At 74.7% G+C, this 111,146-nt stretch carries 110 protein-coding genes, 2 tRNA genes and 3 pseudogenes (1 of these 115 cut by a window edge); 56 read left to right on the forward strand and 59 right to left on the reverse strand.

Annotation, left to right across the window (positions count from 1 at the left end; genetic code table 11):
• On the reverse strand, window positions 1-155 hold the 5' portion of the coding sequence (clpS, locus tag QRT03_RS30115; RefSeq protein ID WP_286056866.1) for an ATP-dependent Clp protease adapter ClpS. The gene continues 154 nt to the left of window position 1, outside the view; the window shows 155 of its 309 coding nt (coding positions 1-155); it begins with the start codon at window positions 153-155; its stop codon lies beyond the left edge, outside the window.
• A gap of 50 nt (window positions 156-205) precedes the next feature.
• Here clpS and QRT03_RS30120 point away from each other — a divergent pair, with 50 nt between their 5' ends.
• Window positions 206-1,495, forward strand: coding sequence for a nicotinate phosphoribosyltransferase (locus QRT03_RS30120; protein WP_286056867.1), 1,290 nt, complete (start codon window positions 206-208; stop codon window positions 1,493-1,495).
• Window positions 1,496-1,504: 9 nt separating this feature from the next.
• The gene (locus QRT03_RS30125; RefSeq protein WP_286056868.1) at window positions 1,505-2,071 is read left to right on the forward strand and encodes an isochorismatase family protein; all 567 of its coding nucleotides are present in this window, start codon (window positions 1,505-1,507) and stop codon (window positions 2,069-2,071) included.
• A gap of 23 nt (window positions 2,072-2,094) precedes the next feature.
• Here the strand turns inward: QRT03_RS30125 and QRT03_RS30130 are convergent, their stop codons facing one another.
• From QRT03_RS30130 to QRT03_RS30145, 4 genes are all read right to left on the reverse strand, one after another.
• On the reverse strand, window positions 2,095-3,390 hold the full coding sequence (locus QRT03_RS30130; protein WP_286056869.1) for a DUF222 domain-containing protein: 1,296 nt from the start codon (window positions 3,388-3,390) through the stop codon (window positions 2,095-2,097).
• Window positions 3,391-3,459: 69 nt separating this feature from the next.
• On the reverse strand, window positions 3,460-3,963 hold the full coding sequence (purE, locus tag QRT03_RS30135) for a 5-(carboxyamino)imidazole ribonucleotide mutase (protein WP_286057013.1): 504 nt from the start codon (window positions 3,961-3,963) through the stop codon (window positions 3,460-3,462).
• A 75-nt stretch (window positions 3,964-4,038) separates the two neighbouring features.
• Complete coding sequence (locus QRT03_RS30140) at window positions 4,039-5,223, reverse strand: 5-(carboxyamino)imidazole ribonucleotide synthase (RefSeq protein WP_286056870.1); 1,185 nt, start codon at window positions 5,221-5,223, stop codon at window positions 4,039-4,041.
• An 11-nt stretch (window positions 5,224-5,234) separates the two neighbouring features.
• A complete protein-coding gene (locus QRT03_RS30145) occupies window positions 5,235-6,191 on the reverse strand; it encodes a GGDEF domain-containing protein (protein WP_286056871.1) in 957 nt (318 codons plus the stop codon).
• A gap of 163 nt (window positions 6,192-6,354) precedes the next feature.
• Between QRT03_RS30145 and QRT03_RS30150 the strand changes: the two genes are divergently transcribed.
• Window positions 6,355-7,878: a sigma-70 family RNA polymerase sigma factor gene (locus tag QRT03_RS30150; protein WP_286056872.1), complete on the forward strand. Its 1,524-nt coding sequence runs from the start codon at window positions 6,355-6,357 to the stop codon at window positions 7,876-7,878.
• A 252-nt stretch (window positions 7,879-8,130) separates the two neighbouring features.
• On the opposite strand, the gene QRT03_RS30155 is transcribed toward QRT03_RS30150, so the two are convergent.
• Window positions 8,131-9,411 (reverse strand): FAD-binding oxidoreductase, encoded by a 1,281-nt coding sequence (locus QRT03_RS30155; protein ID WP_286056873.1) that lies wholly within the window; start codon window positions 9,409-9,411, stop codon window positions 8,131-8,133.
• A gap of 103 nt (window positions 9,412-9,514) precedes the next feature.
• Between QRT03_RS30155 and QRT03_RS30160 the strand changes: the two genes are divergently transcribed.
• On the forward strand, window positions 9,515-10,183 hold the full coding sequence (locus QRT03_RS30160; protein WP_286056874.1) for a DUF1707 SHOCT-like domain-containing protein: 669 nt from the start codon (window positions 9,515-9,517) through the stop codon (window positions 10,181-10,183).
• Here the strand turns inward: QRT03_RS30160 and QRT03_RS30165 are convergent.
• From QRT03_RS30165 to QRT03_RS30175, 3 genes are read right to left on the reverse strand one after another with little or no spacing between them, the layout of a single operon-like run.
• On the reverse strand, window positions 10,177-11,433 hold the full coding sequence (locus QRT03_RS30165; protein ID WP_286056875.1) for an alpha-hydroxy-acid oxidizing protein: 1,257 nt from the start codon (window positions 11,431-11,433) through the stop codon (window positions 10,177-10,179). The two genes, QRT03_RS30160 and QRT03_RS30165, sit on opposite strands and share 7 nt — an antisense overlap.
• 45 nt (window positions 11,434-11,478) lie before the next feature.
• A complete protein-coding gene (locus QRT03_RS30170) occupies window positions 11,479-11,793 on the reverse strand; it encodes a winged helix-turn-helix domain-containing protein (protein ID WP_286056876.1) in 315 nt (104 codons plus the stop codon).
• The gene (locus tag QRT03_RS30175; protein ID WP_286056877.1) at window positions 11,790-12,254 is read right to left on the reverse strand and encodes a hypothetical protein; all 465 of its coding nucleotides are present in this window, start codon (window positions 12,252-12,254) and stop codon (window positions 11,790-11,792) included. Before QRT03_RS30175 ends, QRT03_RS30170 begins: the two co-directional genes overlap by 4 nt.
• Window positions 12,255-12,575: 321 nt before the next feature.
• On the opposite strand from QRT03_RS30175, the gene QRT03_RS30180 reads away from it, so the two are divergent.
• Window positions 12,576-12,863: a DUF1540 domain-containing protein gene (locus tag QRT03_RS30180; protein WP_286056878.1), complete on the forward strand. Its 288-nt coding sequence runs from the start codon at window positions 12,576-12,578 to the stop codon at window positions 12,861-12,863.
• On the opposite strand, the gene QRT03_RS30185 is transcribed toward QRT03_RS30180, so the two are convergent.
• A complete protein-coding gene (locus QRT03_RS30185) occupies window positions 12,848-13,249 on the reverse strand; it encodes a hypothetical protein (RefSeq protein WP_286056879.1) in 402 nt (133 codons plus the stop codon). The two genes, QRT03_RS30180 and QRT03_RS30185, sit on opposite strands and share 16 nt — an antisense overlap.
• A 95-nt stretch (window positions 13,250-13,344) precedes the next feature.
• On the opposite strand from QRT03_RS30185, the gene QRT03_RS30190 reads away from it, so the two are divergent.
• The gene (locus QRT03_RS30190) at window positions 13,345-13,818 is read left to right on the forward strand and encodes a GtrA family protein (RefSeq protein WP_286056880.1); all 474 of its coding nucleotides are present in this window, start codon (window positions 13,345-13,347) and stop codon (window positions 13,816-13,818) included.
• Window positions 13,819-13,880: 62 nt separating this feature from the next.
• Here QRT03_RS30190 and QRT03_RS30195 read toward each other — a convergent pair whose 3' ends face one another.
• Entirely contained in the window at window positions 13,881-15,161 is a 1,281-nt protein-coding gene (locus QRT03_RS30195) for an ATP-binding protein (protein WP_286056881.1), read from the reverse strand.
• Window positions 15,162-15,173: 12 nt separating this feature from the next.
• Window positions 15,174-15,848 (reverse strand): response regulator transcription factor, encoded by a 675-nt coding sequence (locus QRT03_RS30200; RefSeq protein WP_286056882.1) that lies wholly within the window; start codon window positions 15,846-15,848, stop codon window positions 15,174-15,176.
• 62 nt (window positions 15,849-15,910) lie between these two features.
• On the opposite strand from QRT03_RS30200, the gene QRT03_RS30205 reads away from it, so the two are divergent.
• The gene (locus QRT03_RS30205; RefSeq protein WP_286056883.1) at window positions 15,911-16,702 is read left to right on the forward strand and encodes an inositol monophosphatase family protein; all 792 of its coding nucleotides are present in this window, start codon (window positions 15,911-15,913) and stop codon (window positions 16,700-16,702) included.
• On the opposite strand, the gene QRT03_RS30210 is transcribed toward QRT03_RS30205, so the two are convergent.
• The 3 genes from QRT03_RS30210 to QRT03_RS30220 form a co-directional block, all read right to left on the reverse strand.
• Window positions 16,689-16,934: a hypothetical protein gene (locus QRT03_RS30210; RefSeq protein WP_286056884.1), complete on the reverse strand. Its 246-nt coding sequence runs from the start codon at window positions 16,932-16,934 to the stop codon at window positions 16,689-16,691. The genes QRT03_RS30205 and QRT03_RS30210 overlap by 14 nt on opposite strands.
• A gap of 52 nt (window positions 16,935-16,986) precedes the next feature.
• Window positions 16,987-17,688 carry a PH domain-containing protein gene (locus tag QRT03_RS30215; protein WP_286056885.1) on the reverse strand — a complete coding sequence of 234 codons (702 nt, stop codon included), beginning with the start codon at window positions 17,686-17,688 and terminating at the stop codon, window positions 16,987-16,989.
• A gap of 87 nt (window positions 17,689-17,775) precedes the next feature.
• Window positions 17,776-18,618, reverse strand: a complete 843-nt coding sequence (locus QRT03_RS30220) for a biotin--[acetyl-CoA-carboxylase] ligase (protein ID WP_286056886.1) — start codon at window positions 18,616-18,618, stop codon at window positions 17,776-17,778.
• A gap of 81 nt (window positions 18,619-18,699) precedes the next feature.
• On the opposite strand from QRT03_RS30220, the gene QRT03_RS30225 reads away from it, so the two are divergent.
• The 3 genes from QRT03_RS30225 (at window position 18,700) to QRT03_RS30235 (ending at window position 21,321) form a co-directional block, all read left to right on the forward strand.
• Window positions 18,700-20,343 carry an acyl-CoA carboxylase subunit beta gene (locus QRT03_RS30225; protein WP_286056887.1) on the forward strand — a complete coding sequence of 548 codons (1,644 nt, stop codon included), beginning with the start codon at window positions 18,700-18,702 and terminating at the stop codon, window positions 20,341-20,343.
• A complete protein-coding gene (locus tag QRT03_RS30230; protein WP_286056888.1) occupies window positions 20,340-20,573 on the forward strand; it encodes an acyl-CoA carboxylase subunit epsilon in 234 nt (77 codons plus the stop codon). The genes QRT03_RS30225 and QRT03_RS30230 overlap by 4 nt, the downstream gene beginning before the upstream one ends.
• 115 nt (window positions 20,574-20,688) lie before the next feature.
• Window positions 20,689-21,321, forward strand: a complete 633-nt coding sequence (locus tag QRT03_RS30235) for a Maf family protein (RefSeq protein ID WP_286056889.1) — start codon at window positions 20,689-20,691, stop codon at window positions 21,319-21,321.
• On the opposite strand, the gene QRT03_RS30240 is transcribed toward QRT03_RS30235, so the two are convergent.
• Window positions 21,287-22,093, reverse strand: a complete 807-nt coding sequence (locus QRT03_RS30240) for a hypothetical protein (RefSeq protein ID WP_286056890.1) — start codon at window positions 22,091-22,093, stop codon at window positions 21,287-21,289. The genes QRT03_RS30235 and QRT03_RS30240 overlap by 35 nt on opposite strands.
• Window positions 22,094-22,324: 231 nt before the next feature.
• Here QRT03_RS30240 and QRT03_RS30245 point away from each other — a divergent pair, with 231 nt between their 5' ends.
• The 3 genes and pseudogenes from QRT03_RS30245 to QRT03_RS30255 form a co-directional block, all read left to right on the forward strand.
• Complete coding sequence (locus QRT03_RS30245; RefSeq protein WP_286056891.1) at window positions 22,325-24,130, forward strand: acetyl/propionyl/methylcrotonyl-CoA carboxylase subunit alpha; 1,806 nt, start codon at window positions 22,325-22,327, stop codon at window positions 24,128-24,130.
• Between the two features lie 83 nt (window positions 24,131-24,213).
• Entirely contained in the window at window positions 24,214-24,669 is a 456-nt protein-coding gene (locus QRT03_RS30250) for a DUF1707 SHOCT-like domain-containing protein (protein ID WP_286056892.1), read from the forward strand.
• Between the two features lie 136 nt (window positions 24,670-24,805).
• A pseudogene (locus tag QRT03_RS30255) lies at window positions 24,806-26,248 on the forward strand (DHA2 family efflux MFS transporter permease subunit); the annotation flags it as partial.
• A 515-nt stretch (window positions 26,249-26,763) separates the two neighbouring features.
• Here QRT03_RS30255 and QRT03_RS30260 read toward each other — a convergent pair.
• Window positions 26,764-28,431: a glycerol-3-phosphate dehydrogenase/oxidase gene (locus QRT03_RS30260; RefSeq protein ID WP_286057014.1), complete on the reverse strand. Its 1,668-nt coding sequence runs from the start codon at window positions 28,429-28,431 to the stop codon at window positions 26,764-26,766.
• Window positions 28,432-28,850: 419 nt separating this feature from the next.
• On the opposite strand from QRT03_RS30260, the gene QRT03_RS30265 reads away from it, so the two are divergent.
• Window positions 28,851-29,582 (forward strand): MIP/aquaporin family protein, encoded by a 732-nt coding sequence (locus tag QRT03_RS30265; protein ID WP_286056893.1) that lies wholly within the window; start codon window positions 28,851-28,853, stop codon window positions 29,580-29,582.
• Window positions 29,583-29,622: 40 nt separating this feature from the next.
• Entirely contained in the window at window positions 29,623-31,125 is a 1,503-nt protein-coding gene (glpK, locus tag QRT03_RS30270; protein WP_286056894.1) for a glycerol kinase GlpK, read from the forward strand.
• Window positions 31,126-31,173: 48 nt separating this feature from the next.
• Here glpK and QRT03_RS30275 read toward each other — a convergent pair whose 3' ends face one another.
• Window positions 31,174-32,580 (reverse strand): NAD(P)H-quinone dehydrogenase, encoded by a 1,407-nt coding sequence (locus QRT03_RS30275; RefSeq protein WP_286056895.1) that lies wholly within the window; start codon window positions 32,578-32,580, stop codon window positions 31,174-31,176.
• A 178-nt stretch (window positions 32,581-32,758) separates the two neighbouring features.
• Between QRT03_RS30275 and QRT03_RS30280 the strand changes: the two genes are divergently transcribed.
• Complete coding sequence (locus QRT03_RS30280; RefSeq protein WP_286056896.1) at window positions 32,759-33,226, forward strand: gamma-glutamylcyclotransferase family protein; 468 nt, start codon at window positions 32,759-32,761, stop codon at window positions 33,224-33,226.
• Between the two features lie 73 nt (window positions 33,227-33,299).
• Here QRT03_RS30280 and QRT03_RS30285 read toward each other — a convergent pair whose 3' ends face one another.
• Complete coding sequence (locus QRT03_RS30285) at window positions 33,300-35,708, reverse strand: Tex family protein (RefSeq protein WP_286056897.1); 2,409 nt, start codon at window positions 35,706-35,708, stop codon at window positions 33,300-33,302.
• A gap of 71 nt (window positions 35,709-35,779) precedes the next feature.
• Window positions 35,780-36,820, reverse strand: a complete 1,041-nt coding sequence (locus QRT03_RS30290) for a LacI family DNA-binding transcriptional regulator (protein WP_286056898.1) — start codon at window positions 36,818-36,820, stop codon at window positions 35,780-35,782.
• A gap of 232 nt (window positions 36,821-37,052) precedes the next feature.
• Between QRT03_RS30290 and QRT03_RS30295 the strand changes: the two genes are divergently transcribed.
• Window positions 37,053-37,205, forward strand: coding sequence for a hypothetical protein (locus QRT03_RS30295; RefSeq protein ID WP_286056899.1), 153 nt, complete (start codon window positions 37,053-37,055; stop codon window positions 37,203-37,205).
• 83 nt (window positions 37,206-37,288) lie between these two features.
• Here the strand turns inward: QRT03_RS30295 and QRT03_RS30300 are convergent, their stop codons facing one another.
• A complete protein-coding gene (locus QRT03_RS30300) occupies window positions 37,289-38,512 on the reverse strand; it encodes an amidohydrolase (RefSeq protein WP_286056900.1) in 1,224 nt (407 codons plus the stop codon).
• A gap of 351 nt (window positions 38,513-38,863) precedes the next feature.
• On the opposite strand from QRT03_RS30300, the gene QRT03_RS30305 reads away from it, so the two are divergent.
• From QRT03_RS30305 to QRT03_RS30320, 4 genes are read left to right on the forward strand one after another with little or no spacing between them, the layout of a single operon-like run.
• Window positions 38,864-41,797: a serine/threonine-protein kinase gene (locus QRT03_RS30305; protein ID WP_286056901.1), complete on the forward strand. Its 2,934-nt coding sequence runs from the start codon at window positions 38,864-38,866 to the stop codon at window positions 41,795-41,797.
• A 13-nt stretch (window positions 41,798-41,810) separates the two neighbouring features.
• Complete coding sequence (locus tag QRT03_RS30310; RefSeq protein ID WP_286056902.1) at window positions 41,811-42,599, forward strand: purine-nucleoside phosphorylase; 789 nt, start codon at window positions 41,811-41,813, stop codon at window positions 42,597-42,599.
• Complete coding sequence (locus QRT03_RS30315; protein WP_286056903.1) at window positions 42,596-43,057, forward strand: flavodoxin family protein; 462 nt, start codon at window positions 42,596-42,598, stop codon at window positions 43,055-43,057. The genes QRT03_RS30310 and QRT03_RS30315 overlap by 4 nt, the downstream gene beginning before the upstream one ends.
• 29 nt (window positions 43,058-43,086) lie before the next feature.
• Complete coding sequence (locus tag QRT03_RS30320) at window positions 43,087-44,007, forward strand: NADP-dependent oxidoreductase (protein WP_286056904.1); 921 nt, start codon at window positions 43,087-43,089, stop codon at window positions 44,005-44,007.
• On the opposite strand, the gene rsmI is transcribed toward QRT03_RS30320, so the two are convergent.
• Together rsmI and QRT03_RS30330 are read right to left on the reverse strand one after the other, a co-directional pair.
• The gene (gene rsmI / locus QRT03_RS30325) at window positions 43,997-44,836 is read right to left on the reverse strand and encodes a 16S rRNA (cytidine(1402)-2'-O)-methyltransferase (RefSeq protein ID WP_286056905.1); all 840 of its coding nucleotides are present in this window, start codon (window positions 44,834-44,836) and stop codon (window positions 43,997-43,999) included. The genes QRT03_RS30320 and rsmI overlap by 11 nt on opposite strands.
• Before the next feature lie 65 nt (window positions 44,837-44,901).
• Window positions 44,902-45,474, reverse strand: a complete 573-nt coding sequence (locus tag QRT03_RS30330) for a Uma2 family endonuclease (protein WP_286056906.1) — start codon at window positions 45,472-45,474, stop codon at window positions 44,902-44,904.
• 86 nt (window positions 45,475-45,560) lie between these two features.
• Between QRT03_RS30330 and QRT03_RS30335 the strand changes: the two genes are divergently transcribed.
• Window positions 45,561-47,156, forward strand: coding sequence for a dolichyl-phosphate-mannose--protein mannosyltransferase (locus tag QRT03_RS30335; RefSeq protein ID WP_425604931.1), 1,596 nt, complete (start codon window positions 45,561-45,563; stop codon window positions 47,154-47,156).
• Here the strand turns inward: QRT03_RS30335 and QRT03_RS30340 are convergent.
• Entirely contained in the window at window positions 47,107-47,808 is a 702-nt protein-coding gene (locus tag QRT03_RS30340; protein ID WP_286056907.1) for a VOC family protein, read from the reverse strand. The two genes, QRT03_RS30335 and QRT03_RS30340, sit on opposite strands and share 50 nt — an antisense overlap.
• 86 nt (window positions 47,809-47,894) lie before the next feature.
• Here QRT03_RS30340 and QRT03_RS30345 point away from each other — a divergent pair, with 86 nt between their 5' ends.
• Window positions 47,895-48,800, forward strand: coding sequence for an alpha/beta hydrolase family protein (locus tag QRT03_RS30345; protein ID WP_286057017.1), 906 nt, complete (start codon window positions 47,895-47,897; stop codon window positions 48,798-48,800).
• Window positions 48,801-48,818: 18 nt separating this feature from the next.
• The gene (locus QRT03_RS30350; protein WP_286056908.1) at window positions 48,819-49,376 is read left to right on the forward strand and encodes a TetR/AcrR family transcriptional regulator; all 558 of its coding nucleotides are present in this window, start codon (window positions 48,819-48,821) and stop codon (window positions 49,374-49,376) included.
• Between the two features lie 60 nt (window positions 49,377-49,436).
• On the opposite strand, the gene QRT03_RS30355 is transcribed toward QRT03_RS30350, so the two are convergent.
• The 11 genes from QRT03_RS30355 to glp form a co-directional block, all read right to left on the reverse strand.
• Window positions 49,437-49,670, reverse strand: a complete 234-nt coding sequence (locus QRT03_RS30355; RefSeq protein ID WP_286056909.1) for a hypothetical protein — start codon at window positions 49,668-49,670, stop codon at window positions 49,437-49,439.
• A gap of 77 nt (window positions 49,671-49,747) precedes the next feature.
• Window positions 49,748-50,746 carry an ABC transporter substrate-binding protein gene (locus tag QRT03_RS30360; RefSeq protein ID WP_286056910.1) on the reverse strand — a complete coding sequence of 333 codons (999 nt, stop codon included), beginning with the start codon at window positions 50,744-50,746 and terminating at the stop codon, window positions 49,748-49,750.
• Window positions 50,743-52,350: a thiamine pyrophosphate-binding protein gene (locus tag QRT03_RS30365; RefSeq protein WP_286056911.1), complete on the reverse strand. Its 1,608-nt coding sequence runs from the start codon at window positions 52,348-52,350 to the stop codon at window positions 50,743-50,745. The genes QRT03_RS30360 and QRT03_RS30365 overlap by 4 nt, the downstream gene beginning before the upstream one ends.
• Window positions 52,347-53,012, reverse strand: coding sequence for a GTP-binding protein (locus QRT03_RS30370; RefSeq protein ID WP_286056912.1), 666 nt, complete (start codon window positions 53,010-53,012; stop codon window positions 52,347-52,349). The genes QRT03_RS30365 and QRT03_RS30370 overlap by 4 nt, the downstream gene beginning before the upstream one ends.
• Window positions 52,990-54,684 carry an FAD-binding protein gene (locus tag QRT03_RS30375; protein ID WP_286056913.1) on the reverse strand — a complete coding sequence of 565 codons (1,695 nt, stop codon included), beginning with the start codon at window positions 54,682-54,684 and terminating at the stop codon, window positions 52,990-52,992. The genes QRT03_RS30370 and QRT03_RS30375 overlap by 23 nt, the downstream gene beginning before the upstream one ends.
• 4 nt (window positions 54,685-54,688) lie before the next feature.
• Window positions 54,689-55,075, reverse strand: coding sequence for a roadblock/LC7 domain-containing protein (locus QRT03_RS30380; protein WP_286056914.1), 387 nt, complete (start codon window positions 55,073-55,075; stop codon window positions 54,689-54,691).
• Entirely contained in the window at window positions 55,072-59,097 is a 4,026-nt protein-coding gene (locus QRT03_RS30385) for an MFS transporter (protein ID WP_286056915.1), read from the reverse strand. The genes QRT03_RS30380 and QRT03_RS30385 overlap by 4 nt, the downstream gene beginning before the upstream one ends.
• 120 nt (window positions 59,098-59,217) lie before the next feature.
• Window positions 59,218-59,290, reverse strand: a tRNA-Ala gene (locus tag QRT03_RS30390).
• A 137-nt stretch (window positions 59,291-59,427) separates the two neighbouring features.
• The gene (gene sepX, locus QRT03_RS30395; protein WP_286056916.1) at window positions 59,428-60,372 is read right to left on the reverse strand and encodes a divisome protein SepX/GlpR; all 945 of its coding nucleotides are present in this window, start codon (window positions 60,370-60,372) and stop codon (window positions 59,428-59,430) included.
• Window positions 60,373-60,634: 262 nt separating this feature from the next.
• Window positions 60,635-61,306 (reverse strand): GNAT family N-acetyltransferase, encoded by a 672-nt coding sequence (locus tag QRT03_RS30400; protein ID WP_286056917.1) that lies wholly within the window; start codon window positions 61,304-61,306, stop codon window positions 60,635-60,637.
• Window positions 61,307-61,321: 15 nt separating this feature from the next.
• On the reverse strand, window positions 61,322-62,554 hold the full coding sequence (glp, locus tag QRT03_RS30405; protein ID WP_286056918.1) for a molybdotransferase-like divisome protein Glp: 1,233 nt from the start codon (window positions 62,552-62,554) through the stop codon (window positions 61,322-61,324).
• 138 nt (window positions 62,555-62,692) lie between these two features.
• On the opposite strand from glp, the gene QRT03_RS30410 reads away from it, so the two are divergent.
• The 3 genes and pseudogenes from QRT03_RS30410 to QRT03_RS32120 form a co-directional block, all read left to right on the forward strand.
• Entirely contained in the window at window positions 62,693-64,048 is a 1,356-nt protein-coding gene (locus QRT03_RS30410) for a UTP--glucose-1-phosphate uridylyltransferase (protein WP_286056919.1), read from the forward strand.
• Between the two features lie 7 nt (window positions 64,049-64,055).
• Complete coding sequence (locus QRT03_RS30415) at window positions 64,056-64,655, forward strand: 5-formyltetrahydrofolate cyclo-ligase (RefSeq protein WP_286056920.1); 600 nt, start codon at window positions 64,056-64,058, stop codon at window positions 64,653-64,655.
• A gap of 78 nt (window positions 64,656-64,733) precedes the next feature.
• Window positions 64,734-64,877, forward strand: a pseudogene (locus tag QRT03_RS32120) (FmdB family zinc ribbon protein); the annotation flags it as partial.
• A 14-nt stretch (window positions 64,878-64,891) separates the two neighbouring features.
• On the opposite strand, the gene QRT03_RS32125 reads toward QRT03_RS32120, so the two are convergent.
• Window positions 64,892-65,053, reverse strand: coding sequence for a hypothetical protein (locus QRT03_RS32125; RefSeq protein ID WP_345783318.1), 162 nt, complete (start codon window positions 65,051-65,053; stop codon window positions 64,892-64,894).
• 244 nt (window positions 65,054-65,297) lie between these two features.
• Window positions 65,298-66,200 (reverse strand): DMT family transporter, encoded by a 903-nt coding sequence (locus QRT03_RS30425; RefSeq protein ID WP_286056922.1) that lies wholly within the window; start codon window positions 66,198-66,200, stop codon window positions 65,298-65,300.
• Window positions 66,201-66,336: 136 nt separating this feature from the next.
• On the opposite strand from QRT03_RS30425, the gene QRT03_RS30430 reads away from it, so the two are divergent.
• On the forward strand, window positions 66,337-66,996 hold the full coding sequence (locus QRT03_RS30430) for an SAF domain-containing protein (RefSeq protein WP_286056923.1): 660 nt from the start codon (window positions 66,337-66,339) through the stop codon (window positions 66,994-66,996).
• Between the two features lie 247 nt (window positions 66,997-67,243).
• On the opposite strand, the gene QRT03_RS30435 is transcribed toward QRT03_RS30430, so the two are convergent.
• On the reverse strand, window positions 67,244-67,744 hold the full coding sequence (locus QRT03_RS30435; protein WP_286057018.1) for a MogA/MoaB family molybdenum cofactor biosynthesis protein: 501 nt from the start codon (window positions 67,742-67,744) through the stop codon (window positions 67,244-67,246).
• Between the two features lie 88 nt (window positions 67,745-67,832).
• Between QRT03_RS30435 and QRT03_RS30440 the strand changes: the two genes are divergently transcribed.
• Complete coding sequence (locus QRT03_RS30440) at window positions 67,833-68,903, forward strand: NAD-dependent epimerase/dehydratase family protein (protein WP_286056924.1); 1,071 nt, start codon at window positions 67,833-67,835, stop codon at window positions 68,901-68,903.
• Window positions 68,904-69,012: 109 nt separating this feature from the next.
• On the opposite strand, the gene QRT03_RS30445 is transcribed toward QRT03_RS30440, so the two are convergent.
• Window positions 69,013-70,443, reverse strand: coding sequence for a hypothetical protein (locus QRT03_RS30445; protein ID WP_286056925.1), 1,431 nt, complete (start codon window positions 70,441-70,443; stop codon window positions 69,013-69,015).
• A gap of 161 nt (window positions 70,444-70,604) precedes the next feature.
• Between QRT03_RS30445 and QRT03_RS30450 the strand changes: the two genes are divergently transcribed.
• The 3 genes from QRT03_RS30450 (at window position 70,605) to QRT03_RS30460 (ending at window position 72,867) form a co-directional block, all read left to right on the forward strand.
• Window positions 70,605-71,297 carry a glycosyltransferase family 2 protein gene (locus QRT03_RS30450; protein WP_286056926.1) on the forward strand — a complete coding sequence of 231 codons (693 nt, stop codon included), beginning with the start codon at window positions 70,605-70,607 and terminating at the stop codon, window positions 71,295-71,297.
• 74 nt (window positions 71,298-71,371) lie between these two features.
• A complete protein-coding gene (locus QRT03_RS30455) occupies window positions 71,372-72,106 on the forward strand; it encodes a TIGR04282 family arsenosugar biosynthesis glycosyltransferase (RefSeq protein ID WP_286056927.1) in 735 nt (244 codons plus the stop codon).
• A 17-nt stretch (window positions 72,107-72,123) separates the two neighbouring features.
• On the forward strand, window positions 72,124-72,867 hold the full coding sequence (locus QRT03_RS30460; RefSeq protein ID WP_286056928.1) for a class I SAM-dependent methyltransferase: 744 nt from the start codon (window positions 72,124-72,126) through the stop codon (window positions 72,865-72,867).
• A 10-nt stretch (window positions 72,868-72,877) separates the two neighbouring features.
• On the opposite strand, the gene QRT03_RS30465 is transcribed toward QRT03_RS30460, so the two are convergent.
• On the reverse strand, window positions 72,878-74,323 hold the full coding sequence (locus QRT03_RS30465; RefSeq protein ID WP_286056929.1) for a S1C family serine protease: 1,446 nt from the start codon (window positions 74,321-74,323) through the stop codon (window positions 72,878-72,880).
• Window positions 74,324-74,410: 87 nt separating this feature from the next.
• Here QRT03_RS30465 and QRT03_RS30470 point away from each other — a divergent pair, with 87 nt between their 5' ends.
• A complete protein-coding gene (locus QRT03_RS30470) occupies window positions 74,411-75,889 on the forward strand; it encodes a sensor histidine kinase (protein WP_286056930.1) in 1,479 nt (492 codons plus the stop codon).
• A gap of 7 nt (window positions 75,890-75,896) precedes the next feature.
• On the opposite strand, the gene QRT03_RS30475 is transcribed toward QRT03_RS30470, so the two are convergent.
• On the reverse strand, window positions 75,897-76,064 hold the full coding sequence (locus QRT03_RS30475; RefSeq protein WP_286056931.1) for a hypothetical protein: 168 nt from the start codon (window positions 76,062-76,064) through the stop codon (window positions 75,897-75,899).
• A gap of 170 nt (window positions 76,065-76,234) precedes the next feature.
• On the opposite strand from QRT03_RS30475, the gene QRT03_RS30480 reads away from it, so the two are divergent.
• Window positions 76,235-77,131 carry a heparin lyase I family protein gene (locus tag QRT03_RS30480; protein WP_286056932.1) on the forward strand — a complete coding sequence of 299 codons (897 nt, stop codon included), beginning with the start codon at window positions 76,235-76,237 and terminating at the stop codon, window positions 77,129-77,131.
• Between the two features lies 1 nt (window position 77,132).
• Here QRT03_RS30480 and QRT03_RS30485 read toward each other — a convergent pair whose 3' ends face one another.
• The 3 genes from QRT03_RS30485 to QRT03_RS30495 are packed head-to-tail and all read right to left on the reverse strand — an operon-like array spanning window position 77,133 to window position 79,435.
• Complete coding sequence (locus QRT03_RS30485) at window positions 77,133-77,819, reverse strand: response regulator transcription factor (RefSeq protein ID WP_286056933.1); 687 nt, start codon at window positions 77,817-77,819, stop codon at window positions 77,133-77,135.
• A 48-nt stretch (window positions 77,820-77,867) separates the two neighbouring features.
• Window positions 77,868-78,437 (reverse strand): hypothetical protein, encoded by a 570-nt coding sequence (locus tag QRT03_RS30490; protein WP_286056934.1) that lies wholly within the window; start codon window positions 78,435-78,437, stop codon window positions 77,868-77,870.
• Window positions 78,438-78,487: 50 nt separating this feature from the next.
• Window positions 78,488-79,435 (reverse strand): helix-turn-helix transcriptional regulator, encoded by a 948-nt coding sequence (locus QRT03_RS30495; protein WP_286056935.1) that lies wholly within the window; start codon window positions 79,433-79,435, stop codon window positions 78,488-78,490.
• 65 nt (window positions 79,436-79,500) lie between these two features.
• Between QRT03_RS30495 and QRT03_RS30500 the strand changes: the two genes are divergently transcribed.
• On the forward strand, window positions 79,501-80,427 hold the full coding sequence (locus QRT03_RS30500) for a DNA-3-methyladenine glycosylase family protein (RefSeq protein WP_286056936.1): 927 nt from the start codon (window positions 79,501-79,503) through the stop codon (window positions 80,425-80,427).
• Between the two features lie 5 nt (window positions 80,428-80,432).
• Here the strand turns inward: QRT03_RS30500 and QRT03_RS30505 are convergent, their stop codons facing one another.
• The gene (locus QRT03_RS30505) at window positions 80,433-81,320 is read right to left on the reverse strand and encodes an SAM-dependent methyltransferase (RefSeq protein ID WP_286056937.1); all 888 of its coding nucleotides are present in this window, start codon (window positions 81,318-81,320) and stop codon (window positions 80,433-80,435) included.
• Between the two features lie 109 nt (window positions 81,321-81,429).
• On the opposite strand from QRT03_RS30505, the gene QRT03_RS30510 reads away from it, so the two are divergent.
• The 5 genes from QRT03_RS30510 to QRT03_RS30530 all read left to right on the forward strand — a co-directional run bounded on the left by QRT03_RS30510 (window position 81,430) and on the right by QRT03_RS30530 (window position 84,924).
• A complete protein-coding gene (locus tag QRT03_RS30510) occupies window positions 81,430-81,828 on the forward strand; it encodes a nuclear transport factor 2 family protein (protein ID WP_286056938.1) in 399 nt (132 codons plus the stop codon).
• Window positions 81,829-81,871: 43 nt separating this feature from the next.
• Window positions 81,872-82,324 carry a class I SAM-dependent methyltransferase gene (locus QRT03_RS30515; protein ID WP_286056939.1) on the forward strand — a complete coding sequence of 151 codons (453 nt, stop codon included), beginning with the start codon at window positions 81,872-81,874 and terminating at the stop codon, window positions 82,322-82,324.
• Window positions 82,325-82,405: 81 nt separating this feature from the next.
• Entirely contained in the window at window positions 82,406-84,187 is a 1,782-nt protein-coding gene (locus tag QRT03_RS30520; protein ID WP_286056940.1) for a GAF domain-containing SpoIIE family protein phosphatase, read from the forward strand.
• Window positions 84,188-84,380: 193 nt separating this feature from the next.
• Window positions 84,381-84,743, forward strand: coding sequence for an ATP-binding protein (locus QRT03_RS30525; protein ID WP_286056941.1), 363 nt, complete (start codon window positions 84,381-84,383; stop codon window positions 84,741-84,743).
• Window positions 84,744-84,851: 108 nt separating this feature from the next.
• Window positions 84,852-84,924 (forward strand) — tRNA-Arg (locus tag QRT03_RS30530).
• 19 nt (window positions 84,925-84,943) lie between these two features.
• Here QRT03_RS30530 and QRT03_RS30535 read toward each other — a convergent pair.
• Window positions 84,944-85,117 (reverse strand): SDR family oxidoreductase, encoded by a 174-nt coding sequence (locus tag QRT03_RS30535; RefSeq protein ID WP_286056942.1) that lies wholly within the window; start codon window positions 85,115-85,117, stop codon window positions 84,944-84,946.
• 73 nt (window positions 85,118-85,190) lie between these two features.
• A pseudogene (locus QRT03_RS32280) lies at window positions 85,191-85,970 on the reverse strand (SDR family NAD(P)-dependent oxidoreductase); the annotation flags it as partial.
• On the opposite strand from QRT03_RS32280, the gene QRT03_RS30545 reads away from it, so the two are divergent.
• The 5 genes from QRT03_RS30545 to QRT03_RS30565 are packed head-to-tail and all read left to right on the forward strand — an operon-like array spanning window position 85,875 to window position 89,078.
• Window positions 85,875-86,768, forward strand: a complete 894-nt coding sequence (locus QRT03_RS30545; RefSeq protein WP_286056944.1) for a VOC family protein — start codon at window positions 85,875-85,877, stop codon at window positions 86,766-86,768. The pseudogene QRT03_RS32280 and the gene QRT03_RS30545 sit on opposite strands and share 96 nt — an antisense overlap.
• On the forward strand, window positions 86,765-87,229 hold the full coding sequence (locus QRT03_RS30550) for an SRPBCC family protein (protein ID WP_286056945.1): 465 nt from the start codon (window positions 86,765-86,767) through the stop codon (window positions 87,227-87,229). The genes QRT03_RS30545 and QRT03_RS30550 overlap by 4 nt, the downstream gene beginning before the upstream one ends.
• Before the next feature lie 9 nt (window positions 87,230-87,238).
• Window positions 87,239-87,631, forward strand: coding sequence for a nuclear transport factor 2 family protein (locus QRT03_RS30555; RefSeq protein WP_286056946.1), 393 nt, complete (start codon window positions 87,239-87,241; stop codon window positions 87,629-87,631).
• Complete coding sequence (locus QRT03_RS30560; protein ID WP_286056947.1) at window positions 87,628-88,275, forward strand: class II aldolase/adducin family protein; 648 nt, start codon at window positions 87,628-87,630, stop codon at window positions 88,273-88,275. Before QRT03_RS30555 ends, QRT03_RS30560 begins: the two co-directional genes overlap by 4 nt.
• Before the next feature lie 23 nt (window positions 88,276-88,298).
• A complete protein-coding gene (locus QRT03_RS30565) occupies window positions 88,299-89,078 on the forward strand; it encodes a GntR family transcriptional regulator (RefSeq protein WP_286056948.1) in 780 nt (259 codons plus the stop codon).
• Here the strand turns inward: QRT03_RS30565 and QRT03_RS30570 are convergent.
• The 4 genes from QRT03_RS30570 to QRT03_RS30585 all read right to left on the reverse strand — a co-directional run bounded on the left by QRT03_RS30570 (window position 89,035) and on the right by QRT03_RS30585 (window position 92,671).
• Window positions 89,035-89,925, reverse strand: coding sequence for a VOC family protein (locus tag QRT03_RS30570; protein ID WP_286056949.1), 891 nt, complete (start codon window positions 89,923-89,925; stop codon window positions 89,035-89,037). The two genes, QRT03_RS30565 and QRT03_RS30570, sit on opposite strands and share 44 nt — an antisense overlap.
• Window position 89,926: 1 nt before the next feature.
• Window positions 89,927-90,838, reverse strand: a complete 912-nt coding sequence (locus QRT03_RS30575) for a fumarylacetoacetate hydrolase family protein (protein ID WP_286056950.1) — start codon at window positions 90,836-90,838, stop codon at window positions 89,927-89,929.
• An 8-nt stretch (window positions 90,839-90,846) separates the two neighbouring features.
• Window positions 90,847-91,977 carry an alcohol dehydrogenase catalytic domain-containing protein gene (locus tag QRT03_RS30580; RefSeq protein ID WP_286056951.1) on the reverse strand — a complete coding sequence of 377 codons (1,131 nt, stop codon included), beginning with the start codon at window positions 91,975-91,977 and terminating at the stop codon, window positions 90,847-90,849.
• A 67-nt stretch (window positions 91,978-92,044) separates the two neighbouring features.
• The gene (locus QRT03_RS30585) at window positions 92,045-92,671 is read right to left on the reverse strand and encodes a polysaccharide deacetylase family protein (protein WP_286056952.1); all 627 of its coding nucleotides are present in this window, start codon (window positions 92,669-92,671) and stop codon (window positions 92,045-92,047) included.
• Window positions 92,672-92,824: 153 nt separating this feature from the next.
• Between QRT03_RS30585 and QRT03_RS30590 the strand changes: the two genes are divergently transcribed.
• Both QRT03_RS30590 and QRT03_RS30595 read left to right on the forward strand, forming a co-directional pair.
• Window positions 92,825-93,811 carry an extracellular catalytic domain type 1 short-chain-length polyhydroxyalkanoate depolymerase gene (locus tag QRT03_RS30590; RefSeq protein WP_286056953.1) on the forward strand — a complete coding sequence of 329 codons (987 nt, stop codon included), beginning with the start codon at window positions 92,825-92,827 and terminating at the stop codon, window positions 93,809-93,811.
• A 22-nt stretch (window positions 93,812-93,833) separates the two neighbouring features.
• On the forward strand, window positions 93,834-94,442 hold the full coding sequence (locus tag QRT03_RS30595) for a TetR/AcrR family transcriptional regulator (protein WP_286056954.1): 609 nt from the start codon (window positions 93,834-93,836) through the stop codon (window positions 94,440-94,442).
• 4 nt (window positions 94,443-94,446) lie between these two features.
• Here QRT03_RS30595 and QRT03_RS30600 read toward each other — a convergent pair whose 3' ends face one another.
• A complete protein-coding gene (locus tag QRT03_RS30600) occupies window positions 94,447-95,394 on the reverse strand; it encodes an alpha/beta fold hydrolase (RefSeq protein ID WP_286056955.1) in 948 nt (315 codons plus the stop codon).
• Window positions 95,395-95,502: 108 nt separating this feature from the next.
• Between QRT03_RS30600 and QRT03_RS30605 the strand changes: the two genes are divergently transcribed.
• Window positions 95,503-96,258, forward strand: a complete 756-nt coding sequence (locus tag QRT03_RS30605; RefSeq protein WP_286056956.1) for a TetR/AcrR family transcriptional regulator — start codon at window positions 95,503-95,505, stop codon at window positions 96,256-96,258.
• 12 nt (window positions 96,259-96,270) lie between these two features.
• Here the strand turns inward: QRT03_RS30605 and QRT03_RS30610 are convergent, their stop codons facing one another.
• Complete coding sequence (locus QRT03_RS30610) at window positions 96,271-96,783, reverse strand: hypothetical protein (protein ID WP_286056957.1); 513 nt, start codon at window positions 96,781-96,783, stop codon at window positions 96,271-96,273.
• A 167-nt stretch (window positions 96,784-96,950) separates the two neighbouring features.
• Window positions 96,951-97,214 carry a hypothetical protein gene (locus QRT03_RS30615; protein ID WP_286056958.1) on the reverse strand — a complete coding sequence of 88 codons (264 nt, stop codon included), beginning with the start codon at window positions 97,212-97,214 and terminating at the stop codon, window positions 96,951-96,953.
• Window positions 97,215-97,331: 117 nt separating this feature from the next.
• Between QRT03_RS30615 and QRT03_RS30620 the strand changes: the two genes are divergently transcribed.
• A complete protein-coding gene (locus tag QRT03_RS30620) occupies window positions 97,332-98,276 on the forward strand; it encodes a DUF808 domain-containing protein (protein WP_286056959.1) in 945 nt (314 codons plus the stop codon).
• 27 nt (window positions 98,277-98,303) lie between these two features.
• Here the strand turns inward: QRT03_RS30620 and QRT03_RS30625 are convergent, their stop codons facing one another.
• Window positions 98,304-98,615, reverse strand: a complete 312-nt coding sequence (locus tag QRT03_RS30625; protein ID WP_286056960.1) for a hypothetical protein — start codon at window positions 98,613-98,615, stop codon at window positions 98,304-98,306.
• Window positions 98,616-98,730: 115 nt separating this feature from the next.
• Window positions 98,731-100,065, reverse strand: coding sequence for an Nramp family divalent metal transporter (locus tag QRT03_RS30630; RefSeq protein WP_286056961.1), 1,335 nt, complete (start codon window positions 100,063-100,065; stop codon window positions 98,731-98,733).
• 127 nt (window positions 100,066-100,192) lie between these two features.
• On the opposite strand from QRT03_RS30630, the gene QRT03_RS30635 reads away from it, so the two are divergent.
• Both QRT03_RS30635 and QRT03_RS30640 read left to right on the forward strand, forming a co-directional pair.
• Window positions 100,193-101,728, forward strand: a complete 1,536-nt coding sequence (locus QRT03_RS30635) for an AMP-binding protein (protein ID WP_286056962.1) — start codon at window positions 100,193-100,195, stop codon at window positions 101,726-101,728.
• A 63-nt stretch (window positions 101,729-101,791) separates the two neighbouring features.
• A complete protein-coding gene (locus tag QRT03_RS30640; RefSeq protein WP_286056963.1) occupies window positions 101,792-102,970 on the forward strand; it encodes a cytochrome P450 in 1,179 nt (392 codons plus the stop codon).
• Here QRT03_RS30640 and QRT03_RS30645 read toward each other — a convergent pair.
• Window positions 102,967-103,728, reverse strand: a complete 762-nt coding sequence (locus QRT03_RS30645; protein WP_286056964.1) for an aldo/keto reductase — start codon at window positions 103,726-103,728, stop codon at window positions 102,967-102,969. The genes QRT03_RS30640 and QRT03_RS30645 overlap by 4 nt on opposite strands.
• Window positions 103,729-103,758: 30 nt before the next feature.
• Between QRT03_RS30645 and QRT03_RS30650 the strand changes: the two genes are divergently transcribed.
• Genes QRT03_RS30650 through QRT03_RS30660 form a run of 3 tightly spaced genes read left to right on the forward strand, consistent with a single transcriptional unit; the run spans window position 103,759 to window position 106,047 of the window.
• The gene (locus tag QRT03_RS30650; RefSeq protein ID WP_286056965.1) at window positions 103,759-104,841 is read left to right on the forward strand and encodes a flavin-containing monooxygenase; all 1,083 of its coding nucleotides are present in this window, start codon (window positions 103,759-103,761) and stop codon (window positions 104,839-104,841) included.
• A complete protein-coding gene (gene tsaA / locus QRT03_RS30655) occupies window positions 104,838-105,248 on the forward strand; it encodes a tRNA (N6-threonylcarbamoyladenosine(37)-N6)-methyltransferase TrmO (RefSeq protein WP_286056966.1) in 411 nt (136 codons plus the stop codon). The genes QRT03_RS30650 and tsaA overlap by 4 nt, the downstream gene beginning before the upstream one ends.
• Window positions 105,249-105,255: 7 nt before the next feature.
• Window positions 105,256-106,047: an MOSC domain-containing protein gene (locus tag QRT03_RS30660; RefSeq protein WP_286056967.1), complete on the forward strand. Its 792-nt coding sequence runs from the start codon at window positions 105,256-105,258 to the stop codon at window positions 106,045-106,047.
• Between the two features lie 111 nt (window positions 106,048-106,158).
• On the opposite strand, the gene katG is transcribed toward QRT03_RS30660, so the two are convergent.
• Window positions 106,159-108,336, reverse strand: a complete 2,178-nt coding sequence (gene katG / locus QRT03_RS30665) for a catalase/peroxidase HPI (protein ID WP_286057019.1) — start codon at window positions 108,334-108,336, stop codon at window positions 106,159-106,161.
• 22 nt (window positions 108,337-108,358) lie between these two features.
• Window positions 108,359-108,826, reverse strand: coding sequence for a Fur family transcriptional regulator (locus tag QRT03_RS30670; protein ID WP_286056968.1), 468 nt, complete (start codon window positions 108,824-108,826; stop codon window positions 108,359-108,361).
• Window positions 108,827-109,040: 214 nt separating this feature from the next.
• On the opposite strand from QRT03_RS30670, the gene QRT03_RS30675 reads away from it, so the two are divergent.
• Together QRT03_RS30675 and QRT03_RS30680 are read left to right on the forward strand one after the other, a co-directional pair.
• On the forward strand, window positions 109,041-110,159 hold the full coding sequence (locus QRT03_RS30675) for an NDMA-dependent alcohol dehydrogenase (RefSeq protein ID WP_286056969.1): 1,119 nt from the start codon (window positions 109,041-109,043) through the stop codon (window positions 110,157-110,159).
• Window positions 110,160-110,197: 38 nt separating this feature from the next.
• The gene (locus QRT03_RS30680; RefSeq protein ID WP_286056970.1) at window positions 110,198-111,118 is read left to right on the forward strand and encodes an AAA family ATPase; all 921 of its coding nucleotides are present in this window, start codon (window positions 110,198-110,200) and stop codon (window positions 111,116-111,118) included.
• The last annotated feature ends 28 nt before the right edge of the window (window positions 111,119-111,146 follow it).

Raw genomic sequence — 111,146 nt, forward strand, 5'->3', positions numbered from 1 at the left:
AAGAGCTTCTGGAACACGTAGGTCACGTAGGACATCAGGTTGACCGGGTCGTTCCAGACGATCGTCTGCCACGGGGTGTCGGCGCCGACGAGCTCGTCGGGCAGCTCCTCGACGGTCGGGGCCGGCTCCACGGGCGCGGAGAGGACGACTCGCATGTCCCCATCGTCTCAGCTCCTCGCGGGTGCCTGCACCCTAGGCTGGCCGGATGACGAGCGGTACGGCGCTGATGACCGACCAGTACGAGCTCACGATGCTCGACGCCGCCCTGGCGGACGGCACGGCCGACCGCCGGTGCACCTTCGAGGTGTTCGCGCGCTCGCTGCCGCACGGCCGGCGCTACGGGGTCGTCGCCGGCGTGCCGCGGGTGCTCGAGGCGCTCGGCCGCTTCCGGTTCGGCGACGAGGAGATCGCGGCCCTGCGGGCGACCGGGGCGCTCTCCGGGCGGGTGCTGGACCACCTCGCGGGCCTGCACTTCGCCGGGGACGTCGTCGGTTACCCCGAGGGCGAGCTGTACTTCCCGGGCTCGCCGATCCTGTCGGTCACGGGCACGTTCGCCGAGTGCGTGCTGCTGGAGACGCTCGTGCTCTCGATCCTCAACCACGACTGCGCGATCGCCTCCGCCGCGGCCCGCATGACGACGGCGGCGGCCGGCCGGCGCCTCATCGAGATGGGGTCGCGCCGCACGCACGAGGAGGCTGCCGTGGCTGCCGCGCGCGCGGCCTACCTGGCCGGCTTCGCCGCCACGTCGAACCTCGAGGCCGCGGCCCGGCACGGGGTCCCGACGACGGGGACGTCGGCCCACGCGTTCACGCTCCTGCACGACTCCGAGGAGGAGGCGTTCCGCGCCCAGGTCGCCGCGCTCGGCGTCGGGACCACCCTGCTCGTCGACACCTACGACATCACCGAGGGCATCGAGACCGCGGTGCGTGTCGCGGGCCCGGAGCTCGGGGCCGTGCGGATCGACTCCGGCGACCTCGGGGTCATGGCCCAGCGCGCCCGGGCCCAGCTGGACTCGCTGGGCGCCACCGGGACCCGGGTGGTGCTCTCCGGCGACCTCGACGAGCACGCGATCGCGGGGCTGCGCGCGGAGCCGGTCGACGCGTACGGCGTCGGGACGTCGGTGGTCACCGGGTCCGGGGCGCCGACCGCCGGGATGGTCTACAAGCTCGTCGAGGTCGAGGGCCGGCCGGTGGCGAAGCGGTCGTCGTCGAAGGAGTCCCGCGGCGGGGCGAAGTCCGCGGTGCGCCGGCACAAGCCGACCGGGACCGCCGTCGAGGAGGTCGTGCACCGGCGCGACGCCGCGATCGAGGTCGGCGAGCACGACCGCGTCGTCCCGGTCGACCTGGTCAAGGCGGGCGAGCCGGTCGCCGGGCTCCCGTCGCTCGAGGAGGCCCGCGAGCACCTGCGGCGCAATCTCGTCGCGATCCCGTGGGAGGGCCTCAAGCTCTCCCGGGGCGAGCCCGCGATCCCGACGACGTTCGTGCTCGATCGATAGGCTGCCGCCATGGCCCGCGCGCTGATCGTGGTGGACGTCCAGCTCGACTTCTGCGAGGGCGGCTCCATGGGGGTCGCCGGCGGGGCCGCCACGGCCGCCGCGATCACCCGGTTCCTCACCGCCGAGCACGGCCGCTACGCGCACGTCGTCGCCAGCCGCGACTACCACGAGGACCCGGGCGCGCACTTCTCGCCGGACCCCGACTTCGTCGACAGCTGGCCCGAGCACTGCCGCGTCGGTGAGGCCGGCGCCGCGTTCCACCCCGAGCTGGACGTGTCGCGGATCGAGGAGGTCTTCTCCAAGGGCCGGCACACCGCCGCCTACTCGGCCTTCGAGGGCACCTCGGAGTCCGGCGAGCGCCTCGTCGACTGGCTGCGCAACCGCGACGTGGACCTCGTCGAGGTCGTCGGCATCGCCACCGACCACTGCGTCCGCGCGACCGCCCTCGACGCCGCCGCCGAGGGCTTCTCGACAACGGTGCTGCTCGACCTGACGGCCGGCGTCGCCCCGGAGACCACGGAACGCGCCTGCACCGCGATGCGCGAGGGCGGCGTCACCCTCGCCCGCGCGGCCTGACGCCCGGACGGTCCTCGACGCGGTCATGGTCCGTCGCGGCTGGTGTAGGTGTGGCCGGTCGGGGTCGTCGTCTGCACGGTGTGCGGCTGGTCGCCGAGGCCGTCGTCGATGAGGTCGGTGGACCAGCCGGGCATCTCCTTGACCTGGTTGCCGCGTACGCAGGTACGCCGCCCGTTGCCGAGGCTGGTCGGGCCCCCGGCGGTCCGGCCGCGGATGTGGTCGGTGTGTCGGGCGGGCGCTCCGCAGTAAGGGTCGCGGCAGCGGCCGTGGTCGCGGTAGTGGATCAGGGTGGCGAGGAACCCGTCGAACAGCCGCCGCTGGGGGTCACCGCCGACGAGGCGTCCGGAGCGGGGATGGGTGAACAGCCGCCGCCACCACTTCCGGCCCTGGGTGGAGTTGAGCAGGTCGGCGACGATCCCGCCGGGGAGTGGCCCGTAGCCCACGACCTCGCCGGTCTGCTCGCTGTCGGGGTCGGTGAGCGCGTCGAGGGGGAGCACGATGCCGACCTCGACGGTGACGTCCTCGGCGAAGGTCTGCCCGGTGATCCGTTCGACCAGGGTGTCGGCCACGATCTGGTCCCTGGTGCGCCCGTCGGCGTCGCCGCCGGCGATCAGCGTGTCGGCGTACGTGCGGAGGGCGGTGATGCAGGCGACGCCCTGCTCGACCGGTAACAGCCCCGAGAGCACGCTCATGGTGTCCGGGGCGGGGCGCAGCGTGACCCGCCGCTGCTTTCGGGCGGTGCGTCCGCGTTGGGTGAACCCCGCGGGGTCGGCCTCGTAGGCCAGCCGCTTGATGGTGGCCTCGGCCTGGAACCGGCTCTGGGTCTCGATCCCGGAGGCGGCGATCTGCTTGTCGACGAGTCGGCGGGTGTCGGGGGCGAGGTGGCTGGTCCAGGACACCACCAGCTCGGCGACCCGCTCCGCGATCCGTCCGGCCGCGAGCAGGGCCCGGGTGGCGGGGAGATCGTCGGCCAGCGCCTGGGCGACCCCCAGCCGGCGGGACCCGACCGTGGGTGAGACGTGGCAGGCCAGGGCGATCTGGTCGGCGATGCCCTTCCCGAGGTCGCGCGGGTCGAGTTCGTGGGCGGCGACCAGGTCGGCCTGGGCTTCGATGTGCGCTCGGGCGAAGGCGACCATCTCGGTGTGTTGGGCGGCGGCCAGCGCGGCGCGGGTCTGTTCGAGCAGCGCGATCCGGTCGATCCGGGCGGCGTCGGTGACCCCGCACGACGGGTCGGTGGGGAGGTCGGCGAGTTCGGACAGGCGGGTGAGCAGCGCGGTCAGCTCTCCGCTGACCGCGTCCCCACCACCGTCCGAACTCATGTTCGAAGGATAGCGCGACCCCCCGACAGTCACGCCGGGTTTCGGACACCGACCCCGCACCACCCGGCGTCAGGAATCGCCCGGACCGAGCTTGCGGACCGCCTCGTCCTTACCGGCCACCGAGGTACGCAGGTCGGCCTGGAAGTCGGCCATGCGCGCCGCAAGGCCCGCGTCCGCCGCGGCCAGGATGCGCACCGCCAGCAGGCCGCCGTTGCGGGCACCGCCGATCGACACCGTCGCGACCGGGACGCCGGCCGGCATCTGCACGATCGAGAGCAGCGAGTCCATGCCGTCGAGGTGCTTGAGCGGCACCGGCACGCCGATCACCGGCAGCACCGTCGCGGCCGCGACCATCCCCGGCAGGTGCGCTGCCCCGCCGGCGCCGGCGACCACCACGCGCAGGCCCCGCGAGGCCGCCGTCTCGGACCACTCCAGCATCGCGCGCGGCGTGCGGTGCGCCGAGAGCACGCGGGCCTCCCACGGCACCCCGAACTCGTCGAGGGCCGTCGCGGCCGCCTGCATCGTCGGCCAGTCGGAGTCCGAGCCCATGACGATGCCCACGAGCGGGGGCAGGCGCGCGCCCGCCACCTGCGAGGACTCGCCCGCCGTCGCGACCGCCTGACCGGGAACCAGCTCCGAGGACGACATCTAGTGCGCACTCCAACCGTCGGTCCACACACCGGTCGCGAAGTGGTCGGCGGCCAGCCGCGCGCGGCGGCGGACCTCGGCCAGGTCGTCCCCGGTGATCGTCACGTGCCCGAGCTTGCGACCCGGGCGCTCCCCCTTGCCGTACAGGTGCACCCGCGCCTCGGGGAAGCGGGCGAGGGTGTGGTGCAGGCGCTCGTCCGGCCCGGTCGTGGGCGTCGGGTCACCACCCAGCACGTTCGCCATCACGCACGCCGGCCGCAGCACCGCCGTCGAGCCGAGCGGGTAGTCCAGCACCGCCCGCAGGTGCTGCTCGAACTGGCCGGTCACGGCTCCGTCCATCGACCAGTGCGCGGAGTTGTGCGGCCGCATCGCGAGCTCGTTGACCAGCACCTCGCCGGAGGGCGTCTCGAACAGCTCCACCGCGAGCAGGCCGACGACGCCGGTCGCGGCCGCGATCCGGATCGCGAGCTCCCCGATCTCCTCGGCGGCATCCTCGGACAGGCCGGGCGCGGGCGCGAGGACCTCGGTGTTGATGCCGTCCTGCTGCACCGTCTCGACCGCCGGGTAGACCGCGACCTGCCCGAACGGCGACCGGGCCAGCACGACGGCGAGCTCCCGCGCCAGCTCGACCTTCACCTCGGCCATCAGCGGCGTGCCGGCCGCGAGCAGCTCCTCGACCAGCGGCCCCGCCCCGTCGGCGTCGACCACCCACACCCCGCGCCCGTCGTACCCCCCGCGCACGGCCTTCAGGACGACGGGCCACCCGTGCTCGTCGGCGAAGGCCTCCAGGTCGGCGGCGGAGGACACCGGCGCGAACGGCGGCACCGGCTCCCCCAGCTCGGCGAGCCGGCGGCGCATCACCAGCTTGTCCTGGGCGTGCAGCAACGCCTCCGGCCCGGGGTGCACGGTGACGCCCTCGGCGACGAGCGTCGCGAGCAGCTCGCCCGGCACGTGCTCGTGGTCGAACGTCAGCGCCTCGGCCCCGGCGGCGACCCGGCGCAGCGCACCGAGGTCGCGGTGGTCGCCGATCTGCACCTCGGGCGTCACCATCGCGGCCGCCTCGTCGGGCGAGGTCGCCAGCACCCGCAGGGACTGCCCGAGGGAGATCGCGGCCTGGTGGGTCATCCGGGCCAGCTGGCCACCACCCACCATCGCGACGACGGGCAGGCCGGTGCGCTCCTCCACGTCGGGGCAACCTACTGGTCGGCCTCGTCCGGGCCGTCCTCCGGGGCGATCACCGGCACGTCGAACCCGAGGATGCGGTCGCGGCGCGGGGCCGCGGGCTCGGCCTCGCGCAGCCGGGCCAGGGTCTCGTCCGCCGCCTCCAGCGAGGACGGGAGCGCGACGATGCGGGCACTGGGCGCACCGGTCACCCCGGACGCCCCCGACAGTCGGCGCGCGAGCAGCCCGCGCAGCACCCGGACCCGCGCGGCGAGTCCCTCGCGGGGCGCGAGCACGACGACGGTGGACCGCCCGACGACCGCGATCGTCTCGCCCGCGTCGAACACCACCGCGGCGGCATCCCCGGCGACGGTCAGCGGCGCGACCCGGGACCACCCGGCCACCCGGAGGGTCACGACGACGAGCGCGTGCGCGTCCCCGACGCTCCCCCCGTGGGCGCGGGCGGCGCGGTAGACCTCGGCGAGCCGGGTGCGCAGGTAGCGCGAGCTCGCGAGCCCGGACAGCGGGTCGAGCGCGGCGGCCTCGGAGAGGTCCCCGCAGGCGACGTCGGTCCAGCCGAGCGAGACCACCCGCACCAGCCGGGAGCCCTCGGCGCCGGGCAGGCCCAGGCGGCGACGTTCCCCGAGGTGCCCGAGGGCGCCGCTGACCGCGGTGTGCAGCGCCGCGAGGTCGGACAACGTCTCGTCCAGCCCGATCCCGGCCGCGGCGCGTGCTCCCGCCCATCGGGTCAGCGCGCGCTCCAACGGCGGACCGGCCCGGCCGGAGAGGATGACGTCGCACACCTCGTCGACCGTCGGGTCGGGCCACTCGGAGGCGACGGACCACCCCAGGGCGTTGCTGCAGGCGAACCAGCGTTCCCGCAGCGCTCCGTGGGCCAGTCCGGCGCGGCCCACGCCGGCTCCCCGGGCGAGGGGGGCACGGTCGGAGCCCGGCGCGCCGATCGCGTCCTCGCGCTCCTCCGCCACCGTCATGCCACGCACCCCTCCTCGGTGTCCCACCACGCCCCGACGACGGGGTCCCCTGAGCGTCCGCTCCCCCTGGCGACGCGCGAGACGGTCATCCGTGACGGTGACAGTGCAGGGATCCTCCCCGAAGCGGCACCAGACTCCTCGCCGAGGGGGGTGGTGTGCCCAGATGGCGGAGATCGGCGATGGCGCGGCGGGCTCGGGGCTGCCGCCCGGGCCCAGCGATGCCGACCTGCTCGGCGTCATCCGGGGCCGTCCCGCGGACACCGAGTCCACCCTCGCCTTCGGCACCCTCTACGGCCGCCACCGCGACGCCGCCCGGGCCCTCGCCCGCCAGCTCGCCCGTTCACCCTCCGACGCCGACGACCTCGTCTCCGCCGCCTTCGCCCGGCTCCTGGAGATCCTGCGCGCCGGCGGCGGCCCGACGGAGGCGTTCCGCGCCTACCTGCTGACCTCGCTGCGCCACCTGGCCTACGACCGCACCCGCGCCGAGCGCCGCCTGGACCTCACCGATGACATGGGCGACGTCATCGGCGTCGACCCGGACCGGACGATCATCCCGTTCGCCGACCCCGCCGTCGCCGGCCTCGAGCGCTCGCTCGCGGCCCGGGCCTTCGCGACGCTGCCCGAGCGCTGGCAGGCCGTGCTGTGGCACCTGGAGGTCGAGGGCGACTCCCCCGCCGACATCGCCCCCCTGTTCGGCCTCACCCCCAACGCCGTCTCCGCACTGGGCTACCGCGCCCGCGAGGGACTGCGCCAGGCCTACCTGCAGGAGCACCTCGCCGGGTCCGGGCCGAGCGCGCCACCGAAGGACCGGCGCCACCGCGAGACCGAGGAGAAGCTCGGCGCCTACACCCGCGGCGGGCTCTCGAAGCGTGACGCCGCCCGGGTCGAGGAGCACCTGCGCGAGTGCGCCGAGTGCCGGTCGCTCGCCGCGGAGCTGCGCGAGGTCAACTCGGGGATCGTCCGCTCCGCGATCGGCCCGCTCGTCCTCGGCGCCGCGCTGGTCGGCTACCTCGCCGCGCGGCAGGGCACCTGGGTGCCCTCGACCGCGGAGTTCGTCATCGCCGGGGCCGGGGTCGTCGGGGTGATCGGGGCGATCGGTGGCCTCACCCGCACCCCGGAGGTGCCGCGGGCCCGCCGGCTGGGCGCGGCCGTCGTCGGCCTCGCGGGGCTCGGGGTGGCGACGGCGACCGTGCTCGGCGGTGCCCCCGACGCGCCGCCCGTCGCGGCGCCCGCCGTCGTCGTCCCCCTTCCCGACGTCGGGTCGGTGCCGGTCCCGTCGGCGCCGGCGGTGCCCGCGCCCACGGCCCCGCAGGACGCCGGGTCGGGCGCCCTCGGGTCGTCGGGCCCCGGCCGGTCGAGCCCCGACGGGCAGCGCGCCGCCGTCGGAGCGACGCCCGCCGACCCCGAGCGCACCGACGACGCCGCTCCCGGCCGGTCGAATGCCTCCGCCGGGTCCGCCCGCGAATCCCGCGCCGACGAGGTGCAGCAGATCCCGTCGTCGGGGCAGGTCACCTCGGGCCGGTGGTCAGAGGGCCCCGCCCCCGAGCGGACCGCCCCCACACGCATCGTCGCCGCACCGCCGCTGGTCGAGCTCCGGGTGCTCGGCGTCGGCGTCGAGGTCGCCCGCGAGCGCGAGGCCGATCGCCGCGGCCTCCTCGAGCCGGTGCTCGACGTCCTGCTGCACTGATCACCGGGCACTCAGGGCTGCCGCGCCGGCCTTCCGACAGCGCTCGGTGCCCGCTCACCCGACCGAGCCGGCTCCCTGTCGGGCGCGATCCACCTTGTCGCGGCCATCTGCCCACCACCCGACACCTTGTCGTTGTGAATCAGAACGACAAGGCGGGCTGCCGACGTAAGTAGCCCGCGACAAGGTGTTCGCGACCGCCTTGTCGCTGCGTTCCCCGCGACAAGGCGCCACCGGGCGGGACGAGACTGCCACTCAGGCGAACCGCCCCGCCGGGTCGTACTCGGCGCGGACCCGCGCGAGCAGGTCCGCCACCGCCGGCTCGTGCAGCTCCGCCGGGTCGACCGGGGAGGCGCCGTAGACGAAGCCGACCATGCGTCCGAGCGCCGCGTCGGCCACCGGCGCCAGGACGGACCCGTGCGCCGCGCGCACGTCGGACGCCGGGCAGCCGTCGGTCGACGACAGCACCCGCACGATCCACCCGGCGTCGCGGAACGAGACGGCGTCCGGACCCGCCGGCCGCGCCAGCGCCCCGCCGAGCCGCCGGACGTCCACCACGCACCCCACCGAGGCCGCGCGGGCCGCCGCGACCACACCGGCCAGCGCGGCCACCGACAGGTCCCCCACCAGCACGTTCGTGCCCTCGTAGGCGTGCGGCACCTCCGGCTCGGCGAAGATCGACCCGCTCTCGGTCCACGGCAGCTCGCGCAGTCCGCCGAGCAGGACCGGCGCCGCGGCCCGCAGCGCCTCGTCCGCGGCCCACGCCACCGCGCCGTCGGTGTCGACCAGACGCACGTGCAGCACGGTCCGCCCGCGGATCGGCGCGGGGACGACGTCGAGCGGCGGCACCGGGACGACCCCGAGCGACACCCCGAGGGATTCGGGCGCCCCGCTCGCGATCCGGTGCAGCACCGGCAGGACGGCGTCCGCGTCCCCGGCGTCGAGGAACAGACCCCCGCCGACGACGGTGCGCACCGGCACCAGCCCGATCTCGACCGCCGTCACGATCCCCACCGACGGCCGCCCGCCGCGCAGCGCCGCGAACAGCTCGCCGTCCGCCACCCGCACCACCGAGCCGTCGGCGAGCACGATCTCCACCGCCCGCAGCCGGTCGCTCGCCCACCCGAACTCGCGCCCGAGCAGGCCCAGCCCGCCACCGAGCGTGTAGCCGACCACGCCGACGCCCGGGAACGACCCCGAGAGCGGCGCCAGCCCGTGCTCCGCGGCCGCCGCGACGACGTCTTCCGAGCGTGCCCCGGCCTCCACCCGGGCCGTGCGCGTGACCGGGTCCACCGTCACGCCGCGCATCGCCCCCGTGGCGACGACGACGCCGCCCACCCGGCCGACGGTGTGACCGTGACCGGTGGCGTGCACGGCGACGGGGAGGTCGTGGGCGTGCGCGTGGCGCACCGCGGCGACGACGTCGTCGGTGCTCCGGGCGGTCACGACGACGTCGGGGCGGTGCGGGTCGGCGGTCTGGAACCCGACCACGTCCGCGGACGAGCCGGTCGGCAACACGTTCTCGGTGCTGGTCATGGCTCCCACGGTGGCCACCCCCGATGCAGAAGTCCAAGACATGCTGATGACCGATGCCAGAAGCAGTACTTCTTCGCGACCGAGGGTCCTACGCTGACCCGCCATGAGCGAGTCACCCGCCGTCCGGGCCTCGGACGCGGACCGGGAGCAGGTCGCCGAGCTCGTCCGCCGCGCGGTCGGCGACGGCCGGCTGACGATGGTCGAGGGGGACGAGCGGCAGCGCGCCGCCTACTCCGCGACCTTCCGCCACGAGCTGGCTCCCATCACGGCCGACCTGGCCGCCGAGACCCCCGAACCGGCCCCGCCGCCGGTCGGCACCGGGACGACCGGGACCACCAGACCCCAGGCCACCGGCTCGGTCGCCGTGATGAGCGGCGCGGACCGGACCGGGGCCTGGACCCCCGGCCTGACCCACCGCGCCGTGAGCGTGATGGGCGGGACGAACCTCGACCTCCGGCACGCCCGCCTCGATCGGCAGGGGCTGACGCTCCAGGTCGTGTCGATCATGGGTGGCGCCGGGATCGACCTGCGCGGGGCCGCCGGTCCGGCCGGGATCACCGTGCAGGCGTTCGCGCTGATGGGCGGCTGCGAGATCGTCGTGGACCCGGAGACGTCCGTGGAGGTCACCGGCATCGGCTTCATGGGCGGCTTCTCCGACCAGTCCGGCGCGCCGAGCCGCCCGGACGGACCGCGGGTCCGCGTCACCGGCTTCGCGATGATGGGCGGGGTGTCGGTGACGCGGCGGCCGCTCGCGATCGAGGGCGGTCAGTAGCGGCGCCGCACCTCGAGCTCGGCCGCGGAGCGCACACCGGCCAGTCCCACCGTGAGGTCCAGCTCCGCGAGCACGTCCGACACCACCTGCGCCACCCCGGCCGCCCCGGCGAGGGCGAGCCCCCAGGTGAACGGCCGCCCCAGGCAGACCGCCCGGGCCCCGAGTGCCAGGGCGAGCGCGACGTCGCCGCCCGTCCGCACCCCCGAGTCCAGCAGCACCGGCATCCGGTCCGCGACCGCCTCCACCACGCCGGGCAGCGCGTCCAGGGCCGCGACGGCGTGGTCGACCTGTCGTCCGCCGTGGTTGGACACGAGCACCGCGTCGACCCCCGCGTCGACCGCGCGCCGGGCGTCGTCGGGGTGCAGGACACCCTTCAGCACCACCGGCAGCGCGGTCCGCGACCGCAGCGTCGCGATGTCGTCCCAGCTCAGCTGCGGGCGGGAGTAGACGTCGAGGAACGTCTCGACGGCGGCCCGCGGGACCGGCGAGCGCAGGTTGTCCAGGGCCCGTCCCGGATGGTGGCGGCTGATCTCCAGCAGGGTCCGGACGGCGGCCGGGGTCACCCGGGGCGCGGGCCCGGACCGCGGGGCCGCGGCCCGCTCGCGGGCGAGCCGCGCGAACACCGGGTCCGAGGTGTACTGCGCGATCCCGAGGCCGCGGCTGAAGGGCAGGTGGCCGAGGTCGAGGTCGCGGGGCCGCCACCCGAGCATCGTCGTGTCCAGGGTGACGACGACGGCCTCGCAGCCGCTCGCCTCCGCGCGCGCCAGGAAGCTGTCGACGAGCTCGTCGGAGGTCGACCAGTAGAGCTGGAACCACCGCCGACCGACACCGGCCAGCGACTCCATCGCCGCGCCCGCCTGGTTGCTGACGATCATCGGCACGCCCGCGGCCGCCGCGCCCCGCGCCACCTCGAGGTCCGCGTCCCGGCGCACGAGGTCGAGGGCACCGATCGGCGCGAGCAGGAGCGGGTGCTCGTGGCGCCGGCCGAAGAGGTCGACCGAGTGGTCCCGGGTCCCGACGTCGCGCAGCACCCGCGGGACGGTCTCCCACCGGTCGAACGCGGCCCGGTTCGCGCGCATCGTGGCCTCGGCGCCGGCCCCGCCGCCGACGTAGGCGTCGGCGCGCCGGGACATCGCCCGCCGACCCCGCCGTTCGAGCTCGGCGGCCGACGTCGGCACGCGCGGGCGACGACCGGAGACGCCGTCGCGGTACACCTGCTCCTGGCGGGCCCGTCCCGCCGCGATCGCCATGCGCGGTCGTCTAGCACGATCTCCCGCCCGACGCCGCACGAACGCTCACGACGGGAGGTCGGCGTCCGTCCCCTCCAGCACGCCGGACAGCGAGGTCAGCCACGCCAGGTGGCTCTCCAGGGCCGACCGCCCCGGCCCGGTCAGCCGGAACCAGGTCCGGGGCCGGCGCCCGACGGCGCCCTTGCGCACCTCGAGGTAGCCCGCGTCCTCCAGCGACCGGGCGTGCTTGGAGATCACCGAGTCGCCGGCGCCGACCGCGTCGCGGACCGTGGCGAAGTCGGCCCACGCCGCCCCCTGCAGGAGCGCCCCGATCGCCAGGCGCGGCCCGACCTCGAACACCGGGTCCCGAGCGGGTGTCACGGCGTCCGGACCCGCCCGGTGCGGATGTCGGCCAGCATCGCGTGCTGGACCCACACCATGGCCCCGACGGCGAGCGGAGCGGCCACCACCAGCGCCACGACCGCGATGTCCGGCCGGACGTGCGCCGTCACCATGACGACGAACATCCCCACGAGGGCGGCGACGAGGAACAGCACGCTCGGGAGCCGGGCCGAGGGATAGTCACGGAACGTCCGCCGGGACAGGCTGATCCCCCGCGTGCGGCGCACCAGCCACTCGGCCACGAGGTAGACCAGGATCGACGGCCAGACCACGAGCCACGTCCCCACGCCGGCCGGGAGCCGGTCCTGGATCAGCGTGCACCCCACCAGCCCGACGGTGGCCACGGAGAACAGCACCCAGAACCACCACGGCAGGCGCGCGCGCTCCGCGAGCCGCTCCCGCTGCTCGGCCACCCGGGCCAGCGCGTCGTTCGTCGTCATCGTCGCCCCCTCGGCATCGACTTTCCGATCGGAAAGTACATGCCGAGCTTGCGGCGCGACAACCCCTGCCGTCCGGGGAACGGAGGGTGTCCGACGGGGCAAGGGCCGATCGGGCGAAGGTCAGGCACACCTTCGAGACCGGGGCGGCAGCAGGCGCCCATTCCGGTGACATGGGTCCCGATCGTGATCACCTTCGGCGGTCACGACGACGCGCCGAGCGGCATTCCTGCAGGTGAAATAGGCCCTTTCCGGACGGCGGGGGCGAGTGAGCCGAGCCTTCGCTTGCTGTTGGGACCGGTCGGAACCGGCCACCCTCGTCGCATGACTTCGATGCGCGAGTTGCCGACCGTCCAGTCCTGCGCCGCCACGAGCTGTTCGTACAACGAGAGCTCGACCTGCCACGCCGGCGCCATCACCGTGGGCGGGTCCGCCTGCGGCACGTTCGTCGAGATCTCGTTCCGCGGCGGGGTGGACCAGGGCGGCCTCGTCGGGGCGTGCCACCGCTCGGACTGCAAGTTCAACGACAAGCTGGAGTGCACCGCGTCGTCGGTCGAGATCGGCGGCTCGGGCGCCGACGTCGCCGACTGCCTGACCTACGACGCGAAGTAGATCTCGCTCAGACGTTCCAGGACGAGGCCGCCGGTCCGGTCGGCCCGCAGGACCTCGTCCGCCACCGCGACCGTCGCGACCGGGTCGACGTCGTCCACCAGGACGGCCGCGCCCGTGGTCGCGACGTCGCGGAGGCCGGCGAGCACCGCTCGTCGGTCCGCGGCGTCCAGCCCGTCGGTGAGCCGGTCGGCCAGCACGATCGCCGCCCCGGCCCCGCACGCCGCCTCCACGGCCGCCTGCCGCGTGGCCACCGTCTCGTGCTTGCCGGCGGTCAGCCGCAGCACCCCGGGCGCCGAGCCGTCGTCGAGGGCCGCCATGACGCGTCGCCGGACGAGCCCCGGCCCCAGCAGCGCGGTGACCTCACCGACCGGCAGCCGCACCGTCATCAGCTGGCCCTCCCTCGTTCGTGAATGAGGTGAGCCTAAGCTTGGCTCCGGCTGCTGTCGATCCCCCGGATCCACGCGTCCTAGACTCCTCGGCGATGGAGTCGACCGCCGTGACGCGCCTCGCGTCCACCTGGCACCGCCACGGCGAACTGGTGCGTTTCGCGGTCGTCGGCGCGAGCACCTTCGTCGTCGACACCGCGGTGTTCCTGCTGCTCAAGAGCACGATCCTGGAACCGAAGCCGGTCACCGCGAAGATCCTGGCCGTGCTCGTGGCGACCTTCGTCGGCTACGTCGCGAACCGCGAGTGGTCCTTCCGCGCCCGGGGAGGGCTGGCCCGCCGTCGTGAGGCCGTCCTGTACTTCGTCGTCTCCGGGGCGGCCCTCGCGGTCAACGCGGCGCCCCTGGGGGTCTCGCGGTACGTCCTCGACCTCGCGACGCCCGTGGTGTCGCCGGTCACCGAGCAGGTCGCGGACCTGGTGAGCGCGCAGGTCGTCGGCACCCTGCTCGCGATGGCGTTCCGCTGGTGGGCCTTCCGCCGCTGGGTGTTCCCGACGGCGCTGGCGGGCTGACGTCCCTCCGGGGTGTCAGCACTGCCCCCATGCTGACACTGGACGGCAGAGAAGCCGCAACGTCAGCGCGGTCCCGTGGCCGGCAGCGGCCGGGGCGACGCGACCGCCTGGTCGGTGCGCGGCACGGGCAGGAACAGCGCGAAGACGGCGGGCTTCGTCCGGGCCAGCTCGAGGCGCCCGCCGTCGGCCTCCACGAGGGCCCGCGCGAGGGCCAGCCCGACGCCGGTCGAGGCCGCCCCGGAGACGCCGCGGTCGAACACGTGGGGCGCGAGCTCGGAGGGCACCCCGTCGCCGTTGTCGGAGACCTCCACGACGATCGAGTCGTGGTCGGAGTGCCGCGCGGCGATGGTGATCGTCCCGGCGCCGTGGCGCAGCGCGTTGTCCACCAGCACCCCCAGGGCCTCGCGCAGCCGCGCCGAGGTCGCCCGCGCGACGAGCCCGTCGGCGACCCGCACGCGCACCGACCGCCCCTGCCCGTGCGCCGCGTCGTGCCACTCGTCGGCGACCGCGGTCAGCTCGCTCTCGAGCTCGAGCGGTGACGCGCTCGCCGCCCGGGCCGCCCGGGCCGAGCTCAGCAGTTCGTCGAGGACCTCGGCGAGCCGCTCGGCCTGCTCCAGCGCGGCGCCACCCTCCGCGGACACCTCCGGGTCGGGGTGGCTGGAGAGCTCGTCGAGGCGCAGCTGCAGCGCGGTCAGCCGGCTGCGCAGCTGGTGGGAGACGTCCCCGACCAGGTCCCGCTCACGCTGGACCAGCTCGGCGAGGGCCACGGCCGAGGAGTCCAGGACCTCGGCCACCCGGTCGAGCTCGGGGATGCCGTGGCGCAGCGGGGCCTGCCGGAAGTCGCCGGCACCGAGCCGGGCCGCGCGGCCCGCGACCTGCTGCAGCGGGTCGGCGAGACGGCGGGCGGTGAGGGTCGCGACCACCGCCCCGACCGCCACCGACAGCACGATCGCGGCCAGCACCAGGGCCGTGGCCTGCAGCTGCCGGGCCCGCATCTCCGCGGACGGTTCCGCGAGCACGGCCGACCCGTTGATGCCGAACAACGCGGTCTCCGAGACCTGGTCCACGTCCGAGGGGTCGCCGATCGCGCTGGTGCCCCGCGGGGTGCGCACCACCAGCGAGCCTCCGGGCGGCACCGCGATCGCCACCGCGGACAGGTCAACCGGCCGGTCGGACTGCAGCTGCGTGTCCAGCGTGTTGACCACCTGACGCAGCCGGCCGGCCAGCTCGGCGTGCGTGAAGTCCTCGACGAGGCGCCACGTCGTCAGGGCGAGCGGCCCCCCGAGGACGGTGACGGTGATCGCGACGACGAGCAGGGTCGAGACGAGGATCCGGCGGCGCACGGAGAAGCAGGCCTACGTGTTGAAGCGAAACCCGACCCCGCGCACGGTCGAGATCCGCTTCCCGCCGGACGGGCCGCCGTCGGTGTCGCCGAGCTTGCGGCGCAGCCAGGACATGTGCATGTCCAGCGTCTTCGACGTCTTCATCTCGGGGTCGTTCCAGACCTCCCGGAGGATCTCCTCGCGGGACACGACCTGCCCGGCGTGTGCGAGCAGCACCCGGAGCAGCTCGAACTCCTTGTTCGCCAGGCCCACCTCGACGCCGTCGACCAGCACGCGGCGCGCGGACGGCTCCATCCGCACCCCGCCCGCGTCCAGGATCTCCGGCGCCCGCCGCCGCAGCAGCGCCCGCACCCGCGCCAGCAGCTCCGCGAGCCGGAACGGCTTGCCGACGTAGTCGTCGGCGCCGGCGTCGAGGCCGACCACGAAGTCCACCTCGTCGGTGCGCGCGGTCAGCATCAGCACGGGCAGGTCGGGCTTGCCGGCGCGCACCCGCCGGCAGACCTCGAGCCCGTCCATCCCGGGGAGCCCGAGGTCGAGCACCATGAGGTCGACCTCGCGGTCGCCAGCCCGGGTCACCGCGGACGGACCGTCGTCGACCACGTCCACCTCGTAGCCCTCGCGGGAGAGGGCGCGGGACAGCGGTCCGGCGATCGCCGCATCGTCCTCGACGAGCAGCACGGTGGTCATGAACGACCAGCGTAGACCGCTGCGGACGGCCCCGGCGTGCGGACGCCCGGCAGGATGAGGGCGTGACCGACGACCTCCAGCCGGACCTCGCCCTCGCCCTCCGCATCGCCGACGCGGCCGACCGCGTGACGTCGTCCCGGTTCCGCGCGAGCGACCTGCGCGTCGACCGCAAGCCGGACCGCACCCCGGTCACCGACGCCGACGTCGCGACCGAGGACGAGGTGCGCCGGATCCTCGCCGCGGAGCGTCCGGACGACGCCGTGCTCGGCGAGGAGCGCGGGGGCGACACCACGGCCACCCGGCACTGGATCGTCGACCCGATCGACGGCACCAAGAACTACTCCCGCGGCGTCCCGGTCTTCGCGACGCTGCTCGCGCTCGTCGTCGACGGCGACCCGGTGGTGGGCGTGGTCAGCGCTCCCGCGCTGGGCCGGCGCTGGTGGGCGGCGCGCGGGCGGGGTGCGTTCACCTCCGACGTGGCCCGCGGGATCGAGGCGGCGCCCCTGGCCGTCTCCGGGGTCGCCGACCTCGCCGACGCCTACGTCTCCACCACCGATCTCGACTACTGGCGCGAGATCGGCGCCCGCGACCGCTGGATCGCCCTCACCGAGGCCACCTGGGAGAGCCGCGCGTTCGGCGACTTCCACCACCACGTGCTGGTCGCGGAGGGGCTGCTGGACGCCGCCGTCGAGCCCGGCGCCAGCGCCTGGGACCTGGCCGCACCCGCCGTCGTCGTCCGCGAGGCCGGGGGCCGGCTGACCGACTTCACCGGCGCCGACCGCATCGACGCCGGGGAGGCCCTGTCCACCAACGGCGCGCTGCACGACACCGTCCTCGGCGTCATCCGGCCCTGAGCGCACCCCGCATCATCTGGGTCCAGGCCAGCCGGCCGAAGAGGGCGAAGCACGCGGCCGACTCCTCGTCGAACCGCGTCCACGAGTACCGCTCGCCGCCCTCCCACCAGTAGAGCTCCCACGTCGCCTCCGGCCCGGGGTGCACGCACCACGTCCGGTCGGCGTCCGCGGGCGGCTCCCCGACGACGAGGGTGGCCGGGGACAGCCCCAGCGCCTCGATCCATCCCGGCAACGCGTCGACTCCCACACCGGTGCTGACGCCGGCCGGCGTCGATCGGTTCCGATCACCGCCCGGCGGGCAGCTCCCGGCGTCGGGCCGAGAGGCGACGCAGGCGCGGGAAGCGGCTCGGCTCGGCGTCCTCCCACTCGGCGTCGACGACGTCCTCGTCGGGAGCGCCGGGACCGTCGGGCTCGTCGTCGTCCCAGGCCTCGTCCTCGGGTCCGTCGTCCTCGTCGTCCTCGTCGTCGTCGAAGGTCCCCCAGCGGTCCGGGTCGAGCCCGCCGCGGCGCTCGGCCATCCGCTCGACCTCGGCGGCGACCCGGACGATGCGGGCGAGACCGTCGAAGCGCCACGGCTCGCGGGCGTCGTCGACCCCCACCACGAGGGTCCCGGCGCCGAGCAGGCGGTCCGCGCCCGAGCGCACCGTGCGGACCGAGGTGATCGAGCGGCCCACGACGACGATGCCCGTCCGGGAGAACACGCCCTCGCGGACCAGGATGCGGCGGTCGGTGACGACGAAGTGGGTGGCCCGCCAGCGGGTGGCGGGCGCGAGCGAGAACCAGCCTACGACGCCGACCGCGACGACGCCGACCGCGACCAGCACCGCGAGGAACCACGGCGTCGGGCGGGCCACGGCCACCAGCCACGCCCCGACGAAGGCGACCACCGGCGGCAGGACGGCGGGCAGCACCAGCATCCGCCAGTGCGGCCGGACGTGGACGGACACGCGCTCGCCGGCCACGAGGAGTCGCTCCGGGTACGCCACTGCCCGACCCCCTCCCGACCGCGGTGCGCCGATCGAGGGTATCCGCGGACCGGGCCGGATCCGAGTGCCGCGCCGCGCCGGCGGGGCTCAGACCGCCCGGACGTGCACCACGTCGCCCGCGGAGACCGTCGTGTGCCCGCCGTCGGCGTCGCGGACCACGAGCCGGCCGTCGTCGTCGAGGTCCTCGGCGGTACCGAGCAGTTCGCGGTCGCCCGGCAGCGACACCCGCACCTCGCGCCCGAGCGTGGCGCAGCGGCGCCGGTACCCCTCGAGCAGGCCGGCGCGGGCGGCGTCGCCCCGGGCGGCGCGCCAGTCGTCGTCGAGCGAGGCGAGCACCGCGAGGACGTCCCCGAGCACGTCCGGCCGGGTCCGGCGCACGCTCTGCGCGAGCAGCGACGTCCCGCCCTCGGGCAGCTCGGCCTCCGGGGTCGACACGTTGATCCCGATCCCGACGACGAGGGCGTTCCCCTCCGGCCCGCCCGGCACGACCTCGGCCAGGATGCCCGCGCCCTTGCGCTGGTCCGGGCCCAGCAGCAGGTCGTTCGGCCACTTCAGGGCGGCCTCGAGGGTCGCGACGGAGGCCGGGGCCCGGTAGTCCTCCATCGCCACGACGAGGGCGAGCCCGGCGAGCAGCGGCGCCCAGCCCCACTGCGCGGCCGGCACCTGCGTGGGCCGCAGCAGCACCGAGAAGGTCAGGCCCTCGCCGGCCCCGGACTCCCACGTGCGCTCGCGACGCCCGCGCCCGGCCTGCTGGTGGTGGGCGACGAGCACGGTGCGGTCGGGGGCGCCGTCCGCGGCCGCGGCGGCCAGGTCGGCGTTCGTCGAGCCCGTGGCGTCCACCACGTCCAGCCGCGCCCAGGGCCCGGTCGGCGCGACGGCGGTGGTCTGCAGGGCCGCCCAGGCGGCGGCGTCGCGAAGTCCCGGCTGCACCCGGGGACCGTATCGTCCGTCCCCCGACGTGCCCGGCGTCACGCGGCTGCACCGCCCGAGGGATGGATATGGTCCGCGACCATGACCGCCGCGACGAAGCCGCCGCCCGAGCCCGACGAGGCCGCGGACGAACCCGACGTCCACACCTCCGCCGGCAAGCTGGCGGACTGGCACCGGCGCCAGGACGACGTCGTGCACGCCGGCTCCGAGCGGGCCGTCGAGCGCCAGCACGCCAAGGGCCGCAAGACCGCCCGGGAGCGCATCGACCTCCTGCTCGACGAGGGCAGCTTCCTCGAGTTCGACGCGATGGCCCGGCACCGCTCCACCAACTTCGGTCTGGAGGCGAACCGGCCCTACGGCGACGGCGTCGTCACCGGCCAGGGCACCGTCGACGGCCGGCCGGTCTGCGTCTTCTCCCAGGACGCCACCGTCTTCGGCGGCGCGCTCGGCGAGGTCTACGGCGAGAAGATCGTCAAGGTCATGGACGTGGCCATGAAGATCGGCTGCCCCGTCATCGGCATCAACGACGGCGGCGGCGCGCGCATCCAGGAGGGCGTGGTCGCGCTCGGGCTCTACGGCGAGATCTTCCGCCGGAACTCGCACGCCTCCGGCGTCGTCCCGCAGATCTCGCTGGTGATGGGCCCGGCCGCCGGCGGCGCCGTCTACTCCCCCGCGCTGACCGACTTCACGATCATGGTCGACGAGACGTCGTTCATGTTCATCACCGGACCCGACGTCATCAAGACCGTCACCGGTGAGGACGTCGAGTTCGAGACGCTCGGCGGGGCCCGCACGCACAACACCACGTCGGGCAACGCGCACTACCTCGCCTCCGACGAGGACGACGCGATCGCCTACGTGCAGGAGCTGCTGGGCTACCTGCCGTCGAACAACCTCTCCGAGCCGCCGCGACTGGCGGCGGACGAGGAGACCGGCGCGGTGGAGGAGAACCTCTCCGAGGTCGACCTCGAGCTCGACGGGCTCGTGCCGGACTCCCCGAACCAGCCCTACGACATCCGCGAGGTGATCCGGCGGGTCGTGGACGACGAGGAGTTCCTGGAGGTCCAGGAGCTGTACGCGTCGAACATGGTCGTGGGGTACGGGCGCGTCGAGGGCCGCGCGGTCGGCGTCGTCGCGAACCAGCCGACCCAGCTCGCCGGCTGCCTCGACATCGGCGCCAGCGAGAAGGCCGCACGCTTCGTGCGCACCTGCGACGCGTTCAACATCCCGGTGCTGACCTTCGTCGACGTCCCGGGATTCCTGCCCGGCACCGACCAGGAGTACAACGGCATCATCCGCCGCGGCGCGAAGCTGATCTACGCCTACGCCGAGGCGACGGTCCCGCTGATCACGATCATCTGCCGCAAGGCCTACGGCGGCGCCTACGACGTCATGGGCTCCAAGCACCTCGGCGCGGACCTCAACCTCGCGTGGCCGACCGCGCAGATCGCCGTCACCGGCGCGTCCGGCGCGGTGAGCATCCTGTACCGCAAGGAGCTCAAGAAGGTCGAGGACGAGGGCGGTGACGTCGAGGCGCGCCGCGCGGAGCTGCAGCAGGAGTACGAGGACACCCTCGCCAACCCCTACGTCGCGGCCGAGCGCGGTTACGTCGACGCGGTCGTCCCGCCGTCGTGGACGCGCGGCTACGTCGCCCGTGCCCTGCGCTCGTTCTCGACCAAGCGCGAGACGCTGCCGGCCAAGAAGCACGGGAACATCCCGCTGTGACCGGCCCGGAGGAGGAGACACCGGCCCGTCCGGTGCTGCGCATCGTCCGCGGTGACCCGTCGCCCGAGGAGGTGGCCGCGCTGACCGTCGTGCTCGCGGCGGCCTCGGGTGGGGGCGGCGAGCCGGAGGACACCGGTCCGCGGTCGGTCTGGAACGAGCGCGAGTCGCTGGTGCGGCGGCCGCTCTCGCCGGGCCCGGGAGCGTGGCGGGCGTCGGCGCTGCCGCGCTGAGGCCATTCGATCCGAGCGAACGGCACTCTCGCGCGCATAGACGCTGCGAGGGTGCCGCTCGCTCGACTCCGGCCGACGCTGCCGCGGCAGGGTCCGCCGCCTAGGGTCGCGGGCCGTGCGACTGGTTCTCGGCTCCGCGTCCCCCGCCCGCCTCGGTGTGCTCCGATCGGCGGGGGTGGACCCCGACGTCATCGTCTCGGAGGTCGACGAGGACGCCCTGCTCACGGAGCTCGGCGACGCGACGCCCGCCGAGAAGGTCACCGCGCTGGCCATCGCGAAGGCCCGCGCGGTCGCCTCGCAGGTGCCGACCGAGGAGGGCGACGTCGTCGTCGTCGGGTGCGACTCGATGCTCGACATCGACGGCGAGCTGGTCGGCAAGCCGCACACCGTGGAGAACGCCCGGGCGCGCTGGGAGCGCATGGCGGGCCGGCACGGTGAGCTCGTCACCGGCCACGCCCTCGTCCGGCTGCGCGGCGGGGTGGCCGACGCCGAGATCTCCGGACACGCGACCACGTTCGTCACCTTCGCCGAGCCCTCCCCCGCCGCGCTGGACGCCTACCTGGCGTCGGGCGAGCCGTTGCAGGTCGCAGGCGCGTTCACGCTCGACGGCCTGGGCGGCTGGCTGGTGGAGGGCATCCAGGGCGACCCGTCCAACGTCATCGGGATCAGCCTGCCGCTCGTGCGCCGGCTGCTCGCCGAGCTCGGGATCGAGGTCAGCGACCTGTGGCGGGCCCCGGCGACGGGCTGACCCGCGCCCCGGGCGGACCCGCGGCCGGCGGGGCGGCCGCCCGGCCCGGCGTCGGCGGTGGAGCGGCCCCGGCATCCGAGGACAGCGAGCGCACGACGCGGTCGGCGGCGCCGGCATCGGCGGGCTGGGTGCGCCCCGGGGCCGCGACCGCCAGCAGCACGAGGCCGGGCTCGCCGCGGTCGCCCGCGACCGTCGTGACCCGCACGATCGTCCCGTCCGGCGCACGGCGCACAGAGGTGAACGCGTCCCGTCCGTCGAGCGGGCCGGCCTCGTCGGACACGGTGACGACGCGCCCGTCGTCGTCACCCCGGACGCCGTCGGTGAACGCGCCGACGAGCCGCCGGGCCTCGTCGCCGAGGGCGTCCTCCCCGAAGCCGCGGGCCGGGTCGAGGCGCCCGAGCAGGACGACGGCGCGGTCCTCCAGGGTGAGCACGGTGGGGAAGCGGCCGGGAGTGACCGGCACCAGGCCCTGGGTACGGGCGGGCTCCCACCCGGGCTGGAGCGCGACCGTCGCGCCGAGCGTCGGGTCGCCCAGCCGGCCGGGTCGGGTCGTCACCGGCGGCGCCGAGGCGGGGGCGGCGGCCGGCGAGGCCTGCGAGGCCTGCGGCGCGGGGCGCGCGTCCGCGAGGGTCCGCGCCTCGGAGCGGCGGGCGGACTCGCCGTCGGCACCGACCGCCGTCGCCACCGCGGCCACCGTGCCCGCGAGAGCCGCCACGGACGCGCACACGGCCACCGCGGGGCCCCACCATCGGCGGGAGCTGGGAGCGCTCATCGGTCGTCGACGGTAGCGACCGGCCGACGCCGCCCCGGAGCCGGGCGGGCGCTGTGGTCATGACCACCCAAGACGTGGTGTCGCGGGGGGCTCCGGGTGCGGGAGAGTCGCGAGAACGGTCACGGCCGACCGTTCGAGCAGCGCTCACCCGGACGGCCGTGCACGGCGGCCCTACACTGCGCCCGGCTCACCACGCCCGCACCGACGCGTTCGCCCAGGAGGCTCCAGACCATGGCTCCGCAGGCCCAGCAGGAAGCCCTGCACACCGTGCTCATCGCCAACCGCGGCGAGATCGCCGTCCGCGTGGCGCGGGCGTGCAGGGATGCGGGCCTCACCAGCGTCGCGGTGTACGCGGACCCGGACCGGGACGCACCGCACGTGCGCGTCGCCGACCAGGCCTACGGCCTCGGCGGGGAGACGGCGGCGGACTCCTACCTGAACATCGAGAAGATCATCGCCGCGGCCAAGGAGTCCGGCGCCAACGGCGTCCACCCGGGCTACGGCTTCCTCTCGGAGAACTCCGACTTCGCCCAGGCCGTCATCGACGCCGGGCTGATCTGGATCGGGCCGTCGCCGCAGGCCATCCGCGACCTCGGCGACAAGGTGACCGCCCGCAAGATCGCCGAGCGGGCCGGGGCGCCGCTGGTGCCGGGCACCAAGGACCCGGTCGCGGACGCCGACGAGGTCATCGCGTTCGCCGACGAGCACGGCCTGCCCGTGGCCATCAAGGCCGCGTTCGGCGGTGGCGGGCGCGGCATGCGCGTCGCCCGCGAGCGCGACGAGATCGCGGAGATGTTCGACGCCGCGGTGCGCGAGGCGGTCTCGGCGTTCGGCCGCGGCGAGTCGTTCGTGGAGCGCTACCTCGACCGGCCGCGCCACGTCGAGGCGCAGGTCCTCGCCGACCAGCACGGCAACTGCATCGTCGTCGGGACCCGCGACTGCTCGCTGCAGCGCCGCCACCAGAAGCTCGTCGAGGAGGCCCCCGCGCCGTTCCTGTCCGACGAGCAGCGCAAGCGCATCCACACCTCCGCCCGCGACATCTGCCTCGAGGCCGGCTACTCCGGCGCCGGCACCGTGGAGTTCCTGGTCGGCGAGGACGGCACGATCTCGTTCCTCGAGGTCAACACCCGCCTGCAGGTGGAGCACCCGGTCTCCGAGGAGACCAGCGGCCTGGACCTGGTCCGCGAGCAGTTCCGGATCGCGAACGGCGAGCAGCTGCGGATCACGGAGGACCCCGAGCCGCGCGGGCACTCCATCGAGTTCCGGCTCAACGGCGAGGACGCCGGGCGCGGCTTCCTGCCCGCGCCGGGCACCGTCACACGGTTCGTCGCGCCCTCCGGGCCGGGCGTGCGCGTGGACGCGGGCGTCGAGTCCGGCTCGGTCATCGGCGGGCAGTTCGACTCGATGGTCGGCAAGCTGATCGTCACCGGCGAGGACCGTCAGCAGGCGCTGGAGCGCTCGCGGCGCGCGCTGGACGAGATCGTCGTCGAGGGCCTCCCGACCGTCATCCCGTTCCACCGGCTCGTCGTCACCGACCCGGCGTTCACCGCGCCCGAGGGCGGCTCCTCGTTCACCGTGCACACCCGGTGGATCGAGACCGAGTGGGACAACACCGTCGAGCCGTACGTGGCCTCCGGCGAGGGGGACGACGAGGACGAGGTCGCGCCCCGGCAGACCGTGGTCGTCGAGGTCGGCGGCAAGCGGCTCGAGGTGTCGCTGCCGGGCGACCTCGCGATCGGTGGCGGCGGGGGCGGCGCGGCCGCTCCGGCGGCGAAGAAGAAGTCGCGCAAGCGCTCCGGCGGCGGCGCGAAGGTCTCCGGGGACGCCGTGACCTCGCCGATGCAGGGCACCGTCGTGAAGGTGGCGGTGTCCGAGGGCGACACGGTCGCGACCGGCGACCAGATCGTCGTCGTCGAGGCCATGAAGATGGAGAACCCGGTCACCGCGCACAAGGACGGGACGGTCACGGGCCTGAACGTCGAGGCCGGCGGGTCGGTGAACCAGGGCGCCGTGATCTGCGAGATCGCGGACGCGTAGTCGCCGGGGTGTCAGCAGTGCGGCCATGCTGACACCGGACGTCAGAAGAGCCACAACGTCGGCGGCCGCCTACCCTGGACCGGGTGGGCGAGCTGCGTATCGGCAACCGGGAGCGCGAGCTCGCGATGGCCGCGCTCGACGAGCACCTGCGCGAGGGCCGGCTCGAGCCCGGGGAGTACGCGGAACGCTCCGCGGTGGCGTCGACGGCGCGGGTGCGCTCCGAGCTCGACGCGCTGTTCGCGGACCTGCCGGCGCCGCACCCCGCCTACCCCGGGACCCGGCCCGTTCCCGACGACGGGTCGCCCGGCCCGGGCGGGCCGGTGACGGTCGACCCCGCACCGCCGCGGGAGGACCTGCCGGAGCTGGTGGCCCCGATCGGGGCACGCCTCGGCCGGCACGCGGGGGTCCTGTCGGCCCTGGCGCCGGTGCTCGCGGTGGTGCTGTTCGTCGTCACCGGGCTGCGCTTCCCGCAGGTGTTCCTGCTGGTCCCGGTGATGATCGGGGTGCTCGCCTACCTCGGCCACAAGCACGGCGGATGAGTTCCGCCGAGAGCGGAACCCGTCACTCCCGCCCGTAATGCGGTCGGAGGTTGTCAGGGGTCCGTGGTTGTCTGGGGACACGGCACCGACGCCGCCCCCGCTCTCCCCCTTCCTCCCCGGAAAGGTGCGTCACCCCATGGCCTCGGCTCCGACCACTCCGGACGCCCCGACGGCGGTCGACGACGCGTCCGTACCCGATCCGGGCAGCACCCGGGCCGGGGTGGTGATCGCGGTCCTCGTCGTGTCCGCGTTCGTCATGATCCTCAACGAGACGATCCTGTCCGTCGCGCTCAACGAGCTGACGCGGGACCTCGGGGTCTCCACCACGACGGTGCAGTGGCTCACCAGCGGCTTCCTGCTGACGATGGCGGTGGTCATCCCGACCACGGGGTACCTGCTCGAGCGGTTCACCCCGCGTCAGGTCTTCCTCGCCTCGCTGACCCTGTTCAGCCTCGGCACGCTGATCAGTGCCGTCGCCCCCGGGTTCGAGGTGCTGCTCGTCGGTCGCGTGGTGCAGGCCTGCGGCACCGCGGTGATGATCCCGCTGCTGATGACGTCGATCATGCGGCTGGTCCCGGACGACAGGCGCGGCTCGATGATGGGCACGATCTCGATCGTCATCGCCGTGGCGCCGGCCATCGGCCCGACGATCGGTGGCGCGGTGCTCGCCTCGCTCGGCTGGCGCTGGATGTTCTGGATCGTCCTGCCGCTCGCCGTCATCGCGCTGGTGCTGGGCGCCGTGCTCATGCGGCTGCCGTCGCAGACCCGCTCGGTCCCGCTGAGCCTGACCTCGGTCGTCCTGTCCGCGCTCGGCTTCGGCGGCATCCTGTACGGCTTCTCGACGATCGGGGAGTCCGGTGGCGGCCACCTGCCGCCGTGGGTGCCGCTGGTGATCGGCGCGGTCGCCCTGGTGCTGTTCGTGTGGCGCCAGCTGGTGCTCCAGCGCCGGGACGCCGCCCTGCTCGACCTGCGGCCGTTCACCTACCGCGCCTACGTCGTGTCCCTGGTGCTGGCGGCACTGCTGTTCATGGCCCTGCTGGGGGCGGCGGCGATCCTGCTGCCGCTCTACCTGCAGGCGGTGCTGCGCCAGGGCACGTTCGTCACCGGCCTCGCAGTGCTCCCGGGTGGTCTCGTGCTCGGCCTGCTGGGCCGGCCGGTGGGTTCGCTGTTCGACCGCTTCGGCGCCCGCCCGCTGGTGATCCCCGGGGCGGCGATGATGGCGATCTCGCTGTGGCTGTTCGCCACGCTCGGGGCGACGTCGCCGCTGTGGGCCGTGATCGTGATCCACGTCGTGCTGATGGCCGGCCTCGGTCTGATGATGACCCCGCTGATGACCTCGGCGCTGTCCACGCTGCCCGGCCCGCTGTACTCCCACGGCAGCGCGATCCTGGCGACGCTGCAGCAGGTCGCGGGGGCGTTCGGGACGGCGGCGTTCGTGACGATCGCGGCGCTGGGCTCGGCCGTCGCCGGGGGAACGCCGGACGCGCAGGGCCTGCGGATCGGGTTCATGGCGGCCGGTGTCGTCGGGGTGTTGGCCCTGGTCGTGTCGTTCTTCCTGCCGCGCAAGGTGGCCGCCTCGGACGACCTCGAGACGGCCGCGGACGCCCCGGAGGACGCGCCGGCCGACCCGCGGCGGGAGTCGGCGACGGCGGCGGTCCCGGCCGAGACGGACGACACGGCCGACTCCGGCGCGATCCCGGCTGCGGTCCTCGGCTCCGACGACTCGGCGGTGCTCGCGCCGCGGGTCGTCGGCCGGGTCGGGCTGGCTCGGGTGGGCGAGGCGTTCGTGACGCTCGTCGACGAGCACGGCGTCCAGCACGGCCGGGCCGAGACGGTCGACGGGTCGTACGACCTGGCGTTGCCGGGGTCCGGGGCCTGGCTGGTCGTGGTCAGCGCGCCGGGTCACGCCCCGCGCGCCGATCGCGTCGTCGCGGGCGGGCACACGTCCGAGCTGCGCCACGACGTCACGCTCGTCGGCTCCGAGCCCCTCGCCGACGACGCCCGCGCGCCGCAGCCCCTCGAGCCGCAGCGCGGCTGACACGCCGACCGCGGACGGCGCCACCCGGTGTGGTGGCGCCGCCCGGTCGTCCGGGCTCAGGCGGTGCCGAGGGCCTCGAGGTTCTCGCGGCGGGGGTCGGGCGCGGAGAGACGCAGCTTGTCGGCCTCCTCGTCGCTGTCGACCGACTGCGACCGGCGCTCGGCCTCGACCCGCTCCACGTACGAGCGGACCTCCTCGTCCCGGGTCTCCCGGCTCCACCCGAGCAGCGGCGCCATCTGGTCGGCCACCGACTCCGCCGAGTCGATGCCGCGGTGGGCGTACTCGATCGAGATCCGGGTCCGGCGGGTGAGGACGTCGTCGAGGTGCAGCGCGCCCTCGTAGGCGACCGCGTACGCGATCTCCACGCGCAGGTAGTCCGGCGAGCCGGGCACCGGTTCGCGCAGGGTCGGGTCGTCCTCGGTCATCGCGAGCAGGCCGTGCAGCAGCGAGCCGTAGCGGTCGAGCAGGTGCCGCACCCGGTGCGGGTGCAGGTCGTACTTCCGTCCGATGTGCTCGGCCTGGTTGACCAGCGCGAAGTAGCCGTCGGCCCCCATCAGCGGGACGCGGTCGGTGATCGACGGGGCCACGCGGGCGGGGATGTCCTGCACCGCCATGTCCAGGGCGTCCTTGGCCATCACGCGGTAGGTCGTGTACTTGCCGCCCGCGATCGACACCATGCCCGGCATCACCCGCGAGACCGCGTGCTCGCGCGAGAGCTTGGAGGTCTCCTCGCTCTCCCCGGCGAGCAGGGGCCGCAGGCCGGCGTAGACGCCCTCGATGTCGTCGTGGGTCAGCGGGGTGACCAGCACCGCGTTGATGTGCTCGAGCAGGTAGTCGATGTCGTGCCGGGTCGCCGCCGGGTGGGCCAGGTCGAGCCGCCAGCTGGTGTCGGTGGTCCCGACGATCCAGTGGTTGCGCCACGGGATGACGAACAGCACCGACTTCTCGGTCCGCAGGATCATCCCGACGTCCGAGGGGATCTTGTCGCGCGCGACGAGGAAGTGCACGCCCTTCGACGCGTTCACCTTGAACCGCCCACGGGTGCCCGCGGCGTGCTGCATCTGGTCGGTCCACACGCCGGTGCAGTTGACGACGACGTGCGCGCGCACGTCGGTCTCCCGGCCGGTCTCGACGTCGCGCACCCGCACCCCCGCGACCCGGTCGACCTCGTGCAGGAAGTCCACGACCTGGGTCGACGTGCGCACGACCGCCCCGTACTGCGCCGCGGTGCGCCCGACCATCATGGTGTGGCGGGCGTCGTCGGCCTGCGCGTCGTAGTAGCGCACCGCGCCGACCAGGGCGTCGCGCTTGAGCGCGGGCGCCATCCGCAGCGCGCCGGACCGGGTGAGCTGCTTCTGCTTGGGCAGCGAGCTCCTGCCGCCCATCGTGTCGTAGAGCGTGATGCCGGCGGTCACGTACGGCCGCTCCCACACGCTGTGGGTCAGCGGGTACAGGAACGGCACCGGCTTGATCAGGTGCGGGGCGAGGCGTGTCATGTTCAGCTCGCGCTCGGAGAGCGCCTCCCGGACCAGCCCGAAGTCGAGCTGCTCCAGGTAGCGCAGGCCACCGTGGAAGAGCTTCGACGACCGGCTCGAGGTACCCGCGGCGAGGTCACGGGCCTCGACGAGCGCGACCGAGAGCCCGCGGGTCGCGGCGTCGAGCGCGGCGCCGACGCCGACCACTCCTCCGCCCACGACGACGACGTCGAACTGCTCGTTCTGCAGGCGCTCCCACGACCGGGCGCGCTCGGCCGGTCCGAGCCGAGCGGGCTCGGTGACGGCGTCGAGCGACTCGGCCTCCGGGGCGCCGGCCCCCTGCGCCGCGGACTCGCTCGCGGCGGGGTCGGCGGACTTCGCAGCCACTGGAGGGCCTCCTCGTACGTTCGGTGTCTTCGCGGTGCTCCGTGCGGCGTAGCAGGACCCGGGACGCCCACGACCTGCGGCGACGTCCGGGGATGCCCGCGACGGCGTCGTTCACGCTACCCGCGGGAGGACCCTGCGCGCCGTCTCCGACCCACGGTCGACGGAAGCGCTTTCGCCCGAGCGTGCAGGGCATAGACACATGTGAGCCACGCGACTAGCGTCCGCCGCGCTCGTCGGTGCGGACCGGGCCCGCTCCCGAGAGCGCGACCAGGGGAGATGACGTGACACCGGTCCTCAGCGGCGGCGAGATCATCCTGTGGGAGTTCCTCGGGACGGCCGCACTGCTCCTGTTCGGCGTGGGCGTCGTGGCGAACGTGATCCTGCCGCGGTCCAACGCCGACGGGGACACGTCGCACTGGGTCCTGATCGTGATCGGCTGGGGCGTCGGTGTCCTCACCGGCGCGAGCATCGCCGACGCGACCGGCGGCCACATCAACCCCGCCGTCACGATCGGGCTGGCGATGGCCGGCAAGACCCCGTGGTCCGACGTGCCCTTCTACCTGATCGGCCAGTTCCTGGGCGCCTTCGTCGGCGCCACCCTCGCGTGGCTGGTCTACAAGCTCCAGTTCGACGAGAACCGCGAGCAGAACGAGGGGACGCTCGGGATCTTCTCCACCAACCCGCCGATCAAGAAGCCGGTGTGGAACCTGGTCAGCGAGACGATCGCGACGTTCTTCCTGGTCCTGTTCATCCTGGTCGCCCCGTACCAGTCGCCCGCGAACTACGCGGCCGTGACCGCGCTCGTCATCGGCATCGGCGCCGCGCTCGGCGGGCCGACCGGCTACGCCATCAACCCCGCCCGCGACCTCGGGCCGCGCGTCGCCTACGCCGTCCTGCCCATTCCCGGGAAGGGCAGCGCGGACTGGGGCTACTCGTGGGTGCCGATCATCGGGCCGATCATCGGCGCGGTCCTCGCGGGCCTGCTCTCCCTGGCCCTCCCCACCTACAGCTGACCCTCACCGTCCCCGACTCCCGAACAGGAGAGCAGGCCCGATGACCCAGTACGTCGCGGCGATCGACCAGGGCACCACGTCGACGCGGTGCATGATCTTCGACCACTCCGGGCGGGTCGTCGCCGTCGACCAGCTCGAGCACCAGCAGATCTTCCCGAGGGCCGGCTGGGTGGAGCACGACGCCGCCGAGATCTGGGGCAACACCCGGCAGGTGTGCGGCGGCGCGCTGGCGCGCGCCGACCTCGACGCGTCGAGCATCGCCGCCGTCGGGATCACCAACCAGCGCGAGACCACGGTCGTGTGGGACCGGGCCACCGGCGAGCCGATCCACAACGCGATCGTCTGGCAGGACACCCGCACCCAGGCGATCTGCGACGAGCTCGGGGCGCTCGGCGGTGGCGCGGAGCGCTACCGGGCGAAGACCGGCCTGCCGCTCGCCACGTACTTCGCGGGCCCGAAGGCGCGCTGGATCCTCGACAACGTCGAGGGCGCGCGGGAGCGGGCGGAGCGCGGCGAGCTCGCGTTCGGGACGATGGACACCTGGGTGCTGTGGAACGCCACCGGCGGCATCGAGGGCGGGCTGCACGTCACCGACCCGACGAACGCCTCCCGCACCCTGCTGATGAACATCGACACCCTGCAGTGGGACCCCGAGCTCTGCGAGGAGATCGGCGTCCCGATGTCGATGCTCCCGGAGATCCGCTCGTCGTCGGAGACCTACGGCCCGATCCGCGCCCGCGGCACGTTCCGGGACGTCCCGGTCGCCGGCATCCTCGGCGACCAGCAGGCCGCGACGTTCGGCCAGGCCTGCCTCGAGGTCGGCGAGGCCAAGAACACCTACGGCACCGGCAACTTCGTCCTGCTCAACACCGGCACCGAGAAGGTCGAGTCGAAGAACGGCCTGCTCACCACGGTCTGCTACAAGATCGGCGACCAGCCGCAGGTGTACGCGCTCGAGGGGTCGATCGCCGTCACCGGCTCGCTCGTGCAGTGGCTGCGCGACAACCTCGGCCTGATCTCCTCCGCGCCCGAGGTGGAGGACCTCGCCAAGTCGGTGGACGACAACGGCGGCGCGTACATCGTCCCCGCGTTCTCCGGCCTGTTCGCCCCGTACTGGCGCGCGGACGCCCGCGGCGTGGTCGTCGGGCTCACCCGGTACGTCAACAAGGGCCACATCGCCCGGGCCGTGCTCGAGGCGACGGCGTTCCAGACCCGCGAGGTCATCGACGCCATGAACGCCGACTCCGGCGTGCCGCTGACGACGCTCAAGGTCGACGGCGGGATGGTCGGCAACGAGGTCCTGATGCAGTTCCAGGCCGACCTGCTCGGCGTCGAGGTCGTCCGCCCGGTCGTCAGCGAGACGACCGCCCTCGGCGCGGCCTACGCGGCCGGGCTCGCGGTCGGCTTCTGGTCCTCGGAGCAGGACATCCGCGACAACTGGGCCCAGGACAAGGTCTGGGAGCCCTCGATGGACCCGGCCGAGCGCGACCGGCTCTACGAGGAGTGGAAGAAGGCGGTCACGCGGACCTTCGACTGGGCGTAGATCCTCTTCCCGACGGCGGGTGCCGCGGCACCCGCCGTCGGGAGCGGCTCAATCGAGGTCGTCGTGCTGCATGAGGCGGCGGCCGGCCTCGGTCACCGAGCCCGAGAGGGACGGGTAGATCGAGAACGTGTGCGCCAGGTCGTCCACGGTGAGGTTGTTCTGCACCGCCATGGCCAGCGGGAGGACCAGCTCGCTCGCCACCGGCGCGACGATCACGCCGCCGATGACGACCCCGGTGGCCGGACGGCAGAAGATCTTCACGAACCCGCGGTCGAGGCCCTGCATCTTCGCCCGCGGGTTCGTGCCCAGCGGGAGCAGCACCTCGCGGGCCGCGAACTCCCCCGACTCGACCTGCTTGTGCCCGATCCCCACGGTCGCGACCTCGGGCCGGGTGAACACGGCCGACGCGACCGTCTTGAGCCGCAGCGGCCCGACGCCCTCGCCGAGCGAGTGCCACATCGCGATCCGGCCCTGCATCGCCGCGACCGAGGCCAGCGGCAGCAGACCGGTGCAGTCGCCCGCGGCGTAGACGCCGGGGACCGACGTGCGTGACACCCGGTCGACGGTGATGTGCCCGGAGTCGCGGAGCTCCAGCCCGACCTCGTCGCAGCCCAGGTCCCCGGTGTTGGGCACCGATCCGACGGTCATCAGCGCGTGCGAGCCGGTGACCTCCCGCCCGTCGGACAGGGTCACCCGCACCCCGTCGGAGGTGGCCACGACCTTGTCCGCCCGGGAGCGCGGCTCGATCGTCACGCCGCGCTCGGTGAAGACCTCCTCCAGCGTGGTGGCCGCGTCCGGGTCCTCGTGGGGCAGCACGCGGTCGCGGCTGGAGATCAGGGTGACGGGGACGCCCAGCTCGGAGTACGCGGAGACGAACTCCGCGCCGGTGACCCCGGACCCGACGACGACGAGGTGCTCGGGCAGCTCCTCGAGGTCGTAGAGCTGACGCCAGGTCAGGATGCGCTTCCCGTCCGGCACCGCGTCCGGCAGCACGCGGGGCGAGGCGCCGGTGGCGAGGAGGACCACGTCGGCAGTCACGGTCTCGACCGGTGAACCGTCGGAGGGGGTGATCTCGATGTCGTGGGTGGCGCTGTTGTCCGACGCGGCGCGGAACCGACCGCGGCCGTCGACCACGCGCACCCCGGCGCGCTCGAGCGTGGCCCGGATGTCGGAGGACTGCGCGAGCGCGAGGCCCTTCACCCGGCCGTTGACGCGCGGCAGGTCGACGACCGCGTCGTCGTCGTCCACCTCGATTCCCATGTCGGCGTTCCGGCGGAAGCCCGCCCGCACCCCGGCGGAGGCGATGAAGGTCTTGGACGGCACGCAGTCGTAGGCGACGCAGTTGCCGCCGACGCTGTCCTCCTCGACGAGGACGACGGAGGCCTCGTGCTGCGCGGCGACCAGGGCCGCCTCGTATCCGGCGGGACCACCGCCGAGGATCACGATGCGGGTCATGGGTGGAGGTCCCTCCAGGAAGTGCGGTGGTGGTGTCCGGGATGCCCGGTCGGCGTCCATCCTGCCCGTCCGCTCGGGGTCGTGCGGCGCCCCCGTGGCGGGCGACGCACCGGACACGGCCGGACGACCTGGGCGACCACCGGTATCGAACGGCCCTGTCCTGGCTACCCTGTGCGCCGTGCCGCTCTACGCCGCGTACGGGTCGAACATGGACCCCGCGCAGATGATGCAACGCGCGCCCCACTCGCCGGTCTCGGGTTCCGGCTGGCTCGAGGGCTGGCGCCTGACGTTCGGGGGCGAGGACCTCGGCTGGGAGGGCGCGCTCTCCACGGTCGTCGAGGACCCGTCCTCCCGCGTGTTCGTGGTGCTCTACGACGTCAGCCCGCTCGACGTCGACCAGCTCGACCGCTGGGAGGGCGGCGAGCTCGGGATGCACAAGAAGCTCCGGCTGCGGGTGCAGACGATGGACGGTCCGCAGCTCGCCTGGGTCTACGTCCTCGACGCCTACGAGGGCGGCCTCCCGTCCGCGCGCTACATCGGCGTGCTCTCCGACGCGGCCGAGGCCGCCGGCGCGCCGGACGACTACGTCCAGGCGCTCCGCGAACGCCCCTGCCGCTCCGTGGGACCGGGTTCCGCCTCGATGTAGGTGCCGCGAGGGCGACACCACGCAGGCATCCGGCAGCCGGAACCTGCGTCACGTCGCCCTCGGCGCCGGCCGCCTACTTGTCGAAGCCCGCCCGGCGCAGCGCGTCGGCCATGGCGCCGCCCGCCGGCTTGCGATCACGGTCGCCGCCGCGCCGCTCCTTGCCGGAACCACCCTTCGGCTGCCCGCCCTTGGCCTGCCCGCCCTGCTGCGCTCGGCCGCCCTGGCCCTGCCCGCCGCCGCGCGGAGCCCCGCCCTCACGACCGCCCGTGCCTCCGGACTCCGCGCCGGGCTCGTCGTCCAGGCGCAGCGTCAAGGAGATGCGCTTGCGGGGGACGTCGACGTCCATCACCTTGACCCGCACGACGTCGCCCGGGCCGACGACGGCGCGGGGGTCGGACACGAAGTCCTTCGACATCGCGGAGATGTGGACCAGACCGTCCTGGTGCACGCCCACGTCGACGAACGCCCCGAACGCGGCCACGTTGGTCACGACGCCCTCGAGCACCATCCCGGTCTTCAGGTCGGTGATCTGCTCGACGCCCTCGGCGAAGGTGGCGGTCTCGAAGGCCGGGCGCGGGTCGCGGCCCGGCTTGTCGAGCTCGGCGATGATGTCGGTGACCGTCGGGACGCCGAAGGTGTCGTCGGTGAACTCGCGCGGGTCGAGGCGACCCAGCAGCGTGGAGTTGCCGACGAGCGACGCCACGTCGGTCCCGGTCTTCTCCACGATCCGCCGCACCACCGGGTAGGCCTCGGGGTGGACGCCGGAGCGGTCGAGCGGGTCCGTGGCGTCGGGGATCCGCAGGAAGCCCGCACACTGCTCGAACGCCTTCGCGCCCAGCCGCGGCACCTTCGTCAGCGCCGTCCGGGAGGCGAACGGGCCGTGCTCGTCGCGGAACCCGACGATCGTCGTCGCGAGACCCGTCGAGATGCCGGAGACCCGGCGGAGCAGCGGAGCGGAGGCCGTGTTCACGTCGACGCCGACCGCGTTCACGCAGTCCTCGACCACGCCGTCGAGCGACCGCGAGAGCAGCGTCCCGGACACGTCGTGCTGGTACTGCCCCACCCCGATCGACTTCGGGTCGATCTTCACCAGCTCGGCCAGCGGGTCCTGCAGGCGGCGCGCGATGGAGACGGCCCCGCGGATCGAGACGTCGAGGTCGGGCAGTTCCCTCGACGCCTCCTCCGACGCCGAGTACACCGACGCCCCCGCCTCGGACACCATCGCCGGGATCAGCCCGGGCTGCGCCTTCGCGAGCTCCACGGCGAGCTTGTGGGTCTCCCGGCTCGCGGTGCCGTTGCCGATCGCGACCAGCTCGACCCCGTGCTCCCGCGCCAGCCGCCCCAGGGTGGCCAGCGAGGCGTCCCACTGGTTGCGCGGCACGTGCGGGTAGATCGTCTCGAACGCGACGACCTTGCCCGTGCCGTCGACGACGGCGACCTTCACGCCCGTGCGCAGCCCCGGGTCGAGCCCCATGGTCGGGCGGGCGCCGGCGGGTGCGGCGAGCAGCAGGTCGCGCAGGTTGCCGGCGAAGACCCCGACGGCACCCTCCTCCGCCACCTCGCGGAGACGTACCCGCAGGTCGACCGCCAGGCGCGACGAGATGCGGGTCCGCCACGCCCAGCGCGCCACCCCGAGCAGCCAGGCGTCCGCCGGCCGTCCGCGGTCGGCGATGCCCGCCACGGACGCGATGCGGCCCTCGTAGGCGGAGGTGTCGCCGTCGTCGTCGGCCGAGCACGGGTCGAAGGTGAGCTGCAGGACCTCCTCGGTCTCGCCGCGCAGCAGGGCGAGGATCCGGTGCGAGGGGAGCCGGGTGTACGGCTCGTCGAAGGCGAAGTAGTCGGAGAACTTCGCCGCGGCCTGGTCGTCCGCCTTCCCCTCGCGTACGACCGCGGTGAGCCGGCCGCGGGTCCACATGCGCTCGCGCAGCTCGCCCACGAGGTCGGCGTCCTCCGCGAGCCGCTCGACCAGGATCGCGCGGGCGCCCTCGAGCGCCGCGTCGGCGTCGGCCACGCCCTTCTCCGGGTCGACGAACGCGGCCGCGGCGGCCTGCGGCGGCACGGTCGGGTCGCCCAGCAGCCCGTCGGCCAGCGGCTCCAGCCCGGCCTCGCGGGCGATCATCGCCTTCGTGCGGCGCTTGGGCTTGTAGGGCAGGTAGACGTCCTCGAGCCGGCTCTTCGTCTCGGCGGCCAGGAGCTGGGCGTGCAGCTCGTCGGTGAGCTTCCCCTGCTCGCGCACCGACTCGACGACGGCCGTCCGCCGCTCCTCGAGCTCGCGCAGGTAGCCGAGCCGCTCGTCGAGCGTGCGCAGCTGCACGTCGTCGAGACCGCCCGTGACCTCCTTGCGGTAGCGCGCGACGAACGGGACCGTCGCCCCGCCGTCGAGCAGCTCGACGGCGGCGCGGACCTGTCCCTCGCCGACCCCCAGCTCGGAGGCGATGCGGGTGGGGACCGGCGGCAGCTGCGCGGGCGCGGACGTCGTCACGGGAGCCATCGTGCAACACCGCACCGACAGCCTCGGCCGGACCCGGCACGCGCAGTCGGGACCCCGATGTGTCAGGCGTCGCGGGACCGCGGACCGGTCGACCCCCGGACGACGAGGTCGGCCGGCAGCACGAGCGGCTCGACCGGCAGGTTCGGGCGCAGCACCATCTCCGCGGCCCGACGCCCCTTCTCCCGGTGCGGTTGCCGCACTGTGGTCAGGGGCGGGCGCCCCGTGGCCGCCGCCGGGACGTCGTCGAACCCGACGAGCGACAGGTCGCCGGGCACGGCGAGCCCGAGGGCCTCGGCCGCATCGAGCGCGCCGAAGGCCAGCTCGTCGCTCATGGCGAGCAGGGCGGTCGGGCGGGGTCGGCGGGCGAGCAGGGCCGCGGCGGCGCGTCGGCCCGCCTCCCGCCCGTAGGGCGCCCGTTCCTCGACCGCCATGCCCTCCCAACGCAGGCCCGCCTCCTCGACCGCCCGTCGGTAGCCCGCGAGCCGACGCCGGGTGGCGTGGTAGTGGATGTCCACCTGCCGCTCCCCCGACGGTGCGCCCTCCCACCCGTCGCCGTGCAGTGGCATCGGGACGATGCCGAGCCGCGTGTGCCCGAGGTCGAGGAGGTGCCGGGCCGCGGCGTACGCGCCGGCCTCGTCGTCGATGCCGACGTGACCGGCGCCGTCGAAGGGCGGACCGTCGACGATGACGAACGGCAGTCCCCGCTCCCGGATGACCCCGAAGGTGCGGTCGTCGGGGAAGTCGCAGTAGCAGATGACGCCGTCGACGAGCGCGACGCGCGCGGCCGCGCTGCGGCGGCCGGGCACGAGGACCAGGGCCAGCCCCTCGCGCTCGCAGAGCTCGGAGATGCCCTCCATGAACTGCGCGGCGGCCGGGTCGCTGAACGCGAACGTGACCGGCTCGCCGATCACCACGCCGAGCGCCGCCACGCGCCCACGGGCCAGGGTGGCGGCCAGTGGGTCCGGGCCGGCGTACCCGAGCTCTCCGGCCGTGCTGAGGATGCGCGAGCGCAGCCGGGCGCTGAGCCGCTCGGGGTGGTTGTAGGCGTTCGAGACGGTGGCCCGCGAGACGCCCAGCTCGGCCGCCACGGTCGCGAGGGTCACGCGCCGTCGGCCTCCGTCCGTTCCCACGGCACCAGTGTCCCGCGATCACCGGAGCCGCCGGCGGGACGCTGAACCGGTTCACCACTCATCGAGAAGCAGTAGTCGAGGTCTTGCGGTGGCACGAGGTAAACCGGTTCACTAGGCGCGTCGAGGGGAGAGAACGATGCTCGACCGACTTCGGGACCTGGTGGGACGACCGGATCGGCGCCGCGCCCGCGGCTCCGACCGTGCTGTGTGGATCCGATCGCGCCTGGACGCGCTCGACCGGGAGCGGTGGGAGCTGCTCGCGGACGAGGCGATCCCCGGCCGCAAGCACCGGCTCGACGCCGTCGCCGGCGCGCAGGACGACCTGCGGGTCGAGCTCGCGACGCTCGAGGCGCGCTGAACCGACGCCGGGCCGCGCGACGAAGCGGCGTGACTGCCACTGGATGACAGCAACGACGCTCTGCTGTCACCCCGCGACGGTGCTCAGCCCTCCAGCGAGAGCAGCGCCGCCTGCACCATCGTGCGCACGCCGACCGGCAGCGCCCGCTCGTCCAGCCGGAACGTGGGCTGGTGGATGTCGGACTGCGGGCCCTCACCGGACCAGACACCCAGGCGACCCATGGCGCCCGGCACGTGCTCGAGGTACCAGCCGAAGTCCTCGCCGCCCGAGGACTGCTCGGTGTCCGTGGCCGCGCCCGGACCGACGGCCCGCTCGGCCGCACGGGCCAGCAGGTCGGCCGACACCGGGTCGTTGACCACCGGCGGCACGCCGCGGCGGTGCTCCAGCACGTAACCGACACCGGTCGGCGCCAGCAGCGCCGTCACCAGCTGGCGCACCAGCGGCTCCAGCTCGTTCCACGTCTGGTGCTGGGCGGTGCGCAGCGTGCCGGAGAGCGTCCCGACCTCCGGGACCGCGTTCGCCGCGTGCCCCGCGTCGACCTGGCCCCAGACCAGGACCGTGCCCGAGCGCGGGTCGATCCGGCGGGACAGCAGGTCGGGCAGGCCGGTGATGACGGTGCCGAGCGCGTGCACGAGGTCGGCCGTCAGGTGCGGGCGCGAGGTGTGCCCGCCGGGCGAGGTGAGGCGCAGCTCGAGCATGTCGCAGGCCGAGGTGATCGGGCCGACGCGGGTGCCGACGCGCCCGACCTCCAGCCGCGGGTCGCAGTGCAGCGCGAAGATGCGGTCGACGTCGGCGAGCCCGTCGGCGGCGATCACGTCGAGCGCGCCGCCGGGCTGGACCTCCTCCGCGGGCTGGAAGACCAGCCGCACCCGCCCGGGCAGCCGGTCGGCCACCCCGGCCAGCGCGACGCCGGCGCCGAGCAGGACCGCGGTGTGCGCGTCGTGCCCGCACATGTGGGCGATGCCCGGCGTGCGCGAGGCCCAGGGGACGTCGGTCTGCTCGTGCAGCGGCAGGGCGTCCATGTCGGCGCGCAGCGCGACGGTGCGGGAGCCGGACCCGACGTCGCAGATCAGGCCGGTCCCGGGCAGCAACCGGGGCCGCAGGCCCACGGAGCGCAGGACCTCGGCGCACAGGTCGGTCGTCATCCGCTCGGCGCGGGCGAGCTCGGGGTGCGCGTGGATCGTGCGGCGCCAGCCGACGACGTCCGCGGTGTGCTCGGCGAGCCACGTGTCCAGCCACTGCGGGCCGGTGCCCGCCCCGAGGTCCACCGCAGTCGGGTCCTCCGGCCGGGTCTGCAGCAGCGTCACCGTCTCCACCTCCTCGGGCCGCGGGCGGGTACGGCCCGCGACTGGTGAGACCCAGGATGCATCCCCCGGACGGCCCCACGGGGTCGCTCGGACGCGGTCGCGCCGAGGGGTCCCACCGATGCTGTCAGTGGCGAAACTCTCCGTCGGGCAACGAGACGAGCGGACGGTTGATGCAGGTCACCGGGTCAGCGGTCCGCGTCCACCGCTGGTCTCCCGACGAGCGGTCGCACGCCCGGTGACGAGAGGCGTCGATGCGGTCGCGCGCCACCGTTCGGCCCGGTCACGGCGGTGGTGGGCGGCCGGGCGGGTGGGGCGGGGGTCACCGTCGGGCGGGGCGCCATCATGGAGGGCGTGAGTCCGCGCCCCGCCGACACCCGCCGCCTGGTCGGGCGGTACCGCCTCGACTCCGAACTGGGGCGCGGGGCGATGGGCACGGTGTGGTCGGCCTACGACGAGGTGCTGCACCGCCCGGTCGCGGTCAAGGAGGTCCGGCTCTCGCTCGTGCCGGTCTCCGAGCGGGCGATCGTGCGCGAGCGGACCCTGCGCGAGGCCCGGGCCACGGCCATGCTCAGCCACCCCAACGTCGTCACCCTCTACGACGTCGTCGAGGTCAACGCCGAGCCGTACGTCGTCATGGAGCTGCTGCCCTCGCGCAGCCTGGCCTCCTACATCGGCGAGCGCGGCACCCTGACGCCGCCCGAGACCGCCGAGATCGGCTCCGCCGTCGCGTCCGCGCTGATGACCGCCCACCGCGCCGGCATCACCCACCGCGACGTCAAGCCCGGCAACGTCCTCATCGGCACCGACGGGCAGATCAAGCTCACCGACTTCGGCATCGCCCGCAACGCCGCCGAGTCCTCGATGACCCAGACCGGCACGGTGCTCGGCTCGCCGCCCTACATCGCCCCCGAGGTCGCGATGGGCCGCGCGGTCGGTCCGCCCGCGGACCTGTGGGGCCTCGGCGCGACGCTCTACGCCTGCCTCGAGGGCCGCCCGCCCTACGACGCGGGTGACCCGGTCTCGACGGTGTCGGCCGTCGTGCACGGCGAGGTCCCGCGCCCGTCGGGGCAGGGGCCGGTCCAGGACGTGGTCCGCGGGCTCATGGTGAAGGACCCGACGCTGCGGATGCCGCTCCCGGCGGTCCGACGCCGGCTGCGCCCGCTCATGTCCGACCCCGAGGGCCCGATGCTCTCCGCGCCCCCGTCCCCCGCGACGACGGAGTTCCGGCTCCCCACCACCCCGCCCCGGCCCGACGACGGCGACGACCGCTCCGGCCTCATCCCCGTCGGGCGCAGCGGCACGCTCGTCGACCAGGCCCCGCCCGACCATCCCGGGCCCGCCCCGCGGACGGCGCCCATCGCCGCTCCCGAGAAGCCCGTTCCCGACGACGGGTCGGGGCCGGCCGCCGAGGCGGCGGCGGCCCCTGCGGAGGCGGCGGCTCCCGCAGAGGCGGCAGCTCCTGCGGAGGCCGCTCCCGACGCGGCAGCGGCTCCCGACGACGCGGCACCGGCCGACGCCGCGGGCCCGGACACCACGCCCCCGGCCGGCGAGGCGGGCGAGGCACCGGCCTCCGACGACGAGCCCGCCGTGGCTCCGTCCAGCGGGGTGCGCGCGGACGCGCCGGACGCACCGGAGGTCGGGCCGGACGAGGCGGCCGCCCTCGACGGGGCGGACGCTCCCGCCGACCCCGAGGGCGCGGCCGCGCAGGCCCCGGCGTTCGGCACCGGCGCCACCGGGTCGGCGACGCCGGAGGCGGGCGCACCGGAGGCCGGGACGCCGGACTCGTCGGGTGAGACGTCGCGGTCGGAGGCCGGGGACGACGAGGCCTCGCCCGCCGCAGGTACCGCGGCCGCGGCGGGGGCTGCGGCCGTCGCGGGCGCTGCTGCCACGGCGGCGACCTCCGCCGGCTCCGGCGCCGGGGCGTCCGAGTCCGACGTCCCCTCCGAGGCGGAGGCGTCCGACGCCGCCGAGGCCGGCGCGGCCGAGGAGGGATCCACGGCACCTGCCGCCGACGAGCCCGCGGCGAGCGGCGCGGCGGAGGAGCGGACCGGGGACGCCTCGGCCCCCGCCGGCGAACAGGCTGCCGACGAGAAGAGCTCCGGCGAGAAGGCCCGCGCCGGCAAGGCCACGGCCGAGAAGGACCCTGCCGAGGACGCCCCCGAGAAGGTCGACGACGAGGCCCCGGCCGCGGCGGGGGGCGAGGAGGCCGGCGACGGACAGGCCGCTGGACCGGGGTCCGACACCGACCTCGACGACCCGGCGTCGGGGACGGGCGAGCCCGACGCGCCGGGGAGCACCCCGCCGACCGGGACCACCCCGCCCGGCGGCGCGCCCCGCACCACCCCGCCCGGCGGGACCCCGCGCTCGACACCGCCCGGCGGCAGCCCCCGGTCGACCCCCTCCGGCGGCACCGCCGTCCCGGCGCCCGCCGCGTCCGAGACGACGATGGTCACCCCGCGGGTCCCGGTCCGCCGCGGGCCGGCCACCCCGGGCCCGTGGCCCTCCCCGACCGCGCCCCCGTTCCGCCGTCCGCCCCCGCCCGTCACCGGGCCCGGGCCCCGTCGTCCCGGCAACCCGCAGGCCCTCGCGGCCGATCCGGGGCCCCTGCCCTTCGCGCCCTCCCGCCCGACGGGGCCGTCCGCCGAGCAGCAACGGCGGCGCCGGATCGCGGTCGTGGCGCTGGTCGTCGTGCTGGCGCTGGCCGGCCTGCTCGCCGGCTACGCGGTGACCCGCCTGGTCGGCGGACAGGCCCCGTTCTCGGTCTCCCTGGCTCCCGAGGGACCGGTCGTCGACGGCGTGCGCCTCGTGTCCCACTCCGACGACAACGCGCGCTACAGCGGCACCGGCATGGGGTTCACCGCCCTCGTACCCAGCACGTGGCAGCAGTTCCGGCTCCAGGAGCCGGGCGGGGACATCGTCGTGCGCTACGTGTCCGACGACGCCGACCGCGAGCTGCGGATCGACCGCCTGATCCGCTTCTACCCCGCGCAGAACGCCGCGGACTACGCCCGGCTCCTCGCCGACCCCACCCGGGTCGGCGCGGAGGCGGTGCGGGTCGAGCCCCTGACGACGGTCGCCCCGGCCCGCTCGGGCGCCTCGGAGCCGGTCCAGCAGACCGTCTACCGCGCGCTCACCGGCCCGACCGACGACCGCACCACCTGGACGCGCCTCATCCCCTCCGGCACCGACCTGTGGGTGGTCCGGATGACCGCTCCGAGCCTGACGGCGGGTGGTGCGCCCGAGCAGTTCGCCGCGGTCGCCGACAGCTTCGTCCCGCCCGTCTGATCTCCTGCACCCGATGGACGCTCCCGAGCACGCCGCCGCCGAACTCGCCCGCCGCACCGGCGTGGACCGCCACGACGTCGCCGTCGTCCTCGGCTCCGGCTGGGGCCCCGCCGCGGACGGCATCGGGCCCACCGCCGCCGAGGTCCCCGTGGCCGAGCTGCCCGGCTTCACCCCGCCCGGCGCGCCCGACCACCGGGGCACGGCGCGTTCCGTGCCGGTCGGAGACGGCCACGCGCTCGTCCTGCTCGGCCGCACCCACCTGTACGAGGGCCACGGCGAGGCGCAGGCGGTGCACGCGGTACGGACCGCCTGCGCGGCCGGCGCGTCCACGGTGATCCTGACGAACGCCGCGGGCGGCATCGACCCGTCGTACGCCGTCGGGCAGCCCGTGCTGATCTCCGACCACCTCAACCTGACGGGGCGTTCACCTCTGGTCGGGCCCGCGTTCGTCGACCTGACCGACGCCTACGATCCCGCCCTGCGCGCCGTCGCCCGCGACCTGGACCCGACGCTCGTCGAGGGCGTCTACGCCGGGCTCCCGGGCCCGCACTTCGAGACGCCCGCGGAGATCCGGATGCTCCGCACGCTCGGCGCCGACCTGGTGGGCATGTCGACCGTGCTGGAGACGGTCGCCGCCCGCGCCGCAGGTGCCCGGGTCGCCGGGATCGCGCTGGTCAGCAACCCCGCCGCCGGCACCACGAGCGAGAAGATCGACCACCTGGCCGTCCTCGACGCCGTGCACGCCGCCGCCGCCCGCACCGGCGAGCTGCTCCGCGGCCTGGTGACGGCCGCCCTCGTATGAGCCGGCTCCTCGTCGTCCACCACACGCCGTCGCCGACGTGCCAGGAGCTGCTGGAGGCCGTGCTGGAGGGCGCACGGACCGATGAGCTGCCCGGGACGGTCGACGTGGTGACCCGGCCGGCGCTCACGGCGGGCCCCGCGGACGTCCTCGCCGCCGACGGCGTCGTCCTGGGCACACCGGCCAACATCGGGACGATGTCCGGGGCGCTCAAGCACTTCTTCGACCAGATCTACTACCCGGTGATGCAGGACGCCGCCGGGCTCGGGTTCGGGCTCTACGTCCACGGCGGCGACGACACCGCCGGCGCGGTCCGCGACGTCCTGCGCATCACCGGTGGCCTGGGCTGGGAGCAGGCCGCGGAGGTCGTCACGACGACGGGTGCGCTCGCCGCGGTCGACCGCGAGGCGGCCTGGGAGCTCGGGGCGACGCTCGCACTCCGGGCGCTCGGCGGGGAATGAGCCGCAGGGCTCCGTCCGTTCCCGCCCACATGACGTCGCGTGCCGTGCAGTTCTCCCGCTTCGGCGGGCCGGAGGTCCTCGAGCTCGTCGAGCGGGAGAACCCGCAGCCGGGTCCCGGGCAGGTCCGCGTGGCGGTCCGCGCCGCGTCGGTGAACCCGGCGGACTGGAAGGTGCGCTCCGGCGCCTTCGCGCGGACGGACGCGCCGGACCACCCGGTCGTCCCCGGTTTCGACGTCGCCGGGGTGGTCGAGGCCGTCGGCTCGGGCGTGACGACGCCGGGGGTGGGCGACGAGGTCCTCGGCGGCGCGTCCGGCGGCGCCTACGCGGAGAAGGCCGTCGCCGACGCGTCGGCCGTCGTGGCCAAGCCGGCCTCGATGAGCTGGGAGGTCGCGGGATCGCTCGGCGTGATCGTGTCGACCACCTACCGCGTGCTCGCGCTCCTCGACCTCCGGCCGGGCGCGACCCTGGTGGTCCACGGGGCGTCCGGAGGCGTCGGGATGATCGCCGCGCAGGTGGCGGCCTCCCGCGGCGTCACGGTGATCGGCACCGCGAGCGGGTCCCACCAGGACGACGTCCGCTCGCTCGGCGTGACGCCCGTCGTCTACGGCGAGGGGCTCGTGGAGCGGGTACACGCGATCACCGACCACGTCGACGCCGTCTTCGACACCTCGGGCAAGGGCTCGCTGGCCGACCTGGTCGAGATCGCCGGCTCCGCCGACCGCGTCATCACGATCGCGCACCCGGACGCCGGGGAGCACGGCGTCCGCTTCTCCGGCGGCGGCACGGGCGACCCCGAGATCGAGGGCGCGCTGGCCGAGGCCGCGGGGAAGATCGCCGCCGGGTTCTGGCGCGCACCCGCCGTCACGACCTACCCGCTGGAGCAGGCCGCCCAGGCCCAGGAGGACAACCGCACCGGGGCCGTGAGCGGCAAGCTCGTCCTCACCCCCTGAGCTTGAGGGCGCTCTCGTAGAGGGCGTTGGTCGGCACCCCGTGGGCGGTGCCGACCTCCTTGGCAGCGTCCTTGAGACCCCGCCCGCCCTCGACGAGGGCGAGCACCTCCTCGGCGAGCTCGTCGGGGTCCGGTGCCTTCCGGACGGCGGGTCCGAGGACCACGGTGATCTCGCCCAGCACCGTGCCCTCGGGCTCCGCCCACGCCGCCAGCTCGCCGAGCGTCCCCCGCAGGACCTCCTCGTGCGTCTTCGTCAGCTCCCGGCACACCGCGACCCGGCGGTCGGCCCCGAGCACCTCGGCGGCGATCCGAAGCGTCTTCCCGAGCCGTCGCGGCGACTCGAAGAACACCACCGTGCGGGGCTCGTGCGCGAGCTCGGAGAACCACTCGTCCCGCTTGTGGTCGGTGCGCGGCGGGAACCCCTCGAAGCAGAACCGGTCGGTCGGGAGCCCCGACACGGCCAGCGCCGCGAGGACCGCCGACGGGCCGGGGAGGCAGCGCACGGTGATCCCCGCGTCGATCGCGGCGTCCACCAGGCGGTACCCGGGGTCCGAGACGGACGGCATCCCGGCGTCGGTCACGACGAGCACGGTCGCGCCGCCCTCGAGTTCCTCGACGAGCCGCGGGGTCCGGGTCCGCTCGACGTCCTCGTAGAAGCTGACCTTCCGGCCGGTCACGGTGACGCCGAGCGCACTCGTGAGCCGCCCCAACCGGCGGGTGTCCTCGACCGCGACCACGTCCGCCGTCGCGAGGGCCTCGCGGAGCCGCTGCGAGGCGTCGTCGGGGTTGCCGAGCGGGGTCGCGGCGAGCAGGAGGACACCGTCGGTCACGGGACCCGAGGGTAGGCGCACCGGGCGGCGCCGGTCGGCCGGGCACGTCCGTGGTCGCCGGCCCGTCAGCGGTCGAGCGCGTCCAGGTCGATCGTGGCCCCGAGGGCGAGCTCGGCGCGGCCGCGGTGCTCGGCCCGGACGCGGTAGGCCCCGTCGTCGAGCAGGAGCTCGGTGAGGACGACGGGCGGCCCCGGCTCGACGAGCAGGTAGTGCGCGATGCCGACCTCCGCGTACTCGGCGAGCTTCGCGACCCGGTCCGTCCGGCGGCTCCCGGGCGACTGCACCTCGACCGCGAGCAGGACGTCCGCAGGGTCCTGGCGCGTGCGGTGGTCGGCGGTCGCGGTCCGGATCACGACGACGTCCGGGGCCCGGACGGTCGGGGTGGGCCCGCCCTCGATGAGGACGTCGAGCTTCGGGACCGCACACCACTCGGGCGGGAGGACGGCCGCCAGGGCGTTCATGACGAGGACCGCGACACGCTGGTGGCGCGCCGACGGTCGGCTCCGGACCATCAGCACCCCCTCCAGCAGCTCGACCTTCGCGGGCAGCCCCTCGGGCAGGGCGTCCCACTCCTCGAGTCCGAACGGGTGCGGCGGCAGCGCGCGGGCGAATGCCCCGATGTCCGTGGCGGCGCTCATCGGCTCTCACCTCCTTCGATGACGCTCAGCGTCCCACGGTTCCCACGAGTTCGGATCGGCTTCGGACCGACGTACGATCTGCTCCCGTGACGGCCGGCAGCACCCTCGAGAAGCCGACCACGCCTGCCGTCGGGAACGCCGATCCGCGTGGGGTGCTCGCGCCCGGGCCGCGCGGCGTGGAGAGCCTGATCGGGCGGCCGATGCCGACCGACCGGCTCCGCGGCTGGCTGGTCACGCTCGTGATCACGCTGGTCGGCGGGCTGGTGCGGTTCTGGAACCTGGGCTGGCCGACGGACAACGGCACCCCGGTGTTCGACGAGAAGCACTACGTGCCGCAGACGTGGCAGGTGCTGCGCAACGGCGGGTACGAGGACAACCCCGGCTACGAGCTCGTCGTGCACCCGCCGCTGTCCAAGCAGCTCATGGCCGTCGGGCAGTGGGTGTTCGGCTACGACCCGGTGGGCTGGCGGGTGGTCAGCGCGCTCGCGGGGACGCTGTGCATCCTGCTCGTCGTCCGGATCGCGCGGCGCCTGACGCGCTCGACGCTGCTCGGCGCGGTCGCGGGCGTCCTGCTGATCTGCGACGGGCTCTCGCAGGTGTCCAGCCGCGTCGGGATGATCGACGTCTACCCGACGCTGTTCGTGCTGGCCGCGTTCGCCGCGATCCTCGCCGACCGGGACGACGTGCGGGCCCGCCTCGCGACCGTCGTGGCCGAGGGTCGGATCCTCGACACCCCGTTCGGTCCGCGCCTCGGCGTGCGGTGGTGGCGGTTCGCGGCCGGGATCAGCATCGGCCTGGCGCTGGCGAGCAAGTGGTCCGGGCTCTACTACATCGTCTTCCTGGGCGCGCTGGTGATCGGTCTCGACGTGGCCGCACGCCGCGCCGCCGGGGTCGAGCGGCCGTGGGTGGGCACCCTGGTGCGCGACGTCCTGCCGCTGGCCTGGACGTTCTTCGTCATCCCGATCCTGGTCTACCTCGCCAGCTGGCTGCCCTGGATCGCCTCGGAGACCGGCACCGACCGCCACGTCGCCGAGGCCAAGGGCGACGCGGTCGGGCTCTATGCGCTGCTGCCGAGCTGGCTGCCGGACTGGTTCCGGGGCATGGCGTACTTCTCCTCCAAGGTGCTGGAGTTCCACGCCACGCTCTCGACCCCGCGCGGCAACCCGCACCCCTGGGAGTCGAAGCCCTGGACGTGGCCGATGGGGCTGCGCCCGATGCTCTACTACTACGAGTCCGGTGCGAACGCCCCGGGGTGCAGCTCCGACGACTGCGTCGGGGCGGTCATGGCGATCGGCACGCCGGCCATCTGGTGGCTCGCGTTCCCGGTGCTGGGCTGGAGTCTCTGGCGCTGGGTCACGCGGCGCGACTGGCGCTACGCGGTCGTCCTGGTCGGCTACGGCGCGGGCATCCTGCCGTGGTTCACCGACATCGACCGGCAGATGTACTTCTTCTACATGACGCCGGTGATCCCGTTCCTGGTCCTGGCGCTCGTCCTGGTCCTCGGCGAGATCCTGGGCCGACGGACGGCAGGCCCCGAACGGCGCTCGACCGGGCGGATGGTCGTCGCGCTCTACGTCGGGATCGTCGTCGCGAACTTCGCCTGGCTCTGGCCGATCCTCGTGGGCGCCTCGATCACGGCGGCCCGCTGGAACGCGGAGCTCTGGCTGCCGTCCTGGCGGTGACGGCGAACCGCGCGCCGGTCGGGTCCTCCAGCACGGCCTTCCCGTCCTCCTTCCCGACGACGGATCCTCCCGCGGCCTCGGTGGCCGCCGCGGCCGCGTCGACGTCGGCGACCGGGAAGTGCGCCAGCCAGTGCGGCAGCGCGTCGCCGGCGAACACCACGGCGCCGAACGCGTCGCCGTCGTGGTGCAGCGTGGTGGTGCCGGGCTCGTCGGTGGGCTCGTGGGTCCAGCCGAGGACGGTGCCGTAGAAGGCCTTCGTCTGGCCGGGCTCCGCGGAGGCGGCCGCGACCCAGGGCACGGGCGCCGCGTGCTCGTCGGACTCCCACACGCCGAACGCTGCGCCGCCCGCGTCGATCGCGACGACGACCAGGCCGCCCCGCCCGTCGTCGTCCGGACCGTGCAGGACCTGCCCGCCGGCCTCCTCGATCGCCTCGGCCGTCCCGGCGGCGTCGTCGACGGCCACGTAGACCGTCCACCCCGGCGGAGCGCCCTCCGGCCCGCCGAGCCCGGCGACCCGCCGACCGTCGGCCAGCGCGACGGCCTCGTGGTGCACGGCGCCGTCGTCGGTGAACGTCCACCCGCAGACCGCGGCGTAGAAGTCCCGCCCGGCGCCCGCCGTGAGGTCCGCCCAGCACGGCCGCCCGTCGGTCATGTCCTCGAGTGTGACCCGCGGCACCGGGAACTGCAGGCCCAGTTCTTAGAACGCTCGTTATAGTAGCGGGTGTTCTACGAAAGGAGATCGACGTGAACGCCGTCCCCGTCGTCTCGGTGGCCCCGGTGTCCCTGCCGTCGCCCGACCGCGGCCACGACCTCGACGTCCGCGTGTCCGCGCCCGTGACCGGGACCGGCCTGCCGGTGGTCGTGTTCTCGCACGGCTTCGGGTCGTCGCTGCGGGGCTACGGCCCCCTGACCGACCACTGGGCCGCCCACGGGTTCGTCGTCGTGCAGCCGACCCACCTCGACTCGCGCACGGTCGCCGTCGCGTCGCCGGCCTCGCCGTGGCGCTCGCGGGCCGACGACCTGCGACGGATCCTCGACGACCTCGCCGTCCTCGTGCGGGCGGTGCCCGGCCTCGAGGGCCGGGTCGACGCAGGCCGGGTCGGCGTCGCCGGGCACTCCTTCGGCGGGCAGACCGCCGGGCTCCTGCTCGGGCTGCGCGTCCTCGACCCCGACGGCGTCCCGGGCCCGGACCTCTCCGACGCGCGGGTGCAGGTCGGGGTCCTCCTCGCGACCGCCGGGCGCGGCGGCGACTCCCTCGCGCCCGGGATGATCGAGCGCATGCCGTGGCTGAACCCGACGTTCGACGGCCTGACGACGCCGACGCTGGTCGTCGTCGGGGACGCGGACCGCAGCCCGTTGACCGTCCGCGGGCCGGAGTGGATGACGGACCCCTACCGGCTGGCCCCGGGCGCGACGGACCTGCTCACGGTGCTCGGTGGCGAGCACTCGCTCGGCGGCATCCCCGGCTACGAGGCGGCCGAGACGACCGACGAGGACCCGGCGCGGGTCGCCGTCGTGCAGCGGACGACGACGGCGTACCTGCGCAGCGCGCTCGAGCCCGGCGACGACGCGTGGGCGAGGGCCCGGGAGTCCGTCGACCCGGCGCTCGCCCGTCTCGAGTCCCGCGACACGGCGCCGGCATAGCCGATGGTCGGACGCCCCGTGGACCACCGCCGGCGGGCGGAGCTGCTCGACGCCGCCGTCGACCACGCGTCGCGAGAGGTGTTCGCCGAGCTCTCGTTCCGTTCGGTGGCGGCCGCGCTCGGGGTCTCGACGACGACCCTGGTGCACCACTTCGGGACGAAGGACCGGCTGCTGGGGAGCATCCTCGAGCGTCTCCGCGAGCGGCTCGTCGCGTCCTCGGAGGAGATCGCGGGCGAGCACCCGGACCTGGCGACGGCGGCGCGCGCGTTCTGGGACTGGAGCTCCGACGAGGCGCAGTGGCCGTCGTTGCGGCTCTTCTTCGCGGTCTACGGGCACGCCGTCCAGTCGCCCGGGACCTACGGCGGGTTCCTCGACACGGTGGGCGCCGACTGGATCGCCGTCCTCGTCGCGGCCCAGGGGCCCTCCGTCGAGCCGGCCGACGCGACCGCCCGTGCGACCGTCGTGGTGGCGACGATCCGTGGGCTCCTGCTCGACGTGCTCGCCACCGGCGACCGGGCGCGGGTGGAGGAGGCGGCGGCGGCGTTCCTGAGCGACCTGGCTCCGAGAAGTACATGAGGCACGTGCCGCCGCCGATCCGCGTGCCTCATGTACTTCTCGGCGGCACCGGCGCCGCGATCACCGCTGCGGGGTGAACCACCAGCCGTCGGGGGCCGGGTCGTCGCCGGCGATCCGGTCGAGCTGGGACGCCAGCGCCTGGGCGAGCACCGGGACCATCGCCCGGCCGTCGCGACGGCGCTCCGCCTGCGACGGCGGGCGGTCGGGGGCCCGCTCCGGCTCCGACGACGGCTCCCGCGACGGCTCCGGCGTCACGGCCGCCGGCGGCGGGGGCACCTCGATCGGCGTGGACAAGGGAGCGGACGCCCGTGACAGCGGGACCTCCCCCGGCCACGGACCCCAGTGGCGTTCGTCGGAACCGGACACCTTCATCACCCCGCGATCAGCGACGCCGCGTCGAGGCGCCGGTCGATCATGCCCGCCGCGCTCATCAGGTCGGCCACGCGCTGGATGCGGGCCGCCTGCACGGTCGTCGGATAGTTCGGCAGCGTGATCAGGGTCGCCGTCGGGCCGTCGACCGGCGCGTAGGTCGGCAGGACCGCCGTGGTCGCCCGCGAGTCCGCCGCGGCCGCCGCCCCCCGCGCGAGCGCGGCCCGGAACGCCGCGACGGTGCGCGGGAACTGCTCGGCGAACCGCGAGGTGGTGAAGTAGCCGTCGAGCGGGAGCGCCGCGGTCGGGCCGCTGCACGGGTCGACGACGGGCAGCGCGCCCACCGCCTGCTCGGCCTGCGTCACGAACGGCTCGACCAGCCACGCCGCGTCCAGCGTGCCGGCCCCGAGGGCGCCGACGGCCTGCGCGAACGGCATCGTCACGTACCGCACCGGCCCCACGCCCCGCGCCGCGAGCACGCGGTCCAGGGCGAGGGTCTGGATGTTCGGCGCGGGCGTGTTCACCGCGACGGTGCGTCCCGCCAGCTGCGTGACGTCCCGGATGCCGGACCGGGGCCCGACGACGACCTGGTCCAGGTCGGGCGAGGCCAGCGCGGCCTCGGAGACCACCCGCAGGTCGGCGTCGCCGCGGGCCTGCGCCTCGAGGTAGGTCACGTAGTTCGCGCCCGCGACGATGTCGACGCTGCCGTCGGCGAGCCCGGCGAACCCCTGCGGCGAGGACGTCAGCGGCCTGATCGTCACGTCCAGCCCGGCGTCGCGGAAGAACCCCTGCTGCTGGGCGAGATAGAGCGGGGCGACGTCGACGATCGGCAGGCTCGTGACGGTGATCCGGGTCCGTTCCGGCGCCCCGTCGGTCGGGGCCGCGGAACACCCGGCGAGGAGGACGACGACGAACGCCACCGCCGCGAGTGCGACAACACGCAGGAATCGAGGGCGCCGGACCTGCGCCACGTCGACCTCGCGGAAGCAGCGGGCGGTCACGACGCTCCCCCGCGGATCCGGACGACGACCAGCGACGGCTCGCCCGAGCGCTGCGCCGCCGCGAGGGTTGGGCCGATCTCCGACCCGTGCTCCACCGCGGTCCCGTGCAGGCCCAGCGAGCGGGCGAGCCCCGCCCAGTCGACCCCGCCGAGCCGGGTGCCCTCGAACCCGGGCGGCAGCGCGTCGGACACCGCCCGGTAGCCGCCGTTGTCGACCACGACGTACGTGACCGGCGCGCCCAGGCGCGCCGCGGTCCACAACCCCTGCACCCCGAACATCGCCGAGCCGTCCCCGAGGAACCCGACGACGGGCCGGTCCGGGTGGGCCAGCGCGAGCCCGACGGCCGCCCCGGCGCCCCAGCCGAGACCTCCGTTGCCGCTGGAGTTGTGGTAGTCGCCGGCGTCCCGCTGTACGAGGGCGCGCCGCAGCGCGGGGCCTGTCGTCGGGGCCTCCTCGACCACGACCGTCCCGGGCGCCACCGCGTCCGCCACCGCCTGGGCGGCCGACGCCGGGTCGAGCGGCCCGCCGGCGTCGACCCCGGCGCGTGCCCGGTCCCGCCACGTCGTCCGCTCCCGGAGGAGGGTCTCCGCGATCCGGGCGCCTCGTTCACGATCGGCCTCGCGGCCCGGGAGCAGCGCGGTGAGCGCCGCGAGCGTCGCGCCGACCGACCCGGCCAGCCCGACCTCGACGTCGTAGGAGCGCCCGATCTCGGCCGGGTCGTCGTCGAGCTGCACGACCCGCACGCCGTCGGGGATCGGCCGCTCGGGGGTCCACACGTGCGGGCGGATCGCGGCTCCGGCAACGAGCAGCACGTCGTGCCCGGCCAGGGCCTTCGCGATCTCCGTGCCGGTGAAGTGCGGCGACGGCGCCGTGAGCGGGTGTTCGGAATCCGCGTTCACGTACTCGTACTGCGGCTGCGGGTAGACGGTGGCGCCGAGGGCCTCGGCGAGCGCGGTCAGCTCGGCGACCGACCGCGTCGCGCCGACCCGGTCGCCCGCGAGGATCGCCGGACGCTCCGCGGACCGGAGCACGGCCGCGGCCTCCTCGACGGCCGGGGACGGCCCGGCGTCGGGAGCCGGGATGCGCGACGGCACCGGCACGTCCTCGTCGGCGGCGAGGAGGTTCATCGGGATCGACAGGAACGCCGGGCCGGAGGGCTGGCGGCGCACCCGCGCGAAGGCGCGGCGCAGCAGCGGCAGCAGGTCGGCGCCGGTGTGCACCTCCTCGGCGGTCAGGCACGCGGGCGCCGCCAGCCCGACGAGGTCGCCGCCGAGCATCGGGGCGTCGCGCAGGAAGCGCTGGTCCTGCTGGCCGGCGGTGATCACGAGCGGGGTGCGCGAGCGGCGCGCGTTGTTCATGCCGATCAGCGCGTTCGACACCCCGGGCACGGCGTGCACCGAGACGAACGCCGGGCGACCGGTCCCCCGCGCGTAGCCGTCCGCGGCCGAGACCGCGGAGAACTCCTGCAGGGCCAGCACGTACGACGGGTCGGTGGTCGTGGCGAGCTCGCGCAGCAGCGGCAGCTCGGTGGTGCCGGGGTTGCCGAAGACGCGGTCGACGCCCTCGTCGCGCAGCAGCTCCAGGGTCCGTGCGGCCAGGCTCATCGGGTGACTCCCTCCCGTTCGGCGGTCGAGGCGCGGTAGCTCTCCACCCGCTGCGGCTCCCGGCCGGTCGCCCCGCCGCGCACCGTCAGGGCGTGCCCGACGAGGTGCGCGAGGGTCTCGGTGGCCGAGTGCCGGTCGCGGGCGTCGCAGGTGACGACGGGGGTGGCGGCGTCCAGCGTCAGTGCCTCCCGCACCGCCTCCGGACCGTGCGGGAACTCGCCGTCGAACCCGTTGACCGCGACGATCACGGGCAGGTCGGTGCGGTCGAAGTAATCGAGCACCGGGAACGAGTCGACGAGACGCCGGGTGTCGACGAGGACCACCGCGCCGACGGCCCCGCGGCACAGCTCGTCCCACATGAACCAGAACCGGTACTGCCCCGGCGTGCCGAACAGGTACAGCGGCAGCGCGCCCGCGGCCTCGGTGTCACCGGGGTCGAGGTCGAGGCGGCCGAAGTCCATCGCGACCGTCGTCGACTGCTTGTCCGGCGTCGCGGACAGGTCGTCGACGCCCACGCTCGCCGCCGTCATCACCTCCTCGGTGCGCAGCGGGGTGATGTCGGACGCGGCGCCCACGAAGGTCGTCTTGCCGACGCCGAACGCGCCCGCGACCACCACCTTCAGGGCGGTGACGGTCTGCTCAGAGCCGCCTGCGGAGTCCACGCAGCACCCTCTCCAGCTGGTCGGTGTCCGCCCCGGTGCCGGGACGGTGGACGCGGACGAGGCCCGCGTCGGCGAGGTCGGTGACGAGCACGCGCACCACCCCGAGCGGCAGCCGCGTCCCCGCCGCGAGTTCGGCGATCGAGCGCCACGGGCGCGCGGCCGCGACGATCGCGGCGGCCTCCGGTGGACGGCCGTCGTCCTCCGGGACCGGGATCGCGTAGCCGAACCTGAACACCTCGTCCGGATCGACCCGCCCCTTGAGCGCGGCGAGCCGCCGGTAGTCCCCGGGGCTCCAGGCGGTCGCGACGACGTCGGACTCGGTGACGGTGCCGAGGAAGTTCACCGCGGCCCCCGTGGAGTACGGCTGCAGCGCCTCGACCAGCCGGCGGACCCGGTCGGCGCGGGCGTGCGTGTCGACCACGAACACGCCGTAGGTCGCCTCCCGCCCGCCGACGGCGTTGTCGGGTTCCGGACGACGGGTCATCGCGCCCCCGAGGTGGCGGATCTCGACGCTCGCCACGGGTTCGCCGACGTCCGGACCGACCGCCCTCGCGATTGCCTCGACGGCACCGGGCGCGAGGTCCGCGAGCAGCAGCCCGCGCTTGAACACGTCGGCCGGCTCGGTGGGGTCGTCGTGGATGGTGCCGATCGCGGAGAACGGCAGCTCGGTGACGGTGTCGAGGACCGGGCCCAGGGCGCGCAGCCCGGCGAGCGCCTCGTCCGCGCCGGGCCCCAGGTGCGCGACGCGCAGGTGCACGGCCGGGAGCGTCCCGCCGCGGGTGCGGTGGCCGAGCCGGGAGAACGACAACGACGTCGTCGTGGCCTCGGTGAGCCCGGCCGTGACGCGCGGGTAGGCGCGCAGCACCTCCTCGGCCCGCGAGCCGTCGAAGAACAGCCCGCCACCGGTGATCGTCGCGATCGGGAAGAGGCGCAGGACCAGGGTGGTGACGACGCCGAGGTTGCCCTTGCCGCCGCGCAGGCCCCAGAAGAGCTCGGGCTCGTGGTCGGCGTCGACGAGCCGGACCGTCCCGTCGGCGGTGACCACCTCCGCCGCGAGGACGTGGTCGGCGGTGAAGCCGAACGTGCGCGCGAGCGGGCTGATCCCACCGCCCAGGGTGTAGCCGACGACCCCCACGCCGGGCGCGGAGCCGCACAGCGGCGCGAGGCCGTACGGGCCGGCCGCGGCGATCACCTCGCTCCACACCACCCCGGCGCCGACGGTGACGGTGCGCGCGTCCGGGTCGACCCGCACGCCGCGCATCCGCCGGGTGGAGACCAGCACCCCGTCGTCCACGGGCCGCACGGCGCCGTGCCCGGTGGCCTGGACCGCGACCGGCAGCCCGCGTTCCACCGCGAACGCGACCGCCGCGGCCACGTCCCCGCTGTCCCGCGCCCCGACCACGACGCGCGGCCGGTGCTCCACGGCCGAGTACGTCGACGCGAGCTCCTCGGCGAACCCCACGTCCCCGGGCAGCCACACCGGGCCGCGGACGAGCCCGGCGAGGCGCCGGAGCTCGTCGTCGGGAAGGGTCCCCGCCGCCGACCGCGGGCGCCGGGGCTCGGGGATCGCGTCGACCGCGGACACGACCGTCTCCGGCGGCCAGGACGCGGTCGTCCGCCCGCCGGTCAGCGTGTAGGGGCGGACGAGGGTCCGCGGGTCGGGGTCGGTCATCGGGTCAGGGCCGCGCCGCCGGGCTCAGACCGTGGCCGACCCGGTCGACCAGGAGCGCCATCTCGTAGGAGACCAGCCCCATGTCGCAGCCGGGCGCGGCGAGGACCGCGAGCGAGCTGCCGTCGGACACGGCGGTCACCAGGAACGTGCCGTGGCGCATCTCGACGATCGTCTGGTCCACCGGTCCGCCCTGGAAGACCTTCGCCGCGCCGCCGGTCAGGCTCGCGAGACCGGAGGTGATGGCGGCGAGCTGGTCGGCGCGCTCGGAGGGGACGTGGGCGGAGCGCGCGATCGGCAGGCCGTCGGAGGACACCACGACCGCGTGGGCCACGCCCGGGACGCGGTCGACGAAGTCGGTGACGAGCCAGTCGAGGTCGGTCGGCGCGGTCATGTGGCCTCCTGGTGTCGCTCGGTGCGGGCGCGGGCCCGCCCGGCCTGGAATCCCGCGAAACGGGCGCGGACGGCGTCGGCGGAGCGGTCCCAGGACGCAGAGCGGAGCGGAGCCGGACCGTCGATCTCGGACGTGGCGTTTCCGGCGTTCGCGGCGGGCTCGGCGTCCTCGGCGGGCACCTGCAGGGTGGGCGCGTCGAGGGACTCCGGGGCGCTGCCCGGGACGTAGTTGGCGCCGGGGCTGCGTCGGGGCAGCCCGTCGGCGGTGAGCCCGTCGGCCTGCGGGTCCGCGACGACGGCCGCGGCGGACCGGTTCGGCGTCTCCCGCAGCTCCACGCGGGGTCGCGGGCTCGGGGTGGGGCTCGGCGTCCCGCGCGGCGGGGTCTCGGTGCCGGCGCGGGCCCGGCCCTGCTGCATCCCGGCGTAGCGGTGGCGGACGGCGGTCGGGGTGCGGTCCCAGGCCGCGGCGGGCGCGAGCGGGGCGGACTCGTCGCGCTCGGCCGCCACCCGGTTCGCGCCGGGCCGGCGGCGGGGCAGGCCCTCGGCGGTGGTGCCGTCGGCGGTCGGGGCGAACGGGCGCGTCCCGGTGTCCTGCGGCTGGACGTCCGGCTCACTCGCGGCCGGCCCGCCGAACCAGCCCGCTCCACCGTCGGGAACGGGATCCTGAGGGGAGGATCCGGTGGCCCCGGCGTGCCGAGGGGCCCCCTCACGCGCCGGGGCCGGCTCCGGCGCGGTGGCCGTGACCAGGCGGGACGGGACCGACACGACCGCCGTCACCCCGGCGTCGTCGCCCCGGCGCAGCCGCACCCGCACGCCGAGGCGGGCCGCGAGGCGGGCGACCACGACGATGCCCATGCGCCGCGAGGCGTCCGGGCCGAGGTCGTCGGGCTCGCCCGCGACGGTGAGGCGCTCGTTCAGCGCCTCGAGCTCGCCCTCGGCCAGCCCGATGCCGCGGTCGGCGATCTCGATCAGCGCCGTGCCGTCGCTCAGCACCGTGGCGCCGAGCCGCACCGGCGAGGTGCGCGACGAGAAGGCCGTCGCGTTCTCGATCAGCTCGGCGTGCAGGTGCACCAGGTCGCTCACCGCGTCCTCGGCGACGTAGACGTCGGGGATGCCGCGGACCTCGACGCGCTCGTACTGCTCGACCTCGGACGCCGCCGCGCGCAGCACGTCGAGCAGCGGCATCACCCGGGTCCAGCGCCGTTGCGGTTCCTCCCCGCCCAGCACGAGGAGGTTCTCGCCGTTGCGCCGCATGCGGGTGGCGAGGTGGTCGAGGCGGAACAGGTCGCCGAGGCGCCCCGGGTCGTCCTCGCCGGACTCGAGGTCGTCGATCAGGGTGATCTGCCGCTCGACGAGCGACTGCGTGCGCCGCGAGAGGTTCACGACGAGGGCCCCGGTCGCCCGCCGTCGCCGGGCCTCGGCGGCGGCGAGGCGGACGGCCTCGCGGTGGACCTCGTCGAACGCGGCGGCGACCTCGCCGATCTCGTCGTCGGAGCGCACGTCGATCGGCTCGACGGTGGTGTCCACCCGCGACGGGTCCTCCGAGCCGAGCCGGGTGACCAGGCCGGGCAGCCGGTCGTCGGCCACCTGCAGGGCGCCACGGCGCAGCGCGCGCAGCGGCCGCGTGAGCGACCGGACCACGAGGATCGTCGCCACCAGCACGATGATCACGACGGCGAGGGCGACGAGCCCGGCCACGACGGCGGTGGTGATCTGCCCCGACCGCAGGTCCCGCGCGCGGTCGCCGACCCCGGTGACCACCGACGACTCGACGGTGTGCAGCGCGTCCAGCGTCCCGGACGACGCCGCGTCCCAGCTGCGCGCGGCGGCGGGCCCGCCCGGGGTGGCGCCGGTGGGCAGCACGCCGTCGAGGACGGCCTCGGTCTGGTCGACCTGCGGCCCGGCGACGACGTCGTCGTACGTCTGGGCCTGCGCCTCGGTGGCGGCGGCCCGGAACTGGGCGGTGTACCCGGTCCGGGCCGCGTCGGCGTCGACGAGCGCCTGCGACCCGCCGGGCTCGAAGCCGCCGGCGAGGTAGGCGGCGCCGAGGAGGGCGCGCTCGGTCGCGAGCTCGGCGCGCGCCCGCGAGAGGGCCCCGAGGGCGCGGACCCCGGCGCCGATCTCGGGGTCCGCCGCGGCCTGGCCGACCTCGTCCTCGACGGCGGCGAGGTCGGCGCCGACCGCCGCGTAGCGGGTCACGACGACGCCGGCCGGGACCGCGCTGGACAGGGCCGAGGCCCGCAGCGCGGGGAGGGCGTCGATCCGGAAGAGGGCCTGGTCGAGGCGGGTGCGGGTGGAGGCCGCGGTGCCCGCGTCGGAGGACACCGCATCGGCCCGGCGGCGCAGGTCCGCCGAGGCCACGTCCACGCGGCGCTGGGCGTCGGCCGCCGGCCCGCGCAGGGCCGGAGCGCGGCCGGACGCGACGTAGGCGGCCGCGGTGGCCTGCTCGTCGTCGAGCGCGACCGCGGTGGTGGTGACGGCGGCCGCCAGGTCGGCCTGGGCCGCGACCCGGCCGTACGCGGCGGCCGACCGGACGGCCCCGGTGACTCCGACGACGCCCAGCGCGACCGCGACGACCGTGGGGACCGCGATCAGCGCCACCAGCCGGGTCCGCACGCTGCGCCGCCGCCCGTTCCCGGGTGGCAGCGGAGCGTCGTTGCTGTCATCCAGTGGCAGTGACGCCGCATCGTCACCCGGCGCCCGGGCGGCCCCCGGCGCGTCCGGCCGCACGAAGCGCTCGGTGGCCGGGGCCCCGTCGTCGGGAAGAGGTTCTCCCGACCGTCCGCGCACGAGCACCGCCGCGACGACGGTGATCACCGAGACGACGACGAGGTACGCCGCGATCGCGAGCGACGAGCCCGTGGCGGCGAAGAGCGCCGTCGCGATGATCGGCGCCAGCCCACCGCCGAGGACGGTGCCGAGCTGGTAGCCCAACGACGCCCCCGAGTAGCGGACCCGCGCGGCGAACAGCTCGGTGTAGAGCGCGGCGAGCGGGCCGTACATCGCGCCGAGGACGAGGTGCGCGACGGCGAGGGCGACGACCAGGCCGGGAGTCCCCGCGTGGTCGATGAGCAGGAACGCGGGGACGGCCCAGACCAGCGACGCGATCGCGGCCGTGAGGTAGACCCGCCGTCGTCCGAACCGGTCGGACAGCGTCGCCCCGCCGACGATCCCGGGGATCTGGAACGCCTGGGTGACGGTGAGGACCAGCAGGGCGGTGGTGCGCGGGGTGCCGAGCTCGGCGGGGAGGTAGCTCAGCAGGTAGGTGACGTACACCCACAGGCTCGCGCTGGCGGCGACGAACAGACCGGCGGCCAGCAGGACGGTGCCGAAGGAGTGCCGCAGGACCTCGACCACCGGGGCCCGGGGCGGCGCCTCGCGGGTGGTGAACGCGGGCGACTCCTCGATCCGGCGCTGCAGCACCAGGCCGAGCCCGACGACCAGGATGCTGACCAGGAACGGGATGCGCCAGCCCCAGTCGGCGAAGGCCGCGGCCGGCATCACGGCGGCGACCAGGAAGAACAGCCCGCTGGAGACGATCCCGCCGATCGGGGAGCCGAGCTGGGCGATGCTGCCCCAGAAGCCCCGTCGTCCGGCCGGGGCGCTCTCGGTGAGCAGCAGCACCGACCCCGCCCACTGCCCGCCGAGCGCGAGCCCCTGCACGAGGCGCAGCACGACCAGGATCACCGGGGCGGCCACACCGATCGTCGCGTAGCCCGGGAGCAGGCCGACCAGGACGCTCGCGACGCCCATCGCGATCGTCGACCCGGCCAGGGCCGCACGGCGTCCCGCGCGGTCGCCGATGCGGCCGAAGAGGATGCCCCCGAGCGGGCGGGCGACGAAGGCGAGGGCGAACGTCGCGAAGCTGGCGAGCGTCTGGCCGGTGGCGCCGAGCGGGGAGAAGAACGCCGGGCCCAGCACGACGGCGGAGGCGGTCGCGTAGAGGAAGAAGTCGTACCACTCGACCGACGAGGCAGCCGTGCACAGCGAGGCGAGGCGACCCATCGGTCGGGAGGCGGACATCGTGTCGGAGGCTAACCAGATTCGCCCGATCGGCAACCCGGGCTGGTCCGTCCGGGGCGCGAACACGGCAGACATGGAACGACCCCCGCCGGAGTCCCGGCGGGGGTCGTCGTCCCTGGGTGGAGCTGAGGGGAATCGAACCCCTGACCTACTCGATGCGAACGAGTCGCGCTACCAACTGCGCCACAGCCCCGACGTGGTCGAACTCTACGCCACCGCCCCGGCCGCGGGATCACCCGGGGGCGCGGCGGTGATCCTGCCGTCGGGAGGACTCCTCGACGCCGCCGTCGGGGGAGAGCGGCAGCGGCGGGGTCCTCCCGACGGCGGGTCTCAGGCGCCCCGGCGGTAGGCGTGGACGCGGCGGGCGTCCTCGAGGTCGGCCAGGTCGCAGAAGGCGGGGTCGTCCTCGGTGTCGCCGACGAGCTCGGTGCCCTCGGGCACGTCCGGTGCGGGCGTGCGCGGCGCGATCCAGCGGGGCTCGGGGACGTCCAGCTCGTCGAGGTCGCGGTCGTCGTCGCCGTGCCGGGCCTCGGGGAGGTCGGGGACCTCGTACTCGCCGGACTCGTAGCGGCCCCAGTGCTCGACCGACGCGAGCCGCTCCTCGTGCTCGACCTGCCGCTCCCGGCGCGCCTCGATCGCGCGGCGTTCGCCGGAGAGCCGCGCGGACCGGCGACGACGGAGCTCGTCCTCGATCCGCGTCTGGCGGCGCAGGAAGACGAGGTAGCCGGCAAGCCCCACCACGGTCGCCGCGACCAGCCACCACAGCGTCGTCGAGACCACCAGCGCGGCGAGCGCGGCGAGCACCGCCACGGCGATGAGACCGAGCGCGACCCGCTGGCGGAACGCGTAGCGGGCGTGGGCCGCCGCCTCCGCCGCCTCCGCGTCGAAGCCGCCGCGGCCGGGCCGGTAGGCCCGCGGGCGGTACTCCGTCTCCTCGTCGGCCAGGTCGTCCTCGTACGCGTCGTCGTACGCCTCCGGCTCGAGGTCGTCGTCGACCTCCGGGGCCCGGCGCGCGCGGTCGAGGACGCGGCCCTCCGGGGCCGGCTCCACCTCGTCGCGCTCCACCTCGTGGACGGCCTCGTCCGTGCTGGTCATCGTGACCTCCTCATCCCCCGTCACAGCGCCGCCCGACGACCGCTCCGGGCGGGTGAGCACCCGCGCGCTCAGGTCGGCGTCGGCCGGCCGCGGCACCATCTGGCGCCGGCGGGCGACGACCGGGACGAGCACCGCGAGCCACGCGACCACCAGCGCGGCGAAGACCAATGAACTCGGCACCCGTCCACCTCCCCGACCCGTGAACCCGTCCTCCAGCCGCTCGCCACGCTAGTCACACGAGTCCCATCCGCCCCGCAGATCCGACGGCGTGTCGTGTGCGAACCGTGACCATCACCCTCCAGTGAGGGACGCGTTCGCCGGGGTCCGCGAGCCCGTGACCACTCGACGGGATGGTCAAACCCGGAAGCAGCTCGGCCATGTGGGTGGTCAAGCGCCGGTCGAGCGTCGTGACGGCCCGTCAGCGCTGCGGAGGAGCCGCAGGTCAGGCGCGCTCGGCCCGGCCGGCGCGCAGCAGCCGGCCCACGAGGCCGTCGGGCAGCACGTCCTCCGCGGTCACCGCGAGCACCACGTGGTCGCGCCAGTCGCCGTCCACCTCGAGGTAGCGCTTGAGGAGCCCCTCCTCGCGGAACCCGAGCTTCGCGAGCACCCGCAGGCTCGCCACGTTCTCCGGGCGCACGGTCGCCTCGACGCGGTGCAGCCCGACGCGGGAGAAGCAGTGGTCGACCGCGAGGGCGACCGCGGCCGTCGTCGCACCCTTGCCCGCGTGCTCCTCGGCGACCCAGTAGCCGACGTAGGCCGAGAGCAGGGGTTCACGGACGATGTTCCCGACGACGACCTGGCCGGCGAAGCGGCCGTCCACGGTCAGCGCGTAGGGCAGCGCCGTCCCCGCCCGACCCATCGCGCGCAGCGTGCCCCAGCGCCCAGGCCACTCGGCGAGGGCGTTGTGGTCCGCCCAGCGGCCGGGGGGCATGGGCTCCCACGGCGTCAGGTAGGCCTCGTCGCGCAGCCGCAGCCGCGACCACTCGCGGCCGTCCCGGAACCGCACCGGGCGCAGCGTCACGACCCCGGCGGGCACCCGCAGCGCGCGCAACCGGTCCGGCCATCCGGGGTGCCGGCCGGTGGGCCTGGCGCCTCCCCAGATCGGCGATCCCACGCCGGTCAGTGTGCGCTAGCGGGGGGACAGGAACGCCACCCGGACCGGGGTGTCCAGCCCGGCGTCCGTGGTGTCCTCGTCGAGCACGATGAGCGCGTTCGCCTCGGCCAGCGAGGACAGCAGGTGCGAACCCGCCGTCCCGAGGGGCTGGGCGAGGTAGTCGCCGGTGGAGCGGTCGCGCAGCAGCCGGCCGCGGACGTAACTGCGACGGCCGGGACGCGAGGCCACCGGCGAGAGCAGGCGGGCGGTGACCTCCCGGCGGTGCAGCTCCGGGCGGCCGAGCGCGAGCCGGATCAGCGGGCGGACGAGGATCTCGAAGACCACCAGTCCCGACGTCGGGTTCGCGGGCAGCAGGAAGGTGGGGACCTCGTCGGGTCCGAGACGCCCGAAGCCCTGCACGCTGCCGGGGTGCATCGCCACCCGGCTGGTGTCCACCGGGCCGAGCTCGGCGAGCTCGGCGGCGACCGCCTCGCCGTGCGCGCCGCCGACCGCGCCGGCCACCAGCACCACCTCGGACATCCCGAGGCGGGCCTCGACGGCCTCGCGGACGATCCCCGCGTCGGCGCCGACGATCCCGACCCGCGTCACCTCCGCGCCCGCGTCGCGCGCGGCCGCGGCGAGCGCGTAGGAGTTCACGTCCACGATCTGGCCCGGGCCGGGCGTGCGGTCGACGTCGACGAGTTCGTCGCCGACCGCGATCACCGACACCCGCGGCCGCGGGTGGACCAGCACCTTCGTCCGGCCGACCGCGGCCAGCAGCCCGACCTGCGCGGGGCCGACCACGACGCCCCGGCGCACGGCCACGTCGCCCGGCGCGACGTCCTCCCCGGTGCGGCGGACGTACTCGGCGCTCGCGACCGGGCGCTTGACGGTGACCCGGGCACGGCTCGACGGGCCCGCGTCGTCGGTGTGGTCGTGCGGGGCGACGGCGTCGGCGAGCGTGGGCAGCGGGGCGCCGGTGGCCACCCGGACGGCCTGCTTCGGGCTGAGCCGGTGCGCCTGGCGCGAACCGGCCGCGACCTCGCCGACCACGGGCAGCTCGACCGGTTCCACGTCGGCGGCGCGCACGTCGACCGCGCGCACGGCGAACCCGTCGACGGCGGCCTGGTCGAACCCGGGCAGCGCCCGGTCGGCCACGACCTCCTCGGCGCACAGCAGCCCCTGGGCCTCCGAGATGGCGACCCGGATCGGGGACGGGCGCACGGCGGCGTCGAGCACCCGTCGCAGCTGGGCATCCACGGTCCTCACGGACCCATAGTCCCCCGGAGGAGGGCCGGAGCAGGGTAACGACGCACCCTCTCCGGCGTGTCGGACCCCTTCGCTAGCCTCGGCGTCACCCCCTCGGACCGCCACCGTGGACCATCCACCCCGAGTACCGGAGAGCGCATGACCAGCGAGCACCCCGCCGTCGAGAAGCTCGAGAAGGCCGGGGCGCACCCCATGGAGGTCGCGGCGTTCCGCCGTCGCCTCCAGCAGCTGGCCGACCCGGACGCGGGCAAGGTGCCCGGGGACGAGCTCTCGCCGGTCGAGCCGCTGCCGCGCCTGGAGGACCTCCCCGAGCCCGACGCGGGCACCACGCGCGCGGTGCTGGACCGGCTCGCCGTCGTGAAGCTGAACGGGGGGCTGGGCACGTCGATGGGCCTGGAGGGGCCGAAGTCGACGCTGGAGATCAAGCCGGGTCAGAGCTTCCTCGACGTCATCGCCCGCCAGACGCTCGCGCTGCGGGCCTCGACCGGCGCGCGGCTGCCGCTGCTGCTCATGGACTCCCCCACCACGCGCCCGCCGTCGCTGGAGCGGCTCGCGGCCCACGACGGCCTGGCCGACCAGGGCCTGCCGCTGGACTTCCTGCAGGGGATCGAGCCGAAGCTCGACGCGGAGTCGTGGGAGCCGGTGGAGTGGCCGGCGAACCCCGAGCTGGAGTGGTGCCCGCCCGGGCACGGCGACATCTACACCGCGCTGGCCGCGAGCGGGATCGCCGCGGCGCTGCTCGAGGCCGGTGTGCGCTGGTGCTTCGTCTCCAACGCCGACAACCTCGGCGCCCGCCCCGACCCGCGGATCGCCGCATGGCTCGCCGAGCACGAGGTGCCGTTCCTGCTCGAGGTGGTGCGCGGGACGGAGTCGGACCGCAAGGGCGGGCACCTCGCGATGCGCGGCGACAAGCTCGTGCTGCGCGAGTCCGCGCAGGTCCCCGACGGCGACCCCTCGTTCGGCGACCTCACGCGCTGGCACTACTTCAACACCAACAACATCTGGTTCGACCTGCAGGCGATCACCGCGCTGCAGGAGGCCGACCCGGCCGCCCCGGAGCTGCCGCTGATCGTCAACCGCAAGACCGTCGACCCCACCGACAAGGGGTCGGTGAAGGTGATCCAGCTGGAGACGGCGATGGGCGCGGCGGTGTCGTCGATCGACGGGGCCGGGGCGCTTGAGGTACCGCGCACCCGATTCGCGCCGGTGAAGACGACCGACGACCTGCTCGTCGCCCGCTCGGACCTCTGGGAGCTGCGCGACGACGGGACGATGGTGCCGCACTTCGACGCCCAGCCCCCCGTGGTCTCGCTCGACAAGGCCCACTTCGGGATGCTGGCCGACTTCGAGGCCCGCTTCCCGGCCGGCGCGCCGTCGCTGATCGACGCCGAGCGGCTCGAGGTGCGCGGGGACGTCACGTTCACGGGCCCGACCACGGTGCGCGGCGCGGTCGTGCTCGAGGGGCCGGCGGAGGTGTCCGGGACGGTGGAGTGATGTCGCCGTGAGCCCCACCAAGGCCGAGCTGCGCACGCAGCTCCTCACCCGTCGTCGGGAACGCCCCGACGCCGCCCGCTGGCAGGACGCCGCGAACCTGGCCGCGGCGCTGCCGGGGGTGCTCGACTCGCTGGGCACCGATCCGCGGCGGCCGGTGTGCCTGTACGTGCCGGTGCGCGCGGAACCCGGTGCGGCCCCGAACGGCGCGCTGCCGATGCTGGACGCGGCCGTCGCGATCGGGCGGCGGGTGCTGTTGCCGGTGGTGGTCGGGGACGCGCCCCTGGACTGGGCGGGGTTCACCGACCGCGGCGACCTGCAGGCCGGCCCGCACGGCCTGCTGGAGCCGTCCGGACGCCGGGTCGGGCCGGGCGCGATCGCGGACGCCTCCGTGGTCGTCGTCCCCGCACTCGCCGCCGCACCCGACGGGGTGCGGCTCGGGCGGGGCGGCGGGCACTACGACCGCTCGCTGCCGCTGGCCTCGCCGTCGGCGGTGATCGTGGCGGTGGTCGGGGACACCGAGCTGCTGCCCGACCTGCCCGTCGAGCCGCACGACGTCCGGGTCCACGCGGTGTGGCGCCCGTCGACCGGTCTGATCGGAACAGCCTGAGGTGTGGCGTTGTTGGCACTCGCAGTGGGTGAGTGCCAGTTACACTCGCCGCGACCCCCCGGGTGAAGACAGGAGCGCGTGTTGCCCACCTACCCCTACGCCTGCACCGAGTGCGACCACCGGTTCGAGCAGGTCCAGGCGTTCACCGACCCGTCGCTGACCGAGTGCCCGGTGTGCGGCGGACGGCTCCGCAAGGTCTTCTCCTCGGTCGGCATCGTGTTCAAGGGCAGCGGCTTCTACCGCAACGACAGCCGGTCCGGGTCGTCCTCGTCGAGCTCGTCCTCGGAGTCGTCCTCGTCCGAGTCGAAGTCCTCGGAGTCCGCGGGCTCGTCGTCCTCGTCGTCCGAGTCGAAGTCGTCGGACTCGGGGTCGTCCTCGAAGTCCGAGTCGTCGTCCACGTCGGCCTCGACGTCGGGCAGCTCGTCCGGCTCGGGATCGTCGTCGGCGCCGGCGAAGAGCAGCGCCTGAGGAGAGTGGTCCGGGTCGACGACCCCGAGTCACCGACCCGGACCTCCACGAAGCGCGACCCGCTCCCCAGCGGTCGATGGCCTCGTGCCTCGTACAACGAGAGACGCGCCCGTTCGTCGCGCGTTGCCTCGAATCAGGTTTGGATCGGATGTCTCACTCGTTCGAGTGAACGACCTACACGACGCGTCGCCCCGACGGGTCCTTGCTCGTCCGGGAGGCGGTCGGGGTGCCTTCCTGCGCCGCGAGAACCGGGGACCGCGCCAGGAGGAAGACACCCACGGTGAGCAGGCCGGTCCCGATCACGCCGCCGAGCAGCCACCAGCCGCCCGCGATCTCCTCGCCGAGCAGCCCGGTGCCCCACAGGAACGCGAGGATCGGGTTGCCGAGGGTCAGTCCGGGCTGGCTCGCGAGCAACCGGCCGGCGCGCAGCCCGCTCTGCAACGTCCAGAACGCGACGGGTCCGACCGGTATCAACAGGTAGCTCTGCCAGGTGGCCAGGACCTCCGGGATCCCGCCCACGGCGAGCGCGTCGGCCATCGCCTTGATGATGACGGCGACGAACCCGGACCCGATCCCGGCGGCGATGCCGAAGAAGGCCGCCTTCCCGACGGCGCGCGAGGTCCGCGCGATCCACACGGACACCGTGAGCGCGACGAGGGTGACCAGCGTGCCGAGGATCCAGCGCAGGTTCCCGGCCGCGAGGGCGTCCCCGCCGTGCGGGCGCAGCGTCGCGAGCAGGACCACCAGCCCGATGCTCATCAGGGCCACCGCGGACCACTCGTAGGCGCGCAGCGCCCCGCCGAGGATCCACCACCCGACCAGCAGCGTGAACGGCAGTTCCATCACCAGCACCGGCTGCACGAGCGAGATGGAGCCGAGCTGCAGCGCGAGCACCTGGCAGACGACCGCCCCGCCGAAGATCACGATGCCGAAGAGCCACGGCGGGCGACGCACCATGTCGCGGAACGACCCGGCGGAGCGACCCCGCTGTCGGGCGCTGTCCTGCGCGGCCTTGCGCTGCAGCGTGAGGGCCAGGGCGTTGCCCAGACAGGCCATGAGGACGAGCACCACGGCCATTCGGGTGCAGCCCCTTCGCGCGTCCGGCGGTTGACGTTGACCCCGGTCATCCACGACCGGTGCCGTCACCGCCCATTGTCCACAGGCCGTGATCGTCCCGCCCGGTGGGTGCGTTCTCGGCCCTAACGTCGGGTTCGTGAGGTCAGGGCGACGGGTGGGCGGCTCCGTGGTGCGGCGGGTGCGGCGGGTGCGGCTGCCCGTGGGCTGGCGGCGTGCGGTGCTGCTGCGCCGGGTGGCGGCCGGGGTGCTGGCCGTGCTCGCGGTGGTGGTCGGTGTCCTCGGGGCGGCGTCGCCGGAGGTGGCCGGGTCGCCCGTCGTCGTGGCGAACCGCGATCTCGTACCCGGGCCGGAGCTGGTCGCGGAGGATGTCGCGGTGGTCAGCCGGCCGCCCGGGACTGTGCCGGTCGGGGCGCTGGCCGGGCCGGACGCGGCCGTCGGCGGCCGGCTCGTCGGTGGGGTCCGCGCCGGTGAGGTGCTCACCGACGTGCGGATGCTCGGCCCGGAGTCCGCCCGCGCGTCGGCCGGTGCGCCGGACGCCGCCGGGGTGCCGCTGCGCCTCGCCGACCCGGCCCTCGCCGGACTCGTCCGGCCCGGTGCCGTCGTGGACGTGGTCGGCGGGGCCCGCTCCGGGCGCGACGGCGGGGCGGTGCTCGCGTCCGGCGCCCGCGTCCTCGCCGTGCTGCCCGGGGAGGACCGCTCGACCAGCCCCGTCGTCGTGGTGGCCCTGCCCGGCCCGGTCGCCGCCCGCGTGGCCGCGGCGACGATCGGTCAGGAGGTCACGCTGACGCTGCGGTGAGGGTCGATCCCCGCGAGTGCGACACCGCGCAGGTCCCGGGGCCTCCGGACCTGCCCACGTCGCACTCGGCGGGCCCGTGGAGGTCAGGCGCGGTCGTGGTGCGGCGGGCGCTCGTCGGCGTAGGCGTCCCGCGGGGCCTCGCGGGCCCGGTCGGCGTCGTCGCGCTCGTCGGAGCTGGCCGCCGTCGTCGGACCGAAGAGGGCCTCGCGGGCCCTACGTCGGGCCGTCTCCGCGCGGTCCGGGCCGGTCAGTTCTCCTCCAGGCCGGAGAGCTCGGCGATGACGTGCGCGATGAGCGGGGTCAGGGTCGCCATGCCGTCGCGCACGGCCGCGCGCGAGGAGGCGAGGTTGACCACCAGCGTCGACCCCGAGACGCCGACGAGCCCGCGCGAGAGTCCCGCGTCGACGGCTCCGGCGGCCAGCCCGGAGGAACGGATCGCCTCGGCGATGCCCGGGATCGGCCGGTCGAGCACACCGGCGGTGGCGTCCGCGGTGACGGCGCGCGGCGACACGCCCGTGCCGCCGACCGTGATCACGACGTCCACCCCGCCGATGACGGCCGTGTTCAGCGCGTTGCGGATCGCGACCGACTCGCCGGGCACCACGATCGTGCCGTCCACGACCAGCCCGGCCTCGCCGAGCAGCTCGGTGACCAGCGGACCGGTCGTGTCGGTGACCTCACCCGTCGAGATGCGGTCGTCGACGATGACGACGAGCGCCCGACCGAGCAGGTCGTCGCCGCCGCCCATGGGACCGTTCTCGATCGACACGGTCGCCTGCGGGTGCTCCATACCCCAGACCTTAGCCGCGCCCCGGCGAACGCCTACCGTGACCGCCGTGCGCGTCCTCCTCACCGGCGGTGCCGGGTTCATCGGCTCCGCGATCGCCGACCTGCTCGCCGAGCGCGGCCACACCCCGGTGCTGCTCGACGCCCTCCTCCCGCAGGCCCACGCCGAGGGCAAGGCGCCGGAGTGGGCGGACCGCTACGAGCTCGTGCGCGGCGACGTCCGCGACGCCGACCTGCTCGACCGCCTCCTGCCCGACGTCGACGCCGTCTGCCACCAGGCCGCGATGGTCGGGCACGGCGTGGACCCGAACGACGCACCCGCGTTCGCCGAGAACAACGACGTCGCCACCGCCGTCCTCCTCGCCGCGATGTACCGCTCCGGGCACCGGAGGCTGGTGATGGCGAGCTCGATGGTCGTCTACGGCGAGGGCCGCTACTCCTGCCCGGAGCACGGCGTGCAACCGCCGCCCGCACGCACGCAGGCCGACGTCGACGCGGGGCGCTACGACCTCCCGTGCCCGGTCTGCGGTCGCGACCTGCAGGGCGAGCTCATCCCCGAGGACGCCGCCCTCGAACCGCGGTCGACCTACGCCGCGACGAAGCTCGCCCAGGAGCACCTCGCCGTCGCCTGGTCCCGCGCGACCGGCGGTCGCGTGTACGCGATGCGCTACCACAACGTGTACGGCCCGCGGATGCCGCAGAACACGCCGTACGCCGGGGTCGCGTCGATCTTCCGCTCGTCGCTCGAGCGAGGCGAGGCCCCGCAGGTCATGGAGGACGGTCGGCAGCGCCGCGACTTCGTGCACGTCAGCGACGTCGCCGCCGTGAACGTCGCCGCCCTCGAGGCCGCCGAGGACACCACCCCCGCCGGCACGTGCACGCCGCTCAACGTCTGCTCGGGCGAGGTCCGCACCATCGCCGACCTCGCCGGCCAGCTCGCCGAGGCGATGGACGGCCCGGCCCCGGAGATCGTCGGCGGCGCCCGCCCCGGCGACGTCCGCCACGTCACCGCCGACCCTGCGCGGGCCGCCGATCTCCTCGGCTTCCGCGCACAGGTGACCTTCGCCGACGGCATCACGCGCTTCGCCACGGATCCCCTGCGCGCGGCGATCCGTTCCTGACGGCGGATCCGGGCCCCGCGATCCCGAGCGAACGGCACTCTCGCTCGCGTAGAAGCTGCGAGAGTGCCGTTCGTTCCGGAGGCGGGGGCCTGAATCCTGGCGCGGCGACCTACCAGGTCGTGAGCAGCAGGCTGTTCACCAGCAGCGCGAGGACCGCCTGCGCCGCGAGCCACCACCGCGCGGAGCGGACCGGCAGCAGCGCGCACGCCAGGACCAGCCACGTCCCGAACGGCAGCCAGATGCGTTCCACCTCGGACTTCGACAGCCCCGAGAGGTCGGCGACCGCGATCGCGACGAGGGCCGCCGCGACCAGGGCGAGCAGGGCCACCGGTGCGCGCCGCGGCCACCACACCGTGCGCCGCAGCCCCGCCACGACGGCGGGCCCGAGCGCCAGGAGCAGGGCCGCGAGGTTCGCCCACACCCAGTAGCGGTACGGCCGGAGCAGGCCGTACTCGCCGACCTGGTAGTAGCGCAGCTTGACCTGCGTGTACCCGTCGAACCAGAAGAACCCGCCGAGGTGGAACAGGCCGACCACGACCAGCACCCCCACCGCGGCGACGGCGAGCGGCCACCACCGGCGCACGAGCACCGCGACCGCCACCGGCAGCAGGCCCGCCGCGGCCAGCCCGTAGGACAGGAAGAGCGACGCGCCGAAGACCAGCCCGGCGAGCAGGCACAGCAGCGATCCGCCCACCCCGCGCCGCACCGCGCCGAGGGCGAAGAACGCGACCGCCCAGGCGAACACGGCGGCGAACAGGCCGTCGGCCGAGACCCCGACCCACACCGCGCCGGGGAACAGCACGCCGAAGGGGATGTACCGCCGCGCGATCGCCCGGCCGGCCTCGGAGGCCGACCGCAGGTCCGACTGCGACCCCCACCGCAGCCCGCCCAGCGCCCCGATCGTCACCGCGACGGCCACCGACGCCGACGCACCGACGAACAGCGTGACCAGCCCGGCCGGCTCCCCGCCGACCCCGAACAGGTCGGCGATCCAGACGTAGACCAGCGTCGCGAGCGGCGGGTGCCCGGAGGAGTGCGTGACCAGGGTGTCCGGGGTCATCCCGACGATCCGGTCCGCGAAGGTCGTCAGGAACGGCACCAGGCCCGGGTAGCGGTCGACCTCGACCAGGTACTCCGTCGGCGTGGTCAGCCGGTCGACGATCCCGACCTGGTAGCCGTCGATCAGCGCCAGCGAGAACGTCCACGCGGCCGCGGCGAGGTAGGTGACCGCCAGCAGGGCGCCCCAGCGCAGGCGGGCGGCGAGCGTGGGCCCGAACGTCACGACCAGGACCGCGACGACGACGGCCGCCACCCCGCCGCGGGCGAAGTGCGGCATCCACTCGGCCAGGACCGGCGGCCACCCCACGAGGATCGGGACACCCGCGTCGATGCGGTTCCACCCGTACAGCGCCGACGCCGCCACGAGCGCGCAGCCCAGGGCGACGGCGACGAGGTCGCCCCGCAGCCGGGGACCGCGACGCTCCGGCGTCCCGGGGACCTCGTCGTCCTGCGGGCGCGTCGGCCCGAGCACCGTGCTCATCGCCACGCAGAGTACGAAGCCGACGTCTGTCCGCGGTGAGCAGGGCCCGCACGGCGGGACGAGGTGACCCGAACGGCGGGAACTCACGTCGGCTTCACGGTGGACCTGGGGAAGTCAACCCCGTTGTGCGCGTTCGGAAGCGACCTCATAGCGTGACCACGGTGAGCGGTCGTGTCGATGTCGTTCTCCCGTGCCTCGACGAGGTCGAGGCCCTCCCCGCGGTGCTCGACGCGCTGCCGGAGGGGTTCGACGCGGTCGTGGCGGACAACGGCTCCACGGACGGCACCCCGGAGCTGGCGGAACGCCGGGGCGCGCTCGTCGTCCACGAGGCCCGCAAGGGCTACGGCGCCGCCGTCCACGCCGGGCTCGAGGCGAGTCGCACGGAGGTCGTCGCCACCATCGACGCCGACGGGTCCCTCGATCCGGCCGAGCTGCCGGCGATGGTCCGGATGCTCCTGGACACCGACGCGGACCTGGTCGTCGGTCGGCGCGTCCCGGCCTCCCGCGGGGTCTGGCCGTGGCACGCACGGATGAGCAACCTCGTGCTGTCCGGGCTGATGCGGGTCCAGGGCGTGGGGGTGCGCGACATCGCGCCGGTGCGCGTGGCCCGCCGGCAGGCCCTGCTCGACCTCGGGATCACCGACCGCGCCTTCGGCTACCCGCTCGAACTGCTCATCCGCGCCGGCGCGGCCGGCTGGACCATCCGCGAGGTCGACGTCGCCTACCGGCCCCGGGGCGGCGGCCGGTCGAAGGTCTCCGGCTCGGTGCGCGGCACCGCACGAGCGGTCCGGGACATGACGAAGGCCCTCGCCCGCACCCGCGCGCACGGCGCGTCGATCCGGGTGAACCGATGACGCGCCCGGCTGCGAACGCGTCGATCATGCAGGACGACGTGGCAGGGGCGAGCGGAGCGACGGGAAATCGCTCTGTGGCGAGCGGAGCGACGGGGAACGCCGCGGTCGCCCGGGTGGTGCTGGTGCTGGCGAAGGCACCGGTGCCCGGGCGCGCGAAGACCCGGCTCACCCCGCCTGCGACGCCGGAGGGCGCGGCGGGGATCGCTGCGGCGGCCCTCCTCGACACCCTCGACGCCGCGGCGGCCGTCCCGAACGCCCGCGTCGTGGTCGCCCTCGAGGGCGACCTCGCCGACGCCGTCCGTGGGGACGAGATCGCCGCGGCCGTGGCCGGGCACACCGTCGTCCGGCAGCGCGGCGACTCGCTCGGCGAGCGCATCGAGGCCGCGCACGCCGACACCGCGGCGCTCTACCCGGGTGCCGCGACCGTGCAGGTCGGCATGGACACCCCGCAGCTGGACGCGGCCCGGCTCGACGCGGCCCTGCGGCACGTCCAGACCTCCGCGCTGGCCGCGTTCGGGGTCGCCCACGACGGTGGTTGGTGGGCCATGGCCCTGCGCGACCCCCGCCGGGCCGCCATCATCGCCGGCATCCCGACCTCCCGCGACGACACCGGCGCCCGCACCCTCGCCGCGCTGCACGACGCCCTGGGCGCCGACGCGGTGGCCGAACTCGACGCCCTGTCGGACGTGGACACCGCCGCCGACGCCGCCGCGGTGGCCGCCCTCGCGCCGCACGGCCGCTTCGCCCGTGCGGTCGAGGAGTTCCTCGGACCCGTGACCACCGGTGCAGTCGGAGGGACCCGCCCGTGACGTCATCGATCAGCCCCATGACCGAGCCGTTCGCCGTCGTGGACGCCGCCCGCGAACGTCTCGCCGACGGGCCCGCCGTCACCGCGACCGTGTTCGACGCCGCCCTCGCCGGCTTCTCCCACCGCCTCGTGCGCACCGACGGCGTGGTGCTGCCGCTGGCCGTGCAGCGCTGGCAGGACGACGCGGACGACCTGGACGCCTGGCTCCTGGAGCGATGTTCGGGCGCGACCCTGGACCTCGGCTGCGGCCCGGGCCGCCTCGTCGTCGCGCTCACCGACCGCGGGATCCCGGCCCTCGGCGTCGACGTCTCGGTGCAGGCCATCCAGCGGTGCCTGCAGCGCGGGGCGGCCGTGCTGCACCGGGACGCCTTCGAACGGCTGCCCGGCGAGGGCCGGTGGCAGCACGTGGTGCTCGCGGACGGCAACATCGGCATCGGCGGCGACCCGGTGGCCCTGCTGCGCCGGTGCCGCGACCTGCTCACCGACGGCGGGACCGTGCTGCTCGAGCTGGAGCCCGGGGCGGGGCTCTGGCGGGGGGCTGCGCACCTCGAGCGCGACGACGTCGACGAGAGCGGGGAGCACACCGACGCGCCGCACACCCGCTTCCCCTGGGCCGTGCTCGGGCCCGAGGCGATCGACGAGGTGGCCGAGGCCGCCGGGCTGCGGGTGAGCGAGCGTTCGTGGGACGACTCGGGCCGGCTCGGACCCGTCGTCGAGCGGATCCTCCCCGACGGGCGTGCGTTCGTCGTGCTGTCCCGCTGATTCCCCGGGATCAGCGCCCGCCGATCACCCGGCTGCCCAGCGTCACCTGCACCTGACGAGGTGCTCCCCCGCCGGAGCTCACGGTCAGCGTGACGACCTGCCCCGGCGCGCTCGACTGCACCGCCGCGACCAGCGCGTTGGCGTCCTCGACGGCGCGGTCGTCGACCCGGGTCACCAGGTCCCCGGCCTGCAGCCCGGCCGACCCGGCCGGTGACCCCGGCGTCACGCTCGCGACGGTGGCGCCGCGCGCCCCGCCGTCGGTGACCTGCACCCCGATGATCGCCTGCGTGGCCCGGCCGGTCTCGACGAGTTCCGTCGCGATGCGCCGCGCGTGGTTCATCGGGATCGCGAACCCCAGCCCGATCGACCCGCCCTCCTGGCCCGCTCCCCCGCCGGTCACGCTGGCGATCGCGGTGTTGATGCCCACGACGCGGCCCTGGGCGTCGGCCAGCGGCCCGCCCGAGTTGCCGGGGTTGATCGCGGCGTCGGTCTGGATCGCGTCGAGCGTGCTCTCCTGGCCCGCACCGGATCCGCCCGCGGCGACCGGGCGGCGCAGCGCCGAGACGATGCCGGTCGTCACGGTCCCGGACAGCCCCAGCGGCGAGCCGACCGCGACGACGGCCTGTCCCTGGCGGAGCTGGGTCGAGTCGCCCAGCGTGGCCGGGCGCAGGTTCGACACCCCGGTCGCGCGCACCACCGCGATGTCGGCGGCCGGCGCGGTGCCGACCAGCGACACCGGCGCCGCCGACCCGTCGGCGAACACCGCCTGCAGCCCCCCGCTGCGGCCGGCGGCGAGCACGTGGTTGTTCGTCATGATCAGGCCGTCGGCGGAGATGACCACGCCGGAGCCGGCGCCCGACGACCCGATGATCTGCACGGTGCTCGGGAGCACCGTCGCCGCGATCGCCTCGACGGACCCGGCGGGTGCGGGCGGGAGCGGGTCCGAGGAGCCGACCGCTCCCAGCGACGTGCCGGAGGACGACGACGTGAACAGCGCGCCCGCGATCGCCCCGCCGACCAGCCCGGCGACCAGCGCCACCAGCGCGACGAGCACGAGACCGGTGCGTCCGACGGCTCCGGCGCCGGCGAGGAGGCCGCGGCGGCGTCCCTCCGGAGGCGGCGGCTGCCCCGGCCCGGGCGTGCCCCAGCCGGCCCCGCTGTCGGCGGGGAACCCGCCGGGCGGCGTCGGGGTCATTCCCGACGCCGGGTCGGGGCGGCCCCAGCCGTACGGCGACGACTCGCCCCCGGACGCCCCGAACGGCGCCCCCGACCAGGAGCGGGGGGCCTCGGGCGCCGGAGCCGCGGTGCCCGCCCGGTCCGCCTCGTCGGTCCACCGCACACCCGCGCCCCGGTACCCGGTGCCCAGACCGGGCCGCTCGATCGTCGCCGGGTCGTCGCCGACCCCCGGGGCCCCGACGCGGTCCGGCTCGTCGTCCCGACGGGGCGTCTCGCTCATGCCCGCCAGCCTTCCTCATCGGGAGGCGCCGGGCCCGCCGGGGAGGTCACGGTCTCCCCACGGCGTCGTCGGGGAGGATCGGGGGCGATGAGCACGTCAGCCGGGACGGCCCCGAGCCCCGGAGCGGGCGACGCCGAGGAGCCCGACCGCCCCGCCCCGCCGTCGGGATGGCACGTCCTGCTCGAGATCCCCCTGCGGCGCCGGGTGGCGATCCTGGTGTCGGTCGGCGCCGGCCTGCTCGTCGCGCTGATCGCGGTCGCGGTGTTCTTCACCGCCTACCGGGCGCTCTACGACCAGCTCGACGAGAGCCTCGTCGAACGGGCGACCGCCGCCTCCTCCAGCGACCTCGCCGACCCCGCACTCCTGTTCCGGGTGGTGTCGTCGGACGCGCTCGCGGCCGGCGACTTCCGGGTGGCCATCGTGTCCGCGACGACCAACCGCGCCACCTTCATCCAGGGCAACCAGCCCCCGATCGGCGCGCCGGAGTTCTCCGTGGCGACCGGCACCCCCCAACCGCCGCGCACCGGCTTCGTGGACGGCGCGCCGTACCGGGTGGTGGCGGTGCAGTCGGGCAACGGGCGTGCGCTGGTGCTCGCCCAGGAACTGGAGCCGACCCGGCGGACCCTCTCCCGGCTGGCGATCGTGCTCGTCGTCGTCGGGATGATCGGGGTGGTGCTGGCCGCCCTGGTGGGGGTCGCGATCGCCCGCGCCGGGCTGCGTCCGGTGGAGCGGCTCATCTCGGCCACGGAGCGCGTGGCGCGCACCGGCGACCTGCAGCCGATCACGGTGACCGGCGGCGACGAGATCGCCCGCCTGACCCGCAGCTTCAACGCGATGCTCGCCGCGCTCGCCTCGTCGATCGACCGCCAACGACGGCTGGTCGCCGACGCCGGGCACGAGCTGCGGACCCCGCTGACGTCGCTGCGCACCAACCTGGAGCTGCTGGTGGCCGCGGAGGAGGGCGCGGCGTCCGGCCGTCCCGACGCGCCCCGGCTGTCGTCGGAGGACCGGGCGGAGCTCACCGCCGACCTGCGCGCCCAGATCGACGAGCTGGCCACCCTGGTCGGCGACGTCGTCGAGCTCGCGCGCGACGACCCGCCCGAGGTCGCCGCCGAGCACCTCGACCTGTCCGAGGTCGTCGAGCGGGCGCTGGACCGCGCCCGCCCGCGGGCCCCGGGCGTGACGTTCGCCGCCGAGCTGGTTCCGCTGGAGGTCGTCGGGGACGCCAGCGCCCTCGAGCGCGCCGTGCTGAACCTGCTCGACAACGCCGCGAAGTGGAGCCCGCCGGGCGGGACGGTCACCGTGCTGCTGCGCGAGGGCGTGGCGCCGGAGCGGCCGGGCACCGCGGTGCTCGAGGTCGCCGACGCCGGGCCGGGCATCGCCCCCGAGGAGCGGGCGCTGGTGTTCGACCGGTTCTTCCGGTCCGCCGACGCGCGCACCATGCCGGGGTCGGGCCTCGGGCTCTCGATCGTCGCGCAGACCGCGGCCCGCCACCACGGGGGCGTCTCGGCCCACGAGGCCCCGTCGGGCGGCGCGCTGCTGCGGCTCTGGGTGCCGCGGGCCTGACCCGGGCCTAACCCGCCGGGCGCGCGACCGGGAGCCGACGGGAGATCGTGCGCGCCAACGCCACCGCGCCCTGACCGAGCAGGTCGAGCGAGTCCACCGTCACCGCCGCCAGCCACGCCACCGCGCGCCGGGTGCCCCGGAAGGGCCTCGGGTCCTGCCACACCACCATGTCCACCCCTCGATGGTGCGCCCGCCGGGAGGTCGACTCCATGAGACGGAGGTGTGAGTTCGCTGGGTCCTCCGAGGCCGGACGACACCTGGTCGGCGGCTCCTCGACCCGACACACCGCCTCCCGGGGGTGAAGCCGCGCGCATCCGGGTGACCCGGGAGGTCGTTGGATCCGGCGTGGGGCAGACGGGCGGGGTCACGACGGCGGGTCGGCAGGCCGCGCCGTCGCCGACCCGGCTGCGCCTGGTCCTCGCCGCCGTCCTCGCGGGCGCCGTCCTCGCCGTCCCGCCGTTCCTGGCGCAGGGCCACGGGCCCGCGCCGGACCCGGTGCGCGCCCGGGCGCAGGTGGTCACCGCCGGGGCGCCACCGACCACCGCCGCCCGCGTCGACCCCCTGGCCGCCGGGCGGGCCCTCGCCGCCCTGCCCGCCACCGGGAAGGGCGTGTTCGACTCCGCGACCGGCGACTTCGCGTCGCACTTCGACGACGTCGGGGACTCCGACCAGACCCAGGGCGGCGCCCGCCCGCGCGTGGTGGCGGGCCCCGCGATGCGCTTCGCCCTGCCCGGCGGCGGCCGGCGCTCCGAGGTGCTCCCCCGCACGCCCGAGTACCGCGAGGGCGACGACGTGTGGGTGCACGACGTCAGCGCCCTGCACGGGCTGCCGACCGGGACCTCGACCTGGCAGCTGATCCTGCAGTGGCACCAGCGGGCGAACTCCGGCTCGCCACCGGTCGCCCTGGAGGCCGGGGGCGGCCGGCTGCGCCTGGCGAACGTCGGCGGGGACCAGCAGGACCTCGGCCCGCTGCGCCCGGACGACCGGCTCGACGTCGTCCTGCACGTGCACTTCTCGCGCTCCGCCGCGAAGGCCGTGATCGACGTGTGGCGCGACGGGAAGGCGGTCCTGCGCGACTACCACCCGCCGCGGGGCACGCTCCTCGACGGGGCGGACTACCTGAAGCTCGGCCTCTACCGCGACCCGTCCATCGCGCAGGACTCGGCGATGACGACGACGCGCCTGGTTGCGGGCCCCACCGCGGAGTCGATCAACGTGCAGGGCATCACGCCGGGCCGGTGACTCAGGCGTCCGCGCGCAGGACGTAGCCGACGCCGCGCACGGTGTGGATCAGGCGCGGCTCGCCGTCGGCCTCGGTCTTGCGGCGCAGGTACCCGATGTACACCTCGAGCGCGTTCCCCGTCGTCGGGAAGTCGTAGCCCCACACCTCCTCGAGGATCCGGCTGCGGGTGAGCACCCGGCGCGGGTTGGAGATCAGCAGCTCGAGCAGGCTGAACTCGGTGCGGGTCAGGGTGATCGGCCGGTCACCGCGCCGGACCTCGCGGGTCGCGGGGTCGAGCGAGAGGTCGGCGAAGGTCAGCGGGTCGGGCGTGTCGTCACGCTCCTCCGGGGAGGTGCGCCGCAGCAGGGCGCGCAGCCGCGCGAGGAGCTCCTCGAGCGCGAACGGCTTGGCCAGGTAGTCGTCGGCGCCGGCGTCGAGGCCCGCGACCCGGTCCGAGACGGCCTCGCGGGCGGTCAGCACGAGGACGGGCAGGTCGTCGCCCGCGCTGCGCAGCCGCCGGCACACCTCGAGCCCGTCGAGGCGGGGCATCATGACGTCGAGCACCAGCGCGTCCGGGCGCTGGGTCGAGATCGCGTCCAGGGCCTGCTGGCCATCGGTCGCGAGCTCGACCTGGTAGCCGTTGAACGCCAGGGACCGGCGCAGCGAGTCGCGCACGGCCCGGTCGTCGTCCACGACGAGGATCCGCATGGGCCCACTATGGGCCGACGGCCTGAGAGGTACCTGAGGTGGCTGCGCCTAGAACTCGACGCGGGCCAGCCCCACGACCTCGGCGCGCCAGTCCGCGTACGCCTTGCCGATCGCGGCGTCGTCCGAGCCCTGCTCGCCGGGCCCGCTCGGGCCGGTGCCCGTGACCTTGGCGGCGATCTGCTCGGCGGTCCAGGTCGAGTTCGCGACGCGGACGGTGAGACGGTCCGGGGCGCGCTCGGCGCGCAGGGCGTGGGCCAGCACCCGCAGCATGGCGGCGCGGGCGTCGGCGTCGTCCGGGGCGTCCACGTCGACGTTCGTCTGGCCGCCGACGAGCATGACGTTCGCCTCCGGCGCGAGCGTCGGCAGCACGGTGGCCGCCGCGCGGAACCGCGAGAGCATCCCCTGCGTGAGGAACTGCTCGACCTTCGCGACGACGCTGCCCTCGGTCGGGGTCATCGCCACCGGCAGCTGCACGTAGCCGTCGAACGTCTTCCCGGTCACGGCCTCGCCGAGCTGCCCCGGGTCGTCCACCACGACGGTCTCGGCCCCCGCCGCCTTCACCGCCGCCGCCACCTGCTCGAGCCGCTCGCCGCCACCGGTCACCAGCACCGTCGTCATGGGCGAACCCTAACCAGCGGACGCCCGGTCCGGGCAGGGATGAGATCGGTTCAGCACGACGGCCCGTAGAGCGCCACCACCTCGGCCGCCCGGGCGGCCATCTCCGCGCGCACGTCGACCGGACCGAGCACCTCCACCGCGGCCCCGAACCCGAGCAGCGCTCCGACCGCGGCGCCCGCGGACCGGAACGGCAGGTCGAGCGCGTCCACGGCCTCGCGCGGGTCGTCGACGAGCTGCGGCGCGACCACCCGCAGCAGCCGGTCGCGCCAGTCGGGCACCACCCGCACGCGCACGTCGACGGCCTCGGGGGCCGCCTCCAGCCGGTCCCGCAGGTCGGCCCACACCTCCTCCAGGCCCCGCTCGTCCGGACGGCGGGCCGGCACACCGGTCGCCTCGGCCTCCTGCACCCGGTCCACGCGGAACATCCGCGGCGAGCCCCGCCGCGCGGCGATCAGATACCAGGTGCCGGCCTTGCTGACGAGGCCGTAGGGGTCGACGGTCGACGTGCTGACCGTGCCCGTGGACGCCGAGCGGTACCGCATCCGGACGCGCTCGTCGACCGCGACCGCCCGCTCCAGGACGCCCAACGCCGGCGGTGCCGCGGTCGGTCGGCGCCACGCGTGCTGCTCGACGATCACGGTGCGGCGCGCCTGCGTGATCCCGGGCCGCCGGGCCTCGGGGATGGCCGCGAGCAGCTTGCGCACCGCGGACGCGAGCTCCCGGCCGAGCGCCCCCGCGCGGTCGTCCGTCAGCGCCAGCAGCGCCCGCATCTCGGTGTCCGTCAACCCGGAGACGTCGGTGCGGAACCCGGGCATCAGCACGACCCCGCCGAGCCGTCCGCGCTCCGCGTACACCGGCACCCCGGCCGACGAGAGCGCCTCCACGTCGCGCGCCACCGTGCGCGTGGACACCTCGAGACGCCGCGCGATCTCCGGGGCGGACAGACGGCCGTGGGCCTGCAGGAGCAGCAGGGTCGCGAGCAGCCGATCGGAGCGCATGGTGGGAGAGATTGTCGCAGAATCACGACAGCACGTGTCGGGTATCGAGGCGCATCGTTCCGCCCATGACCAGCACCCACCCCGACGTCAGCAGTGCGGCCATGCTGACACCGGACGTCACGATCTCCACCAGCTCGATCCGCCCCGACGGCCCGTTCTCGCTCACGGCCGCGCGGTCGTCCGTGATGCGGTGGGCGCCGGTCGCGCGCCACGCCGGTCCCGACGACGGGGGCCCGCTCGTCCTCGGCGCGATCGCCGACGACGACCTCGCACCCCTCGCCGTCACCGTCGACCAGGACCGGCCCGACGGCCCGGTGACGATCGGGACGGTCGGCACCGGCTCGCCGGATCGGGCCCTCGCCCAGGCCGCGCGCATCCTGTCGCTCGACCGTTCCGGCGCCGGGCTCGACGACGTCGCGCGCCGCGATCCCGCCGTCGGGACGGTCCTGGCCGCGCACCCCGGACGGCGGCCGGTGCTGTTCCCCTCGGTCTACGAGGCGGCCGCGTGGGCGGTGATCTCGCCGCGCGTCGGGAAGGCGCAGGCCGCCACGCTCACCCGAGGGATCGCGGCCGATCACGGCACCCGGCTCGCCGGGGTGGACTGCTTCCCGTCGCCGGCCACGCTGCTCCGGGTCGAGGAGATTCCCGGGCTGCCGGCCGAGAAGGTCCGCCGGCTGCACGGGGTGGCCCGGGCGGCGCTCGACGGCGACCTCGACGTCGAGCGCCTCCGCGCCCTCGGACCCGTCGGCGCCCGGGCGGCGCTGCGCCGGGTGCGTGGGATCGGGGAGTTCTGGTCGTCCGGGATCTGGCTGCGCGCGTGCGGGGTCGTCGACGAGTGGCCCGACGAACCGCGGGCCACCGCCGCGCTCGCCCGGCTCCACGGCCGGGACCCCGCCGACTACGCGGACCCCGCGGTCCTCGCGGCGGCCCTCGCACCCCTCGCGCCCTACCGCACCTGGATCGCGTTCCTGCTCCGCATCACGAACAGCTGAGCCGGTCAGTCGGCCAGTCTGACCGCCTCCAGCAGCGAGACCCCACCCATCAGGTCGGCGACCTCGTCGTCGAGCGGGCGGCGGTAGGCGACGGCGAGGTCACGGGCGCTCGCCCCGAGGGTCTTCCACCCGAGTTCGGCGAGGTGTGCCTCCGGGGTGCGCTCACGGGGCTCGAGGTAGATCAGGTCGGCGACGTCGACGCCGAACACCTTGCCCATCTCGGCGAAGCGGGGATGGTCGGCGAAGTGGTCGGCCGCGAGGGCGAAGTGCTCGACGGCGACCCGGCTGCCCGGGGCGGACAGGGTCTGCAGCCGGTCGAAGAGCAGGGTCTCGGCCTCGGCCGGCAGGTACGGCAGGAGTCCCTCCGCCAGCCAGGCGGTGGGCTGCGCCGGGTCGAACCCGGCGGCAGTGAGGGCCGCGGGCCAGTCGTCGCGGAGGTCGACGGCCACCGGGACACGGCGCGTCGTGGTCGTCGCCCGCTCCGCGTCGAGGACCTCGTCCTTGAACTGCAGGACGGCCTCCTGGTCGACCTCGTACACCGTGACGTCGCCCGGCCAGGCGAGGCGGAAAGCCCGGGCGTCGAGGCCGGCGGCGAGCAGGACGACCTGCCGCACCCCGTCACCCGCCGCGGCGCGGAAGAACTCGTCGAAGAACCGGGAACGCACGCCCATGTAGGTCGACATCGTGTTCCAGAGGGCCTCGGAGTCGGCGTCCGCGGACGGCGTCCCGGGGAGCTTGACGTCGAGTCCGGCACGGTCGACGAAGGCCTGCGCGTACGGATCCTCGACGAGTGGCTCGTCGTGCCTGCTCTCCACCGCGCGCGCTGCGGCGACGCCCAGCGCCGTCGCGCCGACGCTCGTCGTGATGTCCCACCGGTCCCCGTCGGTTCGCATGCCTAACGATTACCCGTTGTCCGCAACCGGAAGCGGACAGTGAGGATCAGGTCACACTCCGGCACGACGACGTCGTCCCGCGACGACGGCCGTGCGGCAGGCTGCCCCCATGACACTCGCGGAGACCCTCGACCGGTGGCACGACATGGTGGCCCGCCGCGACATGACCGACCTCCCGGAGATCGTCCACCCGGACGCCGTCTTCCGGTCCCCGGTCGCGCACACGCCCTACCCGACGCGCGACGCGGTGGTCCTCGCGCTGCGCACGGTCCTCACCGTCTTCGAGGACTTCCGCTACCACCGCACGTTCCGCGAGGGCCACGACGCGGTGCTGGAGTTCTCTGCGCGGGTGAACGGCAAGGACCTCAGGGGCGTGGACCTGATCCGCGTGGACGACGACGGGTTGATCACCGAGTTCGAGGTCATGGTGCGCCCGCTGTCCGGGCTCCAGGCGCTCGGCGAGGAGATGGGTCGCCGGATCGGGGCACAGCTCAAGGACCTCGCCTGATCCTCGGGCGATGAGTTCCCGGCCGACACGCGGTCCAGGGAGCATGACCCTCTCGCCGCGCCTGGCCGCGATCGTCGACGCCCTGCCGCTGGACTCGACATCCCGTGTCCTGGAGATCGGCTGCGGGCCCGGCGCCGCCGCTCGCGAGGTCGCACGCCGGGTGCGGCACGTCCTCGCGATCGACCGCTCCCCGGCCGCGGTCCGCCGGGCGACGGCGGCGGGTGCCGCCGAGATCGCGGCCGGGCGGCTCTCGGTCCGGTGCGTGGCGATCGAGGACCTCGCGCTCGATCCGCACGACGAGCCGTTCGACCTCGCGTTCGCGGTCCGGGTGGGCGTGCTCGACGGGCGGCACCCGGCGGACCGCGCGCTCACGGCGATCGCCGCGGCGTTGCGGCCCGGAGGACGACTGGTCGTCGACGGCGTCGAGCGGGTCTCGGGCGTCGTCGCCGCACCACGAGAAGGGCATGACGTGGAAGCCAGGTCGTCGGGCCCGTGAGCGGCGACGCCCGCGACGGGTGAGGCGGGGACGACGATCCGCGCCGGGCGGCGGATGCCTAGGATCGCGCGCGGGAGGAGCATGCGCGCCGAGCACCACCGTGGGGAGAGCACCGGGGACGTCGACGTCCTCGGCGACCCCGCGCGCCTGCGATCGCTGCACGAGTCCGGGCTGTCCGCGGAGGCGGACGCACTGCTGGACGAGATCGCCGAGCGGGTCCGTCGGCTGCTCGGGGTGCCCGTGGGCCTGGTCTCCCTGGTCGACCCGGACGGACAGTCCTTCCCCGGCCAGGCCGGCCTGCCCGAGCCCTGGTCCGACGAGCGCCGCACACCGTTGAGCCACTCGTTCTGCCGGCACGTCGTCGTCACGGCCGAGCCCCTCGTCGTCGTCGACGCCCGCGAGGACGCCCGCGTGCACGAGAACCTCGCCGTCCCGGACCTGTCCGTGATCGCGTACGCCGGCATGCCGCTCACCGACGGCGACGGGAACGTTCTCGGATCGCTGTGCGCCATCGACGACCGCCCGCGGGAGTGGACGGCGCACGAGCTCGACCTGCTCGCCGGACTCGCCGCGGGCTGCTCGGCCGAGCTCCGGGTGCGGCTCGCCGTGGTCCAGGCCCGCCGGGAGCGCGAGCGGCGGGACCTCGTCGAGCGGGACCTCAACGCGTCGTTCGACCGCAGCCAGTCCCTGCTGCGGGCCTCGCAGGCGTTCACGGACGCCGCCGGCCTCGCCGACGTCCGTGGTCGCCTGGGCGAGCTGCTGGCGCGGACGCTCGAGCCCTCGTGCGTGCGGGTCGCCATCCTCGACGGGAACGGCACCTACCGGCTGTCCGACGGCGAGGAGCTGCCGTGGGACTGGTCCGGGACGGCGGACGGCGAGGAGCTCCTCGTCGTCGGGAGGCAGGACGGTTCCGACGACGGGTTCTCCGCCTGGCTCGCCCGCGAGGACGCGCGGGTGGCCCTCGTCGTGCGCCTGCGGGAGGGCGGCGAGCTCGGCCTGATGGTGGTCGGCTGGCCGTCCGATCCGGTGCTCGACGCCGCCGACCGGCTCTACGCCCGCACGATCGCGGGCTACGTGGCCCGGGCCGTGGCGCGGGTGCGCTTCGTCGAGCGACGCGTGACCGTCGCCCACGAGATGCAGGTCGCCATGCTCGCGCCGTTGCCCGAGGTGCCGGGCCTCGAGCTGGTCGCCCGCTACCTGCCCGCCGACGACGACGAGGACGTCGGCGGCGACTGGTACGACGTCTCGCTGCTCCCCGACCCGGACCCCGCGGCGGGCCCGGTGGTGGCGGCGTCGGTCGGCGACGTCGTCGGGCACACCCTGGACTCCGCCATCCGCATGGGCCAGGTCCGCTCGATGCTGCGACAGGCGGCGTGGGACGTCGACGGGTCGCCCTCGGAGGTGCTCTCCGCCGTCGAACGGGCCGTCGACGGTGACGACCTGGGCCACGCCGGCACCGCCGTGCTCGCGCGGCTCCGGCACGGCGCCTCCGGGCGGTGGGAGATGACGTGGACGAACGCCGGGCATCCACCGCCGGTCGTCGTCGAGCCGAGCGGTGTCGTCCGCGTCCTGGACGGGGTCGACCCGCTGTTCGGCTTCCCCTCCGTGGTCCGGCGGCCCCGCACCGACCACACGGTCGACCTGCCGGACGGTTGCACGGTGGTGCTGCACACCGACGGGCTGATCGAGCGGCCCGGGGAGGACCTCGACGAGGGGGCGCGACGGCTCCGCGAGGCCCTCACCCTGCACGCCGGGCTGCCGCTGGACCGCCTCGTGGACGCCGCCATCGCGGACGTCGCCCCGGCGGCCGTCGACGACGTCGTCGTCCTCGCCATCCGGTTGGGTGCCACGGAACACGCGTGACGGGGCGTGTGGGTGGTATCCCTCTCAGCCGGTGCCCATGAGCTTCGTGGGTGGAGGCGCACCCGAGGAGTACCCCATCGCACCCGAGTCACGGACCACGACGATCCCGACCGGCGGCCCGGTCTGTGACTGCGCACCCGCCGTCGACGTCCCAGGCGCACCCTCCGGCGGCTTCTGCTCGCGCGAGCCCGCGATGCCACCCGCCGTACGGACGCTCCGGCGGGGGTTGCGGGAGTGGATGACCGACCGCGACCTCGACGACGACCTCGCCGACGCCGTGCTCCTGCTCGCCGACGAGGCCGTGACGAACGCGGTCGAGCACGCCGGCGGCGAGCGCCGCTGCACCGTCGAGGTCGTGGCGAACACCCGCGGGTGCGGGGGCGGGATCGCGGTCATGATCCGCGACGACGGGACGTGGCGGCGGCCGCCCGAGGACCCCGGTTTCCGCGGTCGCGGGGTGACGCTGATGGGTCGCCTCGCCGACCGGTCGAGCATCAGCACGTCCCCTGCCGGCACCACGGTCCGCCTGTGCTGGGCCGTCCCCTCGATGAATTGACGAAGCAACGGATTCGGACGCCCGGGCCTCGGGATCGCCACGTCCGCGCCCGGCGGTGCCGCCCGGTCACCCCTGCCGGCGCCGACCGACCGCTACGCTGCACCACGGGCCCCCGTAGCTCAGGGGATAGAGCACCGCTCTCCTAAAGCGGGTGTCGCAGGTTCGAATCCTGCCGGGGGCGCCCTCGTCACCGGGCCCGGTCAGCGGAAGCCCGCGGTGACCCCGCCGTCGATCGAGAAGTTCTGCCCGGTGACCCACACCGACTCGTCGGAGGCCAGGTAGACGGCGAGGTGGGCGATGTCGACGCCCGTGCCGGGCCGGCGCACGAGGTGCATGCCCAGCTGGAAGTTCCGCAGTTCCTCGCCGACGAACATGTCGGTGGCCGGGGAACCCCGGCGAGATCGCGTTCGCGCGCACGCCCCGTTCCGCCCCCTCTGCCGCGAGGGAGCGCGTCATCGCGATGACCCCGCCCTTCGCCGCCGAGTGCGCCACCTGCCCGAGCGGCGCGATGCCCCGCTGCCCGGACATCGAGGCGGTGTTGATGATCGAGGCGTTGCCGGTGGCGACCAGGTGGCGCCAGGCCGGCCGCGTGGTGTGGAAGACGATGTCCAGCTCCACGTGCAGGACGTGGCTCCACAGCTCGAGCGACATGTCGTCGAACGGGGCGAAGCCGGCACCGGCCGCGTTGTTGTAGAGCACGTCGATGCCGCCGAGGCGCTCGGCGCTCTCGTCGACCCAGCGGGCCGCTGCCTGCGGGTCGGCGAGATCGACGGTGGCGCCGGAGACGTCCAACCCCTCGTCGGCGAGCGCGCCGGCTGTGCGTTCCGCGGCGCCGTCCTGTACGTCGCACCCGACGACCCGCGCGCCCTCGCGCGCGAACAGCGCCTGGGCGGCCTCGCCCTGACCGCCGGCCGTGCCGGTGAGGAGCACCCGCTTGCCCGCGAGGCGCCCGCCGGGCGCCGGGGCCGGAGCGGACACGGGTGCGGAGGCGGTGCGCGGCGTCGTCACGAGTAGAGACTGTGCACACTTGCGACGAGACGCGTCAAGGATCGGCGAACAGCTTGACAGGGAGCACGAAGTGTATTCAGTGTGACCTGCACAACGTCGTCGTCGAGCGAGGAGGGCCCGGGCGTGATCGAGCTGACGGACATCGCGTACGTCCGGTCCGGCGTGGCCGATCTGGACCGGGCGGTGCGCTTCGCGACCGAGGTCGTCGGGCTCGAGCACGTCGGGTCCGACGAGGTCGGGGTCGCGCACCTGCGGGCCGACGCGCGTCACCACTGCCTGGCCTTCGTCGAGGGCGCCTCGGGGGTCATCGCCTCGGCGTTCACGGTCGCCGACGAGGACGCGCTCGCGCTCGCCGAGACGGAGCTGGAGACCCGCGGGTTCCACGTGTGGCGGGGCACGGCGGAGGACGCGCGCACGCGGCGGGTCGGCGCGGTCGTGGGCTTCGACGACCCGTTCGGCAACCGCCTCGAGCTGGTCTGCGCCCAGCAGAGCCTGGGGCGGCCGGTGGTGCCGGGCCGCGCCTCGGGGATCACGGAGTTCGGGCACCTCTGTCTGGACGCCCCCGACGTCGCCGAGGCCCACCGGTTCTTCTCGACGACGTTCAACGCGCGCGCGTCCGACTGGATCGGCGACGCCGCGTGCCTCATGCGCATCGACGAGGTCCACCACAAGCTCGCGGTGTTCCGCGGGGACCACCCCGGGCTGTGCCACGTGAACTTCCAGGTCGCCGAGCTCGACGACGTGTTCCGCAACTGGCACCACCTGCAGGACCTCGGCGTCGAGATCGAGATGGGGCCGGGGCGCCATCCGCAGTCCGGCGCGGTCTTCCTCTACTTCCTCGGGCCCGAGGGCCTGACCTACGAGTACTCCTACGGCGTCCGGCGGATCACCGACGAGGCGGCCTGGCGGCCCCGGTTCTTCGACCCGGCCGAGCGGGGCTCGATCGACATGTGGCTCGGGCCGACGCAGAAGCCGATCACCCAGCCCCAGCTGCTCCCGGAGGGTGTCCGCCCATGATCTTCGTGACCCACGCGTTGCCCGTGAACGGGCCGGGCGAGCCGCTGATCACTCGCGACGCCCTGTGGGACGGGCTCGTGCGCAAGGCGGACAACGCCCTGCCGTTCGTCCCGTCGATGACCGACTGCACGGTCACGGCGAGGCACGGCGACACCGTATTCGACCGCGACATCGTGTTCGCCGGGGAGCCGTTCTCCGAGCGGATCACGCTGGAGCACCCGCACCGCGTCGTCTTCACCCGGATCGCCGGGTCGGTGCTGGGCACGATCGCCAACGAGATCGAGGGGGAGGGTCCGGACGAGCTCACGCTGCGGTTCAGCTTCGCGCTGACCGTGGCCGGAGAGCCGGGCGGATCGGTGGGCGAGCAGGCCTACGCCGACCGGATGACCGACAGCTACCGCGCCGCGGTGGCCGCCACGTTGGGCGCCGTCCGCCGGATCGCGGCCGGCGCAGGAGTCTGAGGAGCCACCGTGTCCGACTGGGTCACCGACTACTACGCCGACGTCGACGGGATGGCCCTCGAGCCGTTCGTCGCGCACCACACCGAGGACGCCGAGGTCGTCTTCGGTAACAACTCGCCGGCGAAGGGCCGGCAGGCCATCGGTGAGGCCATCGGCGGCTTCTGGTCGATGATCGGGGCGATGCGCCACGAGGTGCACCACCGCTGGGACGTCGACGACGGTGCCACCGCGGTCCTCGAGGTGACGACGCACTACTGGACCCGGGGCGGCGCCCACGTGCCGCTGCCCTGCGTCTCGATCCTGGACCGGGCGCCCGACGGGCTCGTGGCCTCCCTCCGCATCCACATCGACCTCGCGCCCCTGTTCGCGGCCATGGAGCAGGAGGCCGCAGCCGTCCCGTGACCGACACCGACCTCCGCGGGCAGGTCGCGCTCGCGGCCCGCGTGCTGGCCCGCCACGGACTCGTCACCGCCTTCGGCCACGTCTCCGCGCGGGTCGGCCGGCAGGTCGTCGTCACGCCGCCGATCCCGCCGGGCGACGTCACCGCGGAGATGCTCGTGACGGTGGACGTCGCCGCCGACGAGCTCCCGGACGGGGCCGCCCCGGAGACCTGGGCGCATCTGGCCGTCTACCGGGCGCGCCCCGACGTCGCGGCGGTCGTCCGCGCCCAGCCCGAGTCCGCGTTCGCCGCCGCGGCCGTCACCACCGAGCTGGCCCCGCTGCACGGCCAGGCCGCGTGGCTGGGGCGGCGCGTGCCCGTGCACCCCGTCGGTCGACTGCTGCGCACCCCGGCGCTCGCCGCTGCAGCCGCGGCGACCCTCGCCGACGCCGACGCCGTGCTGCTGCGGGCCAACGGTGCGCTCACCGTCGGGGACACGCCCGGCGTCGCGGTCGCCCGCATGTGGCTGCTCGACGCCGCCTGCCGGGTGCACCTCGCGGCGGGTCCGGCGGCGCGGGTGCTCGACGACGACGACGTCGACGCCTGGCGCGCGGCGGGCCCGCCGTTGCTCGATCGTCTCTGGCGCCACCTCGCCGGGCTGCCGTGACCCGTTCTGCATACACTCCGGACGTGTCGATCGGCGAGCTCCTCGAGGGGCGGGACGGGCTGCGCATCCCCGACCCGCGTCAGACGAGCGTCAGCGTGCACGCCTACCTGCGCGATCTGATCATCAGCGGCGACCTCCCCCCGGGCACGCAGCTCAAGCAGGCCGAGCTCGCCCGCGTGCTCGCGGTGTCCCGGACGCCGCTGCGCGAGGCGTTCCGGATGCTGCAGGAGGAGGGGCTGATCTCCGCCGAGCCCAACCAGCGCAGCCGGGTCGTCGGCCTCGACGCCGACGAGCTCGACTCGCTCTACGCCGCGCGCGTCACGCTCGAGGCCCTCGGCGTACGCCTGACGGCAGGCCGCCTGACCCGGGAGGAGACCCGGGCCACGACGGCCGCGTTCCGGGAGATGGAGCGGACGTACCGGGCCGGCGACATGGCGAGCTGGACCGTCGCGCACCGCGCGTTCCACCGCCTGCTGGTGGGCCGGTGCGGGGCGACGATGCTGCGCACGATCAACTCCTACGCCCAGCAGAGCGAGCGGTACGTCCGGATCGACCAGAACCGGCACCGCACCGGCTTCGCCGACCGCCAGCGCGAGCACCAGGCGATCTTCGACGCCGTCCGCGACGGCGACCCGGTGGCCGCCACGGCGCGGATGGCCGCCCACCTCGCCGGCACCGCCCGGCGCGTGGTGGACGGTCACGCGCCGGGCCACGGCACGCCGTGCGTGGACGCGGCGATGGACCTGCTGGCCGGAGCCCCTAGTGATCCAGCGACGGCGGGTCGATCGGCCCCCACTGGTTGACCGTCGCCAGGTCGACCTCCCAGGTCCGCGGACCCATGGGGATCTCCTCGTGCCAGGGGCGCGGCTCCCAGTGGCCCGTGGCCTCGTCGTGCACGACGTCGATCTGGGTGAACAGCTCGACGACGTTGCCGTCGGGGTCGCGGTGGTAGGTGAACAGGTTGTGCCCCGGCCCGTGTCGTCCCGGACCCCAGTGCAGGCGGTAGGAGTGCTGGGCCAGGTGGTCGAGCATCGAGATCAGGTGGTTCGGGTCGCGCATCTCGTAGGCGATGTGGTGCATGCCCGAGTACTTCTGGCTGGCCATGAAGTTCGCGGCGTGGTGGTCGGCGTTGCAGCGCAGGAAGACGAAGAAGTCGCCGACGGTGTCCGACCAGCGGAAGCCGAGGAGGTCCTGGTAGAAGGCCTGCATCGTCGCCAGCTCGGGGGTGTAGGCCGCGACGTGCCCGAGCTTGGTCGGGCGCAGCGGGGTGAAGCGGTCGACCCCGCTGGTCTGCTGGCCGTCCATGAGGTGCAGCGCCACCCCGGTGCCGGGTTCGGAGAGCACGAGCACGTCCGGGGTGCCGGGGCCGATGTCGGTGCGCCGCTCGGTGGCGTACCCGGCCTCCTTCAGCCGCTGCTCGGCGCCGTCGAGGTCCTCGTGGAGCTCGTAGCCCACCAACTGGCGGGCGCGCGTGTCGCCCCGGGTGACCACGACGCAGTGGTGGTCGCTCCCCGTCGTCAGGAAGGCCCCGCGGTCGTCGCCCTCGACGAGCACGAAGTCCAGGACCTTCGTGTAGTACTCGACGAGCCGCTCGACGTCCGGGGTCTCGAACCCGACGTAGCCGAGCTTCGAGACGTTCACCGTGCCCATGTCACGTCCTCTCGGTGGTGTTCTCGACGACGGGGTTGCGCAGCAGGCCGACCCCGTCGATCTCGGCGACGACCTCGTCGCCGGGGGCCAGGAACTCGCCCCGCGGGAACCCGACCCCCGCGGGCGTGCCGGTGGCGACGACGTCCCCGGGTTCCAGGGTGACGGCCCGGCTGGCCGCCGCGATCAGCTCGGCGACGGGGGTGACCATGTCGGCCGTCGTCGAGTCCTGGCGGACCACCCCGTTGACCGACAGGCGCAGGGCGACCGCCTGCGGGTCGTCCACCATCCACGCGGGGACGACGCCGGGTCCGAGCGGGCAGAACGTGTCGCCCCCCTTGGCGGCGACCCAGTCGTGCGCGAAGGGAGGCGCGACGGGGTCGTGGCGGTCGAGCAGGTCGCGCGCGGACACGTCGTTCACGACGGTCCAGCCGGCGACCACCTCGAGTGCGCGCTCGACCGGGACGTCGACGCACCGGCGGCCGATCACCGCCGCGAGCTCGACCTCCCAGTCGATCTTCCGGCCGTGCCGGTCGGGCAGCACGATCGGGTCGCCCGGTCCGATCACCGACGTCGTCGGCGGCTTGAGGAAGAAGTACGGCTCGACGGGGCCCGCGGGCCGCGGCACGCCCATCTCGGCGAGGTGGGCGTAGTAGTTGGCCCCCGCGCAGAGCACCTTCGGCGGGAAGCGCAGCGGCGCGAGCAGCACCGCGTCGTCGACCGGGTCGAGTCGGTCGGGGTCGAGGCCGTGCAGCACCGGGGCGAGGGCGTCCCACTCCCCCAGCACGTCGAGCAGGGTGCGCCCGGCGAGCTCGGCCGGCGCCCGGCGCACCTGCCCGCCGACGGCCACCCCCACCTCGGCCTTCCTCGGGTCGCCCTGGTAATGGGTGACCAGCATCCACGCGGGCTCGCGCACGTCTTCTCCTAGGTCCGGACGGCGGGTCGGGGTGCGGCCGCCTCGGTGGTCAGGACGACGCGGCCCATGGCCTCGTCGGCCTCGAGGAGGCGGTGGGCGTCCGCGGCGGCCGACAGCGCGAACCCCCGGTCGACGACGGGCCGGAAGCCGCGCGCGACCTCCGCCCACAGCGCCTCGGCGCTCGCCGCGTTGCCGGTGCGCACGCCGAGGACGCGCTGGTTGAGCGTGTAGAGCCGAGCCAGGTCGAGCGGCACCTTCCCGCCGAGGAAGGCCCCGGAGGAGACGACGACGCCGCGCGGCGCGAGGACGTCCATGGTGCGGGAGAAGATCTCCGGCTCGCCGAGGTCGTCGACGGCCACCGCCACCCCGGCCCCGGCGGTGAGCGCCCGCACCTCGTCGACGAACCCGTCGGCGGTCGGGTCGAGCGCCGCGTCCAGGCCCAGCCCGAGGAGGCGCTCGCGCTTCCAGGCCGCCCGCGAGGTGCCGATGACGTGCGCGCCGAGGTGGCGGGCGAGCTCCGCGGTGGTGGCTCCGAGCGCCGAGCTCGCGGCGTGCACCAGCACCCAGTCCCCCGCCCGGACGCCGGCCTGCCGGAGCTGGTTCATCGCCACCGGCCCGGCGAGGGCGAGGCTCGCGGCGGTCGCCGGGTCGAGATCCGCGGGGAGGGCGTAGATCGCGTCCGTGGGGACGACGGAGTACTCGGCGTAGGCGCCGGTGGAGTGGACCCCGGCGATCTGCAGCTGCGGGCAGGCCTCCTTGTGCCCGTCGAGGCAGGCGGCGCACCGGTCGCACCCGAGTACCGGCCACACGGCCACGTGCCGGCCGACGTCGATCCCGACGACGTCCGCGCCGGTCGCGACGACCGTGCCCGCGTGCTCCACGCCGAGGACGTGCGGGAGCGCCGGGCGGACCGGGTGCCGTCCGGCGCGCAGGGCGACGTCGAGGAACCGTCCGACACACACCGCCGCGACACGGACCAGGACCTCGCCGGACCGCACCTCCGGGACGGCGACGGTGTCGGTGTGCAGGACGTCGGGCGGACCGAACTCGTCGAACACGACCGCCGTCATCGTGCGCGGCCGCGTGGCCGGGACGTCCGGCCAGGCGACGGGGACGGGACTCGCGGAGAGGGTCGTCATCGACGGGCTCCTTCGCGCCGGGGCGACCTCATAGTGCACACACTTTGACAGCGACGCAACGCGCCCCTCAGGCCAGTTCCGAGAGCGTCACCGCGGACAACCCGCGGCGGACCGTGCGCTCCAGGAGCCCGTCGACGGTGCCGGCGACGCCCACCCGCTGCGGGCCCTCGTGCAGGACGACCACCGTGCCGCGGCGCACGACCGGGCTCAGCCACCGGTCGGTCGTCGCCGTCCCGGCCCCGGAGCCGGCGATCGCGACCGCGGAGCCCAGCACGCAGTGCAGGCCCTCCTCCTCGGCGACCGTGAGGTGCGCTTGTGTCGGCCACCCGGAGCCGGGGCGGAACCAGCGCACCGGCCCGTGGGCCGACAGCTCCCGCTGGGTCCGCCGCAGGTTCTCCCGGAACTCCTCGAGCGGCAGCAACCACGTCGGCTCGTCGCGCCAGGTGTGGTTGCCGATCTCGTGCCCCTCGGCCGCGATGCGCGCCACGAGCCCCGGGTGGGCCGCGGCGCGCTCGCCGATCAGGAAGAACGTCCCGCGCGCCCCGTGCCGAGCCAGAACGTCGAGCAGCGCGGGCGTCGTCGCCGGGTCCGGGCCGTCGTCGAAGGTCGGCGCGAACCGGGGCGTCCGGGTCGGGACGGAGAAGAGCACCCGGCCACGCAGGACGGGAGCGATCGCGGTGACCAGCGGCAGCACGTCGTCCATGATCCCGCCGCGAGTGCGACACAGCGCAGGGTGCCGGGGCGCCGGGCCTGCGTGGCGTCGCACTCGCACCCCCACTTACTAGTAGACATGCTGTCTAGTTAGGGTGACGACTCGTCAACCACGGGACCTGACCCCGGGAGTGCCATGACCGCCGTCGCTCGCCTGGCCTCGCTCGCCACCCTCGTCGTCGCGCTCGCCGCGCTGACGTTCGCCCCGCCGGGTCACGCGGCCACCGGCACTGCCGGCGACCACGACGCCACGCACACCGACGCGAACGGCGCCGTGAGCTACCAGGTCCACGTGCCGCCGCAGCAGGCCACGGGCCGGCCGCTGCCGGTCGTCGTCGCCCTGCACGGGTGCACGATGACCGGCTCGGCGCTGAACTCGATGAAGGACCTGACCGCGCTGAACGCCCTGGCGGACCGCGAGGGCTTCCTGGTCGTCTACCCCAGCCAGAGCATCCTGCGGAACGCGCTGCTGTGCTGGAACGCCCTCGACCCGGCCCACCAGCACCGCGCGACGGGTGAACCCGCGCTCCTGGCCGGCATGACGCAGGACGTGCTCCGCGACTACGACGGGGACCGCTCGCGCGTGCACGTGCTCGGCGCGTCCTCCGGCGCCGGCACGGCCGTGATCCTCGGCGTGACCTACCCGGACGTGTTCGCCACGGCGACCTCGATGGCCGGCGGCGAGTACGCCGTGGACCAGGCCGATCCGGAGAACCCGGACGCGGTGACCCCGCAGGACACCGCCGAGAAGGCCCTCGCCGAGATGGGGCCGCGGGCCCGCGCGGTGCCGTTGCTCGTGGGCCAGGGCGACGCCGACACGACCGTCGACCCGCTCCTGGCCGATCGACTGGTGTCGCAGTTCGCCACGATCGACACCCGCGCCGGCACCCCGGTGGACGACGTCGCGGACCGCGTCGAGCAGGTCGACCCGCCCGGGAAGCAGTCGTACACGCACTCCAGCTACGCAGCCCGCGACGGCGGCCGACCGCTCATCGAGAAGTACCTCGTGCACGGCATGGGACACGCGTGGCCCGGACCCGGCACCGGCCCGTTCGCCGACGGCCAGGGCCCCGACCTCACTCGCATCTTCTGGGACTTCGCTCGCGATCGGCGGCTTCCCTGAGATGCCGGAACGACGCACCCGGATGTCCCGGGAGGCCCGCGGCGCCCAGCTGCTGGACGTCGCCGAGAAGCTCTTCGCCGGGCAGGGCTTCGACGGCACGTCGATGGAGGACATCGCCCGTGCCGCGGGCGTGACGAGGCAGGTGGTCTACGCCCACCACCCGTCCAAGGACGCGGTGTTCGTCGCCTGCGTGCGCCGCGCCCGGGGCGAGCTCGAGGCCGGCATCCGCGAGCCCGAGATCATGATCGAGGCCGGGGCCGGGATGGACGTCGTCATCCAGCGCGCCGGGGAGATCTTCTTCGGGCTGCTCGAGCGCGATCCGCAGCGCTGGGCGGTGCTGTTCGACCCCGGCACCGCCCTCGCCCCCGGGCCGACCGAGGAGCTGGCGACGATGCGCCGTCGCACGATCGGTCGCATCGAGCAGATGGTCCGGCACTTCTCCCCCGACGACGGTGCCGCTGCCGACGAGGTGCGCGACGTCGCCTTCGCCCACGCGATCAGCGGCGTCGGGGAGCAGCTGGGCCGCTGGTGGATCGCGAACCCCGAGCTCCCCCGCGAGCGGGTCATCGGGCTCTACCGCGACTTCATCACCGGCGGGCTCGCGTCGCGCCTGCCGACCAAGGAAGCGTGAGGCGTCACCGCATCAGGGCGATCAGCGCCGCGTCGACCTCGTCCGCCTCCTCCATCGGCAGGGAGTGCGTCGCGTCGGGCCAGAGGCGCACCGTCGCGGCGGGGAGGTCGCGCTCTGCGGCGGCCGCCGCCGCGCCGCCGTCGTGGACCTCGCTCCGCCCGGCCAGGCCGACGAACACGGGCATCGTGAGCCGGGCGAGGTCGTCGGCCGAGGGCTGCTCGGGCAGGGGCAGCTTCGCCGCGTGGTGCCGGGCTCCCGCCGCGATCATCGCCGCGACCGGGTCGCCCGGGGCCGCGTCCTCGGCGGCGGCGAGACCGCCGAGCCCGAGCGCGGAGGGGACCGTCGAGAGGACGAAGCCGAGCCGCAGGCCGGCGACGGTGCGGACCGGTTCGAGCAGGGCGAGCGTCGCGACCCGGTCGGGACGGCGGATGGCGTAGTTCGCCGCCGCCCAGCCGCCGAAGGAGTGCCCGACCAGGTGCACCGTCGGCACCCGGAGCCCGACGAGCGTCTCGTCCAACCACTGCGCCTGGTCCGCCGCGCCGGTCAGCTCGCGGGTCTGGACGCTGAGCCCGGCGTCGCCGATCGGGTCGACGACGTACACCGGGCGCTCCGCCGCGAGCGCGGGGAGGTTCTGCGACCACATCGGGCCGGCGGACGCACGGCCCGGGACCAGCAGCGCGGGGACCGCGCCCGGGTCGCGTGCCTGTCCGGCGAACTCGAGGACGTGCACGGTGCCGAACGTCGTCGGGAGGTCGAGGACGCGGGTCGGCGCGGGCATCGTCGCGAGTGCCGCGTCGTAGGCGCGGTCGAAGGCCTGACGCCCCTCGGTCGAGCGCCAGTAGCCGACCGGGGACGGGTCGCGGACCAGGTACGCGACGGTGGCCACGGCGAGCACGACCACCCCGACGACGACGGCCGCGGTCCTCCGGACGGCCCTGGCGCGCTGCGGCACGGTGATCCCCCTGGGTACGCTGTACGCTGTGGGTACACCGTACGCACGCCGGGGAGCGGCGGGCAACCGGCTACCGTCGGGGCCGACCCCACCGAGGAGGAGCGGACGTTGGCCGACGCCGAGCAGACCGCGGCCGACGGCCTCGACCGCCGGGTCGCCGCGCTCTGGTCGGACGGGACCGACCGGCGACCCGCCCTGACCCGGCACCGGATCATCACCGCGGCGATCTCCGTGGCCGACGCCGAGGGGCTCGACGCGCTGTCCATGCGACGGGTCGCGACGGAACTCGGCGCGGGCACGATGTCGCTCTACCGCCACGTCGCGGACAAGGCCGAGCTGCTCGGCGCCATGGTCGAGGCCGTGAACGCCGAGTCGCCCGATCTCGCCGAGGTCGCCGGCGATTGGCGCGCCAAGCTCGAGCACGCGGCCCGCGAGGAGTACGCGCTCTCGCACCGCCACCCCTGGGTGCTGGGCGTGCCCTGGAGCCGGTCCCCTCTCGGTCCGAACTCCCTCGCCGCCGTCGAGTCGGTCCTGGGCGTCGTCGCGGACCTCGGGCTGGACCACCACGACCGCGTCGCCGTGGTCTTCAGCGTCTTCCGCTACGTCCGCGGGGCGGCCCGCGACGCCGTGGACGCCGCCGCCGAACGCCGGGACGGCGTCCCCGACGAGGAGTGGTGGGCCGGCAGCGAGGACGTGATCGCCCGCTTCGTCGACCCGGCGCGCTTCCCCGAGGTGGTGGGGGCCTACCGCGCCGGGGCCCTGACGCAGACCGGACCGGACGGCTTCGAGTTCGGCCTCGCCCGGGTGCTCGACGGGGTCGAGGCCTACGTGCGGTCCCGGACCGACGCGGAGCGGGGCCCGTGACCGGACGACCGGTCAGGGGCGCGCGGGCCCGACCGGGTCGGGACCGTCCGGGAGGCGCCAGAAGTCCCCGAGGAACCGGCGCACGGAACCCCACGTCGTGGTCGGGACGGGCTCGGCGTCCACGACGCGGACGCCCTCACCGACCGGCAGGGCGTCGCGGTCCTGGACGGCGTCGACCACGGGCCGGTCGTCCCCGGCCTCGAGGACGTACTCGTCGGGCCACTCGATCCAGTACGGCTCCAGGAGCCGGACCGAGATCCACTCGCCGCTCGTGGTGAGCGGGACGATCTCGACCTCCGGCACCCGGAACGCCGCGGCGAGCCGCGCCGCCCGCCGCGCGACGTCGACCGGGAGCTGCCCGGCCCGCAGCCGCACCGTGAACCGCGCCGGGACGGAGTCGAGAGTGATCCGGCCGATCGTCGGCACCTGCAGCTTCGCTCCGGGCGGTGGGATCACCTGCGCGAGCTGGGTCGTCAGGCAGACATTGGTCCAGATGTCCCGGAGCTCGTGCTCGAGCTCCGTCACCTCCCGGGCGTGCCACTCACGATCGGCGCGGCACGCTCCGGGCAGTAGCGGCGGAATGATCCACATGTCGGCGACCCCCTCGGCGAATCCCCCTGTCGAGGACGATAGGCCGATTCGCGGCAGCATCCCGTAACGATTCGGGTGGACCTCCACCCCGAACGGCCCAATCAGCGCTTCCGACAGGCGTCGTAGATCGCCCGGTACTGCTCGTCGGTGATCCGGCCGTCGCTGTGCGCAGCGTCCATCGTCATCACCCAGCCACCCGGGGGGAACGGGTCCCGGTCGTCGAGACTCCGGTGCGCCGGCGTCGCGTCCGGCCACTCGTGGTCACGCAGGGCGGCCACCGTCTCGTCGAGGGTCACCGTCCCGCCCTCGAGGGCCAGCAACCACCGGTCCGGCACCGAGTCACCCGGCTGCCACGATCCCGCCATCGATCCTCCCGCGCTGGAGATCCTCGTGTCCCTGCCGAGTATCTCGGGTGGCGGCGGGACGCGCGAGCCGTCGAGGGGGCCCACCCGACCGCCCGAACAGGACATAAGCTCCGCGTCATGAGTGCCGGCCTGTTCGCCCTCCTCGACGACGTCGCGGCCCTCGTGAAGCTGACGACGGCGTCGCTCGACGACGTGGCCGGCGCGGCCGGCCGCGCGAGCGCGAAGGCGGCGGGCGTCGTCGTCGACGACGCCGCGGTGACCCCCCGCTACGTGCAGGGCCTGGAGCCGCGGCGAGAGCTGTCGATCATCGGGCGGATCGCGCGCGGATCGCTGCTCAACAAGATCGTCATCATCCTGCCGGTCGCCCTGCTCCTCAGTCAGTTCGCACCGTGGGCGCTCACCCCGATCCTCATGCTGGGCGGGCTCTACCTCTCCTACGAGGGAGCCGAGAAGGTCTGGGAGAAGATCGCGGGCCACGAGGAACACGCCGAGACGCGGAACGAGGCCGTGGCGTCCGCGCCCGAGGAGACCGAGAAGAAGGTCGTCTCCAGCGCCGTGCGCACCGACTTCATCCTCTCGGCCGAGATCATGGTCATCGCGCTGAACGAGGTCGCCTCCGAGGCGATCGTGTCCCGGGCGCTGATCCTCGCGTTCGTGGCCCTCGTCATCACCGCGCTGGTCTACGGGGTCGTCGCGCTGATCGTGAAGATGGACGACGCCGGGCTCGCGCTCTCGAAGCGGGAGAACGGCGCCGTCGCCGGCCTGGGCCGCGGGCTGGTGAAGGCGATGCCGATCGTGCTCGCGGTCCTGTCCAACGTCGGGATCGTGGCGATGCTCTGGGTCGGCGGGCACATCCTGCTGGTCGGGGTCGACGAGCTCGGCTTCCACCCGCCGTACGCGTTCGTGCACCACCTCGAGGAACTCCTCGGCGGCGGCTTCCCCGGCTGGCTGGTCAACACGCTGTGCTCGGCCGTGATCGGACTCGTCGTCGGCGCCGTCATCGTCGGGATCGCCCACCTGGTCCCCCGCCGCCGGCAGCCCGAGGCGACCGTGTCGTCCTGACGAGGCTCCGGCAACCCGCCGCCCGGGTCAGGACCGGGCGATCCGGAGCTCCGCGCGGGCCGGCGACGGGTGCTCGACCTCCGTCGTCGAGTGGACCAGGGTGATCCCGCGCGCGGGCTCGGCGCCGGACCCGTCGTCGAGAGCCTGGAGCGCCTCGACGAAGTAGCGCAGCAGGGCCGACGGCGGGATCGCCCGGGAGAGCCACACCTCGCGGGTCGCGGGGTCGGCGACCCAGGCGGTGCGCCCGTCGAGGTGTTCCCAGTACACGCTCACACCGGCCTCCCGCAGGACCGGCAGGGCCGCCAGCGGGTCGGGGACGGATTCGGGGGAAGCGTTCACATCGGGACGTCCGCGCCGTGGACGGTCATCGGATCGACGCGATCCGGAAGTTCGTCCGAACCTCCGGTCGGTGCCGTCGCAAGCGGCCGAACACGATCGACGATGTGGCGCTACGTCAGCCGAGTCGCCCGGCGACGTCGGTGACCAGGAGCGCCAGGAAGAGCACGGAGGACGCTCCGAGCAGGGTGTTCGACAACCACCCCGAGCGCCCGCCGGCCGCGACCCGGCCCGAGTTCAGCAGGAGCATCAGCGTGATCGCCAGGAACGGCATGAACACCGACCCGAGCACCCCGTAGACCAGGGTGAGCGCGAACGGCCGGTCGATGAACAGCAGCACCATCGGAGGCACCGTCAGCCAGAGCAGGTATGCCCGGAACGGCCACGAGCGCTCGACGGTGGCCGCCTCGTAGGCGCCCCGCTCCCCCTCCTCGCCCTCGACGGCGGCCTCGGCGCCCACCGTGTCGGCCGCCTTCCCGTGCGGGAGGCGCAGGGTGCGCAGGGTGTCGGCGAACAGCAGACTGACGCCGTTCCACACCCCGAGCAGCGAACTCGTCGTCACCGCGAGGAAGCCGACGAGGAACAGGATCCGGGCCCACTGGCCGTAGTCGGTACCGAGGACCTCGCCGAGGGTGAGCAGGCCGCGGTCGGACTCGGTGAGGTCCTGGCCGAGCAGCAGCGTCGACCCGACGATCAACATCGCCACGACGAAGATGCCCGTCATGACGTAGCCGACGGCGTTGTCGAGCCGCATCATCGACAGCCAGCCGGTGCCCTTCCAGCCCTTGGCGAACATCCAGTAGCCGTAGGCGGCCATCGTGATCGTGCCGCCGACGCCGCCGACCAGCCCGAGGACGTAGACGGTCGACCCCTCCGGGAGGCGGGGCACGAGCCCGGACGCGAGGTCGCCGAGGTTCGGGGTCACGAGGATCGCGACCGACACGACGGTCACGAACTTCAGCGCCACCAGCACCGTCACGAACTTCTCGAAGACCTGGTAGCGCTGGGCCCACACCAGGGCGAGGCCGACGACGCCGGCGATCATCGCCCAGTAGCGCACCGACAGGCCCCCGAACAGCGCGTTCAGCGGCAGCCCGACCGCCGACATCGCGGTCGCGCCGTAGACGAAGCCCCAGATCACGATGTAGACCGCGAAGAACCCGGTCGCCCAACGACCGAGGCGGCGCCAGCCGTCGAGCAGGGTCGATCCCGACGCCAGGTGCCAGCGGCCGACCCCCTCGCCCAAGGCCAGCTTGAGCCCGGTGCCCACGAGCGCCGCCCACAGCAGCGCGGTGCCGTACTCGGCGCCCGCGACCATCGTCGCGACGAGGTCGCCCGCGCCGACGCCGGCCGCGGCGGCCAGGATGCCCGGCCCGAGGCTGCGCAGGCGGGCGGCGCCGGTGGGCGGCTCGAGCGGTTCGGCCGGGTCCTGCTGGACGGAGGCGTGTGTCATGGCGACTCCCGGGTCGGGCGGAGCCCGATTCGTCCCACACGTGCCGCCCGAAGGCAATCGCGGTCTGGTCGTGACGGGTGCCGCCGGTGTACACCGTTCCGGCACACCGGCTCGTGGAGGGGGCACCATGCTGGTTCCGTTCGAGGTCCGCCACTTCCTCGACCGCGCGGCGACCGTCTACGGCGCGCGCACCGGCGTCGTCGACGAACCCGACCAGCCCGCGGCCCCGCGGCAGGACCTGACGTACGCCCGCGTCGCCGAGCTCGCCCGCGCCCAGGCCGCCGCCCTGGACGCGATGGGGATCGGGTTCGGCGAGCGCGTCGCGATCGTCAGCCACAACAGCGCCCGCCTGCTGACGTCGTTCTTCGGCGTCTCCGGGTACGGGCGGATCCTCGTCCCGGTCAACTTCCGCCTGTCGACCGACGAGGTCTCCTACATCGTGGAGGACTCCGGAGCCCGGCTCCTGCTCGTCGACCCGGCGCTCGAGGACCAGCTGAAGGGCGTCCGAGCCGAGCGCACGATCGTCCTCGGCGAGGGCGGCGACGCCGAGATGTACCGCTTCGGCGTCGACCCCGAGCCGTGGGAGCCCGACGAGAACGCCACGGCGACGATCAACTACACGTCCGGCACGACAGCGCGTCCGAAGGGCGTCGAACTGACCCACCGCAACCTCTGGGTCAACGCCACCACGTTCGCGATGCACGCCGGTGCGAACGACCGCGACGTCTACCTCCACACCCTCCCGATGTTCCATGCGAACGGCTGGGGGATGCCCTACGGCATGACGGGGGTCGGGGCGAAGCACGTCGTGCTGCGCCAGGTCGACGGCGCGGAGATCCTGCGGCGCGTCGAGGAGCACGGCGTCACGATCATGTGCGCCGCACCCGCCGTCGTGAGCGCGGTGCTCACCGCGGCGAAGGACTGGGACGGCGAGATCCCGGGCCGCGGACGGGTGCGGATCGTCGTCGCCGGCGCTCCCCCGCCCACCCGCACCATCGCGCAGATCGAGACGGAGCTCGGCTGGGAGTTCCTCCAGATCTACGGGCTCACCGAGACGGCGCCGCTGCTGACGGTGAACCGTCGCCGGGCCGAGTGGGACGACCTGTCCCCGGAGGACCGCGCGGCCAAGCTCGGCCGGGCGGGCGCGCCGGCGCTGGGTGCGACGATCCGCCTCTCCGGGGACGGCGAGGTCCTGGCCCGCTCCAACGTCGTCATGACCGGGTACCGGAACAAGCCCGAGGAGACCGCCGCCCAGCTGCGGGACGGCTGGTTCCACACCGGCGACGGCGGGGTGATCGACGACGACGGCTACCTGACGATCAGTGACCGCCGGAAGGACGTGATCATCACCGGCGGCGAGAACGTCTCCTCGATCGAGGTGGAGGACACGCTGTTCAGCCACCCCGCGGTCGCGGAGGTCGCCGTGATCGGGGTCCCCGACGAGAAGTGGGGCGAGACGATCAAGGCGCTGGTGGTCCTCGCGCCCGAGGCCGAGGTCGGCGAGGCCGACCTGATCGCCCACTGCAAGGCCCACCTCGCCCGCTACAAGGCGCCGACGTCGGTCGAGTTCCGGGAGCCGCTCGCCCGGACCGCCGCCGGCAAGCTGCAGAAGTTCAAGCTGCGCGAGCAGTACTGGGAGGGCCACGGGCGGCAGGTGAACTGAGCCGGCCTTCCGCTCGATGGCAGAGGGATGGTCCGGGTCACATCGGGCGGCGAGGATGGGCGTGTGACTGCCGTCCGCGACATCCCGGTCAGCGACGTCGACCTGTTCTCCGACGAGGCTCGCGTCGACCCGTACCCGACCTACCGCGAGCTCCGGGACGCCGGACCCGTCGTCGAGATGGCTCGGCACGGCCACTACGCGCTCCCCCGCTACGCCGACGTGCGCGCCGCGCTCATGGACTGGCGCACGTTCTCGTCGGCGAAGTCGGTCTTCGTCGACGAGGAGACCAACCGCAACCTCGAGGGCATCACGCTCTGCTCCGACCCGCCGGACCACACGATGATGCGCTCGGTCCTCGGGCGCCCGTTGCGGCCCGACCGCATGCGGGAGATCACGCCGACCGTCGAGGAGGAGGCCGACCGGGTCGTCTCCCGCGTGGTCGAGGCGGGCCGGTTCGACGCCGTCACCGACCTGGCCGAGCACCTGCCGATGGCGGTGGTCTCGCAGCTGGTCGGGCTCGGCGAGGAGCACCGGGTGAAGATGCTGGAGTGGGCGGCCGCGATCTGGGACGTCCAGGGCCCGCGCAACCAGCGGTTCCTCGACGCCGGACCGAAGGTCGGCGAGTTCCTCGACTTCGCCGCGAACGACGCCGTCCCCGGGCGGATCGACCCGAACGGCTGGGCCGCGCACCTCTACGAGGCCGCCGACCGGGGCGAGATGCCGCGCGAGAAGTGCCCGGTGATGATGCTCGACTACGTGACGCCGAGCCTCGACACCACGATCCTCGGGATCGCCTCGATGATCGCGCTGTTCGCGGACCACCCCGACCAGTGGGACCTCCTGCGGGCGGACCGGTCGCTGATCCCGCACGCGATCAACGAGGCGCTGCGCATCGAGACCCCGGTCCCCCAGTTCACCCGCGTGCTCACCGAGGACCACGAGATCGACGGCGTCGCGCTGCCGGCCGGGAGCCGGGTCGCCCTGCTCTACGGCTCGGCCAACCGCGACGAGCGCAAGTACCCCGACCCGGAGCGCTTCGACATCACCCGCAAGCCGTCCGACCACCTCGCGTTCGGTCGCGGCGAGCACGTGTGCGTGGGCATGCACCTGGCGCGGTTGGAGATGTCGACGCTGCTCGAACGCCTCGCGGACCACGTCTCCCGGTTCGAGATCGTCTCCCGCACCCCGATGATCAACAATGGCCTGCGCGGGTACGAACACCTCGAGGTGACGGTCCGCTAGGGCCGCCGGCGCATCCGGTCGATCGCCCGGAGGTCACCGGGCGAGAGCCGGACGTCGACGGCGCCGAGGTTCTCGGCCAGACGCGCGGAGGAGGTCGTCTTCGGGAACGCGATCAGCCCGCGCTCCAGGTGCCAGCGCAGCAGCACCTGGGCCGGGGTCGCGCCCACCCGCTCGGCCACGCGGCGGGCGGTCGGGTGCTCGGTGAGCCGTCCCTCACGCAGCGGCCCCCACGCCTCCGTGGCGATGCCGTGGCGCCGGTGGAAGGCCTGCATCGCCCGGTGCGGCGTGCGCGGGTTGGCCCGGATCTGGTGCACCGCGGGGACGACCCCGGTCGCGTCCACGACCGCCCGCACCTGCCGTCGGGAGAAGTTCGACAGCCCGATCGAGCGCGCCAGGCCCTCGTCCCGCAGCGCGACGAGCGTCCGCCAGGTCTCGACGTCCCGGTCCCCGGGGCGGTGGACCAGGAACAGATCGACGTACCCGGTGCCGAGCCGCTCCAGGCTCTCCGCGAGCGCCGCGCGGGGGTCGCCGTGGCGGCCGTCGTCGAGCTTCGTCGTGATCCACACGTCCTCGCGGGGCACGCCCGACTCGCGGAGCCCCTGCCCCACCGGCGCCTCGTTGCCGTAGCCCTGCGCCGTGTCGACGTGGCGGTGGCCCAGCGCGAACGCGGTGCGGGCGACGCGGGCGGTGTCCTCGGGCGGCACGTGGTACACGCCGAACCCGAGCTGCGGGACCGATCGGCCGTCGTTCAGTGTCACGCGAGGGATGCCGTCCATCAGAATCCGATGATGGACCTCGACGTGGCCGTCGTCGGCGCCGGCTTCTCCGGGCTGCTCGCCCTGCACCTGCTGCGCGAGCGGGGGCTGCGGGTGCACGCCTTCGACGAGGCCGGCAACGTGGGCGGCACCTGGTGGTGGCACGCCTACCCCGGCTCGCACCTCGACACCGAGGGCCACCTCTACCAGTACCTCGTCTCCGAGCAGCTCTACCGGGACTGGGGCTGGAGCGAGCGCCACCCCGCGGGCTACGAGGTGCAGCGCTGGTTCCGGTTCGTCGCCGACCGGCTCGACCTGCGGCGGCACGTCTCCTTCGGGGCACGGGTGGTCTCGCTCGCGGCCGTCGACGGCGGGTGGGCGGTGCGGACCGACGACGGCGAGGTGGCCCGGGCCCGGCACGTCGTGGCCTGCACCGGCCGGCTGCCCCGCGAACCCGGGGTCGTCGTGGACGCCTTCGGGGGCCTCGTCCTGCGGACGGCGGCGTGGACCGAGGACGGCAACGACCTGTCCGGACGGCGGGTCGGACTGCTCGGGACCACCGCCGCCACGATCCAGCTCGCACCGTGGATCGTCGGGAAGGTCGCGTCGCTGGCCGTCGTCGTGGACGCGCCCCGCGACGTCCTCGCCCGCGAGAACCCGGTGTACGGCTGGCGCGAGCGCGACGACTACCGCGACGGGTTCGCGTCGCTGCGCGAGGCGCCCCCGCCGGTCGGACCGCTCGTCCCGGACCGTGCGGCGATGCGGGCTCGTCTCGCCGACCCGCAGCTCGCCGACCTGCTCGTTCCCGACGCCGGGTCGGGGCGGGTCGTGCTCGACGACGGGTGGCTCGAGCTGTTCGCCCGCCCCGAGGTGACGGCGGTGCCGTGGCACGACCTCGCCCGGGTGCGCGGCGAGGGCCTGGAGCTCACCGACGGCACCGTGCACGAGCTCGACGTCCTCGTGGTGACCGACGAGTTCGACGCGGGCGAGCCGGCCGTCGGGCGCATCGCCGGCGCGCAGGGCGTGCACCACGTCGTCGCCCCGCCGGGTGGTGGCACGGTGTCGTTCGACCTCATCCGCCAAGTGGAGGCCGTCGTCGAGGGGATCCCGGGATGACCTACACGCTGCGCGTGGTCGGCCACGTCGAGTCGACGCTGACCGACCGCGACGACGCCCCCAAGCAGGCCGACGAGGGCGCCCCGGACGCGTGGCTCGTGATCGACCCCGACCTCGCCGACGCGTGCGCCGACCTCGCGGTCGGGGACGAGCTCGTCGTGATCACCTGGCTGCACGAGGCCGACCGGGACGTGCAGGTCGTCCACCCGCGCAGCGACCCGACCCGCGCACCCACGGGCGTGTTCAGCACCCGCTCCCCCGCGCGGCCGAACCCGCTCGGGCTGCACACCGCCCGGGTGCTCGCCGTCGACGGCACCCGCATCCGGGTGGACGCACTGGAGGCGTTCGACGGGACGCCCGTCGTCGACCTCAAGCCGACGCTCGCGGCGCGCCGCGCTGAGCGATGATGGCCAGGTGGAGCTCACGACGCTGACCCGCTACCCCGTCAAGTCGATGCTCGGCCAGCAGGTCGAGCGGATCGCCGTCGGGGCCACCGGCCTGGAGAGCGACCGGTGGCGCGCCCTGCTCGACCCGACGACGGGGTACGTCTGCACCGCCAAGCACCCCCGGCTCTGGCGCCGCCTGCTGCAGTACTCGGCGGCGGTGCAGGACGACCGCGTCGTCGTGACGACGCCCGGCGGGGAGACGATCGACGCGGAGGATCCGCGCCTCGTCGAGACCCTGTCGGCCGACCTCGGACGGGCCGTGGAGATCCACGCGCAGCGGCCCGCGGGGTCCTCGGTGGAGCGACCCGACCCCGAGGAGGTGCTCGCGCAGGGTGTGGAGGCCGAGATCGAGGCCCCGACGCTGGAGATCAGCCAGGGCACCGAGGGCGACACGTTCGTCGACCACTCGCCGATCCACCTGATCACGACGGCGACCCTCGACCACCTCGGCGTCGAGGCCCTGCGCTACCGGCCGAACCTCGTGATCGCGGGCGGCACCCCGTTCGAGGAGAACTCCTGGCTCGGCCGGGAACTGCACGTCGGCGAGGTGGTGCTGCGCCCGACGCTGCCCACGCCCCGCTGCTCGGTGCCGACCCTGGAGCACGGCGACCTGGGTCGCGAGCCGCGGGCGATCACGCCGCTGATGCGCGAGAACCGCGTGGAGGTGCCCGGGTTCGGGGTCCTGCCGTGCGCGGGCGCGTACGCCGAGGTCGTCCGCGGCGGCACGATCGCCCGCGGCGACAGCGTCACCCTGGTCTGAGACGACGACGGCCCGGGCCGGCTGCTCGTGAGCAGCCGACCCGGGCCATGTGCTTCGCAGGTGAGCACTAAGAGGGCGTATAGCCCCTCGAGGTGCTCACCTGAGTGCAGCTCACACGTCGTACCGGTCGAGGTTCATGACCTTGACCCAGGCCGCGACGAAGTCGCGGACGAACTTCTCCTCGGAGCCGCTCTCGGCGTAGATCTCCGCGACCGCGCGCAGCTCGGAGTTCGAGCTGAACACCAGGTCGTTGCGGGTGCCGGTCCAGCGGACCTCGCCGTCGGCCCCGCGCGCCTCGTACAGGCCCTCCTCCTCGGCGACCTTGGCCCAGGTCGTGTTCATGTCGAGGAGGTTGGTGAAGAAGTCGTTCGTGAGCTGACCCGGGCGCGTGGTCAGCACACCGTGCGTCGAGCCGCCCGTGTTCGCGCCGAGCACGCGCAGGCCGCCGACGAGCGCGGTCATCTCCGGCGCGGTCAGGTTGAGCAGGTTCGCCCGGTCGACCAGCAGGTACTCGGCGGGGAGCGCGTGGCCCTTGCCGAGGAAGTTGCGGAAGCCGTCGGCCTTCGGCTCGAGGTAGGTGAACGAGTCGGTGTCCGTCCACTCCTGGCTCGCGTCCGTGCGGCCCGGGGTGAACGGCACCTCGATCGACACGCCGGCGTCCTTCGCCGCCTTCTCGATCGCCGCACCACCGGCGAGGACGATCAGGTCGGCCAGCGAGACCTTGCCCGACGCCTGGGCGATGCCCTCGAGGGTGGACAGCGTCCGCCGCAGCTCCTGCGGGTCGTTGACCTCCCAGTCGATCTGCGGGTCGAGGCGCACGCGGGCGCCGTTGGCGCCACCACGCTTGTCACCGATGCGGAACGTGGACGCCGAGGCCCAGGCCGCCTTGACCAGCTGCGACACCGTGAGGCCCGAGTCGAGGACCTGCTTCTCGAGCTCCTCGGCCTCGTCGTGGGTGAGCAGCGGGCCCTCGTGCTTCGGCACCGGGTCCTGCCAGATCAGCGTCTCCTGCGGGACCCAGGCACCGATGTAGCGGTCGACCGGGCCCATGTCGCGGTGGGTCAGCTTGTACCAGGCGCGGGCGAACGCGTCGTTGAACTCGGCCGGGTTCTGGTGGAACCGCTGCGAGATCTCCTTGTAGACCGGGTCGACCTTCAGGGAGATGTCGGTGACCAGCATCGTGGGCTGGCGGGTGAGCTCGCCGGTCTCCGGGTCCGGCACCGTGTTGGCGCCGCCGCCGTTCACCGGGCGGTACTGCCACGCCCCGGCCGGCGACTTGTGGAGCTCCCACTCGTAGGCGAACAGGTTCTCGAAGTAGCCGTGGCTCCACTTCGCCGGCGTGGAGGTCCAGGTGACCTCGAGGCCGGAGGTGATGGTGTCGCGGCCCTTGCCCTTGCCGAAGCCCTGCTTCCAGCCCAGGCCGCCCTCCTCGATGGAGGCGCCCTCGGGCTCGGGGCCGACGTACTGGTCGGGGTCGGCCGCACCGTGGGTCTTGCCGAGGGTGTGACCGCCGGCGATGAGGGCGACGGTCTCCTCGTCGTTCATCGCCATTCGGCCGAAGGTCTCGCGGATGTCGCGCGCGGCGGCCAGCGGGTCCGGGTTGCCGTCCGGGCCCTCCGGGTTGACGTAGATCAGGCCCATCTGCGAGGCGCCCAGGGGTTGCTCGAGCGTGCGCTCACCGGTGTAGCGCTGGTCGCCGCCGAGCCAGTAGTTCTCCGGGCCCCAGTAGGTCTCGTTGTCCGGCTCGAAGACGTCCGGGCGGCCACCGGCGAAGCCGTAGGTGGTGAAGCCCGAGATCTCGAGGGCACGGTTCCCGGCGAAGATCAGCAGGTCGGCCCAGGAGAGCTTCTTGCCGTACTTCTGCTTGACCGGCCACAGCAGACGGCGGGCCTTGTCCAGGTTCCCGTTGTCCGGCCAGCTGTTCAGCGGCGCGAAGCGCTGCATGCCCATGCCGGCGCCGCCGCGGCCGTCGGCCAGGCGGTAGGTGCCCGCCGAGTGCCACGCCATGCGGATCATGAAGCCCGAGTAGGTGCCGAAGTCGGCCGGCCACCAGTCCTGCGAGGTCTTGAGAGTGCTGTCGACGTCGGCGGCGAGCTGGTCCAGGTCGACGGTCGCGAACTCCTTCGCGTAGTCGAAGTCCGGGTCCATCGGGTTGGACGCCTGGGTGTGGCTACGCAGGATCCGCAGGTTCAACTGGTTGGGCCACCAGTCGACGTTCCCGCCACCCTCGGTCGGGTGGGAGAGACGGCCGGCGTGGACCGGGCAGCCGCCCGCGTCCTCCGTGTTCATCTCCGTCTCGCGGGTGACGTGCTCAGACACGACTGTTCCCTCCGGTGGGGTGTGGGGTGGTGGTGGCGTGCGCCGCCTGACAGGAGGGGCAACGGCCCCAGAAGACGACCTCGGCCTCGTCGATGACGAAGCCGTGGTCGTCCGAAGCGGTCAGGCACGGCGCCTCGCCGACGGCGCAGTCGACGTCGGCGATCGCGCCGCAGGAGCGGCACACGACATGGTGGTGGTTGTCCCCTACCCGCGTCTCGTACCGCGCCGCGGAGCCCTCGGGCTCGATGCGACGCAGCAGTCCGGCCGCGGTGAGGGCCCGCAGGACGTCGTAGACGGCCTGGTGGGACACCGCTCCGAGGTCGGCACGGACGAGACCGATGATCGCCTCCGTGTCGAGATGCGGGTGGTCCTGCACCGCGGCGAGGACCGCGACACGGGGACGGGTCACGCGCAGACCGGCCTCGCGCACGCGGCGCTCGTACTCGGTCGTCGTGGGCACGACCCCACCGTGCCAGCCAAACTGGAACGGATCAAGTTTCTCCGGCCATCGGCAGATTTCGCACCGCTGACGAGGGGTTTTCCGACGACGGACGTGTGACAGCTCCATGACGATGAACAGAGCCGCTGTGGGCACTGGTCACGGGCGACGATCCATGTGAGCATCGCCACCGCTGCATGTGTGATGTGTCCATCGCCGAGGAGGACGTTTCCCTATGAAGACCAAGGCTGCGGTCGTCTACGAGACCGGCAAGCCGATCGAGGTCGTCGAGCTCGACCTCGCGGGGCCCGAGGAGGGCGAGGTCCTGATCCGGTACACCCACGCCGGGCTGTGCCACTCCGACATCCACATCGCCAACGGCGACCTCGAGGCGCGCCTGCCGATGGTCCTGGGCCACGAGGGCGCGGGCATCATCGAGGAGGTCGGCCCCGGCGTCACGCGCGTGAAGCCCGGCGACAGCGTCGTCTGCTCCTTCATCCCCAACTGCGGTGTCTGCCGCTGGTGCGCCACCGGTCAGCAGGCCATCTGCGACATGGGCGCGAACATCCTCTCCGGCGAGCTGCCCAGCGGGCGCTTCCCCTTCACCGGGCCCGGCGCGGAGAAGAACTACGGCGCGATGTGCATGATCGGCACGTTCAGCCAGTACGGGACGATCAGCCAGACCTCGGTCGTCAAGGTCGACGACGAGCTGCCGCGCGAGAAGGCCGTGCTCGTCGGCTGCGGCGTCCCGACCGGCTGGGGCTCGGCGGTCTACGCCGCCGACGTGCAGCCCGGTGAGACCGTCATCGTCTCCGGTGTCGGCGGCATCGGCATCAACGCCGTGCAGGGTGCGCGCTTCGCGGGCGCGAAGAACCTCATCGCCGTCGACCCGCTGGAGAACAAGCGGGAGAAGGCCATGGAGCTCGGCGCCACGCACGCCGTCGGCTCCATCGAGGAGGCCGCCGACCTCGCCCGCCAGATGACCAACGGCAACGGCGCCGACAAGGCGGTCGTGACGGCCGGCCTGGTCACCGAGCAGATCATCACCGGCGCGTTCGACGCCATCGGCAAGGGCGGCACCGTCGTCCTCACCGGTCTGAACAAGCTGACCGAGCAGAACGTCCACATCCCGGGCTCGATCATGACCCTGTTCAAGAAGACGATCAAGGGCACGCTGTTCGGCGACTGCAACCCGACCACGGACATCCCGAAGATCCTCGGGATGTACCAGAGCGGGGACATCAAGCTCGACGAGCTGATCACGAAGACCTACACCCTGGAGCAGGTCAACGAGGGCTACGCCGACCTCGAAGAGGGCAAGAACGTCCGCGGCGTGCTCATCCACGAGCACTGAGCCACCCTCGAGCACCGAGAACGGAGCACCACACGTTGGTGGACACCGTCGCCACCGTCGGGCGCGGCCGGGAGACCGAGCTTCTCCAGGCCGCGCTCGACGGCGGTACCCATGTCGTCCTGGAGGGCCCGCCGGGCACCGGGAAGTCGACCCTGCTGCGCGGGGTCGCGCACTCCCGCAGCATCGGCTTCCACTTCGTCGAGGGGAACGCCGAGCTGACGCCGGCGCGGCTGGTCGGGCACTTCGACCCGGCCCGCGTGCTGGCCGACGGGTACGTCGAGGAGATCTTCGTCGACGGCCCCCTCGTCTCGGCGCTCCGCGAGGGCGGGCTGCTCTACATCGAGGAGCTCAACCGCGTCCCCGAGGAGACCCTCAACGTCCTCATCACGGTCATGAGCGAGGGCGAACTGACCGTCCCGCGCCTCGGCCGGATCCCCGCCGAGACCGGCTTCCGCATGGTCGCGGCGATGAACCCGTACGACGCGGTCGGTACGGCGCGGATCTCCGCGGCCCTGCACGACCGCACGTGCCGGATCGCCATGGGCTACCAGTCCGCGGCCGACGAGGCGCAGATCGTGGCGGGACGCGCGCCGGTCACCCCGGACGCGTGGCGGGAGAAGGCCGTCGACCTCGTGCGCCGCACCCGCGAGCACAAGGACCTGCGGACCGGCTCGTCGGTCCGCGGCGCCATCGACCTCGCCCGGGTCACCGTCTCGCTGGCCGCGACCCGCGACCGGTCCGTCGACGACTGGCGGGTCGGACTCGACGCCGCCACGGTCGCGCTATCGGGCCGGATCAAGGTGATCGAGTCGGCGCGGCGCACGCCGGAGGAGGTCATCCGGGAGCTCTACGAAGCGGTCTTCGGGCGTGAGCCGTCGGAGGACGATCCGTCCGACTCCTCCGGGGATGATGCGTCGGGGGGAGCCAGAGCCCGCCCGGCGCGGGCAGCGGAGGGGTAGACCGCAAGTCCCGCCAGAAGGCCGCGCC

Source organism: Actinomycetospora termitidis (assembly GCF_030286555.1).
In the GTDB taxonomy this organism is placed as follows: domain Bacteria; phylum Actinomycetota; class Actinomycetes; order Mycobacteriales; family Pseudonocardiaceae; genus Actinomycetospora; species Actinomycetospora termitidis.

Coding starts and splice junctions, on each gene's coding strand:
- QRT03_RS30120 (WP_286056867.1), top strand. CDS start 206: ATGACGAGCGGTACGGCGCTGATGACCGACCAGTACGAGCTCACGATG.
- QRT03_RS30125 (WP_286056868.1), top strand. CDS start 1,505: ATGGCCCGCGCGCTGATCGTGGTGGACGTCCAGCTCGACTTCTGCGAG.
- QRT03_RS30130 (WP_286056869.1), bottom strand. CDS start 3,390: ATGAGTTCGGACGGTGGTGGGGACGCGGTCAGCGGAGAGCTGACCGCG.
- QRT03_RS30145 (WP_286056871.1), bottom strand. CDS start 6,191: ATGACGGTGGCGGAGGAGCGCGAGGACGCGATCGGCGCGCCGGGCTCC.
- QRT03_RS30150 (WP_286056872.1), top strand. CDS start 6,355: ATGGCGGAGATCGGCGATGGCGCGGCGGGCTCGGGGCTGCCGCCCGGG.
- QRT03_RS30155 (WP_286056873.1), bottom strand. CDS start 9,411: ATGACCAGCACCGAGAACGTGTTGCCGACCGGCTCGTCCGCGGACGTG.
- QRT03_RS30160 (WP_286056874.1), top strand. CDS start 9,515: ATGAGCGAGTCACCCGCCGTCCGGGCCTCGGACGCGGACCGGGAGCAG.
- QRT03_RS30165 (WP_286056875.1), bottom strand. CDS start 11,433: ATGGCGATCGCGGCGGGACGGGCCCGCCAGGAGCAGGTGTACCGCGAC.
- QRT03_RS30175 (WP_286056877.1), bottom strand. CDS start 12,254: ATGACGACGAACGACGCGCTGGCCCGGGTGGCCGAGCAGCGGGAGCGG.
- QRT03_RS30180 (WP_286056878.1), top strand. CDS start 12,576: ATGACTTCGATGCGCGAGTTGCCGACCGTCCAGTCCTGCGCCGCCACG.
- QRT03_RS30185 (WP_286056879.1), bottom strand. CDS start 13,249: ATGACGGTGCGGCTGCCGGTCGGTGAGGTCACCGCGCTGCTGGGGCCG.
- QRT03_RS30190 (WP_286056880.1), top strand. CDS start 13,345: ATGGAGTCGACCGCCGTGACGCGCCTCGCGTCCACCTGGCACCGCCAC.
- QRT03_RS30200 (WP_286056882.1), bottom strand. CDS start 15,848: ATGACCACCGTGCTGCTCGTCGAGGACGATGCGGCGATCGCCGGACCG.
- QRT03_RS30225 (WP_286056887.1), top strand. CDS start 18,700: ATGACCGCCGCGACGAAGCCGCCGCCCGAGCCCGACGAGGCCGCGGAC.
- QRT03_RS30240 (WP_286056890.1), bottom strand. CDS start 22,093: ATGAGCGCTCCCAGCTCCCGCCGATGGTGGGGCCCCGCGGTGGCCGTG.
- QRT03_RS30245 (WP_286056891.1), top strand. CDS start 22,325: ATGGCTCCGCAGGCCCAGCAGGAAGCCCTGCACACCGTGCTCATCGCC.
- glpK (WP_286056894.1), top strand. CDS start 29,623: ATGACCCAGTACGTCGCGGCGATCGACCAGGGCACCACGTCGACGCGG.
- QRT03_RS30275 (WP_286056895.1), bottom strand. CDS start 32,580: ATGACCCGCATCGTGATCCTCGGCGGTGGTCCCGCCGGATACGAGGCG.
- QRT03_RS30310 (WP_286056902.1), top strand. CDS start 41,811: ATGGACGCTCCCGAGCACGCCGCCGCCGAACTCGCCCGCCGCACCGGC.
- QRT03_RS30315 (WP_286056903.1), top strand. CDS start 42,596: ATGAGCCGGCTCCTCGTCGTCCACCACACGCCGTCGCCGACGTGCCAG.
- QRT03_RS30320 (WP_286056904.1), top strand. CDS start 43,087: ATGACGTCGCGTGCCGTGCAGTTCTCCCGCTTCGGCGGGCCGGAGGTC.
- QRT03_RS30330 (WP_286056906.1), bottom strand. CDS start 45,474: ATGAGCGCCGCCACGGACATCGGGGCATTCGCCCGCGCGCTGCCGCCG.
- QRT03_RS30340 (WP_286056907.1), bottom strand. CDS start 47,808: ATGACCGACGGGCGGCCGTGCTGGGCGGACCTCACGGCGGGCGCCGGG.
- QRT03_RS30365 (WP_286056911.1), bottom strand. CDS start 52,350: ATGAGCCTGGCCGCACGGACCCTGGAGCTGCTGCGCGACGAGGGCGTC.
- QRT03_RS30375 (WP_286056913.1), bottom strand. CDS start 54,684: ATGACCGACCCCGACCCGCGGACCCTCGTCCGCCCCTACACGCTGACC.
- QRT03_RS30380 (WP_286056914.1), bottom strand. CDS start 55,075: ATGACCGCGCCGACCGACCTCGACTGGCTCGTCACCGACTTCGTCGAC.
- QRT03_RS30385 (WP_286056915.1), bottom strand. CDS start 59,097: ATGTCCGCCTCCCGACCGATGGGTCGCCTCGCCTCGCTGTGCACGGCT.
- QRT03_RS30410 (WP_286056919.1), top strand. CDS start 62,693: ATGACCAGCGAGCACCCCGCCGTCGAGAAGCTCGAGAAGGCCGGGGCG.
- QRT03_RS30425 (WP_286056922.1), bottom strand. CDS start 66,200: ATGGCCGTGGTGCTCGTCCTCATGGCCTGTCTGGGCAACGCCCTGGCC.
- QRT03_RS30435 (WP_286057018.1), bottom strand. CDS start 67,744: ATGGGCGGCGGCGACGACCTGCTCGGTCGGGCGCTCGTCGTCATCGTC.
- QRT03_RS30445 (WP_286056925.1), bottom strand. CDS start 70,443: ATGAGCACGGTGCTCGGGCCGACGCGCCCGCAGGACGACGAGGTCCCC.
- QRT03_RS30460 (WP_286056928.1), top strand. CDS start 72,124: ATGACCGAGCCGTTCGCCGTCGTGGACGCCGCCCGCGAACGTCTCGCC.
- QRT03_RS30465 (WP_286056929.1), bottom strand. CDS start 74,323: ATGAGCGAGACGCCCCGTCGGGACGACGAGCCGGACCGCGTCGGGGCC.
- QRT03_RS30470 (WP_286056930.1), top strand. CDS start 74,411: ATGAGCACGTCAGCCGGGACGGCCCCGAGCCCCGGAGCGGGCGACGCC.
- QRT03_RS30485 (WP_286056933.1), bottom strand. CDS start 77,819: ATGCGGATCCTCGTCGTGGACGACGACCGGGCCGTGCGCGACTCGCTG.
- QRT03_RS30490 (WP_286056934.1), bottom strand. CDS start 78,437: ATGACGACGGTGCTGGTGACCGGTGGCGGCGAGCGGCTCGAGCAGGTG.
- QRT03_RS30495 (WP_286056935.1), bottom strand. CDS start 79,435: ATGCGCTCCGATCGGCTGCTCGCGACCCTGCTGCTCCTGCAGGCCCAC.
- QRT03_RS30500 (WP_286056936.1), top strand. CDS start 79,501: ATGACCAGCACCCACCCCGACGTCAGCAGTGCGGCCATGCTGACACCG.
- QRT03_RS30505 (WP_286056937.1), bottom strand. CDS start 81,320: ATGCGAACCGACGGGGACCGGTGGGACATCACGACGAGCGTCGGCGCG.
- QRT03_RS30510 (WP_286056938.1), top strand. CDS start 81,430: ATGACACTCGCGGAGACCCTCGACCGGTGGCACGACATGGTGGCCCGC.
- QRT03_RS30515 (WP_286056939.1), top strand. CDS start 81,872: ATGACCCTCTCGCCGCGCCTGGCCGCGATCGTCGACGCCCTGCCGCTG.
- QRT03_RS30520 (WP_286056940.1), top strand. CDS start 82,406: ATGCGCGCCGAGCACCACCGTGGGGAGAGCACCGGGGACGTCGACGTC.
- QRT03_RS30525 (WP_286056941.1), top strand. CDS start 84,381: ATGCCACCCGCCGTACGGACGCTCCGGCGGGGGTTGCGGGAGTGGATG.
- QRT03_RS30535 (WP_286056942.1), bottom strand. CDS start 85,117: ATGTTCGTCGGCGAGGAACTGCGGAACTTCCAGCTGGGCATGCACCTC.
- QRT03_RS30550 (WP_286056945.1), top strand. CDS start 86,765: ATGATCTTCGTGACCCACGCGTTGCCCGTGAACGGGCCGGGCGAGCCG.
- QRT03_RS30570 (WP_286056949.1), bottom strand. CDS start 89,925: ATGGGCACGGTGAACGTCTCGAAGCTCGGCTACGTCGGGTTCGAGACC.
- QRT03_RS30580 (WP_286056951.1), bottom strand. CDS start 91,977: ATGACGACCCTCTCCGCGAGTCCCGTCCCCGTCGCCTGGCCGGACGTC.
- QRT03_RS30590 (WP_286056953.1), top strand. CDS start 92,825: ATGACCGCCGTCGCTCGCCTGGCCTCGCTCGCCACCCTCGTCGTCGCG.
- QRT03_RS30595 (WP_286056954.1), top strand. CDS start 93,834: ATGTCCCGGGAGGCCCGCGGCGCCCAGCTGCTGGACGTCGCCGAGAAG.
- QRT03_RS30615 (WP_286056958.1), bottom strand. CDS start 97,214: ATGGCGGGATCGTGGCAGCCGGGTGACTCGGTGCCGGACCGGTGGTTG.
- QRT03_RS30620 (WP_286056959.1), top strand. CDS start 97,332: ATGAGTGCCGGCCTGTTCGCCCTCCTCGACGACGTCGCGGCCCTCGTG.
- QRT03_RS30630 (WP_286056961.1), bottom strand. CDS start 100,065: ATGACACACGCCTCCGTCCAGCAGGACCCGGCCGAACCGCTCGAGCCG.
- QRT03_RS30635 (WP_286056962.1), top strand. CDS start 100,193: ATGCTGGTTCCGTTCGAGGTCCGCCACTTCCTCGACCGCGCGGCGACC.
- QRT03_RS30650 (WP_286056965.1), top strand. CDS start 103,759: ATGGACCTCGACGTGGCCGTCGTCGGCGCCGGCTTCTCCGGGCTGCTC.
- tsaA (WP_286056966.1), top strand. CDS start 104,838: ATGACCTACACGCTGCGCGTGGTCGGCCACGTCGAGTCGACGCTGACC.
- katG (WP_286057019.1), bottom strand. CDS start 108,336: ATGAACACGGAGGACGCGGGCGGCTGCCCGGTCCACGCCGGCCGTCTC.
- QRT03_RS30675 (WP_286056969.1), top strand. CDS start 109,041: ATGAAGACCAAGGCTGCGGTCGTCTACGAGACCGGCAAGCCGATCGAG.